This window comes from Paenibacillus sp. FSL H3-0321 (genome assembly GCF_038002865.1).
Lineage (GTDB): Bacteria > Bacillota > Bacilli > Paenibacillales > Paenibacillaceae > Paenibacillus_AQ.
This window is the reverse complement of sequence record NZ_JBBODH010000001.1, coordinates 4,554,671-4,670,013: the sequence shown is the minus strand read 5'-3', so window position 1 is coordinate 4,670,013 and position 115,343 is coordinate 4,554,671. Positions and strand designations below refer to the sequence as shown.

At 51.4% G+C, this 115,343-nt stretch carries 105 protein-coding genes and 3 riboswitches (2 of these 108 running past the window's edge); of the genes, 35 read left to right on the top strand and 70 right to left on the bottom strand.

Annotation, left to right across the window (positions count from 1 at the left end):
- Window positions 1-1,340, bottom strand: partial view of a heavy metal translocating P-type ATPase gene (locus MHI45_RS20810; protein ID WP_445322158.1) — the 5' portion only. The gene continues 988 nt to the left of window position 1, outside the view; the window shows 1,340 of its 2,328 coding nt (coding positions 1-1,340); it begins with the start codon at window positions 1,338-1,340; its stop codon lies off the left edge, out of view.
- A gap of 238 nt (window positions 1,341-1,578) precedes the next feature.
- On the opposite strand from MHI45_RS20810, the gene MHI45_RS20805 reads away from it, so the two are divergent.
- Entirely contained in the window at window positions 1,579-2,568 is a 990-nt protein-coding gene (locus tag MHI45_RS20805) for a cation diffusion facilitator family transporter (RefSeq protein ID WP_076111669.1), read from the top strand.
- 105 nt (window positions 2,569-2,673) lie between these two features.
- On the opposite strand, the gene MHI45_RS20800 is transcribed toward MHI45_RS20805, so the two are convergent.
- The 8 genes from MHI45_RS20800 to MHI45_RS20765 all read right to left on the bottom strand — a co-directional run bounded on the left by MHI45_RS20800 (window position 2,674) and on the right by MHI45_RS20765 (window position 9,225).
- Window positions 2,674-3,039 carry an ArsR/SmtB family transcription factor gene (locus tag MHI45_RS20800; RefSeq protein ID WP_038585175.1) on the bottom strand — a complete coding sequence of 122 codons (366 nt, stop codon included), beginning with the start codon at window positions 3,037-3,039 and terminating at the stop codon, window positions 2,674-2,676.
- A gap of 130 nt (window positions 3,040-3,169) precedes the next feature.
- Window positions 3,170-3,907: an ABC transporter permease gene (locus tag MHI45_RS20795; protein ID WP_076111667.1), complete on the bottom strand. Its 738-nt coding sequence runs from the start codon at window positions 3,905-3,907 to the stop codon at window positions 3,170-3,172.
- Window position 3,908: 1 nt separating this feature from the next.
- Window positions 3,909-4,625: an ABC transporter permease gene (locus tag MHI45_RS20790; protein ID WP_076111666.1), complete on the bottom strand. Its 717-nt coding sequence runs from the start codon at window positions 4,623-4,625 to the stop codon at window positions 3,909-3,911.
- Window positions 4,622-5,533: an ABC transporter ATP-binding protein gene (locus MHI45_RS20785; RefSeq protein ID WP_076111664.1), complete on the bottom strand. Its 912-nt coding sequence runs from the start codon at window positions 5,531-5,533 to the stop codon at window positions 4,622-4,624. The genes MHI45_RS20790 and MHI45_RS20785 overlap by 4 nt, the downstream gene beginning before the upstream one ends.
- A 71-nt stretch (window positions 5,534-5,604) precedes the next feature.
- The gene (locus MHI45_RS20780) at window positions 5,605-7,032 is read right to left on the bottom strand and encodes a sensor histidine kinase (protein ID WP_076111663.1); all 1,428 of its coding nucleotides are present in this window, start codon (window positions 7,030-7,032) and stop codon (window positions 5,605-5,607) included.
- A complete protein-coding gene (locus tag MHI45_RS20775) occupies window positions 7,029-7,703 on the bottom strand; it encodes a response regulator transcription factor (RefSeq protein ID WP_076111661.1) in 675 nt (224 codons plus the stop codon). Before MHI45_RS20775 ends, MHI45_RS20780 begins: the two co-directional genes overlap by 4 nt.
- A 103-nt stretch (window positions 7,704-7,806) precedes the next feature.
- Complete coding sequence (locus MHI45_RS20770; RefSeq protein ID WP_076111660.1) at window positions 7,807-8,652, bottom strand: EAL domain-containing protein; 846 nt, start codon at window positions 8,650-8,652, stop codon at window positions 7,807-7,809.
- A 132-nt stretch (window positions 8,653-8,784) separates the two neighbouring features.
- Complete coding sequence (locus MHI45_RS20765) at window positions 8,785-9,225, bottom strand: pyridoxamine 5'-phosphate oxidase family protein (protein WP_076111659.1); 441 nt, start codon at window positions 9,223-9,225, stop codon at window positions 8,785-8,787.
- 246 nt (window positions 9,226-9,471) lie between these two features.
- On the opposite strand from MHI45_RS20765, the gene MHI45_RS20760 reads away from it, so the two are divergent.
- The 7 genes from MHI45_RS20760 (at window position 9,472) to MHI45_RS20730 (ending at window position 16,364) form a co-directional block, all read left to right on the top strand.
- Complete coding sequence (locus tag MHI45_RS20760) at window positions 9,472-10,935, top strand: hypothetical protein (RefSeq protein WP_076111657.1); 1,464 nt, start codon at window positions 9,472-9,474, stop codon at window positions 10,933-10,935.
- 79 nt (window positions 10,936-11,014) lie between these two features.
- The gene (locus MHI45_RS20755) at window positions 11,015-11,620 is read left to right on the top strand and encodes a sigma-70 family RNA polymerase sigma factor (RefSeq protein ID WP_076111655.1); all 606 of its coding nucleotides are present in this window, start codon (window positions 11,015-11,017) and stop codon (window positions 11,618-11,620) included.
- Entirely contained in the window at window positions 11,598-12,995 is a 1,398-nt protein-coding gene (locus tag MHI45_RS20750) for a hypothetical protein (RefSeq protein ID WP_076111653.1), read from the top strand. Before MHI45_RS20755 ends, MHI45_RS20750 begins: the two co-directional genes overlap by 23 nt.
- Before the next feature lie 73 nt (window positions 12,996-13,068).
- A riboswitch (TPP riboswitch) is annotated at window positions 13,069-13,179 on the top strand.
- A gap of 124 nt (window positions 13,180-13,303) precedes the next feature.
- Complete coding sequence (locus MHI45_RS20745) at window positions 13,304-14,374, top strand: ABC transporter substrate-binding protein (RefSeq protein ID WP_076111652.1); 1,071 nt, start codon at window positions 13,304-13,306, stop codon at window positions 14,372-14,374.
- Between the two features lie 76 nt (window positions 14,375-14,450).
- Window positions 14,451-14,744 carry a thiamine-binding protein gene (locus MHI45_RS20740; RefSeq protein ID WP_076111651.1) on the top strand — a complete coding sequence of 98 codons (294 nt, stop codon included), beginning with the start codon at window positions 14,451-14,453 and terminating at the stop codon, window positions 14,742-14,744.
- Window positions 14,741-15,502 carry an ABC transporter permease gene (locus MHI45_RS20735; RefSeq protein WP_038585149.1) on the top strand — a complete coding sequence of 254 codons (762 nt, stop codon included), beginning with the start codon at window positions 14,741-14,743 and terminating at the stop codon, window positions 15,500-15,502. Before MHI45_RS20740 ends, MHI45_RS20735 begins: the two co-directional genes overlap by 4 nt.
- Window positions 15,503-15,521: 19 nt before the next feature.
- Window positions 15,522-16,364 (top strand): ABC transporter ATP-binding protein, encoded by an 843-nt coding sequence (locus MHI45_RS20730; RefSeq protein WP_083675711.1) that lies wholly within the window; start codon window positions 15,522-15,524, stop codon window positions 16,362-16,364.
- 492 nt (window positions 16,365-16,856) lie between these two features.
- Here the strand turns inward: MHI45_RS20730 and MHI45_RS20725 are convergent, their stop codons facing one another.
- The 6 genes from MHI45_RS20725 to MHI45_RS20700 form a co-directional block, all read right to left on the bottom strand.
- A complete protein-coding gene (locus tag MHI45_RS20725) occupies window positions 16,857-17,459 on the bottom strand; it encodes a response regulator transcription factor (RefSeq protein WP_076111649.1) in 603 nt (200 codons plus the stop codon).
- A complete protein-coding gene (locus tag MHI45_RS20720; protein ID WP_306080831.1) occupies window positions 17,456-18,583 on the bottom strand; it encodes a sensor histidine kinase in 1,128 nt (375 codons plus the stop codon). The genes MHI45_RS20725 and MHI45_RS20720 overlap by 4 nt, the downstream gene beginning before the upstream one ends.
- A gap of 27 nt (window positions 18,584-18,610) precedes the next feature.
- Window positions 18,611-19,348 carry an ABC transporter permease gene (locus MHI45_RS20715; RefSeq protein WP_076111648.1) on the bottom strand — a complete coding sequence of 246 codons (738 nt, stop codon included), beginning with the start codon at window positions 19,346-19,348 and terminating at the stop codon, window positions 18,611-18,613.
- The gene (locus MHI45_RS20710; protein ID WP_144024361.1) at window positions 19,345-20,259 is read right to left on the bottom strand and encodes an ABC transporter ATP-binding protein; all 915 of its coding nucleotides are present in this window, start codon (window positions 20,257-20,259) and stop codon (window positions 19,345-19,347) included. The genes MHI45_RS20715 and MHI45_RS20710 overlap by 4 nt, the downstream gene beginning before the upstream one ends.
- Before the next feature lie 207 nt (window positions 20,260-20,466).
- The gene (gene nfsA / locus MHI45_RS20705) at window positions 20,467-21,216 is read right to left on the bottom strand and encodes an oxygen-insensitive NADPH nitroreductase (protein ID WP_076111644.1); all 750 of its coding nucleotides are present in this window, start codon (window positions 21,214-21,216) and stop codon (window positions 20,467-20,469) included.
- A 108-nt stretch (window positions 21,217-21,324) separates the two neighbouring features.
- Window positions 21,325-22,668, bottom strand: coding sequence for an aminotransferase-like domain-containing protein (locus tag MHI45_RS20700; RefSeq protein ID WP_341119356.1), 1,344 nt, complete (start codon window positions 22,666-22,668; stop codon window positions 21,325-21,327).
- Window positions 22,669-22,873: 205 nt separating this feature from the next.
- Here MHI45_RS20700 and MHI45_RS20695 point away from each other — a divergent pair, with 205 nt between their 5' ends.
- The gene (locus tag MHI45_RS20695) at window positions 22,874-23,794 is read left to right on the top strand and encodes a DMT family transporter (RefSeq protein WP_341119355.1); all 921 of its coding nucleotides are present in this window, start codon (window positions 22,874-22,876) and stop codon (window positions 23,792-23,794) included.
- 70 nt (window positions 23,795-23,864) lie between these two features.
- Here MHI45_RS20695 and MHI45_RS20690 read toward each other — a convergent pair whose 3' ends face one another.
- The 3 genes from MHI45_RS20690 to MHI45_RS20680 all read right to left on the bottom strand — a co-directional run bounded on the left by MHI45_RS20690 (window position 23,865) and on the right by MHI45_RS20680 (window position 27,078).
- Window positions 23,865-26,318, bottom strand: coding sequence for a heavy metal translocating P-type ATPase (locus tag MHI45_RS20690; RefSeq protein WP_341119354.1), 2,454 nt, complete (start codon window positions 26,316-26,318; stop codon window positions 23,865-23,867).
- A gap of 114 nt (window positions 26,319-26,432) precedes the next feature.
- Window positions 26,433-26,633: a copper ion binding protein gene (locus tag MHI45_RS20685; protein ID WP_038585127.1), complete on the bottom strand. Its 201-nt coding sequence runs from the start codon at window positions 26,631-26,633 to the stop codon at window positions 26,433-26,435.
- A 103-nt stretch (window positions 26,634-26,736) separates the two neighbouring features.
- On the bottom strand, window positions 26,737-27,078 hold the full coding sequence (locus tag MHI45_RS20680) for a metal-sensitive transcriptional regulator (RefSeq protein ID WP_341119353.1): 342 nt from the start codon (window positions 27,076-27,078) through the stop codon (window positions 26,737-26,739).
- Window positions 27,079-27,251: 173 nt separating this feature from the next.
- Here MHI45_RS20680 and MHI45_RS20675 point away from each other — a divergent pair, with 173 nt between their 5' ends.
- The 5 genes from MHI45_RS20675 to MHI45_RS20655 all read left to right on the top strand — a co-directional run bounded on the left by MHI45_RS20675 (window position 27,252) and on the right by MHI45_RS20655 (window position 33,377).
- Entirely contained in the window at window positions 27,252-27,839 is a 588-nt protein-coding gene (locus tag MHI45_RS20675) for a DUF5317 domain-containing protein (RefSeq protein WP_038585121.1), read from the top strand.
- 256 nt (window positions 27,840-28,095) lie between these two features.
- Window positions 28,096-29,934, top strand: coding sequence for a bifunctional diguanylate cyclase/phosphohydrolase (locus MHI45_RS20670; RefSeq protein ID WP_341119352.1), 1,839 nt, complete (start codon window positions 28,096-28,098; stop codon window positions 29,932-29,934).
- A 182-nt stretch (window positions 29,935-30,116) separates the two neighbouring features.
- Complete coding sequence (locus MHI45_RS20665) at window positions 30,117-31,637, top strand: MDR family MFS transporter (RefSeq protein WP_076111638.1); 1,521 nt, start codon at window positions 30,117-30,119, stop codon at window positions 31,635-31,637.
- 6 nt (window positions 31,638-31,643) lie between these two features.
- Window positions 31,644-32,207, top strand: a complete 564-nt coding sequence (locus MHI45_RS20660) for a PadR family transcriptional regulator (RefSeq protein ID WP_076111636.1) — start codon at window positions 31,644-31,646, stop codon at window positions 32,205-32,207.
- 192 nt (window positions 32,208-32,399) lie between these two features.
- Window positions 32,400-33,377: an aldo/keto reductase gene (locus MHI45_RS20655; RefSeq protein WP_076111634.1), complete on the top strand. Its 978-nt coding sequence runs from the start codon at window positions 32,400-32,402 to the stop codon at window positions 33,375-33,377.
- A 90-nt stretch (window positions 33,378-33,467) separates the two neighbouring features.
- Here the strand turns inward: MHI45_RS20655 and MHI45_RS20650 are convergent, their stop codons facing one another.
- From MHI45_RS20650 to MHI45_RS20635, 4 genes are all read right to left on the bottom strand, one after another.
- Window positions 33,468-34,289, bottom strand: a complete 822-nt coding sequence (locus MHI45_RS20650; RefSeq protein WP_076111632.1) for a TasA family protein — start codon at window positions 34,287-34,289, stop codon at window positions 33,468-33,470.
- 82 nt (window positions 34,290-34,371) lie between these two features.
- Window positions 34,372-34,875: a TasA family protein gene (locus MHI45_RS20645; protein WP_076111630.1), complete on the bottom strand. Its 504-nt coding sequence runs from the start codon at window positions 34,873-34,875 to the stop codon at window positions 34,372-34,374.
- Between the two features lie 86 nt (window positions 34,876-34,961).
- Window positions 34,962-35,555: a signal peptidase I SipW gene (gene sipW, locus MHI45_RS20640; RefSeq protein ID WP_144024355.1), complete on the bottom strand. Its 594-nt coding sequence runs from the start codon at window positions 35,553-35,555 to the stop codon at window positions 34,962-34,964.
- A gap of 18 nt (window positions 35,556-35,573) precedes the next feature.
- Complete coding sequence (locus MHI45_RS20635) at window positions 35,574-36,578, bottom strand: hypothetical protein (RefSeq protein WP_341119351.1); 1,005 nt, start codon at window positions 36,576-36,578, stop codon at window positions 35,574-35,576.
- Window positions 36,579-36,999: 421 nt separating this feature from the next.
- Between MHI45_RS20635 and MHI45_RS20630 the strand changes: the two genes are divergently transcribed.
- Entirely contained in the window at window positions 37,000-37,332 is a 333-nt protein-coding gene (locus MHI45_RS20630) for a helix-turn-helix domain-containing protein (RefSeq protein WP_038585105.1), read from the top strand.
- A 99-nt stretch (window positions 37,333-37,431) separates the two neighbouring features.
- Here MHI45_RS20630 and MHI45_RS20625 read toward each other — a convergent pair whose 3' ends face one another.
- Window positions 37,432-37,584 carry an anti-repressor SinI family protein gene (locus MHI45_RS20625; RefSeq protein WP_081965649.1) on the bottom strand — a complete coding sequence of 51 codons (153 nt, stop codon included), beginning with the start codon at window positions 37,582-37,584 and terminating at the stop codon, window positions 37,432-37,434.
- A gap of 27 nt (window positions 37,585-37,611) precedes the next feature.
- Window positions 37,612-37,696, bottom strand: a riboswitch (cyclic di-GMP riboswitch).
- Between the two features lie 488 nt (window positions 37,697-38,184).
- Between MHI45_RS20625 and MHI45_RS20620 the strand changes: the two genes are divergently transcribed.
- Both MHI45_RS20620 and odhB read left to right on the top strand, forming a co-directional pair.
- A complete protein-coding gene (locus MHI45_RS20620; RefSeq protein ID WP_341119350.1) occupies window positions 38,185-41,052 on the top strand; it encodes a 2-oxoglutarate dehydrogenase E1 component in 2,868 nt (955 codons plus the stop codon).
- Window positions 41,053-41,106: 54 nt separating this feature from the next.
- Window positions 41,107-42,420, top strand: coding sequence for a 2-oxoglutarate dehydrogenase complex dihydrolipoyllysine-residue succinyltransferase (gene odhB, locus MHI45_RS20615; RefSeq protein WP_340895258.1), 1,314 nt, complete (start codon window positions 41,107-41,109; stop codon window positions 42,418-42,420).
- Window positions 42,421-42,593: 173 nt separating this feature from the next.
- On the opposite strand, the gene MHI45_RS20610 is transcribed toward odhB, so the two are convergent.
- From MHI45_RS20610 to MHI45_RS20590, 5 genes are all read right to left on the bottom strand, one after another.
- Window positions 42,594-43,583, bottom strand: a complete 990-nt coding sequence (locus MHI45_RS20610; RefSeq protein ID WP_076111620.1) for a hypothetical protein — start codon at window positions 43,581-43,583, stop codon at window positions 42,594-42,596.
- On the bottom strand, window positions 43,544-44,122 hold the full coding sequence (locus tag MHI45_RS20605; RefSeq protein ID WP_341119349.1) for an RNA polymerase sigma factor: 579 nt from the start codon (window positions 44,120-44,122) through the stop codon (window positions 43,544-43,546). Before MHI45_RS20605 ends, MHI45_RS20610 begins: the two co-directional genes overlap by 40 nt.
- Window positions 44,123-44,407: 285 nt before the next feature.
- Window positions 44,408-45,676 carry an L-lactate MFS transporter gene (locus tag MHI45_RS20600; RefSeq protein ID WP_341119348.1) on the bottom strand — a complete coding sequence of 423 codons (1,269 nt, stop codon included), beginning with the start codon at window positions 45,674-45,676 and terminating at the stop codon, window positions 44,408-44,410.
- Window positions 45,677-45,800: 124 nt separating this feature from the next.
- Window positions 45,801-46,529 carry a LytR/AlgR family response regulator transcription factor gene (locus tag MHI45_RS20595; RefSeq protein WP_038585089.1) on the bottom strand — a complete coding sequence of 243 codons (729 nt, stop codon included), beginning with the start codon at window positions 46,527-46,529 and terminating at the stop codon, window positions 45,801-45,803.
- Window positions 46,526-48,187: a sensor histidine kinase gene (locus MHI45_RS20590; protein ID WP_306080830.1), complete on the bottom strand. Its 1,662-nt coding sequence runs from the start codon at window positions 48,185-48,187 to the stop codon at window positions 46,526-46,528. The genes MHI45_RS20595 and MHI45_RS20590 overlap by 4 nt, the downstream gene beginning before the upstream one ends.
- A 561-nt stretch (window positions 48,188-48,748) precedes the next feature.
- Here MHI45_RS20590 and MHI45_RS20585 point away from each other — a divergent pair.
- Window positions 48,749-49,351 (top strand): nucleotidyltransferase family protein, encoded by a 603-nt coding sequence (locus MHI45_RS20585; RefSeq protein WP_179091779.1) that lies wholly within the window; start codon window positions 48,749-48,751, stop codon window positions 49,349-49,351.
- 7 nt (window positions 49,352-49,358) lie between these two features.
- On the opposite strand, the gene MHI45_RS20580 is transcribed toward MHI45_RS20585, so the two are convergent.
- Entirely contained in the window at window positions 49,359-50,309 is a 951-nt protein-coding gene (locus tag MHI45_RS20580; RefSeq protein WP_076111612.1) for a VanZ family protein, read from the bottom strand.
- 148 nt (window positions 50,310-50,457) lie between these two features.
- Window positions 50,458-51,894, bottom strand: coding sequence for an NAD(P)/FAD-dependent oxidoreductase (locus MHI45_RS20575; protein ID WP_076111610.1), 1,437 nt, complete (start codon window positions 51,892-51,894; stop codon window positions 50,458-50,460).
- Window positions 51,895-52,016: 122 nt separating this feature from the next.
- Window positions 52,017-52,116: riboswitch (purine riboswitch) on the bottom strand.
- Window positions 52,117-52,708: 592 nt separating this feature from the next.
- Here MHI45_RS20575 and MHI45_RS20570 point away from each other — a divergent pair.
- On the top strand, window positions 52,709-53,425 hold the full coding sequence (locus MHI45_RS20570) for a GGDEF domain-containing protein (protein ID WP_179091778.1): 717 nt from the start codon (window positions 52,709-52,711) through the stop codon (window positions 53,423-53,425).
- A gap of 120 nt (window positions 53,426-53,545) precedes the next feature.
- Here MHI45_RS20570 and MHI45_RS20565 read toward each other — a convergent pair whose 3' ends face one another.
- The gene (locus tag MHI45_RS20565; protein WP_076111606.1) at window positions 53,546-56,656 is read right to left on the bottom strand and encodes an EAL domain-containing protein; all 3,111 of its coding nucleotides are present in this window, start codon (window positions 56,654-56,656) and stop codon (window positions 53,546-53,548) included.
- 314 nt (window positions 56,657-56,970) lie between these two features.
- Here MHI45_RS20565 and MHI45_RS20560 point away from each other — a divergent pair, with 314 nt between their 5' ends.
- From MHI45_RS20560 to MHI45_RS20535, 6 genes are all read left to right on the top strand, one after another.
- A complete protein-coding gene (locus MHI45_RS20560; RefSeq protein ID WP_179091777.1) occupies window positions 56,971-57,114 on the top strand; it encodes a hypothetical protein in 144 nt (47 codons plus the stop codon).
- Between the two features lie 203 nt (window positions 57,115-57,317).
- Window positions 57,318-59,552 (top strand): TPM domain-containing protein, encoded by a 2,235-nt coding sequence (locus tag MHI45_RS20555; protein ID WP_341119347.1) that lies wholly within the window; start codon window positions 57,318-57,320, stop codon window positions 59,550-59,552.
- Between the two features lie 364 nt (window positions 59,553-59,916).
- Window positions 59,917-61,101: an acetyl-CoA C-acetyltransferase gene (locus MHI45_RS20550; protein WP_340895275.1), complete on the top strand. Its 1,185-nt coding sequence runs from the start codon at window positions 59,917-59,919 to the stop codon at window positions 61,099-61,101.
- Window positions 61,102-61,134: 33 nt separating this feature from the next.
- Complete coding sequence (locus MHI45_RS20545) at window positions 61,135-61,875, top strand: acetoacetate decarboxylase (protein ID WP_340895278.1); 741 nt, start codon at window positions 61,135-61,137, stop codon at window positions 61,873-61,875.
- Between the two features lie 137 nt (window positions 61,876-62,012).
- Complete coding sequence (locus MHI45_RS20540; RefSeq protein WP_340895280.1) at window positions 62,013-62,681, top strand: CoA transferase subunit A; 669 nt, start codon at window positions 62,013-62,015, stop codon at window positions 62,679-62,681.
- Window positions 62,674-63,330 carry a 3-oxoacid CoA-transferase subunit B gene (locus MHI45_RS20535; RefSeq protein WP_340895281.1) on the top strand — a complete coding sequence of 219 codons (657 nt, stop codon included), beginning with the start codon at window positions 62,674-62,676 and terminating at the stop codon, window positions 63,328-63,330. Before MHI45_RS20540 ends, MHI45_RS20535 begins: the two co-directional genes overlap by 8 nt.
- A 103-nt stretch (window positions 63,331-63,433) precedes the next feature.
- Here MHI45_RS20535 and MHI45_RS20530 read toward each other — a convergent pair whose 3' ends face one another.
- From MHI45_RS20530 to MHI45_RS20405, 26 genes are all read right to left on the bottom strand, one after another.
- Complete coding sequence (locus MHI45_RS20530; RefSeq protein WP_340895283.1) at window positions 63,434-64,240, bottom strand: formate/nitrite transporter family protein; 807 nt, start codon at window positions 64,238-64,240, stop codon at window positions 63,434-63,436.
- 434 nt (window positions 64,241-64,674) lie between these two features.
- Window positions 64,675-65,775 (bottom strand): toxic anion resistance protein, encoded by a 1,101-nt coding sequence (locus MHI45_RS20525; RefSeq protein WP_038585067.1) that lies wholly within the window; start codon window positions 65,773-65,775, stop codon window positions 64,675-64,677.
- A gap of 11 nt (window positions 65,776-65,786) precedes the next feature.
- Window positions 65,787-66,449, bottom strand: coding sequence for a hypothetical protein (locus MHI45_RS20520; protein WP_341119346.1), 663 nt, complete (start codon window positions 66,447-66,449; stop codon window positions 65,787-65,789).
- An 82-nt stretch (window positions 66,450-66,531) separates the two neighbouring features.
- Window positions 66,532-67,587, bottom strand: coding sequence for an ATP-grasp domain-containing protein (locus MHI45_RS20515; RefSeq protein WP_341119345.1), 1,056 nt, complete (start codon window positions 67,585-67,587; stop codon window positions 66,532-66,534).
- A complete protein-coding gene (locus MHI45_RS20510) occupies window positions 67,584-68,417 on the bottom strand; it encodes an HAD family hydrolase (protein WP_038585059.1) in 834 nt (277 codons plus the stop codon). The genes MHI45_RS20515 and MHI45_RS20510 overlap by 4 nt, the downstream gene beginning before the upstream one ends.
- A complete protein-coding gene (locus MHI45_RS20505; RefSeq protein ID WP_341119344.1) occupies window positions 68,414-69,574 on the bottom strand; it encodes a cysteine protease StiP family protein in 1,161 nt (386 codons plus the stop codon). The genes MHI45_RS20510 and MHI45_RS20505 overlap by 4 nt, the downstream gene beginning before the upstream one ends.
- On the bottom strand, window positions 69,558-70,871 hold the full coding sequence (locus MHI45_RS20500; protein ID WP_340899644.1) for a phosphoribosyltransferase family protein: 1,314 nt from the start codon (window positions 70,869-70,871) through the stop codon (window positions 69,558-69,560). Before MHI45_RS20500 ends, MHI45_RS20505 begins: the two co-directional genes overlap by 17 nt.
- Window positions 70,872-70,947: 76 nt before the next feature.
- Entirely contained in the window at window positions 70,948-72,156 is a 1,209-nt protein-coding gene (locus MHI45_RS20495; RefSeq protein WP_340895291.1) for an HpcH/HpaI aldolase/citrate lyase family protein, read from the bottom strand.
- Window positions 72,157-72,369: 213 nt separating this feature from the next.
- Window positions 72,370-73,122, bottom strand: a complete 753-nt coding sequence (locus MHI45_RS20490) for a TerC family protein (protein ID WP_038585053.1) — start codon at window positions 73,120-73,122, stop codon at window positions 72,370-72,372.
- 27 nt (window positions 73,123-73,149) lie between these two features.
- Window positions 73,150-74,454, bottom strand: coding sequence for a TerD family protein (locus MHI45_RS20485; protein ID WP_340895293.1), 1,305 nt, complete (start codon window positions 74,452-74,454; stop codon window positions 73,150-73,152).
- 81 nt (window positions 74,455-74,535) lie between these two features.
- Window positions 74,536-75,117, bottom strand: coding sequence for a TerD family protein (locus MHI45_RS20480; RefSeq protein WP_038585047.1), 582 nt, complete (start codon window positions 75,115-75,117; stop codon window positions 74,536-74,538).
- Between the two features lie 68 nt (window positions 75,118-75,185).
- A complete protein-coding gene (locus MHI45_RS20475) occupies window positions 75,186-75,761 on the bottom strand; it encodes a TerD family protein (RefSeq protein ID WP_038585044.1) in 576 nt (191 codons plus the stop codon).
- A gap of 30 nt (window positions 75,762-75,791) precedes the next feature.
- Window positions 75,792-76,388 carry a TerD family protein gene (locus MHI45_RS20470; RefSeq protein WP_038585041.1) on the bottom strand — a complete coding sequence of 199 codons (597 nt, stop codon included), beginning with the start codon at window positions 76,386-76,388 and terminating at the stop codon, window positions 75,792-75,794.
- 123 nt (window positions 76,389-76,511) lie between these two features.
- A complete protein-coding gene (locus MHI45_RS20465) occupies window positions 76,512-76,958 on the bottom strand; it encodes a tellurite resistance TerB family protein (RefSeq protein WP_076111584.1) in 447 nt (148 codons plus the stop codon).
- A 155-nt stretch (window positions 76,959-77,113) separates the two neighbouring features.
- Window positions 77,114-77,836 carry an amino acid ABC transporter ATP-binding protein gene (locus tag MHI45_RS20460; RefSeq protein ID WP_341119831.1) on the bottom strand — a complete coding sequence of 241 codons (723 nt, stop codon included), beginning with the start codon at window positions 77,834-77,836 and terminating at the stop codon, window positions 77,114-77,116.
- Window positions 77,837-77,851: 15 nt separating this feature from the next.
- Window positions 77,852-78,499: an amino acid ABC transporter permease gene (locus MHI45_RS20455; protein WP_038585035.1), complete on the bottom strand. Its 648-nt coding sequence runs from the start codon at window positions 78,497-78,499 to the stop codon at window positions 77,852-77,854.
- Window positions 78,500-78,591: 92 nt separating this feature from the next.
- A complete protein-coding gene (locus tag MHI45_RS20450) occupies window positions 78,592-79,407 on the bottom strand; it encodes a transporter substrate-binding domain-containing protein (protein ID WP_340895299.1) in 816 nt (271 codons plus the stop codon).
- A 254-nt stretch (window positions 79,408-79,661) separates the two neighbouring features.
- The gene (aguB, locus tag MHI45_RS20445; RefSeq protein ID WP_038585030.1) at window positions 79,662-80,537 is read right to left on the bottom strand and encodes an N-carbamoylputrescine amidase; all 876 of its coding nucleotides are present in this window, start codon (window positions 80,535-80,537) and stop codon (window positions 79,662-79,664) included.
- Window positions 80,538-80,562: 25 nt separating this feature from the next.
- Complete coding sequence (locus MHI45_RS20440; RefSeq protein ID WP_340895302.1) at window positions 80,563-81,591, bottom strand: agmatine deiminase family protein; 1,029 nt, start codon at window positions 81,589-81,591, stop codon at window positions 80,563-80,565.
- Between the two features lie 111 nt (window positions 81,592-81,702).
- Complete coding sequence (gene yfcE, locus MHI45_RS20435; protein WP_340895304.1) at window positions 81,703-82,245, bottom strand: phosphodiesterase; 543 nt, start codon at window positions 82,243-82,245, stop codon at window positions 81,703-81,705.
- Window positions 82,246-82,372: 127 nt separating this feature from the next.
- A complete protein-coding gene (locus MHI45_RS20430) occupies window positions 82,373-83,857 on the bottom strand; it encodes a glutamate synthase subunit beta (protein ID WP_340895306.1) in 1,485 nt (494 codons plus the stop codon).
- Between the two features lie 494 nt (window positions 83,858-84,351).
- Window positions 84,352-85,122: a permease prefix domain 1-containing protein gene (locus MHI45_RS20425; protein ID WP_341119343.1), complete on the bottom strand. Its 771-nt coding sequence runs from the start codon at window positions 85,120-85,122 to the stop codon at window positions 84,352-84,354.
- Window positions 85,123-85,127: 5 nt separating this feature from the next.
- Window positions 85,128-85,454 carry a PadR family transcriptional regulator gene (locus MHI45_RS20420; RefSeq protein ID WP_038585016.1) on the bottom strand — a complete coding sequence of 109 codons (327 nt, stop codon included), beginning with the start codon at window positions 85,452-85,454 and terminating at the stop codon, window positions 85,128-85,130.
- A 328-nt stretch (window positions 85,455-85,782) separates the two neighbouring features.
- Complete coding sequence (gene pulA, locus MHI45_RS20415) at window positions 85,783-87,741, bottom strand: type I pullulanase (RefSeq protein ID WP_341119342.1); 1,959 nt, start codon at window positions 87,739-87,741, stop codon at window positions 85,783-85,785.
- Window positions 87,742-87,868: 127 nt separating this feature from the next.
- Window positions 87,869-88,489 carry a C39 family peptidase gene (locus tag MHI45_RS20410; RefSeq protein WP_341119341.1) on the bottom strand — a complete coding sequence of 207 codons (621 nt, stop codon included), beginning with the start codon at window positions 88,487-88,489 and terminating at the stop codon, window positions 87,869-87,871.
- Window positions 88,486-92,031: a PAS domain S-box protein gene (locus MHI45_RS20405; RefSeq protein ID WP_341119340.1), complete on the bottom strand. Its 3,546-nt coding sequence runs from the start codon at window positions 92,029-92,031 to the stop codon at window positions 88,486-88,488. The genes MHI45_RS20410 and MHI45_RS20405 overlap by 4 nt, the downstream gene beginning before the upstream one ends.
- Window positions 92,032-92,316: 285 nt before the next feature.
- Here MHI45_RS20405 and MHI45_RS20400 point away from each other — a divergent pair, with 285 nt between their 5' ends.
- The 3 genes from MHI45_RS20400 to MHI45_RS20390 all read left to right on the top strand — a co-directional run bounded on the left by MHI45_RS20400 (window position 92,317) and on the right by MHI45_RS20390 (window position 94,859).
- The gene (locus MHI45_RS20400; protein ID WP_076111568.1) at window positions 92,317-93,135 is read left to right on the top strand and encodes a hypothetical protein; all 819 of its coding nucleotides are present in this window, start codon (window positions 92,317-92,319) and stop codon (window positions 93,133-93,135) included.
- An 88-nt stretch (window positions 93,136-93,223) separates the two neighbouring features.
- Window positions 93,224-94,324, top strand: a complete 1,101-nt coding sequence (locus MHI45_RS20395) for a glycosyltransferase family 4 protein (protein WP_076111566.1) — start codon at window positions 93,224-93,226, stop codon at window positions 94,322-94,324.
- A gap of 208 nt (window positions 94,325-94,532) precedes the next feature.
- Entirely contained in the window at window positions 94,533-94,859 is a 327-nt protein-coding gene (locus tag MHI45_RS20390) for a P-II family nitrogen regulator (protein ID WP_038585008.1), read from the top strand.
- Window positions 94,860-94,976: 117 nt separating this feature from the next.
- Here the strand turns inward: MHI45_RS20390 and MHI45_RS20385 are convergent, their stop codons facing one another.
- Window positions 94,977-96,218: a DUF445 domain-containing protein gene (locus MHI45_RS20385; protein ID WP_076111564.1), complete on the bottom strand. Its 1,242-nt coding sequence runs from the start codon at window positions 96,216-96,218 to the stop codon at window positions 94,977-94,979.
- A gap of 299 nt (window positions 96,219-96,517) precedes the next feature.
- On the opposite strand from MHI45_RS20385, the gene MHI45_RS20380 reads away from it, so the two are divergent.
- Both MHI45_RS20380 and MHI45_RS20375 read left to right on the top strand, forming a co-directional pair.
- Entirely contained in the window at window positions 96,518-97,381 is an 864-nt protein-coding gene (locus MHI45_RS20380; protein ID WP_076111562.1) for a Cof-type HAD-IIB family hydrolase, read from the top strand.
- A gap of 11 nt (window positions 97,382-97,392) precedes the next feature.
- Window positions 97,393-97,857: an Imm30 family immunity protein gene (locus MHI45_RS20375; protein ID WP_076111560.1), complete on the top strand. Its 465-nt coding sequence runs from the start codon at window positions 97,393-97,395 to the stop codon at window positions 97,855-97,857.
- Between the two features lie 268 nt (window positions 97,858-98,125).
- On the opposite strand, the gene MHI45_RS20370 is transcribed toward MHI45_RS20375, so the two are convergent.
- Window positions 98,126-99,007: a helix-turn-helix transcriptional regulator gene (locus MHI45_RS20370; protein WP_076111559.1), complete on the bottom strand. Its 882-nt coding sequence runs from the start codon at window positions 99,005-99,007 to the stop codon at window positions 98,126-98,128.
- A gap of 166 nt (window positions 99,008-99,173) precedes the next feature.
- Between MHI45_RS20370 and MHI45_RS20365 the strand changes: the two genes are divergently transcribed.
- Window positions 99,174-101,498 (top strand): UvrD-helicase domain-containing protein, encoded by a 2,325-nt coding sequence (locus tag MHI45_RS20365; protein ID WP_076111557.1) that lies wholly within the window; start codon window positions 99,174-99,176, stop codon window positions 101,496-101,498.
- 99 nt (window positions 101,499-101,597) lie between these two features.
- Here MHI45_RS20365 and MHI45_RS20360 read toward each other — a convergent pair whose 3' ends face one another.
- The 3 genes from MHI45_RS20360 to MHI45_RS20350 all read right to left on the bottom strand — a co-directional run bounded on the left by MHI45_RS20360 (window position 101,598) and on the right by MHI45_RS20350 (window position 103,476).
- Entirely contained in the window at window positions 101,598-102,185 is a 588-nt protein-coding gene (locus MHI45_RS20360) for a 50S ribosomal protein L25 (protein WP_340895329.1), read from the bottom strand.
- 84 nt (window positions 102,186-102,269) lie between these two features.
- Entirely contained in the window at window positions 102,270-103,214 is a 945-nt protein-coding gene (locus tag MHI45_RS20355; protein WP_076111554.1) for a DUF1861 family protein, read from the bottom strand.
- Entirely contained in the window at window positions 103,180-103,476 is a 297-nt protein-coding gene (locus tag MHI45_RS20350) for a helix-turn-helix domain-containing protein (protein WP_052091753.1), read from the bottom strand. The genes MHI45_RS20355 and MHI45_RS20350 overlap by 35 nt, the downstream gene beginning before the upstream one ends.
- Before the next feature lie 190 nt (window positions 103,477-103,666).
- On the opposite strand from MHI45_RS20350, the gene MHI45_RS20345 reads away from it, so the two are divergent.
- Genes MHI45_RS20345 through MHI45_RS20335 form a run of 3 tightly spaced genes read left to right on the top strand, consistent with a single transcriptional unit; the run spans window position 103,667 to window position 107,032 of the window.
- The gene (locus MHI45_RS20345) at window positions 103,667-104,851 is read left to right on the top strand and encodes a glycosyltransferase family 4 protein (RefSeq protein ID WP_076111552.1); all 1,185 of its coding nucleotides are present in this window, start codon (window positions 103,667-103,669) and stop codon (window positions 104,849-104,851) included.
- Complete coding sequence (locus tag MHI45_RS20340; protein WP_076111550.1) at window positions 104,851-105,957, top strand: glycosyltransferase; 1,107 nt, start codon at window positions 104,851-104,853, stop codon at window positions 105,955-105,957. The genes MHI45_RS20345 and MHI45_RS20340 overlap by 1 nt, the downstream gene beginning before the upstream one ends.
- Window positions 105,950-107,032: a mannose-1-phosphate guanylyltransferase gene (locus MHI45_RS20335; RefSeq protein ID WP_076111548.1), complete on the top strand. Its 1,083-nt coding sequence runs from the start codon at window positions 105,950-105,952 to the stop codon at window positions 107,030-107,032. Before MHI45_RS20340 ends, MHI45_RS20335 begins: the two co-directional genes overlap by 8 nt.
- 125 nt (window positions 107,033-107,157) lie before the next feature.
- On the opposite strand, the gene MHI45_RS20330 is transcribed toward MHI45_RS20335, so the two are convergent.
- Entirely contained in the window at window positions 107,158-107,394 is a 237-nt protein-coding gene (locus MHI45_RS20330) for a DUF6953 family protein (protein WP_038584980.1), read from the bottom strand.
- Between the two features lie 173 nt (window positions 107,395-107,567).
- Here MHI45_RS20330 and MHI45_RS20325 point away from each other — a divergent pair, with 173 nt between their 5' ends.
- Entirely contained in the window at window positions 107,568-107,939 is a 372-nt protein-coding gene (locus tag MHI45_RS20325) for a hypothetical protein (RefSeq protein ID WP_076111546.1), read from the top strand.
- Window positions 107,940-108,032: 93 nt separating this feature from the next.
- Here the strand turns inward: MHI45_RS20325 and MHI45_RS20320 are convergent, their stop codons facing one another.
- The 7 genes from MHI45_RS20320 to MHI45_RS20290 form a co-directional block, all read right to left on the bottom strand.
- Window positions 108,033-108,809, bottom strand: coding sequence for an ABC transporter permease (locus tag MHI45_RS20320; RefSeq protein ID WP_038598357.1), 777 nt, complete (start codon window positions 108,807-108,809; stop codon window positions 108,033-108,035).
- Between the two features lie 18 nt (window positions 108,810-108,827).
- A complete protein-coding gene (locus tag MHI45_RS20315; RefSeq protein ID WP_076111545.1) occupies window positions 108,828-109,604 on the bottom strand; it encodes an ABC transporter ATP-binding protein in 777 nt (258 codons plus the stop codon).
- A gap of 90 nt (window positions 109,605-109,694) precedes the next feature.
- On the bottom strand, window positions 109,695-110,723 hold the full coding sequence (locus MHI45_RS20310; protein WP_144024353.1) for an ABC transporter substrate-binding protein: 1,029 nt from the start codon (window positions 110,721-110,723) through the stop codon (window positions 109,695-109,697).
- A gap of 30 nt (window positions 110,724-110,753) precedes the next feature.
- Entirely contained in the window at window positions 110,754-112,208 is a 1,455-nt protein-coding gene (locus MHI45_RS20305) for an aryl-sulfate sulfotransferase (RefSeq protein WP_076111542.1), read from the bottom strand.
- A gap of 150 nt (window positions 112,209-112,358) precedes the next feature.
- Entirely contained in the window at window positions 112,359-112,904 is a 546-nt protein-coding gene (locus tag MHI45_RS20300; protein WP_038584966.1) for a MarR family winged helix-turn-helix transcriptional regulator, read from the bottom strand.
- 232 nt (window positions 112,905-113,136) lie between these two features.
- The gene (locus tag MHI45_RS20295) at window positions 113,137-114,258 is read right to left on the bottom strand and encodes a TolB family protein (protein ID WP_076111540.1); all 1,122 of its coding nucleotides are present in this window, start codon (window positions 114,256-114,258) and stop codon (window positions 113,137-113,139) included.
- Window positions 114,259-114,343: 85 nt separating this feature from the next.
- Window positions 114,344-115,343, bottom strand: the 3' portion of a protein-coding gene (locus tag MHI45_RS20290) for a sensor histidine kinase (protein WP_076111538.1). 470 nt of this gene lie beyond the right edge of the window; the window shows 1,000 of its 1,470 coding nt (coding positions 471-1,470); its start codon lies beyond the right edge, outside the window; it ends in the stop codon at window positions 114,344-114,346.

Genomic DNA, 115,343 nt, shown 5'->3' with positions numbered 1-115,343 from the left:
GCTCCAATGCCGCCGAAGAAGCCAAGCGGAATGGAGACGACCAGCGCACAGGGGCATGAAATGACGAGGAAGACAAGCGCCCGGTAGATCCAATCCGAGAAGGTGGCCCCACTGATAAACAGTGGCGGCAGTACTGCCAGCAGCAGGGCTGTAATGACTACAACCGGAGTGTAGGCCCGGGCAAATTTCGTAATGAAATTTTCTGTCTTCGCCTTGTTGCTGGAAGCATTCTGCACCAGTTCAAGAATTTTGGATACCGCTGATTCCCCGAAGGTTTGAGTGACCTGAACGGTAATCACACCGTTGCGGTTGATAAAGCCGCTCAGCACCTGAGCGCCCGGCTCAGCCGAGCGTGGCACCGATTCTCCGGTAAGCGCGGACGTATCCATCATTGCACTGCCCTCGAGGATTGTTCCGTCAAGCGGCACCTTCTCACCCGGCTTGATAACAATGATGTCTCCGACGGCCACTTCCTCCGGCGATACTTTTCTCAGCTTCTCCCCTTCCTTGAGAAAGGCAAATTCCGGACGGATATCCATCAGCGCTGTAATGGAACGGCGGGAACGGTTAACTGCCAGACCCTGGAAGAGTTCGCCAACCTGATAAAAGAGCATGACGGCAACGCCTTCCGGGTACTCGCCAATGGCGAAAGCCCCGATCGTCGCCAGTGCCATCAGGAAATTCTCATCGAACACTTGGCCACGGACAATATTCCTTGCGGCTGACCAGATGACCTCGCCGCCAACAATCAAATAAGCGGCCAGGAAAATCAGCAGCTCCGGGAATCCGCTGACCGGCAGGAACATTCCGGCTGCCGCTAGAATTCCGCCGGCGCCCAGCCGCAGCAGAATTTTGCGCGTATCTCCTTCCCCATGCTCATGGCTATGGGAGTGGCCATGAGCTTCATCATGTGCATGATCATGATTATGGGCTTCATCACTACCATGAGTGTGACTGTGTCCGTGGGCCTCCCCCTGGCTATGTCCATGAGTGTGGCCCTGATGTTCATGCTGGGCATGAGCGTGGGCTTGCCCTTGTGCTTCTAAGGATACAGAATTCACAGCAGCAGCCTGCTGCTTCTTCCTTCCAGCAGCAGTTTGAACCTCCTTCAGCTTCACATGCGGCTCAAGGGTAGTTACTGTCCGCTTTGCCTCTTCGGATACCGTGTCCGCATAAGCTGCGGCAGTCTCCAGTGTCATCATCTTCATCGCGAAATTTACGGAGCAGGATGACACTCCTTCAATCTTTTTCACCTTGTTCTCAATTTTCATGGCGCAATTTGCGCAATCCAGACCCTCGAGCACCCACTGACGTCTTACGTTTCCCTCCACCGCATTCAAATCACTCATCTCCCTTGGAAAAAACTATATATGAGTATCTGTTCATATGTTTACTTACACATATTATATTCCCCCTAAACTTGCAGTGTCAATGCAGATTCCGTATACTTCATCACTTTTTTTAAAATGATAAGAAGATCACAATTGTTTCCAAAAGGGACTTGTAATTCAGCTGAGTTGCGAATACTATTAACATATGAGCAATCATTCATATGTTATTTTAGGAAGGGGTACCTGTATGACAAATCATCAACACAAAGATAGCCGCCATAAGCATGAACATCAGGGACATGAGCACGGACACAACCATTCTGAACATAATCATTCCGGCCATTCTCATTCCCATTCCCACTCTCACGCACCCGATAACCTCAAGGGCCTATTAATCGCTCTGATCATTACCGGAAGCATCATGCTGCTGGAGTTCTTCGGCGGCCTGGTTACGGGCAGCTTGGCCCTTCTGTCGGACTCCGGCCATATGCTGGGCGATACTGTTTCGCTGGCCTTAAGTCTTGTCGCCATGATCTTTGCTGTAAAGCCCCCTTCTCTGAAAAATTCTTACGGTTACTACAGATTTGAGATTATGGCAGCCTTATTCAACGGAGTTACGCTGTTCATCATTGCCGGATTTATTATATGGGAAGCGTATCAGCGTTTCTTCTCACCTCCGGAGGTAGCAAGCGGTACAATGATGATCATTGCGGCAGTCGGATTGCTGGCCAACCTGGTCAGTGCATGGTCTTTAATGCGAAAAAGCAATGTGCAAGAGAACATCAATGTCCGCAGCGCCTATCTTCATATCGTTAGCGATGCACTAGGCTCGGTCGGAGCTCTGCTTGCCGGGTTAATCATGAAATTGTTCTCCTGGTATATTGCAGATCCAATCATCAGTGTGCTTGTCGCACTGCTCATCCTGAGAGGAGCCTGGGGCGTAATTAAACAGGCATTCCATATTTTAATGGAAGGAACACCGCTTAACGTGAATACCCGTGATGTACAAGAAGCGCTGCTGCTTATTGACGGAGTCATCGAGGTTCATGACCTGCATATCTGGACCATTACCTCAGGGCTGGATGCGCTTAGCGGCCATCTGCTGATTCAGGACCATAAGGATCACCAGCGTGTTCTCCAGGAGGCCACCAGCCTCGTGGAAGAAACTTTCGGCATTCATCATTCGACGCTGCAAATTGAGAACTCGTCCATGAAGCACAAAAGCTTGAAGGTTTAACGTGCATTAGGACGGTGAAATCTCCTGACGCAAACAAAAGAAACCGTCCTTGCGCTAAGCCAGCGCAGGACGGTTTTGTGTTTACAGCTGAGTTCTCATGAAAATCTATTCATGTCTGATATGCTCATGCGTCTGCAGAAAAATCTGTTCCACATGCGCATCATTTAGTGAATAATAGACCGTCTTGCCTTCCTTGCGGCGCTTTACGATCCGCAGATTGCGCAAATAGCGGAGCTGATGGGATACGGCCGATTGCCCCATGTCGAGGATGACCGATAAATCGTGCACACACAGCTCTCTCTGCGACAAAGCGTAAATGAGCCGTACCCGTGTCGGGTCGCCCAGCGCTTTGAACATTTCCGCCATTTTATCCGTTGTTCCGCGGTCCGGCAGAATCAGCGCTATAGATTCCGGTTCCAGCTCCGAACCATTGCATGTATTGTCGCATTCTTCAAGTGCCGCTGGCTCCATGCTCTCGCCCTCCTCTAATATGCTTATCCGGTGTTACTGGTTGTTAATAGTATCTTCTACGATTAATTATAGAAAAAACTTCACCGGATGTCCATGAGAGGATTCAGCACAGCATGCTACATACGCGATATTATACTGCTTTACGCCAGAAGTGGAGCAGGCCTCCCGCCAAAAAGAGAACCAGGCTTCCTGTAACTACCAGCATCAAGCTCTCCATCGGCAAATTAAAAGCTCCGAACTTATCTTCACCGTAAGGAGACATGGCCAGCATTGGCTGCACCCAGGGATAATATGGGCCGTAGGTGGCTGAATTGGAGATGAGCATATTCGGTAAAGTCAGGCTTACATTCAGTGCCAGCGGTGCGCCGAAGCTGCTCCAGCCCTGGGAAACTGCCAATTGCAGCGCGGCCAGCGGCAGGCAGGCGAACCAGCCGCCGAAGAGGCTGGTGAGAAGCAGCTGCCAAGGCACAGCGCCTTCCGCACCGCGATATATCCCTAGGCCTACCACTACAACGATAAACAGCAGCTGCACGGCGGCCAGCATTCCCATAATCAGTGTGAATTTAGCCAGGTACACAGAACTTCGTGTTACAGGCAGGGACAACAACTGCTTCCAGCCACCGTCGGTATGCTCGGAACGGCAGATTAGAGCCGCAAATATGCCGGCAAGCACGGGAAGGAACAACATTGAATGCATTAGCGACATTACACTCAGCAGCACCTGCCAGGTGATCTGCCCATCATCCTGCATATCGGCTAGCCCTCCGATAGGCAGCGCGACAGCCGGACTGAGCAAAATAAGCAGCCAGACATGAGATTTGGACATTTTCAGCTTCTCAGCCGATAGAACTCTCCAAAAGGTTCTCATCCTAGTCCACATCCTTTCGCGCAAAATGTATGGATCCCGGCAGCAGAATCAGCAGGCCAAGCAGCAAGCCTGCTCCGCTGAACAGCCAGGGCCGGGGAGCGCTCCAGGCTAGGGCCGGCCAGCTCAGGGGAACCCATTCCGACAGAAACAAGGAGAAGATGCTTAGCAGCGACAAGGTAATTCCCACCGACACCGGAAACGTCTGATTGCGGCTGGACAGGGAGAACCACAGCTGCAGTGAGATCACCGGGAGTGCTGCAGCATAAGAAGCAAAGCCAATTTGCAGCACCTTCGCATAAGGGATTGGCTGCGATTGGAACCCGAGGATCACTCCCAAGCCCACCGTACCCGCCGCCAGCAGCAGACAGGAGACAGTAAGCAGCAGCAGGCAGAGCAGCAGCTTGGCCATAAAGACAGAGGTCCGGGAAATCGGCAATGCCAGGAGCTGCTTCCACGAGCTCATTTGGTGCTCCACGTTGGCCATCATCGAACAGATCAGCGTGCCCCCCAGATAAAGGGCCACCGGAACGAAGTCGGCCACATTGCTGAGCAGTCCGCCCCATAAATCGGCACGATATTGCTGGGTCAGATAATCGTAACGCAGCCCAAAGTTCAGCCCCTGCATGGCAAGCAGGCCGATGGGGCCGAGAAAGACCAGAAACCACAGGCCTTTGCCGCGGATTTTGAGCCAGTCAGCCGACAGCGCCCGCCACATCATGATGCGCCTCCCTCAACAACCTGCAGGAAGAATTCCTCCAGTGATTGTCTGCGTTCTTCCACCCGGTAGATTGCATGTCCATCCTCGACCAGTTCTTTAATCAGGAGAGCCACTCTGGCATCGCTCATCCGCGGCAGCACAAGCCGCCCATCCTGCATTTCACCGCCGCAGCCCCTTCGCAAGGCGAGCGCCAGTGCGGCTTCCGGCTCGGATACGGCAAGCCGGAGATCTCCCGCCGCCTGCTGCTGCAGATGGGCAATGGAGTCCTGGTAAACCATTTTACCCTGGCGGATAATGCCGACCGTATCTGCCATCTGTTCAATTTCGCTCAGCAGGTGGCTGGACACAAGCACGGTAATTCCCTGCTCTTCCGGAAGCCGCTTGATCAGCGAGCGGATCTCCTGTATGCCTGACGGATCAAGCCCATTAGTCGGCTCATCAAGAATCAGCAGCTCCGGACTGCCGAGCAGTGCAGCAGCAATGCCCAGCCGCTGCTTCATGCCCAGCGAGAAGCCCTTCACAGGCCGCTTTTCTTCTCCTGTCAGCGAGACAATATCCAGCACCTCGGCGATCCGCTGCTTCGGCACATTAAGGATCCGGCGGATCGCCTCCAGATTGTCCAGTGCGCTCAAATGCCCGTAATATGACGGGGACTCCACAAGCGACCCCACTTTGCGCAGAATCTGCAGCTTATTTTTACGGAGCTCCTGGCCGAATACCTTAATTTGCCCCGATGTCGGCTTGATCAGCCCCAGCAGCATGCGGATGGTCGTTGTTTTGCCTGCGCCGTTGGGTCCAAGAAAGCCGTAAATTTCACCTTTACCAATATTCAGGTTCAAACGCTCCACCGCAGCCCGGCCGCGGTATTCCTTCAGTAAATCCTTTGTTTCAATCACAGTTTCTTTCATTCTCGTTCACCTCGGTAACTAGCATAACGTCCCAAGGTTAAAAGAGCGGCGGCAGCAAGTTTAAATTTCGTTTAAATTTTGCCCCGGCGCTGAGAAATGACAATAGAGGTACCCTGCTCACTGCTGTCGACCGTCCACTCCAGCTCCATCCGCTTAAGCAGCAGCTCTACAATAGACAAACCAAGTCCTGCCCCTTTGGAGTCGGAGTTGCTCATCATTCCCTTGCCATGGTCCGAGACGACAATCACAGGGCGGCTATCCCGGACTTCCAGCGCAATGCCTACATATAGTCCGCAGCGGGCGTGGCGCAGGATATTCTGAAACAGGTTGTCCAGAATCCGGCGGAACCAGCTCTCGTCTATAGTCCAGTATAGAGGTTCACCCTCCAGGTCAATATCAACCTGGAACCCTTCCTTCTCCCAAAGCGGATACCAGGCAGCGGCACTTTCGCGCAGCAGCCGCAGCACATCCCTGCGCTCCAGCTTCAGCGTTATCTTTCCGCTGCTGAGCAGATTATAAGAGAGCAGATTCTCGATCAGCACGCTGAGCCCGGCAATCCGTTCATCCATCAGCTCCAGCGATTCCTGCCCGCGCGGCGATAGGCTTTCCTTGCCCAGCACATGGAGATGAGTACGGATTACGGTGAGGGGAGTCCGCAAATCATGCGACAGATCCGAAACCAGGCGCTTGCGCAGTCCCTCCTCTTCCGCCTCTCTGGACCGGCTGGCAGTAAGCTCAGTCACCATCGTATTAAAGGCCTCCTCCAGACGGCCAATCTCATCCGTTCTGCCGCCGGAAGTAACAGGCTTCGGAATTCCGGCCCCGCCTGTGAAACTCATCGCCGTCTGCAGGCGCAGCAGCCGGGTTCGGATCCCTATGAAGAACAGCAGTGACACCACAATGAAGCCGGCAAAAAACAAAACCAGAACGATTAAATACCACGAGCTTAGCCCATCAATACTTTCTTCATCCCTTAATGCATCCGGAATTTGCATCACCATAAAACCTTCTCCGGCTTCCGCACGGTCTCCTACAAAGGCGACAATGGCGAGCGGATTAAGCTCTGTGCTCTTTTTCATAAAGGCAACCGCTTCTGCAGCACTCCACTGCGCGGGCAAAGCATCACCCTCTACCTGCTTCTGCAGCTCGGGATCTTCCGGCGTAAGGCTTAGCCTGGTTTTCCCGTGGCTGTCTACCCAGAACATCCCGGCCAAAGAATACTCACTGCTGAGTTGCCGCATCCGCTCATTGATCGCCTCCGGCGGTTTGCCCAGCAGATCCAGCGCTTCCTGATGCCACATCTTCTCCAGCTTGGTGATGCTGGAGTAAGGGGCATACTCATCAGGCGGACCTTCCCGGGTCAATGCGCTGAATACGCCGTATCCGACAAAAGTTGCCGTCATCATGACAGGCAGGAACAGCAGCGCAGCAACAATAATCAGCAGATAACGGGAGAGCAGCGAGCCGCGCAGTTTGTGCGTGCGCCCGCTGGCCTTCATGCTCTCACCCGGTAGCCGATTCCCCGGACCGTCTCTATAATCTCCGGTGCTGCCGGGTCAAGCTCCAGCTTCTCGCGCAAATAACGGATATGTACCATCAGCGTCTTGTCCCCCTCTATGTAAGCCTCACCCCAGACGGCTTCATAGATCTGTTCCTTGGTCAGAATCTGCCCAAGATGGCGGAGCAGGTAGGAGAATATCTGAAACTGCTTGCCGGTTAGCAGGATTTCTTTGCCGCTTACCGCCTCTTGAATAAGGTGTTCCCCTTCATGGACGATCAGATGCTTAATTCTTAGCGTTGCAGGTGCCGCAGCACCGCTCCTTCTCAGCAGAACTTCAATCCGTGCAGCCAGCTCATCCGGGTGAAACGGCTTGGTCAAATAATCATCGGCGAATTCCAGCCCCTGGAGCTTATCGTCGATGGAGGTGCGGGCGGAGAGCATCAGGATTGGCAGCCCCGGGTACGTCCGCTTCAGCCGCTGCCCAACGGTGAAGCCGTCAAGACCGGGCAGCATGACATCGAGAATGGCCAACTGACAGCCGGCAGCCGCCTCCACTGCCCCTTCACCGCTCTCCAGCCAGCGGACGGCATACTGGCGTTCCCGAAGATCGGCGGAAACCGCACTGCCAATCTCCCGGTCATCTTCAACATATAACAATGTAACGCTCATTTAGCTTTCAATCCCTTTCTCGGTGGAAATGGCAGGACATCATAAAATCCCCGAAGGCGGCGGATGACCGTCTGCGCTTCGGGGAGGATATAGGTTGTATTGATTATGCACGGTTTCCAAAACTAGCCGGGGGCTTGTCATCCGGCTTCCCGAAGAGATACCCCTGGCCCAGATCAATGCCGATGTCCCGGCAGAAGAGGAACTCTTCCCGCCGTTCAATTCCCTCGGCAAGCACCTTGGCAACAAAAGAACCGGCCCTGTTCACAATATCGAGTACGCTTCTCTGTTTCCGGTCGTCCTGATCACAGAAGCTGATCAGACCACGGTCAATCTTTACATAATCCGGCTGCAATCTGGACATGACTTCCACTGTAGAGTAGCCCGCGCCCACATCGTCCAGCGCCACCCGCATGCCCTGCTGCCTGTATTCAGCAAATATGGTCTGGAGATGTCTGATATCGCTTATATTCTCCGTCTCCACGACTTCAAATACAAAGTCTTCCGGGTCCTCTTCCAAACGATGAATCGCTTCGAAGGTATGAGTGAGACAATATTTAGGATTATAGATAGAAGAGGGCAGAAAATTGATAAACCGCTTGATGCCCTTAGGCAGCAGTCTTTTGCCGGTCTCAATCGCCGAGATCCGTGCAGCCCGGTCGAGAAACGAGTGGAAGCCGGTCCGGCGGGCAATCTCAAACAACTCATAGGGCTGAAAGGGGCTACCCTGCGGCAATGGCCGCAGCAGCAATTCAAAACCCACAATTTCTTCGTTAAAGTTCACGATCGGCTGCAAATGGCTGCAGAAATCATGATTGGAAATGATCGTGATCAGATTATCACTGGCAAACCGGACGCTCAGCTGTTCCAGCGTCAGCCAGCGTTCCACAGGAATACGCCGGGTATGCCCTTTTATACATAGGGACAGCGGCGTAGCCCACTCATTCTGCAATCCATCCAGATATGTCTGATTTCAGTCCAGTAATTATAACATGATTTACCATAAGCCAGCTATCTTCCGGACGGCAAAAAGCCATCTATAAACCGTAGGGTTTAAGATGGCCAGCTGCTTCAAATCTTAGATTTATTTGCCGTTAACTGCGGCTGTAGGCTGCCAAACGCCATGCTCTTCGTTTTTGCCAACATACTCTATCCGTGCCGGTGCAAGCTCCAGAATGACATAGTCAGGATCATCCGGTCCCTTGAACCATTGCTCCAGTGATTTGTTCCATACTTTGGCCCGCAAGCCTTCATCCTTGGTGACCGCGACTGTTGCTTCGATCTCCAGCACATCCTTGCCGCCGCCCTTTTCATATCCAAGCAGCAGAAAAGCATGCGGATTATCCTTCAGCTCTTCTACCTTATGCGTCTTCCGATTGGTAGCGAGGTAAATATTTAATCCGTCATGAAATACCGCCATATAACGCACCTTAGGTTTGTTGCCGGCTTCTATCGTGCCGAAGGAACCGAACTTATTGTCATCCAGCGCTTTGATGATATTTTGCTCCAGCTCATTGTTATCCATTGACGAAACAGCTCCTTCCAATATGTGTGCTTATTATAGTGTACCCGTCCGGTTCAGAATGAATCCGGGACAAAATCATGAACTCGCTTATGCTTTTCTCCCGCCCTGGGGCTGGATGTATGTCATCGCCGTGGCTGCAGGCACTGGCCATTTTTGCAGGAATCCTATTTGTGCTCAGCTTGGCAGCCTAGAAATTAGGGTAATATAGAACATGTCAATATCCTGTGCATAAGGGTGGAACCATTAATGACTGAGCATTTCTCCGAACACACCGAACCTACACTACATACCGCTCTGCTGCAGTTTATTTTCCCCTTCTCCATCAAGGACGGTGAGGACAAGAGCCTGGCCCGGCAGCTTGGGCTTGACGGCTTCACTTGTTTTTTTCTTGACAACAAAGAGCTGGAGGATGCTTATTACGGCGAAGGCTACTGCGTATCCCATGAGAAAATGGAGCGCAGCTATCTGCCGTTCGCAGCCCATGTCCTATTCCCGCGGGACAAGGATAAAGAAGATTCCTTCCGCCGGTTTTCCCGGGTAAACGATCTGGCCTGCAGGCTGGAAATGACACAGCAATCCGTAAACTTCCGGGTACTCTCGACGGATGTATTCATTTGTCCGTTTCAGCTTGGATTTCTGACCGTAAGAGTCCGCATCGAGGAAGAGAACCTGCCCTTCAGCACCGCGCTGGAATTCGCCGACCGTTTCCGCACACTCGAGGATGTCTCCTACCAGGACAAACATACATATATCCATTGCCAGGACAAAACCTTCGATCAGGTGGAGGATTTTGTGTTCAGGAATCTGGCCGATGGCCTGCAGCCGTTTATGGACCAATCAGAAATTGACGGGGCCTACTTCGAGACGCTTCCCTTCTTCGTTGATGAACGAATGCTGGTCCAAGCCTTTTATGGCTTCAACCGGCAGTTGGACGCAGACGAAATCAGTGTGGAGCTGCGTTACCGCGCCTCCCAGCTGGATGGGCTGAATCTGGACGGAAAACCCTATATCAGCGCCAGCGATCCCGAGTACATCGAAGAGTACTGCCAGGCACATTCGTACAACCGCTGGGGGCCGGATACCTACTATATGACCAACGAGCAAACCTTCTGCTGCCTGAGCCGGGCCGAACCGGAGGTAGCCACTCCACTGGTCAATCAGATGTACGGGCAGTATTACTACGGGCTGCTCCTTAGTATTTTCCACAAAATCGTCCTGTTGAAGCTTTCCAATCTCCACTCCCGGCTGCGTATCAACCACGATTATGATGAAATTGAGAATCTGATCTTCCTGATTAACAAGTTTTCGGCCAAGTTTTATTTTCTGGAGCTGATTTCACAGTCGCAGGGCCGGGAGATCTTCATCCAGCTGCGCAAAGTATACGGCAATGACGCCCTCTTTGATGAAGTCAAAATGACCCTAAACGACCTGTTCCAGTACCAGGAGAAATTCCAGGCTAAACGCCGCGATACGCTGCTGATGATTCTGACCGTCTTCACAGTGGTAAGCGGCATCTACGGGATGAACCAGGTTATTGAAGATTTGAAGGGACGCATTGAATGGAGCAAAATGCTGGAATACTCTCCTTTTGAATATTTGGCACTGCTGCTCACCTTCACCGGGATCCTCGTCAGCATCCTCCTGACGCTGAAAGAGCTGTGGAACGGAATCCGCAGCCGCCGCAGAAAAAGATTTTATTCCAAGGATTAACAGGCTGCCGGAAACCCGCATGAGTGATTTGCCCTCCGGGCGACGTAGTAATGAATAGTATATACGCCGGAGGTTGCCTATGACGTTCAATCCTAATGACAGCCTGGCATGGGCCGGGCGGTTCAAAAACAGAGATAAAAAAGCACTCGCAGAAGCGATTGATTTCTTTGGCCCCGATGTGCAAAGACTGGTCCGGCGTATTCTGTCCGGTACCGGAAGCGCGGAGGATGTTGAGGAATGTGTGAGCGATGTGTTTATGGCGGCATGGAGCGGAATCAGCCGTTATGAGCCCGAGCGCGCCTCCTTCCGCACCTGGCTGTTCCTGCTGGCCAAATACAAAGCGCTGGACCTTAGACGCAAGCTGCTGCGCCGGGGCGGAACCGGAGAAGCAGCTGCCTCCAGAGCTACATCGAATGAGATTTCCGCCGAACAGGAAGTTCTTTCCCGCGAGACGGCCAGTGAATTGATCGGCTGCGTGCAGCAGATGGGCGAACCGGACCGCAGCCTGTTTCTGCGCAGATATTTCCTTTATGAGAGCCTTGATCAGCTAGCGCAAACCTTCAGTCTCAGTAAAAGGGCAGTCGAAAGCCGCTTATACCGTTGCCGGACGCTGATCAAGCAGGCGCTAGGCCTGTCTGAGAGTCAGGGAAAGGAGACGCAACATGGCCAAAGACATGAAAATTGAGGAACAGCGCCTGTTCGGGATGATTGATTCTATGAGCTTCAGCGATGCAGAGCTTGCCTTAGGTGTTCTGCCGGAGGTTGACCAAGGTCCGCGCCCCGCAGACGAAGAGGAAGCCGCTTCGCTCGCCCGCGTCAAAGCACGTACACTTGCCCGTCTGGAGCCCGAAGCCGCTGTCCACGCCTTCCGTTCCTTCGCCCGGAGATCCCGGAGGCGGAATATCTTCGCGGCCGCAGCGGCAGTAATACTCATCGCTGCCGGTATGCTCGCTTTCTCTCCTGAGGTACAGGCCGGGTTAAGAAAGGCGCTGAGTTTCCTTCCTGGCTTCGGCACCGTTGTGGAGAACAGCCCCGGTGACCGGATCTATGTACTGGGCAAACCCTATGACATTGCTGTGGGGGACGGAAGTCTGACCGTGGATGCCGTTCTCCTGCAAGAGCTTGGCGTGAGCATTACGCTTCGCGGCCGGAAAGTCCCTGAAGTCAGCGAATTTGAGGCAGATATCGGCGGCAACCGCTATACTTTCACCTCTTACATGCGTTCGTCCTCGGAGAGTGAGTGGTACGGCAGCTACAGTTCAACTCAAGCGGTGCAACTGAAGCAGGATAATCTTCTAACCCTGCATCTGGGCGGCACAACCGTTGGTCCGTTACAGCTCACCGCTCCGAAGACAGCTGAGGAGCTCGGGGAACTCGGCGCAAGCGATATACAGCAGGATGTGCGGATTACTGCTTTTCCGGTGGACCTTGGCGGCAGGCTTGTCCGTGTCCAGTTATTGCCCACACTGACGGGGGAATCCGGGCTGACTGTCCATTCTTACGGACTGGAGCCGCTGGTGCCTGGATCAGGTCTCTATATAGAGAACGCGGCAGGAGAAAAGGCTGCACTGGAGCAGCCTGAATCCATGTCCTATCCTTCCGACTTCCGGTTTCATGAGACTGCCGGGGCGGGCGCTTGGCCTTATACGGTCTTCATTCCTTATATTGAAGTTTCAGATCGTGACGCCGTATCTGCAGAAGTAGAGATTCCGCTGCCTGATATCGGCCAGGAGAAAATGCTCCACACGCGCGCGGAAATCGCGGGCTTTCCGGTAGAGTTCACCCGCATTGAACGTACCGGCGAGACGGCTGCCAGCGTCGATGTGAATGTGAATTTCAATGCCGCAAAGCTGCGGACGCTGAAGTATTTCCTTATTCGCTATCCGGGGCAGGCGGACAACAGCTCGTTCTCTTGGGTGAATACGGACCAGACCTACGGCGTGATGAAAACCCTCCATTTAGAAGCAAAACCCGGGGAGGATAAGCTGCGTTTTAAGCTTTCTGAGCCGCATTTTCTGCTCAAAGGGCCGTGGCGCCTGCCGCTGAAGCTTGATAGCTAAGCAGAGTTGCTACTGGACAACTATGGAGCGGGCGTCTATAATACACCGTAAGAACACAGCAATACCTATAACTTCATAGTACCAGGGGTGCTGGAATTGGCCGGCTGAGATTGTGTCCCACAAGATACTGACCCTTATACCTGATCTGGATAATGCCAGCGTAGGAATCGTCAATCGCTTACGGCCGTTTATGGCCCAAGCACAACCTTGCGCAAGTAACTGGTGTCCCGATTCTCGGGGCGCCTTTTTTGTATGGGACTATTCAGAATTTGGAAGACTAGGGTTGCTGGAAGGAGAGAAGAAGAGAAATGGGAGTCACAAAAGTATTAAAGCTCAGCCTCACCTGCATGCTGGTCTTTGCCATTGCCGGATGCGGCAATAGCAACGGGAACTCCGGCGGGAATGCGGCAGAGACTGCCGGGAACAGCACCACTGCTCCTGAAACCACTGCCGGGGCAGCAACGGACGCTCCGAAGGAGCTGACCAAGGTAAAGATCGCGCTGGACTGGACGCCGAATACAAATCATACCGGGCTTTATGCGGCAAAAGAGCTGGGCTATTACGAAGAGGAAGGGCTGGATGTTGAAATCGTGCAGCCGGGCGCTGCCGGGTCCGACACGATGGTTACCTCGGGCGAAGCCGCTTTTGGCATCAGTGCCCAAGAGGCGCTGACGCTGGCCCGCCTGCAGAAGGTGCCGCTCGTGTCCATCGCCGCTATCATTCAGCATAATACCTCCGGGTTCGCTGCACCGAAAGACCGCAATATTAAGACACCGAAGGATTTCGAAGGCAAAACCTACGGCGGCTGGGGTTCCCCTGCCGAAGAAGCGGCCATGAAAGCCATTATGGACCCCGTAGGCGGAGATGTGAAAAAGGTGAAGCTGGTGAACATCGGTGAAGCGGACTTCTTCACCGCCGTGAAACGCGACATTGATTTTGCCTGGATCTTCTATGCCTGGACCGGGATTGAAGCGGAGCTGCGCGGAGAACCGCTCGACATGCTCTACCTCAAGGATTATGCACCCCAGCTTGATTACTACACACCGGTACTGACTACGAGCGAGAAGGAAATTGCCGAACATCCGGAGCTGGTGAAGGCTTTCCTTAAGGCTACCTCGAAAGGTTATCAATACGCCATTGATCAGCCGGAGGAAGCCGCAGCCATTCTAACCAAAGCTGTTCCCGAGCTGGATCCCAAGCTGGTCCTGGCCAGCCAGAAATGGCTCAGCCCGAAATACAAGGATGATGCCGTCCGCTGGGGCGAGCAGAAGAGCGAGGTCTGGCAGGATTACGCCGACTGGATGTATGGCCTGAAGCTGCTCGATCAGCCGCTGGATGTTCCAAGCACATTTACGAATGAGTTTTTGCCAGCTAACTGATTAAGGATGAAGTGATTGAATGTTCGTTTCGCGCTGTACGCAGATTACCCATTTAAACTGAGAGGATTGATATATTGTGGCCAATACATTGCTAAGCATTCAGGTAATTCCCAAAACTCCGAACAACGAGGATTCGATTCCTTACGTGGACAAAGCCATCGAAGTGATTCAGAAATCAGGTGTAAAACATCAGGTGAACCCGCTGGAGACCACGATGGAGGGCGACATCACCGAGCTGCTTGAGGTTGTGCGCCAGATGCATGAAGCCCTGATTGCAGCAGGCAGTCCGAGCATCATCTCCCAGATCAAAATCGCCCATAACCCGAATGGAATCAGCATGGACAAGCTGACGGAGAAATACCGGCCGTGAGATCGTATTGGAAACAGATTTGGCCGCCCCTTGTGGCGGTCGTCTTTTTTCTGGGGTTATGGCAAGTTTCGGTATCCCTGTTCCATATCGAGTCATGGATCCTTCCCAGTCCAAGCGATATCGCCCGGGAAACCTCGGGCAATGCTTCCGGCATTTGGGCACATACAGCGGCTACGCTGCGCCTTACCCTGATCGGCTTCCCCATCGGCACAGGCGTGGGTCTTATTGTCGCCCTGCTGCTGCATCTGCTGCCTTGGCTCAAGAGAGCGCTCTACCCGCTGCTCATTCTCAGTCAAAATGTGCCCTCCATTGCGCTCGCGCCGCTGCTGATTATCTGGTTCGGCTTCGGGCTGCTGCCGAAGATTGTGCTGATTACACTTGTCTGCTTCTTCCCGGTTTCAGTCGCCGCCATGGGCGGCCTGATGCAAAGCGACCGGACCATGCTGAACTATATGAAGATGGCCGGCGCGAACAAATGGCAGATCTTCACCAAGCTGGAGCTTCCGGGCTCCCTGCCCGCCCTGTTCTCGGGGCTTAAAATTTCGGCCACCTATGCCGTAATGGGCGCTGTTGTTGCGGAATGGATCGGCGCTGACAAGGGCATCGGCTACTACATGCTGCTGCAAAAATCCGCTTACCGCACAGACCGCGTATTCGTCGCCATTGCCATCATCGTGCTGCTCAGTCTTGTGCTGTTCGCACTTATCGCGCTGCTGGAGAAATGGCTGGTGCGCTGGAAACCGCGCAAAAGTTCCTAGAAAAGGAGGATGGCCGACAATGCCGCATATTACAGACAACCCGCCATCCGGCACTGAAGCAGCCGGTATTCCTGAATCCAGGACCTTACCACCTGCACTTGAGGTAAAAGGAATCTCCAAAACCTTCACCCACCGCCGCCGCGAAACCCGCGTGCTGGACAACGTATCCTTAACAGTGCAGCCGCAGGAATTCGTCTCAATTGTCGGACCCTCAGGCTGCGGAAAAAGCACTTTATTCCATATTATCGGGGGCCTGGAGCTACCGGATGCCGGAACGGTAAGCATGAACGGCAACCTTGTTACAGGGCAGCGCGGAGAGATCAGCTATATGCCGCAGCAGCCCGCGCTGTTCCCTTGGCGGAGCATCGAGGACAACGTCCTGCTCGCCGGTGAGCTTAAGGGCGCGCCGCAGACTGCGGCGCGGGAAACCGCCCGCCACTGGCTGGCCAAGGTCGGCCTTGGCGGCTTCGAGCGGGCCTACCCGCATATGCTGTCGGGCGGCATGCAGCAGCGGGCTGCCTTCCTACGGGCGCTGCTCGCGCCGCAGGAGCTGATGCTGCTGGACGAGCCGTTCAGCGCGCTGGATGCGCTGACGCGCAGCGAAATGCAGCGCTGGCTGCTGGAGCTGTGGGAGGAGAACCGCCGCTCCGTGCTGTTCATCACCCACAATATCGAAGAAGCGCTGCTGCTCTCCAGCCGCATCTATGTGTTCTCCGGACGTCCCGGCTCCGTCCTGCATACGGTTGATGTCCCGTTTCCCCGGCCGCGCCGCGAGGAAATCGCCGATTCGCCGGAATTCCTCCAGCTCAAGCGCCAGCTGTCACAGTGGATGCGGGAAGAGCAGGCGAAGAGCGCCAAGTAATCTTAAGCGATATCCGCTTAACAGCCTGTACATTAAGACCAGCCGCCCGATGAACCGGACGGCTGGTCTTAATAATATGTAGTTATTTCAAGATAACCGCACCCGAATGCGACACTGATTCAGGCAGCACAGGGCTCCGCAACACAAACAAAAGGAAACACGCCCGCTATTTTCATATAAAACCTATATTTATTGATTTAGAGGGAATTACTCCCTATATTATTCAATTACTAAGCCCTTTTTCCATTTTCAAAGGAATTACCGGTAGTAAATCCCTCTGCTTGCCGCACCATTCTGTCGGTGGCATAATTAGCGGGACCATTCCCCTTTAAGCTATAGGCATACATCAGCTCCATAAAGAGACTACTGGCCCCCTTCCCGCCGCTCCATTAAGCATTCAACCTTAATAGAATTTATCCGGACGTAACCAGTAACAATCCACCTGTAGCACGCCCACCGCAGCATTCAGAAATATCAAGAGATAATAAACGCCTAGATCCAGCCCTTCTCCTCAGCCAGCCGTACGGCTTCGATCCTTCTTTTCACTTCCAGCTTGCCCAGAATTTCCGAGATGTAATTGCGGACTGTCCCATAGGATAGGTGCAGACTCCCGGCAATTTCACCAGCCGTCTGCCCTGCTCCGGCCAGCCGCAGAATCTCCCGTTCACGGGAGGACAGCGGATTCTCTTCCCGCAGGCTGCCGAAGACCAGTTCCGGCGAGACCTCACGGTGTCCTTCCATGACGCGCCGGATCGCATCCGCCAGCTTGTCGACCGGCTCGTCCTTCAGCAGATAGCCCTGAATCCCAGCCTTCACGCCCCGTTCGAAATAGCCCGGCCGGGCAAAGGTCGTCAGGATAATGATCTTCGTCCGGCAGCCTTTGGCTTTCAGCAGCTCCGCCACCTCCAGCCCGCTCTTCAGCGGCATTTCAATGTCCATAAGACATACGTCCGGTTCCAGCCGCTCGATCAGCGCAAGCGCCTCCGCCCCGTCGCCGGCCTCTCCGAGAACCTCAATGTCCTCCTCCAGGTCAAGCAGCGAGGCCATCGCCCCGCGCAGCAAACGCTGATCCTCGGCGATTACAATGCCTATCATGCCAATTCCCCCTCCTTATGTTCCTTGATAATCCTTGGAATCACTACAGATAATGCTGTCCCCCCGCCCGGATTGGAGCTTAATGTCATTGAGCCGTCAACGAGCGACAACCGCTCGGCCATCCCTTTCATTCCGTTGCCGTCGCGGCGTTCCCGTCCTGCTTCATCAGGAGTGAGTCCAATTCCGTTATCCTCAACGGTGATCCGCACTGCCCCCTCCGTCAGCGCAATTCCGATTCGGCAACGGGTGGCTTGGCTATGCTTCACTATATTCGTCACCGCCTCCTTGATGCAGAGGCTGAGGATATTCTGTGTCAGGTCAGGCACGTCCTCCAGCGACACCTCCCCCTGCACTTCAAGGACGATCTCCGCAGCCCGCAGCATTTTCCCGGCCTCTGCCAGTTCCTCGGCTACGGTAACTGCCCGCATCTCCGAGACCAGCTCGCGAACCTGGCGCAGTGCCGCACGCGAGGTGCGCTGAATCTCCCTGGCTTCGGCCTGCGCGCGCTCCGGGTCCTTGGCGACAAGCCTCTCGACAAGCTGGCTTTTCAGTGTAATCAGCGACAGGGTATGGCCCATCGTATCATGCAGGTCCCGGGCGATCCGCATCCGCTCTTCGCGTTTGACCAGCTCCTCGATGACTTCATTCGCCTGATCCAGCTGTTTCTCCAGTATTTTTCTACGGCCTAGAGATTTTATCCCGAACGGAGAGACCAGCATGATAATTAAAAAAGGAAAAAAGAACAGCAGGTCATACAGATTCATCCCCCATGCCGCTATAACCAGCGGTACCAGAATCACACCGCAAAAGACAGCATAAGCTATCTTGAACTCTCTCTTGCCGGCATACCAGCCGACAAAGTTGGAAGAGAAGAAGCCCATGAAAAAATTAAGCGGGTTGTAGCATAGGCTCAGCACCACAATCAGCAGCATTTGCAGCCCCAGCCAGTAGTTAAAGGCTTTGTCACCGGCCCAGTATAACTGGCGGTATGTCACGGCGAAGAGCAGCAGCAGAGCTGCTCCAATGATCAGCTTCAGGCCCCGCTCCTCCTGTAGATTAAAAGCCGGAAGCAACAAATAGAATATCCATACAAAAGGGAAAAAACCGTATTTTTGCGGGAACAACCGAAACTTCCTGCCTGACAACATGCATTACACCGCTTCCTGTTTTTTTCGAATATACAGCGATAGTAACATAAATATTGCCAGATAGCCGAGCAAAATCAGCACACCGCTCCACTGTGGATGGCCGCCCCGCACAATCTCCCAAGCCCCGTTTCCATAATTATAAGAAGGCAGCCAGCGGCCGATCCGCTGCATCAGCTCCGGAAGAATATCCAGCGGCATCCACATGCCGCCAGCCAGCGCCAGCCCCATATAGAGCACATTGCTGACACCGCTTGCCGTATCTACCCGTTTCATAAAGCCGACAAGTGTGCCAAGCGCCAGAAAAGGCAGGGAGGCGACAACAATCCATAATCCGCTGAAGAGCCACTGCCCTGCAGTCAGGGACACCCCGTTCATCAAATAACCGGCGGCAAATATGCATACCACGGAGAAAAGCTGCATGACCATCTGAGCAAACATTTTGCCGATGAAATAGACATAGGACGGCAGCGGAGTAATGCGGATAAAGGTATTCCAGCCCTGGGTCCGCTCCTGCACAAGCCGGATGCCAAGCGTCATGATCGCTGACCCCATTACACTGAACGCCGCCATCGACATCAGATAATGAGCCTGCCAGAGGGCCGCGTCGTCCATGCCTGTATTCACCACTTTAGTGAAGATGAAATAGAACATGATCGGCATGACCAGCGACCAGAACACATAATAAGGATTGCGGAAGATCCGCAGCAGCTCGGACTTGCATTGGTTGATAATTATTTTCATGGCTTTACGCCCTCCTCCGGTTGAATCGTCAATTGCTCAAAGGCTTCATCCAGCCTGCCCTGATCAATACGCACATCCTTCACTTCAAGCCCGCCGGTAAAAATAGCACGGAGCGCCTCGTCCGTATTCTCTGTCGTGACCACAATCCGGCCGTCCTTATCGTACATTTCCTCGACCGCTGCCAATTGCCGCAGCCGTCCGCGCAGCTCTTCAGGATCGCCTGCAGCCAGAAAGGACAGCGATTGCCGCACAATTCTCCCCTTAATCTCATCCGGGCTGCCGTCCGCCACCAGAGCGCCGCGGCTGAACAGCAGAATCCGGTCGGCAATATCCTCGGCCTCCTGCAGATAGTGGGTCGTGAAGAGGATCGTCTTTCCTTCAGCGGCCAGTCCGCGCACCCTGTCCCAGAAATGCCGCCGCGCTGTAATATCCATCCCGACTGTCGGCTCGTCAAAGAACAGCAGCTCCGGGTTGCCCGCCAGGGCCAGCGCGAAATTCAGGCTGCGCCGCTGGCCGCCGGAGAGCTTCTCGGCATACCGCTGCAGATCGGCCTTGGCAAGGCCCGTCGCCTGCAGCAGAACCTCCATAGCCATGGGCTGCGGGTAATAGCTGCGGATCAGAGCGATGATCTCCCGGACCTTCAGCCGGTCCATTACGCTTACTTCCTGCAGCATGGCCCCCGTTTTTTCCCGGACCAACCGGCTCCCGGGCGGAAGCCCGAACACCTTTATGCTGCCTTCCGTCTGCTCCTTCAGTCCAAGCAGCATGGATAACACGGTCGTTTTCCCCGCCCCGTTAGGCCCCAGAATCGCAGTAACCGAACCCCTGCCGATCTTGAAGCTAATGCCGTCCACCGCTTTTTTGCCGTGAAATATCTTGCTTACCCCATCCATTTCGATCACATTCTCTATACCGTCCATGTCCGTTCCCCCCGTATCTTAAGCCCTGATCTATATTTCTATGGTATAAAAAACGGGGAAATAAGATCAGTATGGACTGTCATTCCTTTGAGATGACAACTGTCACCTTGCCATAAACGCATGGCAAAAAGCCCCGCACCAAACGGCAAGCATTTGGCATGAGGCTCTTTGCATCGCTTCAAGAAGCTTATAACCATGCTATTTTTGCATAAATCCCTTTTCCTGCAGAAATTCCTTCATATGCATGCGGGCCGGCTCCGCAAAACGTTTAGCCATCATAGCCGACCAGGGTGCATCACTCTGTCCGCCCGTCCGCTCGCGCATATAGGCACTCGACACTTCGTCATAAGCTGCAACCTGCCCGGCAGTTTTGGCCTTGTCATAGCCGTTCCGGTGCAGTACAGCTTCCAGCGGAAGACGCGGACGCAGTCCGGAGGCCCCGGCAGGATAGCCGAGACACATGCCGAATACCGGATAGACCCGTTCAGGCAGATTCAGCAGCTCCGACAATTCGGCGATATTGTTGCGGACTCCGCCGATGTAGACGATGCCCATACCTAGCGATTCTGCGGCAATGGCAGCGTTCTGCGCCGCAAGCGCTGCGTCAACGGTGGCAACAATGAAATTTTCAGTGGAATCGAAGGATTCGGCGGATTGCAAATAGTGTGCCGTTGTTTCATGCAGCCGGTACAGATCAGCACACCAGACCAGGAAGACCGGACACTGCTCGATATAAGCCTGATTGCCCGAGAGGGCGGCAAGCTGTGCTTTAAGCCCGGGCTCAGTGACTGCAATGACACTATAGGCCTGGACATTGCTGGAGGTCGAAGCCATCTGGCCTGCGCCGATGATGGCAGCAAGCTGTTCTTCACTTACCGGCTTGTCCAGGTACTGGCGGACGGAGACATGCTGGTTTAATAATTCAAGGGTTTCGTTATTCGGTTTCATGATCTGTTCGCCTCTCTTTTCTCCTTATTAGCACTTCGTTCTTTTCTGGACTTCAAGTATATTATGAACACAAATCAGTGCATAAACAAATGAATACAGGCTTCACTTTTACCATCCGCCCCCGCGCTTCACTTCCTGGACAATAGCCTTGACGCCTTCGTCGATCTGGTCCAGCCGGGCACGTGAAATGCTGATCCGCATAAACTTCTCCCGGTTCCCGTAACCGGTCATATAGAATCCCTTGCCTGACACGACGCTGATCTTTCGCTGTGCGAGCCGCTTGACCACACGATCCAAATTCACTGTCTCCGGCAGCTTATACTGCATGTAGATCCCGGAGCTGTCCGAAGACACTTCAATCAGTCCTTCCGTATTGTGCCGCTGGAGTGCCTCGTACATTGCGCTGATTCTTTCGGCATACAGAGCTTTTATTTTGTGCTTGTGATGCTCATACATGCCATTCCTGATATACACCTCAAGGGCTGCTTGGGACAATAACGAATTGTCCGTGTATCCTTTATACGCGCAGAATGTCTTAAACAGGGTTTCCGGTACAACAGCCGCGCCCAGCCGGAGACCCGGAAAAATGATTTTGGAATAGCTTTTCAAATAAATAACATGTGAAGTCTGGTCATACGCATAAATAGGATCAAAGCGCCGCTCTGCACCCAGGTCTGCCATATAATCATCCTCAACGATGTACACATCGTATTTGCCGGCCAACCGGGCAATGGCTTTCCGTTCCTCCGTACTGAAAGAGGTTCCGAGCGGATTATGATATCTGGGCATGGTATAAAAGAATTTGATTCCCCCGCCGCTGAACCTCTCCTCCAGCTCCCGCAGATCAATGCCGGCTGCCGAACGGGCAATCCCGCTCACCGGCATCCCCTCCGCCTCCAAATAACGCAGGTACAGATCATATCCGGGCTGTTCAACAAGGATTTCTGTCCCGCCATTCGGAAATGGCATCTTGGCCAGCACCTCCAACGCCTGCTGGGTTCCCGAAGTGATGATGATCTGCCCCACCTTGGCAAAGACCTGATATTCGGCCAGATGAGGTACAAGAGTCTGGCGCAGCGTACCCAGTCCCAGCGCATCTCCATAGGTGAACAAGTGGTATTTGTGCCTGTCAATCGCTTTATTGAGACAATGCTGAAAATCCAAATACGGAAACACATTCAGATCGGGCGAGGCTGAGGCAAAATCAATCGTCTCCCCGCCCCTGGCAGGTCCCGCATCTTCAGACCTTTCAACCATGTAGTATCCGCTCTGCGGAATAGAATAAATCGCGTGTTGTCTTTCCAGTTCCCCGTATGCCCGCAGAATGGTGCTGATGCTGCAGCCGTAGAATTCTGCGCTGCTACGCACGGAAGGCAGTTTTTGCCCCGGGCTGTATTGCCCCTCTCTGATCCGGTTTTCCATGTCAGACAAGACCGAAAGATACTTTTTCATGATGCGCCTCCTGAATGGCCTTCTACACTAACTGTAAATTCATGTTACCACTATTCGTCTTTATTCATTATATAGGAATCTATTAACTGTATCGGTACAGTCATGAAAAAACAGTATTGTTCGGGCAGACATTTCCCTTTAATTTTAAAGTAACAGATAAGACGTTTATACGATCCTGTCCTGTTAACGAAAAGGAGATGCTACTATGCCGCAAAAAGGACTCAAGCTGGCTTATATATTTGCCGTGCTTAACGCAGTTATTATCGGATTCTCATTCTTGTTCACCAAAGTAGCGCTCGGTCATGCCGGACCGCTCGATACGTTAACCTACCGCTTCGCGGCTTCGTTTATAGTGATGTCGATCCCGGTCGCCTTCGGCTGGGTCAAAATATCCTACAGCGGCAAACCAATTGGTAAAGCGCTGCTGCTGGCAGCCATGTACCCGCTCGGATTTTTCACCCTTCAGGTATTCGGGCTCCAGCATGCCACCTCTGCCGAGGGAGGAATTCTCTATTCCTTCACCCCGGTTGTGACGATGATCATCGCCTCTATATTCTTGAAAGAGCGCACGACACTTCTACAGAAGCTGTGTATTTTCCTGTCCGTATTCGGCGTTCTGTTCATCTTTGTCATGAAAGGGAGCAGTATTAATCTGTCCAACATGACCGGGATTGTGTTGTTATTCCTGACCTGTGTGGCCTTTGCCGGATACAGCGTACTGGCACGGTCACTCTCCAAGCATTTCAGCCCCGCTGAACTCAGCTATTTGATGATGGGGATTGGCTTCGCCACATTCCTGATCATTTCGCTTACCGGACATGTGTCCAGCGGCACGCTTGGCGATTTCTTTAAACCGCTCGGCAGTAGCACCTTTATCTTGTCTACCCTATACTTGGGTATTATAGCGTCGCTCGTCACCACCCTAACATCAACCTATATTTTGTCCAAAATCGAAGCTTCCCTTATGAGTGTGTTCACCAATCTCTCGACCATCGTCTCCATTGCGGCCGGGGCGGTCTTTCTCGGGGAAAACATCACTGTGTATCACTGGATCGGATCGTTCCTGATTATTGCAGGGGTTATTGGCACCAACCGTCTGGGACGCAAGAAAGCCGCCGGGGCTTAATGCCCGGCGGCTTTTTTTTCCGTTCTGCTCCAAGAATGGAGCATTCCCCTTGTGGAGAAAATTATGAGATTTACAGCTTGACCCGCTGCAGCCTCAGCGCATTCAGCACGACCGATACAGAGCTGAAGGCCATTGCCGCACCGGCAAGCCATGGTGCCAGAAAGCCCAGCGCAGCAATCGGTATCCCAATGGTATTGTAAGCAAGCGCCCAGAACAAATTCTGCTTAATATTGGTCATGGTTTTACGGCTCATCAGGATCGCATCCGGAATGCTCATCAGATCGCCCCGCATGAGGGTAATATCCGCTGCTTCCATCGCTACGTCGGTGCCGGTACCAATAGCCATACCGGTATCGGCAGTGGCCAGGGCAGGGGCATCATTGATGCCGTCCCCGACCATCGCCACCTTGGTTCCCCCGCTCTGCAGCCTGCGGATCTCGGCAGCCTTCCCTTCCGGCAGCACCTCGGCCAGCACCGTACGGATGCCGGCCTGCCCGGCAATGGCTTCGGCTGTCAGCTTGTTGTCTCCCGTAATCATGACCACTTCAATGCCCATATCATGCAGCTTGGCTACGGCAGCCCGCGAAGTATCCTTGATGGTATCGGCAACCGCGACAATCCCGGCAACAGCCCCGTCCACGGATACCAGCATCGCCGTCTTGCCTTCCTGTTCCAGCTTCTGCATCAGCCCGGTCCACGGACCGGTGTCTGCACCGCTTTCTTCCATCATCCGCCGTGTTCCCACGCGGATGCTCTGGCCGTCAACCACCGCAGAAATGCCGCGTCCCGGCACCGCCTCAAACTGCTCGGCACCCGGCAGGTCCAAGCTTCTTTCCGCGGCACCAGCCACGATGGCATCCGCCAGCGGATGCTCCGACAGCTTCTCGGCAGCCGCCGTAACGGACAGCAGCCGGTTCTCGGCCAGTACTCTGCCATGTGCGGCGATTCCCGTTGTCGTTATAATATCCGTCAGCACCGGCTTGCCGCTGGTTACAGTTCCCGTCTTATCCAGCACAACGGTCTTGATCCCCTGCGCGGCTTCAAGATGTTCGCCGCCCTTGAATAGAATCCCGAATTCAGCCGCGCGTCCCGATCCGGCCATAATGGAGGTTGGTGTAGCCAGACCCAGTGCACAAGGACAGGCGATGACCAGTACAGCGATAGCTTTCTCCAGTGCATCGGCGAACTGGCCCGGCGCTCCCCAGATATACCAGACTCCAAAGGTTACAGCGGCAATTACGACCACGATCGGCACAAAGATGCCGGAAATCACATCAGCAATCCGCTGAATCGGAGCCTTGGAGCCTTGCGCTTCCTCCACTACTCTGATGATTTGCGCTAAGGCGGTGTCACGGCCAACTTTGAGTGCCTTAATCTTCAGCATTCCGTTCTTGTTCAGTGTTGCCCCAATGACAGTATCTCCCGGCTTCTTCTCCACCGGAATGCTCTCGCCTGTCAGCATGGATTCATCCACAGATGACAGCCCTTCAACGACCTCGCCGTCTACCGGCACCTTGGTTCCCGGCTTAACCAGCACAATATCTCCCGGAATGACCTCTTCCACAGAAATACTGAGCTCAACACCGTCACGGATGACCAGCGCCGTCTTAGCCTGAAGGCCCATCAGGCTTTTAATGGCGTCGGAGGAACGGCCCTTGGCCAGTGCTTCGAACCATTTGCCGACCAGAATCAGCGTAATCAGAATCGCGCTGGTCTCGTAATACAATTCCACCGAATGGCTCATGCCTGCCATCGACAAGGAATCTATCGTCAGGTACAGACTATAGAAATAAGCAGCCGAGGTGCCCAGAACAACCAGCACATCCATATTGGCACTGCCGTTCTTCAGCGCCTTATAGGCGCTGACATAGAACTGCCAGCCGATAATGAACTGCACAGGGGTCGCCAGCACAAGCTGGAACCAGGGGTTCATCAGTATATCCGGTGCCGGAATCCATGAAGTGAAGGAGAAATGCGCCGCCATCGCCCAGAGCAGGGGAAAGGACAGAACTGCGGAAATGATCCATTTATTCCGCTTGCGCACAATTTCCTGGCTGCGCTGATCGGCCGTGTCCTTGCGGTCCTGTTTCAGCGCAGCCTTATATCCGATGCTGCTTACTTTCTCCATGATCTCAGCCGTGCTGATGTTTCCCGGTGTATATTCGACATGCGCCGTCTCCAGGGCCAGATTCACATTGACCGCCGCGATTCCAGGCATGCGCCCAAGCACCTTCTCAATCCTTGCCGAGCAAGCGGCACAGGTCATTCCTGTAATATCAAAATCTGCCGACTCCTTCAGCGTATCGTATCCCAGCGAGCGGATCTTCTCTTCAATTTGCGGCAATCCCGCTACCGCTGGATCAAAGCCCACTGTTGCTTGCTCCAGCGCCAGGTTGACGTTGGCCCGCGATACCCCCTCCATCCGGGACAGCCCCTTCTCGATCCGGGCCGCGCAAGCCGAGCAAGTCATGCCGGTAATCTGCAGCGTTGTCTGCTGCAGGCCGGATTCTGTCGTCTTCTCCACGATCTCCGCGCCTCCTTATACCCCTTAGGGGTATATTAATGTGTAAAAGAAAAGGCTGAAGCCTACGGAACCTGCATAGTTCCCCGCCCCAAGCCTCATATTCATTCATCCGACTTAAACCACGTCGTATCCCTGGTCCTCAATCGCTGTCTTAATCGCACTAAGGCTTACCTTGTTCTCATCGTATTCAACAGCGACAGTCTTCGCAGGCAGGTCGACTTTGGCGGCAGCGCCAAGACCGCTTACGGCTTTCTCCACAGCACTGACACAGTGACCGCAGGACATTCCTTCTACAGTTAACGTTACGTTTGACATATTAAAAACCTCCTAAATAGTTTTGTTGGCTTTACTTCGTTGATTCTACTTCGTACAAAACTGGCTTCGAAAGCATACGCTTAGCTTTGTTGGTGTACAATCCTTATTTCATAAGCTTGTTAACCGTGATCAGCAGCTCATCAATAACCTCATGCTCTCCGGCTTCAATGCGCTCAATAATACAGCTCTTCATATGTCCTTCAAGCAACAGCTTTCCGACACCATTCAACGCAGCCTGTACTGCTGCGAGCTGATTAAGCACATCGTCACAGTAGGTATCCCGTTCGATCATGCCCTTGATGCCGCGGATCTGCCCTTCAATCCGGTTGAGGCGGGTCGTGAGCCCATTCTTGAATTCCGGTGAATGGTGGCTCTTGCGTTCTCCGGGGGTATGACAACTGCTATCACATGATTCAGGAGACAGCTTTTCTTCTTTGGGCACCATATACGCACCTCCTTGTATCCTGGCTGCAATTTAAGTTTAATATACCCCCCATGGGTATGTCAAGGAAAAATAACCTTCCTAAAAAAAGGTATTTTGGCGAAGCATAACGAATGAAAGACTCAGGAATCCAATTATTTCACATTTTCCATTCTTGAACAGAGGCAGGTAGGGTAATGGTTTACGATGGCATCATTCTTGGTCTAATTGTAGGGTTCTTCCGGGGCGGTTTAAGACACGGCCTCGTCCAGTTCAGCAACATTCGGCTCAAGGCAGGATGGATCTTCCCGCTGCTACTGGTATTCCAATTTTTTATGTATTATATTCAGGAGCGGTCGTCCACTGTAGCCGCAGCCAGCGGTTATATCTTTACCGCTGTGTATGTGGTTGGGCTGATTTTTTTATGGTTGAACCGGCACAACAAAGGATTCTGGCTCATTATGACGGGTGTATTCCTTAACTTCCTGGTTATGCTCGTCAACGGAGGGAGAATGCCGGTATCCTTTGAAGCGGCTTCTGTACTCGATCCGGTTTATCTGGAGATGCTGCAGAGCGGCGATGTGGTGACCAAGCACTATCTGCTTGACGCCTCAACACGCCTGCCGTTTCTTGGCGATATCATCCCCCTGTCCAGTCCTTATCCGCGTACCCAGGCGATCAGCATCGGAGATGTAGTGATGAATCTCGGGATTTTCCTCTACATTCTTTCGATAATGACACCGGCTGCTGCAGACCTGAAAACATTGCCCAAAGTACAGGGATAAGCCGTTAACCAAGTGAAAGGAGGAGTTCCCATGAAAAAGAAACTGGAAGGCATCAAATATTCCCGTCTTGCGATCAATGCTATTATTGTAGCTTCCGTAGTTATCGCTCTTACTTCGGGTTTCAGAATCGGCGGACACTAATTCCTCCACAAGAAGCAGGCTGAAAACAGCCTGCTTCTTTGCAAATTACTATTCATTTATCCCTAAAACCATTATTATGTACACAGGCACATTTTGTTAATAAAGAGGGGTAATTATGACCAAGCTTAAAACGTTTGCAGGCAATATTAATTCAGGCCATATCTATGCACTGCTCATATCTCTTCTGGGAGTAGCGCTTTTCACGTATAGCAATCATTTGGAATTTCTGCAATATCCAACCCCAAGGTGGGTATGGATTTATGCGCTTACCGGAGCCAGTTTAATACTCACCTTTTCCCTGGTGCAGCTTCCTCCGGAGGGCAACGAACTGACCATGGAATCAGCGGTGTATTTAGCCTGCATTTTTGTCTTTGGCGGCTCTACCACTTTGACTGTTCTTCTTCTCAACTGCCTGATCTTTTTCTTTTTTGACACAAGCACCAGCTGGTGGAAACACCTGACGAATTTCTCGATTTACTCCATTATGATCTGTCTTTCTTCCTACACCTTTGATTTGTTTGGGGGACATCCTGGACCGCTGATCAATGACGAACTGCCGGCTTATCTGATGACACTTGCGGTCTATTTTATAGGTAACACCCTCTTGATCGGACTATATTACTACATTATATATAAAGGCACCCTTTATGAGACAATTAAGGATATTATAAAAGATTCTTTCGTCGTTTATCTGTGCACATTGGTTCTTTCTCTGGTTCTCGTTGTACTGATCGTTCATAACAGCTTTTTCGGGCTTGTCCTATTCTTGTGCCTGAGCACGCTGCTCTGCTACTCCTTCAAGAGATTGTTCTCCATGTACCGCAGCATTGAGGAACGGGCCAATACCGATCAGCGGACCGGGCTATTCAATCACAGCTACTTTGAGGAAGCTTTGGAACAGGAAATCCAGAAATCAAGGGCATCGGGCGTGCCGCTTTCGCTCGCCATGATCGACCTTGACGACTTCAAGAAATATAATGACCATTTCGGCCATCTGCAGGGGGACAAGCTGATCGCATTTGTCGGTGAGACGCTTAAGAGCGAAGCCCAGCAGCATGGGATTATTGCCTCCCGCTATGGCGGAGAGGAATTTACACTGCTCATGCCGGCCTACGATATTCTGCAAGCCCGTGTCTACATCGACCAGCTGCGCAAAAAGCTGAACAACAGCCGGTTTGACGGCGTTGAAATTTTCCCGCTTGGCTGCCTCGCTTTTTCCGCCGGCATTGCCTCCTGCACCAGCGATATCCACGATAAATCACAGCTCGTCGACCAGGCCGACCAGGCTCTCTACTATTCCAAGCGCCAGGGCAAGAATACAGTACACACGTATGGAGCTTACTCCTCGCTGGAGCAGGAGCTTGACTTCAGCCAGGATGTACGCGACATCGAGCAGCAGCTGAACCTGTTTATGTATAAGGATATGGAGACCTTCCGCCACTCCAAACGCGTATTCCGCTATGCGATGGATATCAGTGAGCTGCTCGACATCGACGCCCTTTCCAAAAGACACTTCACACTCGGTGCGCTGATCCATGATATCGGCAAGCTGGAAATTCCGTGGGGTATCCTCAACAAGAAAGACAAGCTGGAGCCTGAGGAGTGGGAAATGGTCAAATGGCATGTCACCTGGGGCAAAAAAATGGCGCTCACCAATGACAAATTCAAGGATCTCGCCCCTTACATTGAGCTGCATCATGAACGGTATGACGGCAAGGGGTATCCCTACGGGTTTAAGGGCGAAGAAATCCCCCGCTTGTGCCGGATGCTGACCATTATCGATTCCTTTGACGCCATGACTACGGAAAGGCCCTACCAGCCAACCAAGTCCGTGGAAGAGGCAATCATTGAGCTGAGAGCTTGTGCGGGAAGCCAATTCGACCCTGAACTGACTGAATTTTTCATTACCTATATTGAATCCAGAGAGCTTCGCGCCGGAGATGCAGCTATATAGTTGCAGAGTTCCCCGGCCGAAGCTCTTTTTTTTGTTCCCTCGTCTAGAAGCCCCCAATCCTGACCACAATAAAAAAATAATTCTTGCCCACCTATTCAAATTTGAATATAATGAGTTCTGTTTCCACTTGCCGTTTTTTTCTCAAGGAAATCATTAACTTTACAAAAAGGAGCCTGCGAAGCATGCACACTAAAGAAAGCAATCTCAAACTCGTAGTTGTCGGTCTGCTGCTTGGTATTCTAATGTCCGCTATGGACAATACCATTGTTGCCTCAGCTATGGGTACTATTGTTTCCGATCTTGGCGGACTCGATAAAATCGTCTGGGTCACCTCGGCTTATATGGTCATGGTCATGGCCGGAACGCCGATCTTCGGCAAGCTGTCCGATATGTACGGGCGCAAGCGTTTCTTCATTTTTGGCCTCGTCGTGTTTCTGGCCGGTTCGGCACTCTGCGGGATCGCAACCAGCATCACGCAGCTTAGCATCTACCGCGCTATTCAAGGCGTGGGCGGCGGCGCACTTATGCCAATCGCCTTTACTATCGTATTTGATATTTATCCGCCGCAAAAAAGAGGCAAGCTGACCGGACTTTTCGGCGCCGTCTTCGGCATCTCCAGCGTAATCGGCCCTTTGCTCGGGGCCTACATTACTGAGTATGTAGGCTGGCAGTGGATCTTCTATATCAACCTGCCGATCGGCATTGTCGCTTTTATTCTGATCTCTATGTTCTATAAGGAATCCGTCTCCCATGCCAAGCAGCGGATCGACTGGGGTGGAGCTTTTACCCTTGTAGGCTCCGTCATCTGCCTGATGTTCGCCCTTGAGCTGGGCGGCAATCAATATGCCTGGGACTCCCCGGTCATCCTTGGCTTATTCGCCGGCTTCGCAGTACTGCTGATTGCGTTCCTCTTTATAGAACGGACAGCAGCCGAACCGATTATATCCTTCGCCATGTTCCGCAAGAAGCTGTTTGCAACGAGCAGCATCATCGGTTTATTCTACGGCTCGGCCTTTATCGTAGCTACCGTGTATATCCCGATTTATGTACAGGGTGTATATGGTGGTTCCGCCACCAACTCGGGACTGATTCTAATGCCGATGATGATCGGCACGGTAATCGGCAGCCAGACCGGGGGGCTGCTCACCACCAAAACCAGCTTCCGCAATATTATGATGCTGTCAGCCGTTTTCTTTGTGGCAGGCGTCTTCTCCCTAAGCACCTTGTCGCCGGATACTTCCCGCCTGCTGCTTAATGTATTTATGGCCCTGACCGGCTTCGGTGTAGGCTTCTCCTTCTCTGTGCTCAGCATGTCCTCGATTCATCATTTCGAGATGCGCCAGCGCGGTTCCGCTACTTCTACCAGTACCTTCATGCGTTCTCTGGGCATGACGCTGGGCATTACCATCTTCGGAATTATCCAGCGCAACGGATTCACAAGCAGCCTTACTGATGCCTTTGGCGGTGGTGCCGAAGCTTCCTCGTTCGGCGATCCACGCGCCGCCCTGACACCGGAAGCCAGAGCACAAATTCCGGCTCCGGTACTGGAGAAGATTACGGGCGCTTTGTCCAGCTCAATTGCCCATACCTTTATGTGGGCGCTGATTCCGGCGGTGCTGGGTCTGGCCTTTGTACTGCTGATGCCCAAAGACCGGCTCACCGATCACAGTAAGGAAACTCAGCCTTCGGGCGGAAGAGGGTAAGCGGAAATGTCCATGAAGATGGTCATTCTCGGGCTGCTGCTGGAGAAGGACAGGCATCCCTATGAGATTACACTCGTAATGAAAGAGCGCATGTATGACCGGATGATAAAGCTGCAGATGGGGTCGCTCTACTACGCCGTTGATAAACTGGCACAGGAGGGACATATCGAAGCTGTAGAGACCATCTCCAGCAACGACCGCCCGGATAAGACCATCTACCGGATTTCCGATAAGGGCAAAGCCCTGTTCGAACAGCTTGTCATTCAGCAGATCAAGAAGACCGATGAGGTCTTTCACCCGCTGTACATGGCTCTTGCGCTCTCGCGGCACATCGATCAGGGCAAGGTGGAGAAGCTGCTGCAGGAGCGGATACGCGAAGTTGAGCATCAGGTCAATTATGCTTATCAGGTGTACGAGGAGCATATCTCCAGCGTCCCCCGGTCCGCGCTGCACTTGATGTACGGCAGATACGAGCATAGCCTCACTGAGCTGAAGTGGCTTAAGCGGCTCTATGACGACGTAGCCGCCCGCAAGCTCAGCGACATCGGAACACCGCTCGATTTGCAATAAACGTTATACAATGGAGGCCCTCAGGGGCCTCTTTGCTGTTTAACACCGGTCAAAACCGTTTATTAACGAGCAACTGCAACTGAACACCAGGCGGATATATAGGGCTGCTCCAGCGACAAAAAATACCATACCGGTTTCTAAAGGTGTACAATATTCGATATAACTTTAATCCTATTTCACGGAGGGATATTATTGCTGAAAACGCTGCCACTGCATACACGTGGGATTCCAGCCAGCCGCATTGCTCTGGGCTGCATGGGACTGGGCGGAGGCTGGGACCATGAGCCGATCACTGCCGAGAATGTCAGACAGGGACATGAGGCTGTTGAGGCTGCACTGTCCATTGGAATCAACTTTTTCGATCATGCAGATATCTACACCCGCGGAAAAGCGGAGAAGGTATTCGGACAGCTCTTCAAAGACCGCCCCGGACTGCGGGAAGAGATTATTATCCAGTCCAAATGCGGCATCAAGCTGATTGAGCCAGGCGATACCTCTAACAGCTTCGACCTCTCCGGGGAGCATATTCTGAAGAGTGTCGAAGGAACCCTCTCCCGGCTGGGCACGGAATATATTGATATTCTGCTGCTGCACCGTCCCGATCCGCTTATGGACCCCGAAGAAGTAGCTGAAGCGCTGCATAAACTCAAAGCGGCGGGAAAGGTGCGTCACTTCGGCGTATCCAACATGAGTGCCGCCCAGATCCGGCTGCTGGAGCATTATTGTGACGAACCATTCGTCGTGAACCAGCTGCACATGAGTCTGGCCAAAATAAGCTGGCTGGATGCCATGGTCAGCGTAAACCGCGAACCCTGGAAAGACATCACCTTTCCCGAAGGTACCCTCGAATACTGCCGGACACAGAACATCCAGCTGCAGGCCTGGGGTCCGCTGGCCCAAGGCTTATTCAGCGGGCGTTCACTTACAGGCCAGCCTGATAGTGTCGTGAACACGGCGGCTATGGTCCAAACGCTCGCCGAACAGAAGAACACTACCCCTGAGGTGATTGTCCTGTCTTGGCTGATGACTCATCCTGCGGCCATCCAGCCGGTAATCGGGACGGTGAATCCGCAGCGGATCGCCGCCTGCGCGGGTGCGGACAAGCTGGAGCTTACGCGCAAGGAATGGTACGACCTGTATGTCAGCTCGCGCGGCGAGAAGCTGCCATAAGCCCCATATCCTCATTCGCAGACCAAAAGGAGCGTCATCTCCGGTTCATGAAGCCGGAGATGACGCTCCTTTTATGTTCTATTCCTGATTCTAATTATTCTTCACCTGCTCAAAGTTGTTTTTGAAGGTGAAGTTAACCGATTTGCCTTGCAGACTGTCATTATCAAAGCCGAGGCCCGTATCGTCAACAAAAGTCACGTTATAGGCCAGATGCATCGTCTTCTTGGCAGGAAGAATCAGGTTCGGGAGGTTGGCATCCCGGCCTGCCCCGCTGTTGTACAAATCCTTAAGTGAACCTACATAAGCATCGGAAACGCTGACCAGTACAGTCTGGCCGTTATTGTCAACGCGGTATGTCCAGTCGAGCACGGCTTCTCTGGCAATCGCGAAGGCTTCCTGTCCGTTGCGTGCCAGTGCCTTCAGGAAGGAAGGACCGTTAATCAACGATTTGAACAGCCGGTCCGCAGCTTCGTTCACCTCATTGAGTGCATCGGCATTAAGAGTGACGCCGCCTGGTGCAGCCAAAGCGGCTACAGTGACTACCGCTTGCTCACCGAATGCGAGCGCATCGGCCTGCTGTGCAGGTGTTCCTTCCGGGATGGCAATCAGATCGGTCAGTTTGGCATCCAGCGTTCCGGTATTTTTGATCAGCATGGCGCGGGTGTGGGTATCTTTCGGTGCCCACAATCCTGTTCCCATACGTCCGGCATCGGAGTCGCCCGTATAGAACATCGGGCCTTCAACCGGCACGTCATTGCGGTGAGTACTTAAGGACAACGTACCGGAAGCAAAGGTGTTGCCGGTGTTTTGGGCGGAGCTGGTGAACAAGGCATACGTGCCTCCACCAATGGCGGCGCAGAGCAGCACCACGGAGGAAAATGCGGCAATCAGCATTTTTTTCTTTTTCATCATTGAAGTAAGCTCTCCTTATTAAAAAAGGGGGGCAGCCCCCTTTTTATTTGATTTTTAGTTATAGATCCGTTCGTTATGGTGCTTAGTTATTTTTAGTCTGCTCTGCATCTACTTTAATGGAGGCTGTACCCGACTTGCCTTGGTAGCTGTTGTCAGCTGCTTTCGGGAACTCTGCTTTGACATAAATCGTCTCCGATCCGCCCACAGCAAGCACACGGTCGGCGACGGTAAGCGGTACCGTTCCAGCCGCATCAGAGTACGCGGTAATGACCAGCGGGGTTGCTCCGCCGCCGAGGTCGCCGCCTGCAGCCAGCGAGAGATCATAACGCAGCTCAAGCGTTCCTTTGTTACTAACTACTACAGGCTGGATTTCAGAATCTCCCGGAGCCCAATTTGTGATGTTGAAATATTTCTGCTGAGCTTCATCCTTCTTATCCAGTTCAATCTTGAGCGTGCCAGCAGCAAACGTATTGCCTGTATTCTGTGCGGAACTCGTAAAGATAGCGAAGGATCCCCCGGCAATTAATGTTGCCCCCAGTGCTGTAGTCGCCATTGCCATTGCCATCGTTTTTTTTAGATTTGCCATTGTTATTTGTCTCCTCCTGGATCTCCATGAATGGAGTATGTTATGAATTATTTATTGAATCTTCCCTAACCACGTTAGGAGAAGCATCAACCGTTCGTAACAGGCGGGGATTCTCCGGGCGCAAGCTGCACCTCTACAGGATCCTCCATGCGCATGATCGATTTGAAGATTGTAATAAGGGAAGAGATGACGAGGAAAATTCCCGGAATAACCATTACGACAATAATCCCGGCGGTCGATTTTACCCAGTTCATGAAATACCCCAGAAACGGAACAGTAAAGTCCGCGTACTGTGCAACAACATTACTTGAAGGAATAGGATCTGCATCCTGCGCATCGTTATTGTCGCCTTTGGTGATATACCAGGTGTTTTCTCCCGAGCCAAGCACGCTGACAATGCGGTGGGTAATCAGGCTGTTTGATCCATCCAGAGCTTTGTAAGTGATTACATCTCCAGGTTTAAAAGATCCCTGACTCTGTTCACTCACCGGTTTGACGGCAATGACAGCCCCCGTCTGGATTCCGGGCTCCATGGAGCCGGAGAGCACCGTTAGAATTTCCTTGCCTAGAATCTTGGGCGTTCCGCCATTCATCCGGCTAGTGATTGCAGATACCAGCGTTAGTAGAAAAATGAGAATTAACGCATACATCAATAGGTTACGAGTCCATTTAAGTATCACTGGAGAGCACCGCCTTGTTTAGATTACGCCTTGCTTTTCGCCTATTTTTACCGTTATGCTGTCAGGATTCGCGTCAGGGGCAGGGGCTTCAGGCTTTGCTTGCTCCTCAGCTTCGAGCTTCGCCTTCTCCTCAGCCTCTAGCTTCGCCTTCTCCTCGGCTTCGAGTTTCGCCTTCTCTTCGGCTTCGAGTTTCGCTTTCTCTTCGGCTTCGAGCTTCGTCTTCTTCTCAGCCTCGAGTTTCGCTTTCTCCTCGGCTTCGAGCTTCGCTTTTTCTTCCGCTTCGAGCTTCGCCTTCTTCTCAGCCTCTTTCAGTCCTTGGATTACGTCAGCGGCCTCTGTATGCATCAACGAGGTTTCGTCCGCATAACTCCTAGCCTGTTCGGCCGCGTTCGATGCCTGATGATAGGCTGCCTGCACATAAGCGTCCACTCTTCTGATGGAGCTTAGCTTTCTAACCATCTCCTGAAATTCGCCCAGCGTTAGATTGGCTTGGCTGAGCAATTGTTCGAATACCGGGATATCGTTATTTTGTGCGGCTGTTAATTGATTAAAATCGACCTCATATGGAAAAAGTCTCTGGTTCACTTCATTGACTTGCTGCTCCAGCTCTAATTGCGAGCGTGTTAGATAGCCTTGAAGCTCAGCTAAAAAAGCAGCCGCGCCGGCCGCAGCCTCACGCGTTTGTGCAGCAGCCTCTTGAATACCTCCAATACGTCCCTCTGCGGTCTCCGAGCCCGTATTCTTATCCGTTATCTCCGCCAGCACCTCTCTCGCCGCTTCACGCTGCCAGGCAGCAAGCTTCATCGCTTCGCTGGCTTGGTTGGCAATATGATCGACCGTGCTTGGAAACACAAATGCTGTGGTGATATTGGAGGATTCGGTTGCTGCGACGTTAGTCAGCAATGCATACGTGGGCGTTGTAATTTGGCTGATGCCATAAGCCGAAATCACTACGATCCCTGCAATTTGGGGAAGCGTATACCGACGGATATTTCTATTCCGGGAAGAACGTGAAAGCCTCACAGGAGCCTCTCCTTTAGCTGCTTGCAATTTCCTGCAAACAAAGTAATCTATTAACACCCAGCCTTTATGACGAACGTTATTCGTTCGTTATTAAGAACTATGACGTAAGTATATGCCATTACTCCTACAAATCAAAAATCTCATTTTGTTGCAATATTCTTAATAAAGAACGATTTATAGTTAATTTTCTGCTTTTAGCTTCATTTTCCTCAGCTTATCGTACTTTTTAACGAACGTTTTCGCATGAAAAATCTAAATGATACCGCAGAGGGAATAAAAATAATGGGGATGTGGAGTGGAAACGACATAAAAGGGGGATCATTCATACCGGAACTGATTCTATAGTGCTTTGTCCGTCTTCCGGTTATTTGTTATACTGTAACAAAAAGTACGGAGGGGCGTTTTTATCGTGCCAGATAATATGGGAAGTCGCATCCACCATCTCCGTCTGGAAAAAGGCTTGTCTCTTTCGGAGCTTGCGGATAAGGCTGATGTGGCGAAATCATACTTAAGCAATGTGGAAAGAAATATACAATCTAACCCCTCTATTCAATTTATTGAAAAAATCGCTGACGCACTTCAGGTGTCCATTCATGCGCTGCTTTACGGCGAGCCTTCCGATGTGCAGGAGTCACCTCTGGATGGAGAATGGTCCCGGCTCGTACTGGAAGCTATGGCTTCGGGTATAAGCAAGCGGGAATTCAAAGAGTTCTTGGACTATCAAAAATGGCGGCTGGAGCAGAAGGATTCCTGATTCATGCAGGTTCCTTCTACTGCCGGTCATACAGAAAGGGCATAGCGGAGAGATCCGCTATGCCCTTTCTGTATGTACAAAACTTTTAACAACCAACCGCTACATCGCCTGTAAAGTCTTCTCATTAAAAAATTGGCGGATTTCATCCGCTTTGATGCCCGCCTGCTTAGCCGACATCAGCAAATATACCCATTCTAAATCCAGATCAACTGTCTGCAGTTCTCCGTTGTTCCCCTGGTTGGACTTATCCAAGAAATCTCCTCCTAAGATTACGCGTCCCCAGGCAGTCCGGCCGTCGTAGTATTTCTACATTAGACCCGAGACTTTGTGCCCCTGTCTTTCGGCAGGTTTACCCTTTACTGGATCCTTTACATGAAAGGATCTGGCTAGAAATTCATGAAACCGTTATCCGCAATAACATTATACAATATCTTACACGAAAAGTGTGTCGATTTATGGGAATATTGTATAAATAGAAACGGAAAATAATTGATTATTTTGCCAACAGCTTGTATGAATTACTCGATAACCCAAAAAAATTGTAGAACAAGCCTCTTTATCTATGTATGTATGTATATATGAAAACTGAAAACAACATTTTTATTTCGTTCATTTCAATCACACCGTCGCATCATTTTCATATAGTTAAGAAACCAAACTTATAATAGTTCTGTATGAATTAGGCACTGAATCATACCGTTTTGCGAACGGATTCAACCAAAGTATGAATTGATTACCCGCCTTGAAAGTTGCACAATAAGATGAGGAATGAAACCGCAAACATCGAAGCTCCACAAGGGCGCCGGCGAAATTTTGGCGCGCGTGGAGTTCATCCGTTAGGAGGATGTATTCATGGCAGCCAAAGATCCCTATAACGAAACTGTGTGGAGCAAGTATTACGGACCCAATCTGGGTTACATCCAAGAGAAATATGAGCAATTTGTAAAAGATCCAACTTTAGTAGAGCATAATTACCGCGATCTCTTCACCCTTTCCGGCCCCCCTCCATTGGCTCCTGATGCCGAACAGGCACCGCTGCCTGTGGTTTCAGGAGATACTGAGTGGCTTAGAAAGGCCGTAAGGGCATCCAAGCTGATCGCCAATATCCGCATACATGGCCATATGGCCGCCAATATCGACCCGCTGGACCGGGGAAACAATCCGATGGCGAAATATTTGGAGTACGAAACCTATGATCTGACCCGCGAGGATTTAATGGCTATGCCCGCCTCGCTGATCTGGGAGAATGCCCCGAATGACGTTCATACTGCTTGGGATGCCGTTCACCGGATGCGCCAGGCCTACACGCAGACCATTGCCTATGAATTCGGGCATGTACGTGACGAGCAGGAGCTGCGCTGGCTGAACAGCCAGGCGGAATCTACCAGCTCTCCCGCGCCTCTAAACAACGCAGAGCGCAAAGAATTGCTGAAAAGGCTGATTCAGGTAGAGCAGTTCGAAACTTTCCTTCATAAAACCTTTGTCGGCCAGAAACGCTTCAGCCTGGAAGGTAATGACGCCTTGGTGCCGATGCTGGATGAAATCGTGCGTGCTGCCGCTCATGACGGTGCCGAACATATCCTGATGGGTATGGCGCATCGCGGACGGCTCAACGTCCTGGCTCATATTCTGGGCAAACCTTATGATATTATTTTCTCGGAATTCCATCATTCGCCGAACAAGGAGCTGTTCCCTTCCGAAGGCTCCATGGGCATCAACTACGGCTGGACCGGCGATGTGAAATATCATCTCGGCGCTGACCGCGCCGTTCGTGAAGGAGAAACCGTCCGTACACGGATCACTCTGGCCAACAATCCGAGCCACTTGGAATTCGTCAATCCGGTGGTTGAGGGCTTCACGCGTGCGGCCCAGGAAGACCGCAGCACTCCGGGTCTGCCTAAGCTAAATACGAATAAAGCCATGGCTGTGCTGATGCATGGCGATGCTGCCTTCCCGGGTGAAGGCATCGTGGCCGAAACCCTTAATATCGGCAAGCTTAAAGGTTATCAGAACGGCGGTACGGTGCATATTATCGTCAATAACCGGATCGGATTCACGACGGAAAGTGAAGATTCCCGTTCTACCCACTATGCCAGTGACCTGGCTAAGGGTTATGAAATTCCGATTGTGCATGTCAATGCCGATGATCCGGAGGCTTGCATTGCCGCCGTCCGTCTGGCCAGCGCCTACCGCAATCTGTTCAAGAAGGATTTCGTGATCGACTTGATCGGCTATCGCCGCCACGGACATAATGAAATGGATGATCCGGAAACGACACAGCCGATTGTTTATGGTAAAGTGCGCAATCATCCTACTGTATACAAAGTGTACGCGGAACGGCTGCAGGAGGAGAGAGTTGTCACGGCTGAAGACGTTACAGCAATGAACGCCGAAGCTGAAGGCGTACTGCAGCAAGCCTTTGATAAGATGAAGGAAGGCAAGCATAAGAACGCAGAGGCCAAAACCTCAGTTGCACTGGACAGCGCACGTACACCGCAGCGTCCTACAGCGGTTCCGCTTGACAACCTGCAGGAAATTAACCGGGAGCTGCTGTCGGTGCCGGACGGCTTCCAGGTCTATCCGAAGCTGGAGCGGATTCTGCAGCGCCGCAAAGACGCTTTGAATGATGGAGAACGTGTTGACTGGGCACTCGCAGAAGCCCTCGCCTTCGCTACGATTCTGAAGGATGGCACACCGATTCGTCTCAGCGGCCAGGACTCCCAGCGCGGCACCTTCGCGCACCGCCATCTGGTGCTGCATGACAGTGACACAGGGGCACTTTTCTCTCCGCTGCATCAGCTTAAGGACTCCAGCGCCTCCTTCGGGGTGTACAACAGTCCGTTGTCGGAAGCGTCGGTGCTCGGGTATGAATACGGCTATAACGTGTTTGCCCCGGAAACCTTTGTCATCTGGGAAGCGCAGTATGGTGATTTCGCCAACGCCGGACAGGTCATTATCGACCAGTTCATTGCTGCCGGACGCGCCAAATGGACCCAACGCAGCAACCTGGCGATTCTGCTGCCGCATGGCTACGAAGGCCAGGGGCCAGAGCATTCCAGCGGAAGGCTGGAACGGTTCTTGCAGCTGTCGGCTGAAGAGAACTGGACTGTAGCCAATCTGACCTGTGCGTCGCAGTATTTCCACCTGCTCCGCCGCCAGGCTGCCCTTTGCGGCAGATCGGATGCCCGCCCGCTGGTGGTCATGGCTCCGAAAAGCCTGATCCGCAACACACGCAGCACTTCCCCGGGAGCCGAGCTGGCTTCGGGAAGCTTCCTGCCGGTCCTGCCGGAGCCGCTTCTGGGCAGCAAGCCCGGCGAGGTTAAACGGCTGGTTGTCTGTAGTGGAAAGGTCGCTATCGACCTGCAGGCTGAGCTGGATTCAGCCAAGGGGCAGGATTGGTCCTGGCTGCACATTCTGCGGCTGGAGCAGCTCTACCCGTTCCCGGAACGGGAACTGGCCGCTCATCTGAGCACCTTCCGCTCCCTGCAGGAAATCATCTGGGTACAAGAAGAACCTAAGAATATGGGCGGCTGGAGTTATGCCGAACCACGGCTGCGCGCCATCGCCCCGCAGAATGTCAAAGTGCAGTATATCGGCCGTCCGGAACGTTCCAGCCCGGCCAGCGGTTACGCCGATGTGCATAGCTTTGAACAGCGGCGTATAGTTACGGAAGCCCTGAAACTAAATTCGCAAGTACAAGCGGCTGTACCGTCCTCCTGAAAGGGGACGGTGTCACGATAACGTTAACTATTATATTTGGGGAGGTAAGGGCCTGTGTCCGAAATTAAAGTACCCGATCTGGGCGAATCCATTTCCGAAGGAACGATCTACAAATGGCTGGTTAAAGAGGGCGATACTGTCGGCCAGGGGGATGTGCTTGCTGAGCTTGAAACCGACAAGGTCAATCTTGAAATCAGCGCGGAGGAGGACGGCGTCATCTCCTCCATCCTGCGCCAGGCCGGCGAGAATGTAGCCGTTGGTGAGGCTATCGGCGTGATCGGCAGCGCAGACGCTGCTGCCGGAAATGCGCCGCAGGCCGCTGCGGGCGGCAAGCCCGAGGCGGCACCTGCCCCAGGCAGCGTTGCACCTGCCGCTGCCGCACCTGTGGCAGCGCCTTCGGACGCTGCCGTTCCTGCCGCCGCACCCGAAGGTGCGGCAGGCAATGCGGCCCTGGCTTCGCCGGGGGCGCGCAAGCTGGCGCGGGAGCGGGGCATCGACCTCGGCGAGGTCAGTGCCCGCGACCCTATCGGCCGGATTGGCCAGGCCGATGTGAAGGACCATGGCGCAGCCGGCCCAGGGGCCGCTGTGCCCGTGTCTCCGGCGCCGCAGGGCAAGCCGGAGCCTGCCAAAGCTGCGGCGGGCAAAGCGCCGCAGCAAGAGGACGGCAAGGCCGTGGAGCGCAAGCGCATGTCGCGCAGACGGCTGACGATTGCCAGCCGCCTGGTCGAAGCGCAGCAGACCGCGGCCATGCTGACCACCTTCAACGAGGTGGACATGACCGCCATCCTCGACATCCGCAAGCGCCGCAAGGATGCCTTCAAAGAGAAGCATGAAGTCGGACTGGGCTTCATGTCCTTCTTCACCAAGGCAGTGATCGGCGCGCTCAAAGCCTATCCGCTGCTGAATGCCGAGATCGACGGCGAAGATCTGCTGCTCAAGAAATATTATGACATCGGCATCGCCGTCGCTGCCAAGGAAGGGCTGGTTGTACCGGTCGTCCGCGATGCGGACCGGCTCAGCTTCCCTGAGATCGAACGGCGGATCGGCGAGCTCGCCTCCAAAGCACGCGCCAATACGCTCAGCCTGCAGGAGCTGCAGGGCGGCACGTTCACCATTACCAATGGCGGCGTGTTCGGCTCACTCTTGTCCACGCCGATTCTCAATACACCGCAGGTCGGTATCCTCGGCATGCACAAGATCCAGCTCCGTCCGATCGCCCTGGACGAAGAAAGAAGCGCCAACCGCCCGATGATGTACATCGCGCTTTCCTACGATCACCGCATCGTGGACGGCTCCGAAGCGGTAAGCTTCCTCGTCAAGGTCAAGGAACTGCTGGAGGATCCGGAAGCGTTGCTGCTGGAAGGGTAACCCTCCAGTAGCAGCCTTCACTCCTTCAGCCCATAGACAAACAGGCATCCGGAGAGCGAGCACGCCCAACCGGATGCCTGTTTTATTGTTATAACTGATGAATCGAAGAAGCAATTATTTCCAGATTTATCACTTAGTCCGACTTATTTCTCTAACCCGTCAGAACTGCCTGCCTATAACCCTCCCTGGATTAACTCTGCTGCCAGCTCCAGCAGCTGCTCCTTAGTCAACGTCCGGTTGCCGTAGGTACTAACTGTGTAATACGCATCCTGTTTCTCGTTGTACCAACTTAGGTAATGATAGCTTACATACGGCTTGACAACTCGGTTGTAGACAATCTCCCTGCCTGCTACCTCCAGCTTCTCCGCGGCAGCATCATCATCTTGCATAAATTGAACATAGCCGCCATACAGCGGGGTTGCACTAATACTAATGTTTGCTCCCTGCTTCGTATACACGCCTTCGAACCAGCCCGCTTTAGTCCACGGCAAGATCTTCATAAACAGATTCCGGTCGGTATTCTGCCTCGCCTCGGCAATCAGCTCGTTAAGAGTCTGACGGTAAAGCGGATTACTACTGATCTCTGCATCGGATGGACCTAGTGGAGAGATCTTTCCCTTTGTAAAAGTATAACCCTTAGCTTCCTTGGGGAGTATCGGCAAGTTCAGCTTGTTCATCTCTGCAAGGAGTGCCGGATAATCATTCAACTCCAGATCCTTAGACTTAAACTGCAGAGCGGATACTGCTCCTTCTGGAAGGGCTTCTCCTCTGAAGAAATAAGCAATCAGCTCTCCCGGCTCCGCGAAATCCATCAGCTTATGCATATATTGATAGTACGGTGCAGGAGCAGCCTTTCCCCAATTCGGATCCGTTGCCTGATGCTGCACCTTAACCTCGCCTGCCTTATTACGGATCTGAATGTACTCCGTAGCGGCATAAGCCGTTACGGTAATCAGCAGCAGCATAACCAGCATTCCTGAAGTAGCCGCTGTTTTGCCGGCAAATCGGATCCCACGCGGACCTTGCTTCTGATCTGACTTCTGATCCAGTGTCCGAATGCGGGCCATCACCTTGTCTGTCACCTCAATGGTGTGAAGCTGCTGCTCAGGAGCTGCCGCCGCTGTTATATCTTGGTACTCACTATGGATTCCGGTTCGTTCCAAGAGATCCCCTCCTCTATCTGCATAAATTCCCTGACTTTCCGTTTAATCCGTTCCATCCGCTTATGCAGCGCATTAGGACTGCTGTTCAGAATGTGGCCCATCTCCTGAAAAGTCAGCTCCTCAAACACCCGCAGCACAAGAATATTCCGCTCCTCCAGTGACAGCTGCAGCAGCGCTAACTCCAGAGCAGGGCTAAACAGCCGCGCTTCCATCTGTTGCTCCGCGCTCGCAGCTACCGTCTCCGGCCGGAAGATCCGCAGAATATGCCCCTGCAGCCGGCGTCGGCGCAGCAAATTAAGACAATGATTGCCGGCAATCCGGTAGAGCCAGGCGGAGAAGCTTACTTCAGGCTTGTACCCTCTGATTGATTGATAGGCTTTTACCAAAATGTCCTGAACAGCATCCTCCGCATCCTGCGTGTTCCCGAGCAGACGACAGCAATAACGGTATACCGGCTGCTGAAAAATCTCGACAATGCAGGCGTATTGCTCCCGGTCCCCCTTTTGAACTTGTTCGATTACAGCCTCCACCTGTTTCATATCTCTTAAATGCTCCTGTGACGTTGCCAGCACCTCCTTACTTGTATATCTCTATAACACTTGCGCCCTGCAAAAAGTGCCTATGCCTGAATTATTTTCTGTACCCCCGAACTATTTTCCATCCTATACATTTCGAGCAGCAGCAACACAGTCCTCTTACTGAACCCGTGAGTATACAAAAAAGAGATATCCGCCAGCCGTTTGCACGAAAGGCCGGGATATCTCTTTTTCGAATAACTATTCTCTTTGTCTGTATACTTCTTAAGCCAACATGTTTGTATATGGTTAAGCCGTATGCCGTGAAGGCTTCAGGCTCATTCCCTTTTCTCTTGCCTGTCTCTGCACCGGAGGCTTTAAGGAAACCGCCAGAAGACAGGCTACAATACACAGTGCGCCGATGACGATGAAGGTAGGCTTGAACCCGCCGAGAGAAGCGGCGATGAACGAGCCGGACAACGCCCCGATTCCGAAGCCCTGATAGACAATGCCATAGTTCTTGCTATGGTTCTTAAGGCCGAAGAAGTCACTGACAATCGCCGGGAACACCGTAATGTTGCCCCCGAAGCAGAAAGCAATGGTGGCCACACAAGCGAAGAACAGGCCGTAACTCAAGGTCGCATAGCTTAAGGTTAGCATCGCTAGGGCTGTGACCAGAAGTGTGGCACTGACCAGCTTCAATCGGCTCATACGGTCGGACAACGCTCCAAGAATCAGGCGCCCTGCAGTATTGAAGATCGCGATCATCGCAACGGCATTGGCCGCTGTAGCGATATCGAGACCTGCCAGCTGCACCCCGATATCCTTAACAATGCCAATCAGGTAGAGGCCGCTCATGCAGGCGGTGAAGAAAATTACGAACAACAGGTACGCTTCCTTGGTGCGCAGCATTTCTTTGACGGTATAGTCTTTCACTACAGCCGGAATTGTTGCGGCAGAGGAATCCGTCCCTCTGCTGTTTGCTTGTGCCAGTGCCGGAGCAGCCACAGGAGCTTCCCTGACCAGTAGCGAGCCGGCGACAACCATGATCATGACGGCCAGGCCCCAATACAGGAAGGTATTCGATACGCCTGCCGACTCGATCAGGCTGCCGTTGATATATTTGAAGATCAGACTGCCGGTTCCGTAGGCGCCGACCGATACGCCGGAGATCAAGCCTTTATGCTTAGGGAACCACTTAATCAGATTGGATAACGAAGTAATATAAGCCGTGCCATCGGCATAACCCACGACTACGCCGGCCAGCAGGTAGAACATCAGGAGGGAGTTGGCCTGCGAGCTAAGCATCAGACCAAGTCCCAGCATAATCCCAGCGGAAGCGGTCAGCTTGCGGAGGCCAAACCGGTCCTGCAGTTTACCAGCAAACAAAGTTGCGAAGGCAAGGGCAAAGCTCGTAATGGAAAAAGTTATCGAAACAGCGCTGAGCTCAAAGCCGAATTTGCTGACAAGCTGTGCATTAAACAGGCTCCACGTGTAGATTGTGCCCAGTCCCATTTGCATAATCACTGTACCCAGCACGATCATCCAGCGCTTGCTGCCAGATTTAGCCGTAGTCATGAGTCATTCCTTCTTTCTCTCTATTGTCGCTGCAAGGGCCTTCTTTGCTCCTTTATTGTAGCGAAACAACGCTTTCTTGAGAGAAATCGGGAATGAGATGACCGAATGCGGGAATGAAATGCCGCTACAGGCGCATGATCTGCCTGAATTCCTTGACCTTGCTGCGGCTTACCGGCACTTCAAAGTCCAGATCACGAAGCCGGAGCAGATACGTATTATTGAACCAAGGGATAATTTCCTTGATCTTGGACAGATTCACAAGATAGGACCGGTGGCAGCGGAAGAAGCTGTCCTGCGGCAGCCGGCTGTGGAACTCGCTGATGCTCAGAGCCATGCTGTATTCCTCTCCCTTAGTCATTACGCTCGTTGTCTTCTCCTGCGCTGAAGCATAATAAATCTCGTCGGCATCGACAACGATGATCTTCTCGTTTTTCCACAGATTGACCTTGTTGCTGACCGCAAGATGCCCTTCTTCTCTGGGGCGGCTACGCGCCGCGAATGCCGCTTCCAGCTTGTTCAGCATGGCTTTCATCCGCGATTCACTATAGGGCTTCAGAATATAGTCGAATGCTTCAATCTCGAAAGCGTCGGCGGCATGCTCCTTGTAGGCAGTGATAAATACTATATAGGGTTTGACCGAGAACCTGCTGATATTCTGGGCCAGCAGCACGCCGTCGATGGACGGAATATTGATATCCAGAAAAATCACATCGACTTCCTCAGCCTGCAGAAATTTCAGCGCATCCAGTCCGTCCTCAAACTCGGCGGTGATCACTATATCGCTGTGTGCTCCGATCAGAAAGGCAAGCTCACTCCTTGCCAGCACTTCATCCTCTACAATTATCGCTTTCATCGCTTCTCCTTTGTGACGTCGAAATAAATTTCCGTCCCTTTATCCAGCCGGTGAATGATCAGACCCTTGCCATAAATCAGCTTTACCCGCTGATGTACGTTATATAGCCCGATTTTGTTATCCGGCATGCTTCCGCTGTAGACCTTCTCCATCGTCTCCAGCGCGATGCCTGCTCCGGTATCGGCGATGCCGATCCGCACGGTCTCTCCCCGGTCTTTCACCGAAATCGTTACCGTGCCCGGTCCCTTCACTTTCAAAATGCCGTGAACAATCGCATTCTCCACCAGCGGCTGAATAATCAGGCTGGGAATACGCACCTCCACTTCGTCGATATCATACTCAACGGCCAGGCGGCTGCCGAAGCGGGCTTTTTCAATCTCCACATATTGCTGGACCTGCTGCAGCTCGCGCCGGATATCAATAAATTCATCGGTCAGCTCCAGATTGTATCTCATATAGCCTGACAGGTTGATGATCAGCTCCCGTGCCTTATCCGGGTTAATCCGGATCAGGGAACTAATCGCGTTCAGCGCATTGAACAGAAAATGGGGATTAATGCTCGTCTGCAGCGCCTTCAGCTCGGCTTTGTTAGCCATCTCCTTAATGCCTTCGACCCGCGATACCTCCATCAGCGTCGAAATCATCTGCGACAGCCCTACCGCCATTGCCTGCAGCGAGTAAGTGATTTTATGGGCTTTGGTATAGTAAATTTTAAGTGCTCCGGTCACTTCGCCTTTCTCTTTCAGGGGAATGATAATCAGCGACCGGATTGCCCGGTTCATATATTCAGTATCGTCATCACGGATCGTAATTTCGCCGTCCCTCAGCGTCTTTTTCGTCTCTTCACTGATAATCTCGTTCGTCTCGGTGTAGTATTCCTCTCCCACTCCGACATAGGCCCGGATGAATCGGGTATCAGTGATCGCTACCGCATCGGCACCGATGTCCTCCTTGATGATTCCGCAAATGGTGCGCAGCGACTGGGGATTGATGTTGCGGAAATACGGCAGCGTCTTATTGGCAATATCCAGCGCCAGCTTAGACTGCTTCGCAGCGATCCGTTCCTTCTCCCCCTCCACACTCTGGACAAGCATAACAATGAGGCCGACACTGATCTGACCCACAATCATCGGAAAAGCGATCTTCGAAACGATATCCACACCTAGCGATGAAGGATCTGCCATAACCAGAATAAGCAGCATGGTCAGTGCTTCGCAGCCCATCCCGGCCAGGATACCGGCAATCCAGCGGCGGTCAGCCGTGGTTCGGCGGTAAATGACGCTGGAGACAATTCCCGCCGTAACACTTGTAATCAGGCAGGGCACGGAAGTCACGCCGCCAATATCAATCAGAAAGCGGTGAACCCCGGATATAATGCCAGTAATCAGTCCGACCCAAGGACCAAACAGAATCCCGCCGGCCATGATGGCGATAATCCGCACATTTACCAGCGAGCCGTCGACTTTAATGCCGCTGTAGGTTCCGAAGATCGCGAACAGGCTGAAGATCACCGTCACAATCACAAGATCCTGCGGAGCATAAGCCCCTTTGACAAAAATCTCTTTAAACCGCGGCAGCCGGGTCAACACAAACAGGCACATCAGCAACAGTGCCGCCCTTTCGAACAGTTGCAGCAATATCGTCAAGTTATGTTCCACAGCCACGCCTCCAATGGTCAATCTATCGGTCCATTATAAGATGTGCCAAATCATAATAGCAATCCGCCCTATTGTCTTGTTAGAGTACCCAAGCCTGTAAACTCGGCCTTATAATAGAGGCATCAGATAAAAAAACCGTTGCTTTTATTTAGTGCATGTCTTCAAACTGGAAGAGCTCTGGGGAAGCAGGGATTTAGTATTGAAAGTAGGGTCCCTAAAAGCCCGCAGCGGGTTCGTTTACTCGTAACGGACTCAGGAGGCGCTATGGAGAGTAAAACACCTGTTTATTCTCTTTTGCGGACCCAGGCGACCTTATCTGCTCTGCATTCTATCTAAAAACGGCCAGCAGGGAGAAATAACTGCGCTGGAGTCCGTTGTCCTCCTGTAACAGGCTAAAAGCCCCAATTAAGTGCAACTCGGTCCGTTCGTCAACGCCTTTCTCCGCGTGTGATCAGAAAATGGTACTGTACCCATGATTCCTTAGGGCATACAGCAGCAGATTTTGGCGGGGAAGCGGTTTGAAGACACGCTCTAGTGCAACTATTTAAAGGAGGACCTATGTTGCTGATCCATACCGAGGAAGATCTCCTGCGGGCCGTGAGAGAAGACCCGTGGATGATGAATATTCTATCTGCCGCCCGAGCGCTGAAGCTGCCCGATTCCTGGGTCTGCGCCGGATTTGTCCGCTCTAAAGTCTGGGATGTCCAGCATGGATTTACGGAAAGAACACCGCTGGCAGATATTGATGTTATTTATTATGATAGCAGCGACATCCGCGAAGAGACCGAAAAAGCCTGGGAAGCGAAGCTGCGGGCCGCCGATCCGTCCATCCCCTGGTCAGTCAAAAACCAGGCAAGAATGCATGTGGTTAACGATATTCCGCCCTATACCTCTTCTGTCGACGGCATGTCCAAATTTCCAGAGACGGCAACCGCTCTTGGGCTTTCGCTGGATGAACACGGTAATTTAAGGCTGGCCGCCCCTCATGGCATCCGGGATGTAATCCAAATGGAGCTCAGACCCACTCCGAGTTTTATAACCAACCGCCAGCTGCACTCTATCTATGAGAAACGGATCGCCAGCAAGAATTGGAGGTTGTTATGGCCTCGGGTGCAAATTACAGCTGTCGGCCAGCTTGCCCAAGAAGATAGGAACACTTGGTAATATCACTTCACTTCAGAACATTTACGAGCAGCATCCTTGCCGCTTGTTTGCTGTCTCCGTCCAACCAGACTCTGACTGTAGGGGCGGCTGGAGATGACTCCACTATGGAGACCAGGCTGGAAATCGTACCTTCTTCGTAGGTGCTGATAATCTTATTTTGATCAGACGCCAAATGCCTGATAATGATTTTGGTTGAGGCACCTACTGGAATGGTACTATTCTCTTGCCCGGGTTCTGTTGTTTCCGCTGTTTTCTTCAGCATACTATACTTAGGATTGTTATATAGGGTTATTGCGTCAGTCTGGGCAGCGGTCAAATCGCCGAACAGATCCGCCGTACTCTCATCTACGCCTGTCATGATCTGCTTGTTCTCATCTATGTATTCCATCTCCTGATCAGCAAAAGGCAGCAAGCTGCGATCCACCACCCCCGTCACAACACCTCCGCCAATGCCTGCCAGTAAAAAGAATCCAATGATCGCCGCAAGGAGCTGGTTTCCGGAAGGAGTGATCTTCAAGAGAGCTTTATACAAGGCTATGCCAATCACACCTCCGGCACAGTTCAACAGAATATCATCTATATCACTGCTTCCAAGCGCAAAGATATATTGAATGATTTCAAAAGCCATACTAACCGAGAAAACAAAAGCAACCTTGAATCCCCAGGTCCTGCTCTTTCCTATATAAGCTGCGGCAAGGCCTAAGGGGATAAAGATCCCGATGTTGCCCAACACATTGGTCACCATTCTATCGCTGCCGATGGATTCATCTGTGAAAAATCCGTAAATCGTGTGGAATGGGATCAAGTTCACACTTCTTAAGGCCGTGTCCGCCTCAAATATGCTTGTTATAGGAATAGTTTTGAACAAAATTACCTGAACAGTAAATAATGCATACACAATAAAGAACAAATACACTATCACCTGAAGTCCCCTGCTTTTGTCCTGCTTTGAATCCATTGCTGCATCACCCTCTCGAATTTACAATTATGATAATTATTGTATACCATATGAGCGGGAGTTCAAATGAGATCTAAATAGAAGAAGGGCAGGCTCAACGCAGAAATTCCTGCAGTGAGTCCGCCCTTCTTCACCTATTTTATTGTCTTTATGCGCCGGTTTGTTCCAGCATCCCCCGGGCAATCCATACCCCGGCGGCTCCGGCTTGAGCCAGACCGCGGGTGATGCCCGCACCATCTCCGCCGCAATACAGTCCGGAAATTTCCGTCTCCAGATTCTCCGTAAGCTTCGGACGGGCCGAATAAAATTTCGCCTCTACTCCATAGAACAGCGTATGTTCGGAGGCGATACCCGGGGTTACTTTTTCCAGGGCTTCCACCATTTCAATCAGGCTCTTCATGGTGTTGTACGGCAGTACCAGTCCCAGATCACCAGGTACTGCTTCCTTCAGCGTCGGCTCCAGGAATCCTTCCTTGATCCGCGTTTCCGTTGAACGCCGGCCACGGAGAATATCACCGTATTTCTGTACAATCACGCCGCCGCTGGACAAATCGTTCGCCCGCTTGCAGATTTCCCGGGCATATTCATTGGGCTTGTCGAAGGGCTCCGTGAACGTATGCGAGACCAGCAGGGCAAAGTTGGTGTTCTTCGAACCCAGTGCAGGGTCCTTATAGGAATGTCCGTTAGCCGCCATCACACCGCTGTGATTTTCCACAACAACATGTCCTGAAGGATTGCTGCAGAAGGTGCGGACACGGGTGCCTACAGATGTATTGAAAATGAATTTACCCTCATAAAGATGTTCATTGATCTCCCGCATTACCACATCCGAAGTTTCGACTCTTACACCTACATCGACCTGATTATTGTACATTTTCAGCCGGCGTTTTTTCAGCACCTCGGTCAGCCAGGCCGATCCATCACGGCCCGGGGCAATCATAACCTTATCCGCCTCATGGCTTTCCCCGTTTTTCAGCGTAATGCCTGTAATGCGGTGCGTTCCATTGTCTTTTACAGTAACTATATCCTGAACCTCTGTCTTGAACAGCATTTCAATACGTGTTTTCAAATATTCATATATGGATTTAAGAATTTCCAGGTTTTGTTCCGTCCCCAGATGGCGCACCTGCGCCCGCAGCAGCTTCAGTCCGGCAGCATATCCCCGTTGCTCAATATTGCGGATGCTCTCGGTTGTCGGATCGGTAATGACCGGTGTTGCGCCATGCTCCAGGTTAATGCTGTCTACATATTCGATCAGCTCCAGCACTTTAGAGGGTGCCAAATAATCGGTCATCCAGCCGCCGAACTCCGTCGTGATGTTAAATTTACCGTCACTGTAGGCCCCTGCTCCCCCGAAACCGGCAGTAATTGAACAGGCAGGCAGACAGCCGGCGAATTCCTTGCGCCCCGAAGCGGGCGGACAGAGCTTGATCTTCTCCTCAAGGATCGGGCAATTGCGGCGGTAAATATCATGACCCTTGTCCACAAGCAGCACCTTCAAATCAGGCGCCTTTCGTGTCAATTCATAGCAGGCGAATATTCCGGCCGGACCCGCACCAACGACAATCACATCATATTTACTCATCTGTTTCTCTGTTCCTCCTAGGGAGAAACGGCATCGCCGTACTCATGCAGGCCATTGTCCGTTTCTGCGAAAATAGATAGTTTATTAACCACAACACAAAAATCCCGGATACTTCATAGGTATGCAAAATGCACCCTATTCGTAGCCAGGAATTTACGGTCCCCTGTAGAAACCCCCAAACCTTATCTTTGAGGATATACGAACAGCTTAACTTTATTATATGAGCCAATAGAAATTCTACAGATTATTCACGAATGTGTCAAGGGCAAAACCAGACAATAATTCGTCTTTAGATCTTAATGAGAGGATTTTTAGCTATAACCCCTTATGCTAATTCACTTAAATACGAACATTATTAGATGAATATCAGTGGAAGGAAACCTGAGGTGTTTGTCGAATATATAGTTATATTGTCACTGGAAAAGAGGAACCGCTCATGCACATCCCACCGCTAACTCCTCGCCAAATCTATTGGAATCGGGTACTCCTCAATACTTTTTGGATGGTGCTGATTGTACATTTGGCAAGTCAGCTATTTGCCTCCCTGTCTATGTGGGGCCATCTTCCACAATTTACGAGCGGGCAATATTTTATTCCCCATATGCTGATCCCGGATTCCCTTATATTTGCTCTAATTTTCGTTCTGGAAGCTGTCCACAAGTGGAGGCCCTTATTTTCGGAGTTTTCAATAATTTTCGCCAGCCATATTTACGCAATTTTGATGATTTCAAATCTTAGCCCGGAATATCATGTTAAACCCCTGATCATGCTCCTCCCTTTGCTTGTCTCTATGATTTATCTGAAACAAAACTATATGAAGGTTTCCTCAGCCGTCTGTCTGCTGTACGCCGTTATGCTGTTTCTTAATACATCGCCCTATGACTATACGCTGCGGATCGAGCATATTATTATCGCTCTCATCTTCGCCGGAACATCCCTGGCCGGATTCGGGGTGATCGTCAGAGGCCGCGAGCTCATACAATCACTGGAGAACTCTGTGAAATCCGAGCAGGATCTGCGCATTCAGAATATCATTATGGACCGGCTGTCCAAGATCGACCCCCTGACGGATTTGTACAATCACAAAACCTTCCATGAGTATTTAGGCTGGCTGATTGAGCATCAGCAGAGCAACCCCTTCCCGATGCAGCTAGCGGTGATGGATATTGATAATTTCAAAAAGGTAAATGACCAATATGGGCATTGGGTTGGAGATATCGTCCTTAAGCAGGTTGCAGGAATGGTACTGAAGCATATTGGCTCAGATGACTTTGCCGCACGTTACGGCGGAGAGGAATTCGTCATTATTCTGACCGCCAAGAAGCTGGAGGAATCAAGCGAGATTATAGGGCGGATCTTAAAGGGGATTGCAGGCATGCCGGTCAGCGAAATGGACGGTAAATCCATAACGGTGAGTATCGGGATGCATGACTATCGAGGGGAGGATTCCAAGAGCTCCACCTTTCAGCAGGCGGATGATGCCCTGTACGAAGCGAAGAAGACTGTCAAGAACAAAATTATCATTTTCTAAGCCGGCCAGTAAACATTTGAAGAGACTCTCCCCAGACTATTCCTGCATGAAAATATAAGCGAGCCCGCGGACTATATTGTCCCGGGCTCGCTTTGCTGTGCAGTCATCTCTAGTTCTATTTCAATAATGAGGCTCAAGCAATTCCCATACTCCGCGCTCCGGAACCGGCCTGCTGATTAAATAACCCTGTATCTTATCGCAGTCGAATTGCTTAAGAAATTCCAGCTGTCTGGCATCCTCTACTCCCTCAGCCACCACATCAAGACCCATTTTGTGGCCGAGAATGATGATTGTCTGAACAAAGGATTGGCTGTAGGCCTTATCCTCCAGAGAATCTATAAAGATTTTATCCATCTTCAGTGTGGAAATCGGCAGCTGCTGCAAATAACTCAAAGAAGAGTACCCTGTTCCGAAATCATCCAGGGCGATGCGGATCCCGCGCGACTTAAGGAATCCCAGCTTGCTGACAGTGCTTTCGAAGGATTCCATAAAAATGGATTCCGTGATTTCGAGTTCCAGGCAGTTGGGCTCAAGTCCGCTTTCCGCCAGGCTGTCCAGCACCATTTCCACGAAATCATCCTGCAGCAGCTGAATGATCGAAATGTTGACGGATATTTTATATGGAATTCCGGTGCGGTCATGTACGCTTTTCATGAACCTGCTGGCTTCCCTAAGAACCCATTCACCGATATATATAATCAGCCTCGAATCCTCGGCAATCTTGATAAATGACAGCGGTGATACAAAACCAAGCACAGGACTGTTCCAACGAATTAAGGCCTCAAAGCCGGAAATCATCCCGGTCCCGATCTCCACCTGCGGCTGATAATGCAGCTCAAATTCATTGTTGTTCATCGCACTTCGCAGATGCTTCTCAATGTTCATCCGTTCATTAAACGGGGTATGCATGGACTTATCATAGACTACATACGTGCTTTTGCCCTCTTCTTTGGCCCGGTACATCGCCACATCGGCATTCTTCAGAATCTCCTCTGTGGTCTCCCCGTCTTCCGGATAGAAGGAGATCCCGATGCTGGCAGAGACATACAGATTGCTTTCCCCGATAAGGAAAGACCTGCGGAATGACCGCATGATGTCCTCCGCCAAATTCAGCACGGCTTCACGGTCATCCGTATCCTTTAGGAAAATTACAAATTCATCTCCGCCGAGTCTGGAGAGCATGGCTCTTTCATCCACAAGCGACTGCAGCCGTTCACTGGCTTTGCGGATAAGAATATCACCCGATTTATGACCCAGCGTGTCATTGATGTATTTGAAATTGTCGGTATCCACAAACAAGAGTGCCGCTTTGCCGCCAGGCCGTTGGAAGTAATTCTCCATCGTCTCCAGCAGGCTGAGGCGGTTGGGCAGATTACTGAGTGAGTCCACATGAGCCAAACGGTGCATATTCTTCTGATTTTCGACCAGCATATCATATTGTCCTACCAGTTCCTGCTGTGTTGCCGTAAGCTGCTCATACGTCGCCTCCAGCTCCTGATAGCTGTTATTCAGCTTGAACTCAGCTTGCTTGCGTTTGCTGATGTCAATCAGGGAACCCAGGAACAGCACAATCCTGTCCTTTGGATCGACAATCGACTTGCCGCGCACCTCAAACCATATATAGTTGTCATCTTTGGTTCGCATGCGGTATTCAGTCTCATATATCGGGGTCAACCCGGACAGATGCTCTTCTCTCGCCTTCCGCGCAGTCTCCTGATCATCGGGATGAATGATACTGAGCACCCCGCCGTCGAACGAGTTGATTTCTTCTTCATTGTAGCCCATCACTTCATACCAGCGGTCAGAAAGCTTATAGACCCCTGTCTCCCAATCCAGCTCCCACATATAAGCACCGGAGCTTTCTGAGGCCAGGCGGAACCGGCGTTCACTGACCCCCAGCTTGTTGAGCTGTTCCTGCAGCTCCACCTCTGCCGCCGCCAGCTCCTCATAGGTGGACTCCAGCTCCTCGTAGCTGAGCTGAAGCTTAAGCTCACTCTCCTTACGCTCATCAATATCCAGTCCAACCAGTACGAAGATGTCTTCAGCCTGCTCATCCATCCCCTTAATCAGAGTAGTCCGGATGGAGAAATAGCGGGCATCCGGCACATGGTCGGGAAGCCGCAGTTCAACGTTGCCTGCGTAGTCCTTGTACACCGCTTTGATAAGGAGATCCCTGAGCAAGGCTGCACTGCCTTCCAGATCAGAAATATCATCGAGGCTTTTTCCGAGCATGTCCTGCTCCTTCAGCCCCGTCATCTTTTCCGCATACTGATTGAAACGCACGATCCTCTTATCACCCTGCACCGCCCAGACAATCATCCCGGTATGCTCAATAACATCCTCAAAAAATTCCTGCTCGGAGTGGATAGTCCGTCGTAAACGCCTGATGTAAACCCTTATTAGAACAATACCAAAAAGCAGCACACAGAAGCCGATGATCATTCCTGAAATGATCCTCCCCTTAGTTAGGGATTGGTAATCATCCGAATGAGCGAAAAAATACTGCTGGTACAGCTCCTCAAAAGCACCGGACCGCTGCAGCCGTTCCAGCCGTGCATTAACGTAGGAGACCAGCTCCGGTGCTGATTTGCTGATACCATAAGCGATATCCTCAGGGTATAAATTACTCATTTTGCGAATAATGTCACCGGTTAATCCACGCTCAACAATCAAATAATCGACAACACCCTGGTTCTCGAACAAGAGATCAATCTCGCCTTTCTGCAGAGCCTCCAGCGCTTCAGGTACTGTTGCATATTCTATGTAATGTGAGACTCCTGCTTTGCCGTGCAGCACCATCTCAGAGTACTGACCCTTGCCCACTCCTACCTTATAGTTCTCCAAGGTGCTTAGTTTCACTTCTTCTTTCAGCGCCTGACGCGAATAGACGGAGATATAGCTTTTGAACACAGGCTTAGAGAACAATGCCTGCTTCTTTCTCTCCTCCGTAACGGCCATAAGTCCGGTGGTATCAATCTCTCCGTCAATTAGCCGTTTATACGTTTCCTCCCATTCGCCGGTGCTGTACTGAATCAGATAATCCTGCTTCTCAAAAATCATGCTTGTCAGGTCAATATCAAAGCCGGTCAGATATCCGTTTTGTATGTATTTATAAGGCGGGTAACCCAGCTCTGTCTGATATCTTATCTCTTGTCTTTCAGCGTGAGCGGCAGCAGGGGGTGCAATCATGAGCACAATGCTAATTAGAAGGATGAGTTTACACCGCTTCATCGCAATTCTCCTTTTTCCAATAAAAATCGGGCTAAGAGCATTTATAAGAAGCTGTATTCGACAAAAAATGGTATGGTTCCTGCAAGTTACCCGACCTATTGTGATAAATTGTGCAAATATACCAGTTTACTGCCCCGCTTGAGCAAAGTGCTGAACTGTCCATTACAAAAAACAGTTCATCTTTTTAATTTATTTATATTGCTTTTTTAGCTTAAAATGTGGATAATAGCAATAACGGTTGATAATGATTATCATTATTAAATAAACGAATACATTCAATTCACTATATGGAGTTAAAAGGAGACTGAACACCCATGAACTCAGCCAATACCCGGACCGCTCTGCAGGTTGACGACTATTTGGATCTGCTCAATCTTGCTGTTAAAGTTGGAGATTTGAAATGGCAAAAAGAAATTAAATCCAGATTACAATATATTCTCTGCCTGCAAATCAGATAATGATCGTGCAGAATGCCGCATTCCCGGATTACGGGGGTGCGGCTTTTTTTGTTGCCATTTTTGAAAAAAACATTTGATACAAGCTGCAAAAGGGCCATTAATTGCTTAAAAGTGCATCTGCAAAGCTTAGGATGTTTAATGATATAGTATAATAATCAGCATAATATACTGAACAATAGTCCTATAGATCGGAGCGTGCCAGTTTGAAAAAATATATTTCCTTGTTCCTGATCATCAGCCTGCTATGGATGCCAAGTATCTATGCGGCAGCGATTCCCGCTCAGCAGGGACTGGTTACCGATGAAGCCGGCCTGCTCTCGACGCAGGAGGCGGCAACTGTTGCCGCAATTGCTGAGGGAGACCGCTATACCATCCGGGTGCTGACTGTCGATTCTTTGGATGGCGCCGAGCCTGGCGCCTATGCCACTGACGTCTATGATTCCTGGGGCCTGACGCCGCAGGATGTTCTCCTTCTGATCTCTGCCGGAGACCAGAGAGTTGAACTGAACTTCAAGAATCCGGGCCTACAGGGCTATATCAACTCCTGGTCTCAAGCTCAAGGCGGAGCCTTGGATACCGCAGCCATCACGGGGCTGCTGGACACGTATTTTAATCCTTATGCCCGGGAAGGGGATTTTGCCGGGGGAATCCGTTCCATGATTCAGAAGCTGCACTCCTTCGGCGGCACTGGCAGCAGCAGCGGCACTGGCGGCAGCAGCAGCGGCAGCAGCCCAGGCCTTGGGCTGCTGAAGATGGCCGGCATTGTCATTGGGATAGCGCTGCTGGCATTAGTGCTGTATGTGCTGTTCACCGGCCTGCGCAGACGGGGGCAGCTCTGCAGCCAGCAGGAGCAGCTGGCCGACTTGCTGGTCCGGGCGAACCGGGCGCTGGAATCCCTGCAGCCGTTCCAGGGAATTGTTCAAGGCAAGACGGGAGAAATGGTCGATGGAATCTCCAAGCGGCTGTCTGCACAGCTGGTGGAGATCTCTGCATTGCAGAGCAGCCAAAGCTCGCAGCCTCCCTTCTACCGTCTGAAGGCGCTCAAGACTGCCAGCTCACAGTTGCAGCAGACTGAAACAGCTTTCCGCTCCTCGCTGGAGGAAGAAGAGCAGCACATTGCCGTAATCAGTGATGCTGACCGCAACGTTAAACAGCAGATTACCGAACTGAAGAAGGAAGCGCCTGAATTGAACCTCCAGCTTCAGAGTGCGGTCAAGGAGACCGGCTATGGGCTGCAGGAAATTGCTGATGATCTGAAAGAGCTTGCTGAAGAGACCGCGAAAGCGGATGAGCTGGAGCTGTTCGACCCAATTGCCGCACAGGATATGACCGGGGAGGCGCAGGAGAAGCAGGCGCAGATCGAGCAGGATCTGCAGGATGTCGATACGTATGACGACAAATTTAATGACTTTCCTGGAGTTCTGGCGGCTGCCCGCAGCACAATTGCCGCATTGCTCGAACAGAACTCCCTCCACAATATGAAGGTCAAACCTTATGAGAATCTGGATCAGGCCTCCGCAGCCGCGGCAACACTTGAAGCTCCGCTGCGCAGCGGAGACATGGATGAGGTGCGCAAAATCGCTGCCCGTATGGATACCCTGCTGGGCGATGCCATTGCCATGACAGAGCGCCAGGCCCTGATCCGCCAGAATAACCTGAGGGATCTGGATACGATCCGCAGCCGTTGGAGCGATTTGTCTCAGCGGCGCAATGAGCTGAACAGCCGGATCTCCGAAGCCCGCAGCCGGTTTGCGGAGATCCATCTGACCCATCTTGAGGAGGCAATGGAGACTGCGGGAACACAGCTCCGTCAGGGTGCGGGAGAGGTTCCGCAGATCGAAACCTGGACGAGTGACCAGCGGGGGGAATATGACAATGCCCGCAATAGCCTGGACCAGCTGCTCAAACTTCAGGAAGAAACCGCCCAGAAGTTCGACAATGTCGGCGAGAGTCTCAATATGCTGGGCCAACGCTTAGCTAACGTCACCCGGCTCCTGCCGGAAGGACAGGAGCGTGTGGATACGGTCCAGCGGCGGCTTCAGAGCAAGGGAATCGCCTCCAGAAGCCAATTCCAGCTCTCCCTGATCCCTGAGTATGGTGAACTGGAGCAGCGGCTGTCCATCCGGCCTTATAACCTGGATGAGCTGGAAGCCGTTGCACATGCTTACGAGTCCCAGATTTCTTCCTTCGTGGAGGAAGCGAACCGTCTCGTACGCCAAAAAGAAGAAGAGGAGCGCCTGGCACAGCTGGCCATCCTGCGGGAACAGCAGCGCCGGGAGCAGGCACGCAAGCGTGGCTCCTCTTCGGGCGGCTTCGACGGCGGCAGATCATCCGGCGGTTCCTCTTGGGGAGGCGGCGGCCGCTCGACTGGCGGGTCATCCTGGGGCGGTGGCGGCGGCAAATCCGGCAGAAATTCCTCTGGCGGCTCCAAATGGTAGACAGCGAACATATCTATGCAAAACGCCACCGGCCCGGAATAACTGGCCGGTGGCGTTTTTGACTTGAACTCTTTTTCACTTTTCATTCGTTTTTTCTGAAATAACCAGAAATATCCAGAAAAACAATGAAAATGATAGAACGACTTCATTATATGAGTATACAAGGCCCCATACATATCAATATGTAAATTTATGTATTTATTTGAACATTGAGTAAAATGAACATTAGACTTACGATTGATTTGTTAATTAATTCCAAATAAGGACGAAGGAAGGCGATCAAACTATAACGCTCACTCTCATGCACCGTGGTATATACCCGCATGTAAGTTTCTTAAACACAGTGAAAGGAATGTGAGGACTTGTGAAAAAAGTTGCATTGGTAAGCCCATTAAGAACAGCCGTTGGTTCTTTTAACAACGGACTTTCGTCAGTAAGCGCCTCGGAATTGGGGGCAAACGTGATGACAGCCTGCCTTCAGCAAAGTCAACTAGAGCCTGCATTGATTGATCAAATTTACTTAGGAAATGTCCTTCAAGCAGGCACTGGCCAAAACCCTGCCAGACAGGCGGCATTAAAAGCCGGCATCCCCATTGAAGTACCTGCATCAACAATAAACACGGTTTGCGGTTCAGGGCTTCATGCCGTCGCTTTAGCTTACAACTCTATTTTGGCAGAACAAGGCGGCGTCCTCTTAGCTGGAGGTATGGAGAGCATGTCGAACGCCCCTTATGTACTAAGGAATGCACGAAATGGCTACAAGCTGGGCAACAGTGAATTGATAGACACCGTGGTAGCCGACGGCCTTACGTGTCCCATCAATAAATATCATATGGGAATTACCGCAGAAAACATTGCCGCGAAATATAACATTTCAAGACTTGAGCAGGATGAATTTGCCTATGGAAGCCAGATCAAGGCTATAGAAGCAAAAAACAAGCAGGTTTTTGCAGAGCAGATTGTTCCCGTTCTGACCAAAACTAAAAAAGAGAATATTTGGTTCTCGGAGGATGAACATGTAAGAGGAGATGCAAGCAAAGAAAAACTTTCTAATTTAAAACCTGCATTTAAGACAAACGGATCGGTTACTGCCGGAAATGCCTCGGGGATCAATGATGGAGCGGCGGCTGTACTTGTTATGTCGGAAGACAAATGCGAGGAACACGCGGTACAACCGTTGGCCTATATCAAGGGTTATTCACTTGTCGGCGTTGACCCTGCATATATGGGGATGGGCCCGGTGAAAGCCGTTTCGTCACTTCTTAAGGATCAGGGAATCTCCCTTGATGCCATCGATCTGTTTGAGATTAATGAAGCCTTCGCTGCACAAGCATTAGCGGTAATAAAAGAGCTTGGGGTCAACCCGGAGAAGGTGAATGTCAATGGCGGCGCAATCGCGATTGGACACCCTGTCGGTGCAAGCGGAGCTAGGATATTGGTTACGCTTGCGCATGAAATGGTACGAAGCTCTGCGCGTTACGGCATAGCCTCGTTATGTATCGGAACGGGTATGGGAATCGCGATGCTGATTGAGAATGCACTCATCTAACACTCTTCTACAAGAAAGGGAGATCCGATTGTTATGAATCCACAAGAGATTTTTTCACTGCAGTCCATGCCTGCGGCCAGCGCTAGTTATGGTCGTCCCCCCTACCGCTTCATCGACAGGGAATTTTTTATAATTACCTATGAATCCGATCCCGCTGCGATTAGACAGGCGGTCCCGGAGCCTCTTCAGCCGGATGGAAGCAACACCGTTTCCTATGAATGGATCAAGATGCCTGATTCATCCGGTCTAGGAAGCTACGAGGAGAGCGGTATTGTCATCCCGTGTACCTTTCAGGGGGAACCCTGCAATTTTGTTGCTCAAATGTATTTGGATAACGCACCCGCTATTCTTGGAGGACGTGAAATTTGGGGTTTCCCCAAAAAATGGGCGAATCCCCGCCTGAGTGTTGAAGGTACTGAAACGCTGACTGGTACATTACATTATAACCATGTCCTGGTGGCCATGGGAACCATGCCTTTCAAACATAACATTCTCGACGAAAAGGACACGGCTACAGCCATCGCAAAAACCCAAGTGAATCTAAAATTAATTCCCGATGTTGATGGTACCCCTAAAATTGCGCAGTTAGTGGCGTACAATCTCGAGAATATTACAGTAAAGGGCGCCTGGTCAGGGCCGGCCCGGCTAAGTCTGATCCCCCACGTCCATGCTCCTGTGGCAGATTTTCCTGTTAAGGCGTATATCGGCGGCAAACATTTTATTGCCGATTTAACGCTGCCATACGCAAGAGTCATTCATGATTATCTCCAGTAAACTTTGCTTTCCAAGTGGAAACGGCTACGCCGTCCTTTTAAAGGACGGGGTGTTTCAGCAAGAAATAGAAGGATAATATATAGCGTGAAACATATAAATTCTATATTTTCAAAAAAATATACAAGGAGTCTGAAACCATGAACAACAAATTAATCTCCGCAGAAGACGCCGTTAAGAAGGTCAAAGACGGAGACACGGTGATGGTCGGCGGTTTTCTGGCCGGAGGCCATCCGGAACAGTTGGTGCGTGCGCTTGTCGAGACCCATTCCGCCGGTAATCTCTCCATTATTTCCAATGATACTGGCACCACGGAATTATCTATATATAAGCTTGTAAAAAGCGGCAGAGTCAAGCGGATTTGTGCATCCTATATCGGCTCCAATCCGGAAACGGGAAGACTCCTTATGACCAAAGAAGCTGAGGTAAGCCTCTTCCCGCAAGGCACGTTAGCTGAAAAAATACGTGCAGGAGGAGCAGGCTTGGGCGGTGTTTTAACACCTGTAGGTGTAGGTACCATTGTAGAGGAAGGCAAAAGGAAAATAGATATTGACGGAAAGGAATATCTACTCGAACTGCCGCTCAAAGCGGACGTGGCGCTAATCAGAGCCCATAAGGCAGATGAAGCGGGCAATCTTGTGATCAACGGCTCCTCACGCAACTTCAATTTCGTTATGGCTATGGCGGCAGATTATGTAGTTGCCCAGACAGACGAATATGTAAAGCTCGGGGAGATTGATCCCAATCATGTCAACGTACCCGGAATATTTATCGACGCCATTGTAAAGGTAGGGGATACGCATGAATAACCGAGAATTCATTGTGAGAAGAATCGCCCAGGAATTCAAAGACGGCGATGTGGTCAACCTGGGTGTTGGCATGCCTACCATGGCAGTAAACTATATTCCCGATAATGTTCATATTATGCTGCAGGCTGAGAACGGAATCCTTGGTGTTGGCCCCAAAGCCACAAAAGAACAAGAAAATATCGATTGTATTGATTCTGGCGGAAGTTATGTTACAACAATCGCAGGAGCTTGCTATTTTGACAGTGCGCTTTCATTCTCCATCATCCGTGGAGGGCATGTGGACATCACCGTCTTGGGTGCCTTGGAGGTAGATGAGAACGGCAACCTTGCAAGTTGGATGATTCCAGGAAAAAAAGTGCCGGGCATGGGGGGAGCTATGGATTTGGTAGTCGGGGCCAAGCGTGTCATTGTAGCCATGGACCATGTGAACAAAGATGGGGAACCGAAAATATTAGAACATTGCAAGCTGCCCCTGACTGCTGTAAATGTTGTGCAAACCATTGTAACCGAAATGGCTGTCATCGATGTGATTCCGGGCACAGGGCTGATGCTGAAGGAAATTGCGCCGGGTCTGTCGGTGGAAGACGTTCAAAAGGCAACCAGGGCAAAGTTGTTGATCTCGCCAAACTTGAAGGCCATTGCCGTTTAAGCAAAACGGTAACCTACGGTATTTGGCTAATTCCAAACTCCGCCGTCCCAAAAAAACCAGCCCGCCCTCCCTAATCTGGGGAAGCGGGTTGGTTGGTCTTCGGTTAATGCGTATCCTTAGGCTTGTCCTGCTCCTCGTCCAGAAACGGCTTGTTTACATAGTAATACATTACACCCATCAATACACCGCCGCCAATCAGATTCCCGATGGTGACAGGCACCAGATTGTGCACCACACCACCCCAAGAAATCGTACCGGGATGATCCAGCACCAGTGCAATCGCAAAGGTACACATATTGGCTATGCTGTGTTCATATCCGGAAATAAAGAAGCAGAATACGAACAGAACCATGGCGAACATTTTAGCCCCGTCGCTTTTCATGGACATCGGAACAAAAAACGCCAGACAGACCAGCCAGTTACACAGGATGGCTCTGAAGAACAGCTCAGACGCCGGAGCCTCCATCTTATGGGCGACCACATTCAGCAGAAAACCGTTGACGCTGGAATCGTAGAACAGTCCGGTCAAAAAAATCAGCAGCGCAAAGGCCGCAGCTCCAAGAATATTGCCAAGATAGCTGACGGTCCACATCCGCACAACTTCGGTCCACTGCATCTTGCGTCTTAAGGCAGCATACGTGTAATAAAATGTATCCCCAGTGAACAAATCGCCTCCGCCGTAGGAGATCAGGATGATGGCCGCGCCAAACGTAATCGCAGCCATCGGATAGGTCATCGGTGATTGCTCCATGTAGAAGAAGTTGCCCGTCTTGAACGCTACAATTACGCCGAATCCGATAAACATACTAGCCAGCATTGCTCTGGCGATATAACGCAATATGCTTTGCCGATAAATCTTCTGTTTCTTCAGCGCCAATTTCTCAACCTGCAGCAGTGCCTCGTTCTCCATATGACCTCCGCTTAAAGCTTGTATTTTCCGCGATGATGGCAGGCTGATACAGCCTCCTGGGGTATTATACCCAATAAACCGCTGGAAATTGCTTGAATCACAGAGCGTCAATATATTACAAATTTTCTTTAGTGAGAATCCGTTGCCGCTGTGCTAGCTGCCGTCATCCGGATCATTCAGCTTGGCAATGGCTTCCGCCTTTTCGCTGCTGGCTACGACAATAAGCACAAATATCAGGCATCCCAGAATCATCCGCAGTTCCTCACTTCCTCCATATGTTGCCTTAGTGACAACTTATGTAGGGGAGTGCTCTATTATGAATGCTCCTTAAGCTGCTAATATCCGAGGATGAACCGCTATGCGCACAAAAAAGCCCGCTGAACCATCCAGCAGGCTAGAACAAAATAGCTGTTTATCTATACTCGGATAAGGCGTCAGTTCAAGAAGCTACTCAGCTCGCTGTCGCTGCCTGCTTGCTTCAGCGCTTGCGGCTGCGAGGCTTCGTTCAGCCCGAGACGGTTGTTCAGCTGCGTGTTGATTGTCGTCATTTTGGACGTATAATCCTGGCAGCTTTCGATAATCCGGCGGTTGGATTGCTCGGAGGTATCCAAGGCACTGAGCAGATCGCCGATGGCCTGATTCACTGCCTCCAGCGACATGGAAGGCTTGGACAGCAGCTCTGTCGTCTTCTCGGTCGTGGTGCGCAGCAGACGCGCATTCTCCTTGAACTGGTCCTCAATCGTCTTGTTCGTCGCTTCCACGGCGGAAATGACATTTTCCTGATCGGCCAGGGACATTGCAATCATCGCGGATACGGTGATCAGATTTGACGTCTTGTCAATCGCATTGTTAACCGAATCAATCAGCTTATCATTGTTGTCATTGATGATGTCCGTAGCGGCAATGGCCTGATTATAGAGCAGAATCATCTCGGTCATGGACTGGATCCGCACCATGACCTTGCGCAGACCCCGCTCCAGATAAGCCTTGCGGAATTCATTCTCCGGTTTGGCGATTTCCACCTCGAACAGCTCCTTCAGCTTGTTGCCAAAGGCAATCTTGGTCTGCAGGTTGTAGATTTCGTCCATGGAGGTGCGTTTCAGCTGCCGCATGTTGACAATACTTTCTTCAAGCGTATCACGTCCGTCCCGCAGGCCGGTCACGATGGCATCGATATTGGTACGTACGGACTGATATTTGTAGACATAATTCTTGAGCGGACTCTTGCGCAGCATTTTGCCAAAAAAGCTGACATTTTTGCTCTGCTGCAGATTCTCGCATTCATTGCGCAGCTTCATAATCATATTCGGCACTTCGACGCGTTTGCCGGACATCAGATCATTGACCGGCCGATCCAGCAGTTTCAGGGTTTGTCCCGCTTTTTCCTGCGTCTTCACCCCAAGCTTGCCGATGTCATCCATTAAGGAATCCAGTGCAACGGTATCGGTCTTGGCTACCTTCTCAATTAATTGGGAAGCTTCTGCAACTACCTTCTGCTCATCTTCTTTTTTGAGCTCTATCAACTGCGTGGACATGGGTTTCCCTCCTATAATTCGGAACTGCTGTACCGCTGATGAATCAGTTCCGCCTTGGTCTGAAGTTCCATCAGGTCTTTATGCTCGATCGTAGAGGCGATCTCCGTAATTTTGGAATCGACATCCCGCAGACCGTTCAGCAGCATTCTCCGATTTTTCGTTTTGGCCTCACCGCCCAGCCGCAGGAAAGGATTGATGACCCCGTTCAAGTCCTTCAGCACCAATCTGCGAACCGTGTGGTTGATCTCACCGTTGCCCAGCTCCTGAAGCAGCGGAATGATCCGCAGGAGCCTGGCGATCAGTGCCAATGATTTCTCGACAATTTCATTGTCGAGCGTATCCTTCTGACCCTCCGAAATAATCATATCCTCCAAAATGCTGAGATACTCCACCACCGGAGCGAATTCCGCTCCGATCCTGACCTCAGCCTGTCCTCTGCCGGACAAAGGGGGGTGTCCTCCCGTTTCCGGTCCTGCAGATGTTGCCCGGATCACTTCAGGATTGCCCGCAGCAGAAGCCGGGGCGATCGCTGCCGGCTCCTGCCCGGCCGGAAGTACCTCCGCCGGCAGGTTAGTTCGTGAGCGCTTGCCTCCAAGCAGCCCGATAGCAGCTCCGGCAACCGGGAACAGCAGAGAGAGCAGCTCTGGCAGGAAAGCGCTCGTCAGCAGAGCCACAACATAGCCGGCTCCTGCATACAACAATACTTTTGATTTCGAATAAATTGTCCTCACCTCTTGTGAGCGTGTGAAATCACACTCAATTCACGGGATCCGTAATAGCGGATTCATCGTGTATTCTCATGATCATAGGCTGCTCTATATGGCTGGCCAATATATCACCGGCGAACTCGGCAGGCTGAACCTCGCCGCCAAGCGCGCTTTTAACCGCCAGATAAGGGAAGTTGATACCAGTCAGACAAGAAACATGCAGCCCGCCGGACATCCGGGGGTTAATCTCCAACAGCTTGGGAACTCCGCCGCCGTATTTCATTTGTATATTGTAATTATAAGGGATCTGATAGGTTTCGGCGACACGCTTCGCAATATTCTCCAGTTCGGGAATATGCTCCATGACCCGCAGCCGCCCGTTGTCCTTACGGCGCGGCACGGCGGCAAGCAGCCTGCCGTTCTCGTCCGCCAGACAGTCGATACTGTACTCATACCCTTCCAGAAGCTCCATAACCATCAGGGCAGGAAACGAATCTACTCCGGAAAGGACGCGGTAAGCCTCATCAAACGAAATATGCTGCGTCACATAACCGAAGAGCTCCTCTATAGGGCTGCGACTGTTATTAATGATCCGAAAGCCAAGTCCGCCTTCTGTTTCGGTAGGCTTGAAGCAGACCTCATGCCCTTTGGCCACAAGATCCTCGTAAGCCGCCTTGAATTGTTCCGCTGTATCAACGACATGATAATCGGGAATTTCCATTATTCCGCTATCCTTAACTTTGCTATAGAACTTGCCTTTATCCAGAATCATCTCCAGCAGGTCCAAATCGCGGCAGACCAGCACTTTCGTGCCGATGGCATCGAACATTGCAGCATGCCGGGCGATATCCATCATATGCAGACGCGGGATGAAAATATCAATCTCATTGCGGCGGCAGAAATCAACACAGAACTGCACGTATTCGATCCCTTCCAGAGCAGGTTCAGTTCCTGCAACGTCAGCGCCTTGCAGCGACATATGCCGGATATCGGGGTGGGTAGCAAAGATTTGAACAGGAATGCCGTCCTCATTATTCCGTATGAGATTCATATAATGAAAAGCCACGGAGAACCAGCGGTTGAAATAAATATTTACCTTTTTCATTGCGGCCCAACTCCCAATGTCGTTAGATTGTTATAAATCTTCTGAACATACTGCATAATTTCTTCCCCGGCATGGACGCCCGACAGCTCTGTAAAGGGATAGTTCAATTCTACTAGAGTGGCCTGCTGCTCGGCAAATATTTCCCCATGCCTCGGGGCAATGGCATAATCCGCGCTCTCCAGCAGACATTTATCCAGCAGGGAATCCCCCGAAGCAACCATCGGCTCCGAATGAACCGTGCGGCGCACATGAACAATCGCATCGCTTTTGTTCACAGCCTCCGGCACTACATACAGCTTACGGCCCTGCAGGGAAACCTTCCAGCCCAGCCCAAGCAGACGTTCTGCCAGATGGTTAATCTCATCCAGGGGCAGGAGATCGCGGTACACCATAAATGTATAGAACAGCTCATCGCAATAACGTTCGTTGATAATCCATTCCGGACGAACCACTGATCGTACAAGCTTTCCCACTTCTTCGGCGGCAGCTGAATTGCGTTCCACCAGCCTGCCGATCAATGCCCGCCACTGCTGATCTACCACTCCGCGAACCAGAATGTTGCCACCGTTGCTGGTGACGGCATAATCCGGAATAATCGTCTCCTGGAACAGGTTAATCCGCTTATACTCCGCAATAGTCCGCGTAGTCACTGGCATAAAAATGATACTTGCGGTGAGCTCCTTCAAGCGTTGCAGTGCTGCGTGTGAAATATAGGAGACCGTTTTGCCGTCAATAATTTCAGCCGGTACCAGTCCCGGTGAATCCTCCGGAACAAGCAGCGCGCCCAGGGAATAGATCAGGGTACGGTCTAAATCGCTGGCGTAAATCAATCGCTTTCCCCTCCTTTCAGCGGCTGGATAATTCCGCAGCAGGAATAGGTAAGCCCGGGATACACTTCTACCGGAACCCCCCGCTCCTCCGCCAACAGCAGAATGTGGCGCAGATTCGGGTTATCCATAGTATCGACAAGAATTTTCCAGGGTACTCTGCGCAGCAGCACACGCGTCGTCTCTCCCACGCCCGGCTTGACCAGATTGATGTTATCAATGCCGAACGTTTCCTGAATACTCTGGACATCACGCATTCCCTGCCAGGTAATCTCCGGCGGCGCTTTCAGCATGCCTGCAGCGATTGCCGCAGCATCTGCGGTTACGAAAGCGAAATGGGGGGTGATCGCTTCGATAAACACATTGGAGAGGTCACTGTCCAGCCATTCCCTATAGAATTTCGCACCATGGAACTCCTCCGGGCCGATCAGATCCTCCCGCAGCACCGTACGGCTTATGAGTCCCGACACCGTCGAATTCAAGCAGGCGCTTGGGATCAGATAATCCTCCCTGGTCCCGAAGGTCTGCGAACAGCTTCCCGGATCCGCAAGTACAGCAAGATCGTCATTCAGCGCAATCCCGTATTTCTTATAGAAATCGGCACAGGATCCAATAAGCACCTGGGTGATTGCGCCTTTGCCCGTCCAGCCGTCAATAAACTGCAGATTGGCATCCGCACCATGCTGCTGCAGCATGTAGAGAATTGCGTTCTCATCCATGCCTTTGCCGCGGATAATCGAGATGCTGTAGTGCGGCAGATCCACGCCGTACCGTTCGGCAATATAGCGTTTAATCAGTACGCCAATCGGCGTTCCCGCTCTGGCCAAGGAGACCAGCACCGTATGGTCTGTACCCCGCCGGGATACGATCAGCTCGGAGACAACCGCAACCGCCTGCGCGACCTTTACCGCAGAGTGCCGGAGTGTCTCCTGAAACAATGCAATATACGGCTCCGTCGGCTGGTATTCCACAGGAAGCATCTCCGAATAGCTCACCCCGGACTGGATGGCTTTCTCCCGCTCCGCCGTACCCAGCTCCAGGGAAACATTACTGAGATCCTTAAGCAGAAAACGAACATCTGATGGAGGATAGCTGCCAAGCGGAACCGGAGGGGCTATTCTTTTGCTCATGATCGTTTCTCCGCTATCCGTTCCCTTCATCAGCGGGCACCTCCACTTCCAGTTCAGGGCCCAGTACAATCAGATGCACCTTGTTGCCGGCCAGTCCCTTCAAAATATCCATCATCGGCTCAATCCGTCTATGGGGTACATCCCGCTCCAGCAGCACGAAAATATCACCATATTGGCCGGGGTCCACATTGTAGATATAATTCGTAATCCCCGTGTCTGTGGCCGATGGATAAGCAGCCGCGCTATGCACGCCATAATCCGGCCGGCGATCCGGATGAATCGGGCTGCGGGTAGACGACTGATAGGCAACCCCTTCCCCCAGTTCGGCCGCAATCCGCATAGGCAGATACATAAATTCACCGACACCCATCACCAGGGCAGAGGGGCTCTCGCGCAGTTTGCGAAGCTGCGCCGCCACCTGTGCTGCGCCCTTGTCGATCCAGACATTATCCTCCGAGCTAAGGCCGAAGCGGCCGCTAAGCTTCAGATACGGCGAAGTGTTGATTTCCCCGCGTGAGTCGGTAGAGCTTACTGCCAGCCGCTCCAATCCGTCCCGGATATACGTAGTCACAACAGGCGCCTCACGGGCTGGCTTCTCCTGTCCTTTACCGGCTTCAGCATCCAGCATAGGCGTCCCCTTCACATCAATACAACCCTGCAGCAGAGACAACGCCTTAATCTGAATCCCGAGCTCCTGCTCCAGATCACGGTAAGCCTGAATATGCCCTTCGCTTCTCCAATCCAGCAGGGAAGCTACTACGTATTCCTTGCGAGGGAACTTAGACTGGATATCCCGGATCGTGTTGATCGCCGTATTACCGGTCGTAATTTCGTCATCTACGAGCACAATCGGCTCTTCTCCAGACAACAGGGCGGTGTCCAGGGCATAACAGAGATGATCAACCGCATGGGAATGCTCTTCTTCAAAGCTGATAATTGACGCCATCTCCGGAATGTCTTCACGGGTGGTATGAATATATGACGCGCCTCCGGCAAAAATGTTGTACATGCTATGACCCAGCGCCGTAGCAGTCTCGGCAAAACCTACAAAAACGACCGGCTGCGGAAGCACCAGCTGAGCGGCCAGCAGCTCATGATAGGCCTCCTCTGCCTGGAGGGGGTGAATGAGGCCGTGAACCGCCGCATTCAGCAGCTTGTCCATCGGCTCGTTGGCGGCAGCCTTAGCCCCGCCGTTCATTTCCCGGTACAAAAGCAGCCCTAGCGCAGCTCCGCTAAGCAGTGGCGTATAGGGCATTACCGGAATATGCTTGCCGAGCACCTTGCTGACAAAGAGAAAGGAACGCTTTTTATTGATCCGTGCAGCCATGGAGAATAAAGCTTCAACCGGCATATCAAAGGGGTTGGATGTTTCGGTTACCGTAACCTGCAGGTTCTGGACGATATTAAACGTGTGTATATTCGTTCTCGGGTAGAAGTAAGGTAAAATGCTGTTGTTCATGTAACACCCCGTATATTTGAGATCGTAGTAAAATACGTCTTGCCCAGTTCAGATGTGGCTTAATTTCATTCATTTTGTTGTAGTATTCGCTCTTGAATACTCCACGGCTGCCATCGTTGCTCTCTACAATGCTTAGTGCATCCACATATTCCTCATGCATCACTGTATACATGGCCTGCACGGGTCTTAGATGGGAAGGATGAATAATCGTCTTACCGACAATCCCGTTTTCTTTATCCAGAATCACTTCACGGATCAAGCCGTCCATGGCGCTGGAATTATAATTGCGCTGCATCTCCCGGCCCTGCCTGCCGAAGGCATCCTCAAAGGCAGTCTGACGCAGCTGCGGGCGGAGCCCCTGCTGTCTTTTGCCGGCAAAATACTCCCAGACCGGTCCTGAAATGACATACCCCTCATCCACCCGGCCAAAGACATTAATAATGTCCGATATACAGTCGCGGATCGGCATCAAATCATAAATGCTGATATCTGGACTGCGGCGCAATCCGAACAGACTGGAGAAATCAGTCGCTCCGATTCGGACATTCAGCACATAATCACGGTAGTCGCCAAGCAAATTACGGATGGCCAGCAAGCTGTCCGTCCGGGTCTCCCGGTAAATAATCGGGGCGCTTTCCAGAATCGGCATGCCATACAGCACAGGGGCAAGATAGCTGCGTGAGCTGTTATAATCGGCAATCGCCTCAAAGTACTCCACACCATTGTCCACTGAGAACTTGGGGAAGACAAAACCAGTGAGCATTGTAATAAACGATCCCAGCCGGAAAATCAGCTTCTGCAGCTGCTCTGGATTGCGGACGCGGATAAATAGCAGGGGAAGACTATTTCGGGGATCAGGCTCATTCTCGGCATAAGCCGACAGAAAGGAAAGATGCCTTACCACTGACTCTTCAGCGTAATCAACCTCTCCATCGCCTATCGCATCCTCCAGATCAATTATGACCGTCACCAGCCCCGCAGCTCTGAGCTTCAGAATATCCTCAGCCACAGTGGACCGGGTAGCCGGCATATAGAGGGCGGCCCCAACAGCGTAAGCCAGCAGTTCCTTGCTTGTAGTATGGTTAAATGAAACAGGCGGAGAGTAGAATAATGACGTTTCTTGCTCTTGCGTCAGGTAATCGAAGTATCTCAAAGGCCTTCCCCCTTATAGTTTTGCAAAGCGGAGCAAAACAAATAGCCTCTCCTTATAGAGAGCTGCAGAACCGGCTATGCCGTCCTCTCGGGGACGGCTTCCGGCTCTCTCAAATACAAGCAAAGGCCATGCTATTCCATATACGATTACCCGGGATAAAAGGGAGTCTCACCTTCCCTGTGAGGGTCCTCTTTATCCTATGAAACCTTGAAATTACGCGTTTCTGTTCATTTCTTTCTTTTTCTTTCCGGAACTGTACAGAATGGTCCCCACAAAGACCGCAATCAGAATGGTGAAGAAAATGAAATGCGGCATTTCAAATCCGAACGCTCCAGCAAGCATTTTGCCTGCAATCAGGGCAATTAACAGGAACGCCGTCTGCTCCAGTTCAGGGAACTTGGCAATGAGCTTCAGGAACACCTGCGCCACACCCCGCATCATCAGCACGCCGAGGATACCGCCCAAGAAAAGTACCCAGACTTTGTCGCTCAACCCGAAGGCAGCTACCACGCTGTCAATACTGAACGCAATATCCATCAATTCAACCAGCAGTACAGTTTTCCAGAAAGAGGTGCCTTTGTGTTCTTTCCCTTCTTCACCTTCGCCGGATTCATTTCGCTTGAATAATCCTTTATAAGCGATATAAAAGAGATATAATGCCCCAAGGACTTTGACGAGCGTAAACTTAATCAGGAATGTCCCTAATCCGATCGCCAGGAATCTAAAGAGGTAAGCTCCCAATATCCCGTAAAACAACGCCTTCTTCTGCTGTTCTTTCGGCAAATGCTTAACCATTACCGCAAGCACAAGCGCATTATCTGCCGATAGCAGCCCTTCGAGCAAAATCAAGCTCCCGATAATCCCCCAGCTGACCGGGTCAGAGAGCGTTCCTACAATGTCGCTCCAAGAGAAAAAGTGCCCATAATTCTCGCTGATACTTCTAAAAAAATCACTGAACCAATCCATTTTGCTTGCGCCTCCGGAAAAATTAAATTATTTACTACCCGCTACCCAGCGCAGTCCCCAGCCATAGGCCTGATCCATCTCCTGATGGCCGCTGAAATATTGCACAAGCCGTTCAATGCTGAATGTATCGCCTACGTTCCGGATCAATGCAATAGCGCACATGCCCTTCCGGTTGTTATGCTCGTCCAGATTCACAATAATCTCCGGACCCCCAGCCTGAGTGATGGTGACAACTCCATCGGCTTCAGACCAGTGCGTAACCCCCTTGTAAATAAATGAAAAGATTAAAATTCGTTCTATTTCCGCAAGCTTACTTCCGTTTATACGCAAGTTCTCGCCGGATGTTACGGTGCCTGTCCGGTCATCGCCATCGAGCACCACATAAGGCGGCTGCTGAAGATTTCCAAAAGCATTTCCCAGCGCTTGAACGACTCCTTTGCGGCCATTCTTCAACTCGTACAGGCAAGCGAGATCCAAATCCACGCCCCCTTTACGGCTGAACAACCCACCGCCTTGCTTCTGATTCCAATTCAGATTGATGAGCACTTCTCCAAGACCGGCAGCTGATTTCTTCAAATTTATGGAATCGCCCTTTTTCTTCAGCTCAATCTTCTTGAGATTGAGATTCAGAGGCGGCGCAGAAGCCTCTTCAATCTTCGATGGTGCAGGCGGTACAACTGGCGGAATACTCCGGGATTCTTGCACAGGCGGTACGGATGGCCGTACCATTTCCGGTGCAGGACCTTTCTGCGGTTCATGGAGTTCAGGAACCGGATCATCTTCGACCTCAATTCCATAGTTAGCGCACAAGGCTTTAAGTCCGCCGTTAAATCCAGCCACAATAGCACTGAATTTCCACTCACCGCCATATCTATATAATTCTCCTACTACAACAGCTGTTTCCACAGAGAAATGATTTTCAAGATTACAGCGCAAAATCTCCATACCCGTCGCCCGATCCAGAATCCGGCAATGGGCCTCGCTCATCTGCCCGAACATTTGATTGCGGTTTTCGCCATCGTACAGTGTAATTGCAAATGCAATCCTCATCGTCTGAGCAGGAATGGTATCCAGCTCGATTTCAAAGTGTTTAAGACCGCTTGATTTGGTACCGGCTACATCCTTATATCTGATGTACGCCGTAGATGGATTGTTGTAAAAGATCAGATCTTCATCGCTACGCACTTTGGCTTGTTCTCCAAGCAAAAATGCAGAGGCATCAATTTCCATAGAGGATGGAGCCTGCCAGCCAATCTCCACGATAATAGAGCGAAGCCCGGGATTTGCTTTGGTCAGGTCTGCCTTCTGGCCCTTAACCACTTCAATATTCATTCTTAAGCCACCTTTGTAAATGGATAAGAGTATAAAAAGGGCAGGATCGAAGAGATCCCGCCTTTCAAGCCTTTGAAGCTGTTATTGCGCGTCCAGTCCATAGTTTCTGCATAGAGCACTTAGGCCGCCGGCAAATCCGCTTCCAATTGCCTGGAATTTCCAATCGGCACCATGCCGGTAGAATTCACAGAATACAACAGCTGTCTCCGTTGAGAAATCTTCACCCAAATCATATCGCAGCACTTCGCGATCGCTGGAAGCGTCCACGACACGAACAAATGCATTGGACACCTGTCCAAAGTTCTGTGCCCGTGCATCACAATCATAGATCGTTACCGTGATCCCGATACGCTGAATATGTGCAGGAACTTTGCTGAAATCAACAATGATCTGCTCGTCATCCCCGTCGCCTTCTCCTGTACGGTTATCCCCCGTATAGGTTAAGGAGCCTGCGCCGCCGGTCGGATTATTGTAGAATACAAAGTCGTCCGCCCCTTTGGCCTTGCCGTCTTCATGCAGCAGGAACGCTGAAGCATCCAGGTCAAAATCCTTGCCGCCACTGTATTTGTTCGTATCCCAGCCGAGTCCCACCACTACCTTCGTCAGACCCGGATTAGTCTTGGTAAGATCGATCCGTTGTCCTTTAGAAAGACTGATCGTCACTGGCATCAACCCTCTTTCGTGAATGGTTTCATCTAAGGTCTAGATGTCTAGGTTGGCTGCAGTAAATTTTATTGCAGTCCGTAATCGCGTGTCAGACCGGCAAGACCGTCTTTGTAGCCTGCGCCGATAGCATTAAATTTCCACTCTGCGCCGTGACGGTACAGTTCACCAACTACCACGCCCGTTTCAACGGAGAAATCTTCACCAAGGTCGAAGCGGATCAGCTCCTCATTGTTCTCCTCGTTGACGATACGCACATAAGAACGGGATACTTGTCCAAAGTTCTGGCTTCTGGACTCCGCTTCATAAATGGTAATGGTAAAAGCAACCTTCTCCACATCAGCAGGGATGTTCTTCAGATCCACTTCAATCACTTCATCATCGCCATCACCTTCACCGGTACGGTTATCGCCGGCATGAACAACAGAAGCATTCTCATTCTGCTTATTGTTGAAGAAGATGAAGTTGCTTTCTTTCCCAACTTTACCTGCAGCATTTGTCAGAAAGACGGAAACGTCGAGGTCAAAATCCTTGCCGCCATCGTATTTGTTGGTATCCCAGCCGAGGCCGACTTTGATTTTGGACAATCCCGGATTGCTTTTAGTCAAATCGATCTTTTGCCCTTTGGATAAATTAATTGCCATAGTTATTAAACCTTCTTTCCGAAATTAGATTTAAATGTATCGTTCAGCCAATTGATTGATATGTGCGGCATGGGCACCTTCACCGATTGCGGCAAATTTCCATTCTTCGCCGTGCCGGTAAAGCTCCCCGCAGATCAGCGCCGTAAAGCCTGTGTAATTGTCGGTCAGATTAAACCGGATCAGCTCGGCATTTCCGGCAGCATTGATAATGCGGATATACGCCGATTTGATCATGCCGAAATCCTGCTTGCGGTTCACGGCATCATAAATGTTAACTACTACAAGTACCTTGTGCACATCGGAAGGGATCGCCTTCAGATTGACATTGATTTGTTCATCGTCCCCGTCACCATCACCCGTCAGGTTATCCCCGGAATGAACAACGGAATTGTTCGGATTCTGCTTGTTGTGAAAGCATACCAAATTCATCTTGCTGGTCAGCTTACCATTCTCGCTCAGCAGCAGCGCCGAAGCGTCGCAGTCCACATTCGCCTGTTTCTTCGCACCGAAGAACCCGCGGGCAGGTTCGGCAGGGTCCCAGCCCAAACCTACAATAACGTTAGCCAGCCCGGCATTTCCTTTAGTTAAATCAATCTTCTGTCCTTTTACCAAATTAATTCCAGCCAACTTTACGTACCTCCGTTTCCGAAAAGAATCACAGCCTGTAAGTCTAGCATTTTGGATGTTATACCACTCATACGGGAAAAAAACCAATCCGTTTCATCCGGTTAATGGATATTTGTTCCTGTCTTAGAGACTGAATTCGCTTGGACTTAGTCCCAGTACACTGCAGATATTCCGCACAACCGCTTTCTCATGCTCATCAAAATCACCGTCTGCTGCACCGATAGCCGAACACACACCAACAATTACGCGTCCAATTTCCGGCTTGCTGCTGAATTTAGCAATAGCTTTGAGTGCTTCCTGTTTGCCGATTTCCGGGGAAAACTCAAAATTGCTTACGTAGAAATTGAACTGGGCAATGACATCTCTCATGTCAAACACTTTGAGTTCATTGCTGAGATTCATATACCCCGCCATTTTGTTCTTTTCGGTTTCTTCAATCTTGCCATCAGCCGCCGCAACCAGCGCGCAGCCTGCAACTACCGCGTTCATGAAATCTTTATTTTTAAATTTCTTAACTTGTTCGGTTAACCCGCTCTTTGTTGTATTCAACCAATTTTTAAATGTGCTCATCGTATTCTCCTTCTATCATTATAGAGTATGATAAATAAAGATATCCCAGAGCCTCCTCTCCTTCTATTCGACAGATATTCTTAGTATTTGTCGATCCGTAAGTTTACTATTCTAATATAACCGATAGAAAAACAATATTCTAGTTTGCCACAATTTCACAGTACTTTCGACAAAAATTCCTTAGTTCTTTCATGTGAAGGATTGCCAAACAACTGTTCCGGGATACCCTCCTCAACCACCACGCCCTGTTCCATAAAAAGTACACGATCGCCTACTTCGCGCGCAAAACCCATCTCATGCGTGACTACAACCATCGTCATACCTTCACGGGCCAAATCCTTCATTACCGCCAGCACCTCACCGACCATTTCCGGGTCCAGCGCCGATGTCGGCTCATCGAAGAGCATAATCTTCGGCTCCATCGCCAGCGCCCGGGCAATTGCGACCCGCTGGGCCTGCCCGCCCGACAGGGATGCCGGATACATTTCCACCTTCTCGCTTAAGCCGACCTTTTGCAGCAGTTCCAGCGCCTTCTGCCGCGCTTTGTCCGCAGGCCATTTACGAACCTGCATCGGGGCCAGCATAATGTTCTCAATGACCTTCTTGTGCGGAAACAGATTAAATTGCTGAAACACCATGCCAACCTCTGTACGGATATCGTTAATTCTTGTACTTTTGGCCATCAAGGAAGTTCCTTCAATGATGACATCACCCTCTTGCGGCTCCTCCAGCAGATTAAGGCAGCGTAAAAAGGTCGATTTTCCCGAACCCGATGGCCCGATTACCACCACAACCTCCCGGCCGTGGATATCCACGTTAATATCGCTCAGCACCTGATGGGCACCGAATGATTTATGTAAATGCCGTACCGAAATAATAGGCTTCATATAAGGTTACACCTTCCGTTCAATATAATTGAGCAGCTTGCTGAGTGAATAGGTAAGAATGAAATAGATAAAGGCAGCGGTCAAATAAGGCTCCCATATCCGCAAGTATTGGCCTTTCATCGTATTGCTCCAGTACATAATCTCTGGGGCGGCAATAAGCGCAAGCAAGGAGGAATCCTTGACCAGGACAATAAATTCATTCCCGAACGCCGGAACCATCCGTTTGATCGCCTGCGGCAGAATGATAAAACGCATCGCCTGCCATTTGCTCATTCCAAGCGACAACGCGGCTTCCCGCTGCCCAGGATCGATCGACTGGATACCGGCACGAAAAATCTCGGCGGAATAGGCGGCAGAATTCAGCGAAAGCGCGACAAATGAGGTCATCAGGACGTTGGTCGTGCCGTAAAAAAGTGGAATTACCCCAAAATGCACGATCAGGATCTGTACATACAGCGGTGTGCCACGAAAGAAGTTAATATAGGAATGGAACGGCCAGCGGAAATACCATTTCGGAGCCATTTTGCCGAAGCCCATCCCCAAGCCCAGGATCGAGCCGCAAAGAATAGATACAATAGATACTCCAATTGTGAATAACGTTCCCTTCAGTAAGACCGGCAAATAATGAACGATGATGTCGAATCTGAAGTCCATAGAATTCTTCCCTTCTCTTCTGCTCTAAATTTCAAAAAAAGAAGCATGCGCAATAGCAATCATTACGCACGCTTTGTCGTCTCCCTGCTTGCTTACTCCGCGCTAAGAAGAGTGGCTGTATCCGGTTCTTCCCCGAACCAGGTTTTGTAGATCTCGGCATACTTCCCGTTCTCTATAACAGTTTTGATTGCCGGATCCAGTTTGGCTTTCCACTCACTGCCCTTAGGGTACAGAATGCCGTAATATTCGGAACCAAAGTTCTCCTTATCGAGGATGCCCGTTACTTTTTCTTTCGGATTGTTCTTAATGTATTCATTCACGATGGCGATATCAGCCACCACCGCGTCGGCTCCGCCGCCTTTCAGTTCCATCAGCGCTACCGCATTGCTTTCAAAACGTCTCAGCTTGGTGTTGTCGACCCCCATAATCCCGCTCATCAGATCATCGGCCGTTGTAGCCCCTTGTACCGCTACGGTTTTATCTTTCAGGTCCAGCGCATTCTTAATGTCACTGCCCTCTTTAACCATAATCATATTAGTGGATTCAAAGTAGGGGATAGAGTAGTCATAGGTTTCCTTGCGTTCGTCCGTAATGGATACCGAGGATAGACCTGCCTGATATTCCGTGCCCTGCTTCACACTGGAAAGCATCGTGTCCCATCCCGTATTCGTCACTGTATAATCGATACCCGCTTCTTCCATAACCGCCTTGATGAAATCAATGTCAAAACCCTTGATCGTATCCGTGTCCATATACTCCATTGGCGCGTAGCTGGCGTCACTTGCGAATTTGATCGACTCTCCTGCCGCATCTCCGCTTTTGGCATTATTGTTGGAACCACAGCCCACCATAGACAAGACCAAAAATGCTACCAAAGCTGACATTGCCCACTTTTTTCTGATCCCCATTTTCCAATCCCCCACTCATTTTGTAAAATACTTAAGGAGATTTTAACAGATCACTGTGGTGATGACAATTAACTTTTCTCAAATGTGTAATGTTATATAACACTAAATTCATAGATTGTAACATTTATCGCTAGACACGACCCTCTTATCTCCCATGAACATGCCATCAAAGCAAAAAAGACACGGCCAAGAGATCATGATTCTCCCTGGCAGTGCCTTTTATTCCATGTTATATACTTCTGTTCAATTATACCTTAAAAGGTTAAGTCCCCATCATACGAAGATATCATTCTGTACAGCTCCGGACGGCGGTCCCGGAAAATGCCCCACTCAATCCGGCCCACTTCCAACGCATCCAGATCGAATTCGCTGACCAGTACCGTCTGCTCATCCCGCCCGGCTTCGACGATTTTGTTGCCCTGCGGGCCGGCAATGAACGAGGAGCCGTAGAAGTTAATGCTGGAATCCTCATCAATTTCCTCGCCGATCCGGTTGGAGGCCACGACAGGAATCAGATTCGCCGCCGCATGGCCCAGCATGCAGGTCTGCCAGTGATCTTTGGAATCAATGGATCCGTCCTGCGGTTCTGAACCGATGGCTGTCGGATAGAACAGAATCTCCGCGCCCATTAGACTCATGACTCTGGCGGCTTCCGGGTACCACTGGTCCCAGCAGACGCCGACACCGATCTTGGCATAGCGGGTATTCCATACCTTAAACCCGGTATCCCCCGGATTGAAATAGAATTTCTCTTCATAGCCGGGACCGTCAGGAATATGGCTCTTGCGGTATTTGCCCAGCACCGTGCCGTCGGCATCAATTACCGCCAGCGAGTTGTAACGGGCATAGTTCTTTTTCTCGTAGAAACTGATCGGCAGCACGACTTGCAGCTCTTTGGCCACAGCCTTGAAATGATTCACTGCTTTATTCTGCTCCAGCTCAGTAGCGTAGACGTAATAATCAGATTTCTCCTTCTGGCAGAAATACGGGGTTTCGAACAGCTCCTGCAGCAAAATAATCTGCGCGCCTTGAGCCGCTGCTTCTCTGACCAGACTGTCAGCCTTGCGAATATTCTCATCAATGTCGCCGGAACAGCTCATTTGTGTAGCGGCTACTTTTACTTTTCTCATGATTCTGTCCTCCCTAGCGAGTAAATTACTTTGCAGCAGGCATCTGTTGGGTCGTGCAGTGCACGTTTCCGCCTTCGCCGATGACCGCCATACCGTTTACCGTACGGATTCTGCGGTCCGGGAATAAGGCAGCCAGACTCTGCTCCGCCAGCTTATCTGTCTCGGAAGCCGTCCCGCCGAATATCGGCAGTATAATGCCGCCGTTGACGAAATAGAAATTCAAATAGCTAAGCGTCAGGCGGCTGTCCTCATAGTCCACACGGGGCGGCTGCTGAATCTGGATAATCTCCAGCTTCCGGCCTTTGGCATCCACCGCATTCTCCAGAATACGGAGATTCTCCTGAGTGATGCCGAAGTTCTCATCCTGCGGGTCGCCGCAGACCTGAATGATGACTTTGCCCGGAGCGGCGAAGCAGGCAATATTATCTACATGGCCGTCAGTCTCGTCACCGCTGAGGCCGCGCTTCAGCCAGATGATCGACTCGGTGCCGGTATATTTCCGTACATATTCTTCAATGTCTGCCCGGCCCAGCTCCGGATTGCGGTTCGTGTTCAGCAGACATTCCTCCGTGGTGATCAGTGTGCCTTCACCATCGGTATGGATAGAGCCGCCTTCCATTACCAGCGGTGCGTCAAAACGTTTCATCTTCAGCTGCTCCAGAATTTGCGGAGCCACCTCATCATCCAGATCCCACGGCGAATATTTGCCGCCCCAGGCGTTAAATTTCCAGTTCACACCGGCGAGCACGCCGTCTTCACCTAGAACAAACGTCGGCCCGTTATCACGCAGCCAGGCGTCATTATGCCGGATCGGCAGCAGCGTTACATTCGCCCCGAGTTCCAGTTCCTCTACCATCCCCAGATCGTCCGGATTGACAACTACGGTAACCGGCTCGAACTCAGCAATGGCACGGATGATTTCGGCATAGCCGTCACAAACGGATTTATGGTTGTCCGGAAAAACCATGGACGCCTGAACCGGCCAGGAGATGAAGGTCCGCTCATGCTTGCCCCATTCCGCCGGCATTGTATAGTTCATATCTTTAGGATACATTTGTTGTTTACCTCTGCTGTTTATATTTGAAGCGGGAAGATCCCTGAAAGCTCCTTACCCATCATACAATAAACCGTCATTACGCTCAATGCCGCGCAGAATAAGGTCACCCTACAGTTTGAGATGCTTAACGACGTTGCCCGTAAAATCTTTAACCGTGAACTCCCCGTTCTCAAGAATTCCGTAGGAATTCGGGTTATTCTTTTTTGGCAGCGAGATTGAGCCTGGATTCAGCACATAGATGCCTTCTTTTATATCGGCTACCGGCAGATGGGTATGTCCTTGGATAAATACATCTCCTTCAGCAAGTGCAGGCAAATGGTCAATGCTGAAGCCATGCCCGTGAGTGGCATAGATTTTCCGGCCTTCGTGGAGAATCAATACATAATCCCCCATCATCGGGAACTCCAGCAGCATCTGATCCACCTCGGCATCGCAGTTACCTCTAACAGCCACCAGAGATTTCCCGTACGCGTTAAGCTTCGCTGCGACTCCCTGGGGATTATAACCGTCCGGCAGTGGATTTCTCGGACCGTGATATAAGAAGTCCCCCAGAATCACTAGCGTATGCGGCTGCTCCTCCTCTACTTTTGCCAAAGCCTGCTCCAGCCAAAATAACGACCCATGAATATCGGAAATAAACATCAGCTTCATCGTATAATCTCCCTTTCTGTTTAACCCGTTTAAATAGCTTATCTTTTATCTTAACTTTCCTTGGCCCCGGAACGCAAAGCGGACGCCCCGCCGGGACGTCCACATGAAGCACCTATCCAAGATATACTTAAGGCAAATTGGAGGCTCCCATCAGGAAGCGGTCGACTTCGCGTGCAGCCTGGCGTCCCTCATTAATTGCCCAGACCACAAGACTCTGGCCGCGGCGGATGTCTCCTGCGGCAAATACACCCTCGACGTTAGTCGCCTGCGCACCGAATTCCGCTTTGGCGTTGGAGCGTTCATCACGTTCTATCCCAAGCTCATTCAGCACCGTTTCTTCCGGACCGGTGAAACCCAGCGCCAGCAGCACCAGCTGTGCCTTAATTACCTCTTCGCTGCCCGGAACTTCTACCGGAACCATCCGGCCCTGCTCATTGCGCGTCCATTCGATGCGCACCGTGTGCAGCTCCTGCACATGTCCGCCGTCATCACCAACAAAACGTTTCGTGGAAACGAGGTAACGGCGCGGATCTTCCTTATACAAAGCAGCGGCTTCCTGCTGGCCGTAGTCCACTTTGAGTACTTTTGGCCATTCCGGCCAAGGATTGTTGGATTGGCGGGTCAATGGAGACTGTGGCATAATTTCCAGTTGGATGACACTGCGGCAGCCGTGCCGGATCGAGGTAGCTACACAGTCGGTGCCGGTGTCTCCGCCCCCAATCACAACTACATCCTTGCCGGCCGCAGACAAATATTCACCGTCAGCCAAATCAGAGTCAAGCAGACTTTTCGTATTCAGCGTCAGAAATTCCATCGCCTGATGGATTCCCCGAAGCTCGCGGCCTTCCAGCGGAAGATCGCGGGCTTGTGTCGAGCCGCTGCAGAGCACGACAGCATCATTATCTTCCTTGAGCTGCGAAGCAGTAATGTCTCTGCCGATTTCGGTCCGGGTTACAAAGGTAATGCCTTCCGCCGCCAGCAAATCCACCCGCCGCTGCACGGTTTTTTTATCCAGCTTCATGTTCGGAATGCCGTAGGTTAGCAGACCTCCGATCCGGTCAGCCCGTTCATATACGGTTACACTATGGCCTGCTTTGTTAAGCTGTGCGGCACAGGCAAGGCCGGCCGGTCCGGAGCCGACTACGGCTACTTTTTTGCCCGTACGGGTCAAAGGCGGCTCGGGAACAATCCAGCCCTCGGTGAATCCTCTATCTACAATCGACTTTTCAATGGATTTAATCGTTACGGGATTACCATGAAGGCCCACGGTACAGGCACCTTCACAAGGAGCCGGACACACGCGTCCTGTAAATTCAGGAAAGTTATTGGTCTTGTGCAGCCGTTTCAGCGCAACTTCCCAATTGCCGCGGTAGACCATGTCATTCCATTCCGGAATGAGATTATGAAGCGGACAGCCGGAGGCCATCCCGGACAGCAGCCGTCCTACATGGCAGAACGGTGTTCCGCAATCCATGCAGCGCGCTCCCTGCTCCCGCAGCTTCTCCTCTTCCAGGGGCACCGAAAATTCATTCCAGTTCTTAATCCGTTCTAAAGGCTCACACTCCACAGGAGTCTGCCGCTGATATTCCAAAAATCCGGTTGCTTTACCCATTCCTGTCATCCTCCGAGTCTCTCTGATTGACCGCCGAAAACTTCAAGGGCGGCATGTTGCCCATTCGGCTCCAAAAAGGCAGTTACTCTCTGTCACCGACTGATCATTTGTCACTGTAAAGCAGCAAAGCAAAAAACTGCGAGGAGGCCAAGTTCCCCCTCCTTCACAGGTCCTGCCAGGTACTGTCGTGGATTGAAATGCCTTAATATTATCATTGTTCCACTATACCCTAAATGAGCAATGTCACTTTTTTAGATAAAATTCCGGAGAATGGGCAGAGCTGGCTGAAAGCGATATTTCACCTTAATCATTTTATACACAGCATTTAATTCTTCCAGCAAAATCGCTGTAACCGGGAAGATCACCCAGTTGATATCCCAGCGCTCAAAAATAAATCCGCTGATCAGAAAACAGCCGGTAACCAGCGGCCAAAAGATGGATGCGATAGAGCTCTTGAAGTGTTTTTCCTCTTTCTCTTCAGGAGCCTCAGTGTACTACTTCTCCTTGAGCAGAAAGCCAAAGCTTTCCTTGATACTCCCATAGTAGATGAACAGGAAGACAGGCAGCGCAATGAGCGCAAGTAGAATAGTGACCCCGTATCCGCTGGCATCCTCATTGATTGCAGACCAGGCAAGGACAGGAACCGGAGAGAGTACACACAGGGATACACCCAGAGTCAGAGACAGGGTATAGGTAGGGGCAAATGCACGGCTGCGCTGCTCGATCTCGGTCCGCAAAAAATAGGGCAGATTAAAACCCTTTTGCAGATATTTGTATCGCTCCAGCTTTGTGTCGCTGAATATGAATAGCCCAACCGCCAGCGCCACCAGCAGCAGCAGCACGATCACGCCAATAATTCCGGCAGTATCTTCCGAAATCACCCCGCGGAGAAAACCAAATTCTGCCAAGGTAACAAGCAGAATCAGCAGTGCCGGGCCGATGATGCATAGCATTACACCAATCCCCACCATAAAACCGCTAGTCTTCTTGGCAACCAGATACCCCCATGTATCCTCCGGAGCAAGTACAGGAAGCAGCGTATCCTCTCCCCCCACTGTAATCCCAAGCTCGTCAATCAGCTCATCGATGTTGCCGAACTCGGATATGACAATGCCTACCGCCTCATTCTCTGATTTGCCTTCCTTCTTCAGTTCGTAATATTTCTCCTCCATACTAGCCAGCAGATCCTGCTTCAGCTTAAATGTTTGCTCTGTCCTGGGCAGGGAATTAAACATGTTGTTCAAATAGCCCCTAATGGTATCCATCCTGATCACAGCTCCTTTATGAATTTGTTGACGACCTCTTGCGTAACTTTCCATTCCTCGCATTTTTCCAGATAATAAGCCAGACCTTGCGGAGTTATACGGTAATAGGTGCGTCGTTTCCCAAAGGTTTCATCCATAAAAAAGGAATCGATGTACCCATTCTTCTCAAGCCGGGTGAATGCGGAGTAAAGCGTAGTCTCCTTCATGATGTACTTCTCCTCCGACAGCTTCCGGATGTTCTTGGAAATCTCATAGCCATAGGACTCTCCGTCCAGAAGCATATAGAGGATGAGCGTATCGTTATATCCCCGTATGACATCACTGCTGATCACAATTCATCCTCCTAACTTATCCCTCATTACTTCATCTGTCGTAGTAATTGCATTGTAGCATAATTACTACGACAGATAAAGTAGTTTTTGGAAAATAGGCCGTCGGACTCCAGTGTCCTTATTGGGTGGCTACGGTCCGTTTATTACGGTTTGCGGACTCTAACGGCGTTATCTCTCCAGATTGCCACCTGCGTTCTTCCCTAACGGGCAGATGACGCCCATGGAGTCCGCCAAATTGGGACGATAGGGACCGACGCAAAAATGGATGCCACTCTCAACCGAGTGGCATCCATTTTTATCAAACTATTATATACAGTGCAGCTGGCACTTATTGCCGGACGGCCAATACAACCATTCCAATGCCCTTGGCGGTCAGCTTGCCCCCGGCAAGCTTCGAGACCAGATCCTCGCCGAACAGGGTGCTCCACTCGCCAAGCGGTGGCAAATCCACTGACACTCCGGCTGTATTTGAATTATAAAGCACGTATAAGTGCAGCGCCGGATTACCTCCGGCGTGATCCCGGAGTGTATAGGCTATTGCCCCGGCAGGCGCCTTCTCAAACATCAGCTGTGCGCGAATTTCCTCCGCGCTGCGCAGGCGAAATGCCGGGTGGGCTTGCCTTAGCGCAATCAACTGCTTCATATAAGCAATATCCTCCACATGCGCCGCTGCGCGTTCCCAGTCCAAGCGGTTGATCTCAACGGGAGACTTAAAGCTGTTCTCCACCCCGTCCTTCGTACGCATAAATTCCTGTCCTGCATGAAGAAACGGAATCCCCTGGCTCGTCATTACCATTGCCGAAGCCAGACGATGCATCCCTCTGCGCCGCTCATCGCTTTCCCCTTTGGTGGAAATTACAATTTTATCCCAGAGGGTATGGTTGTCGTGGCATTCAACGAAGTTAACACACTGCTGCGGCTCATCAGCGAACGCCCCCATGGATTGACCGTACACAACGCCTCCGGTAATCCCCGTCTTCACCGCCTGCTCGAGACCCGTCTTGCCGCCGATAAATCCAGGCTCTTCATAGCGGAAAATATTCCCCTTTACGGCATCGCGGAACCCGTCATTGAACTGTCCGATGCCCGGAAGGGCATCCGCATTGCTCTGGCTGGCGAGGCGCTCCGCCGGAAGCTCCGTATCCAGGATCCAGCCTTCCCCGATAGTCATCAGTGAAGGATCAATTTCGTCCAGACGGCGGCGGATCTCCTGCATGGTTTCTATGTCGAGCAGTCCCATCAGATCAAAGCGGAAACCGTCGATATGATATTCCTGGGCCCAGTACAGCACCGACTCCACAATAAACCGGGTCATCATGATCCGTTCAGAGGCGACATCATTGCCGCAGCCCGAGCCGTTCGACAGACTGCCGTTCTGCTTATAACGCAGATAGTAGCCGGGAACAAGCTTGGTGAAATTTACAAGATAGCCGTCATAAACATGATTGTAGACCACATCCATGATTACGCGCAGTCCGCGGTCATGCAGTGTCTGGATCATTGTCTTCAGCTCGCGGATTCGCAGAGCCGGATCATACGGATCCGTAGCGTAGGAGCCTTCCGGAGCATTGAAATTTTTGGGGTCATAACCCCAGTTATAATGAGGCTGGTCCAGCTTGGTCTCATCAACACTTTCTGTGGCATAGTCATAAATAGGGAGCAGCTGCACATGGGTCACTCCGAGATCGGATATATGATCCAGTCCGGTAAGAATCCCGCCCGGTCCGCGCGTCCCTTCTTCGGCCAGACCCAGATATTGTCCCTTATGGGCAATGCCGCCAGCCGGATGAACAGACAGATCCCGCAGATGAAGCTCGTAAATCACCGCGTCCACAGGGTCAGCCAGAGGTGGCTTATCTTCTGTCCAGCGCTGGGGATCCGTCTTGCGCAAATCGAGAATCGCCGCTCGATCTCCATTCACGCCGACAGCCCGGGCGTAAGGATCGGCCGCTTCATTCCACTGCTCCCCGATGCGCACACGATAGGTGTAGAACTTGCCCTCCAAGTTCCCGGCCACGCTCAAACGCCATGTCCCTCTGACATCACGGATCATCGGCAAGACATCTCCTGCGGCTTCGTGCCATGAGCCATAGAGCACAACCGCTGCTTCCTGCGCGGTAGGTGCCCACAAGCAAAAGGCCGAGGAAGCAGGCGTATACGTTACGCCAAGGTCATCCCCGTCATAACTGAAAAGCTCGTCAAACTCCTGGGCGAACACGGATATTCCTCCGGTAGCTGCCGGATCACCATAATAAATCGGTTCTTTCAATTCCTTTTGTACGGACAAGGCCATCTGTCTCCTTTACCCTTTAATAATTGGAATTATATCCTTATTGCCGATTTTGTGCAAACGTTTGTACTTGATAGTTTCATCAAGCTGCCCTTCCTTCCGCCTGAAGGTTACAGCTGATGCCCTATGGAAGCTTCATGATATCTAAAGCCACCATGGTTATAACATCTTTATTGACGTTATAAGGGATAAGGCGTGCTTGCCCGGGAGTGAACCCGCCGTGCTTATGCCGCATCCCGTTGTCATGAACAATAAGTACAGGGCTTCCTCCGCCCTCAGGCTCCTGATAACCGATTCCCAGCACCCAATGGTAATCATAGGTGTATTTTCCCCGCCAGCGAAACGTAAGCCATTTATCGAATTTGAGCGCCACCGGCCGCTCCGCATCAATCTCTGCTTTGTACCGGTCTATATCATTAAACACACTTACGGAGAAGAGTCCGCGTTCCTTCGCCTCCAGAGGAGCAGAAGACCGGATATAAGCTTTGACGCCTTTGGTAAAGCTGCGCACGCTCATTCCCCAAGGTGTTCCGCCATGATGGCTGTATACGTGATTAATATGTGCCGCTTTGGAAGCAAAATGACTTGCTCCGGGAATAAAAGCCCGGCCCTTCCGCGTGCACCAATATTCCATCAATGCGGCGATGGTCGCCGGACCGCAGGCCGAGCCGGGCGAAGCAACACCCGGGTCCCACTGCGTATAAGATTCAGCGAGCAACTTGTGCTCCCGCAGTGCTTTTCTCATAAGGATATCTTCTCCTGACGCTGCTGCAGTATCCGTTCAATGTCGGAGGTGAGAAACGGCTTGCTGATGAAATCTTCCATACCTACAGCCAGACATCTTTCACGATCCTCCCGTGTGGCATAAGCAGTCACAGCCACCATAAAGGGCCGCTTGGCCTGGGGGAGCTGGTCCCTGATTCTGGCCGCTGCGGTAAGCCCGCTCATCTCCGGCATCTGCACATCCATAAATACCAGATCATAGGGCTGCTGCAGAACGGCTTGCAGCGCCTGCTGGCCGTTCTCCACCAGGTCCGCAGTATATCCGCGTTTCTCCAGCATGATCAATAGAAGCTTTTGATTAACGGGATGATCTTCTGCGACCAGAATCCGCAGCGGACCGTATTTCGGCTCCAACTGAGGAAGACCTCCAGTAGGCAGAAGGCCACTTCCTTCCTCCTCAATCCGGGCATTATCATCGGGCTCGGCATCATCAAGGCTAATCACCGGTACTGATGGAGTCTGCACCCGTACCGGCTCCTCCTCCAAATCACTAGGATCATGTTCAATATCCAAGGGCAAGGTAAAGTAGAAGTTTGAGCCTTCGCCTTCCACACTGTCCACTGCAATCGCTCCGCCCATAAGCTCAACCAGCCGCTTGCAGATGGAAAGTCCCAGTCCGGTTCCGCCATACTTGCGGTTAATGGACGGGTGCAGCTGGGAGAACGATTGGAACAGCAGAGACTGTTTCTCCGGCGGAATTCCGATTCCCGTATCCCTAACATTAAACTTCAGAGTCAGCTTATTCTGGTTAGGACAGAATTCCGTCCCCACCTCAATAGAGATATGACCTTCTTCAGTGAATTTCACTGCGTTGCTGACCAGATTCACCAATATCTGGCGCAGCCGGGCCGCATCGCCCATGATTAACTCCGGAACATTGGAAGCAGCTTGGCAGCTCAATTCCAGGTTCTTCTCTTTCGCTTTCGGCGAGAACAGCTCGGTTACGCTTTCCAAGACCCATTCAAGACTTACCGGCTCATGCACGAGGATCATTTTTCCGGCTTCTATTTTGCTGAGATCCAGAATTTCATTGAGGATATACAGCAGAGAAGTACTGCTCTGGCTAATAATCTCCGCATATCCGCGCTGCTCTTCATCCAGCTCGGTTTCTGACAGGAGATCCGTCATCCCCATAATTCCGTTCATCGGCGTCCGCAGCTCATGGCTCATAATCGCCAGAAACTCCGATTTCGCCTGATCCGCTTTCTCTGCCGATTCCTTGGCGCGGATAATCTCTTTCTCATCCGTAATATCACGGAACACAACAACCGCACCCTTACGGTCTCCTTTATCAAACAGCGGAGTAACCTGATACTCGGCCAGAAAGCTTGAACCGTCTTTGCGCCACAATACCGCATCTTTGCTCTGATGGGATTCCCCGGCACGGACGGCCTGCATCAGCGGAGAATCCTCCGGCCGGTAGTGGAGGCCATCCAGCGCTGTGTGCTGTATGTGATCCAGATAAGGATGGCCCATAATTTCACCGTAGGCGAAGCCCAGCATCTGTGCCCCCGCCGGATTGATGAAGGTTACCCTCCCCTCCGTATCAAGACCAAATATGCCTTCGGAGACTGCATTTAAGATCAGTGTGTAATCATTGCTCAGCTTCTCAATCTGCTCGGTATACCGGATACGGTCCGTAATGTCACGGGAAATTCCATATACGCCTACGACCTTGTCCCCGACAATAATCGGAATGTTGGTCGTACTGATTTCTACCAGATGGCCATCTTTATGAATAAGGGTCAGATCATAGCTTTGAGGCATTCCCTGGCAAGCCAGATTAAAATGATATTGCGTCTTTGCCCTATCCTTCTCATGCACCAGGGGGCCGAAATAGCTGCCCACCAGCTCCTCCATTGAATATCCGCTCAGAATCTCCAGATTGGAGTTGCAGGTTAAGTAATCCCCCTGCAGATTCATGGAGTATACAGCTGACGGATTATATTCAAACAGTGACTTATAGCGCTGTTCGTTCTCTTGAAGCTTGGACTCAAACTGCTTGCGCTCCGTTATGTCACGGCCAACGGCAATAATCTCCACAATCCCGCCCTGCTCATCTAAAATATACCTGCTTTTCGTCTCCAACCAGACATAGCCGCCGTCCTTGCGCCGGTAACGGTAGACCGCCGCCGGGATGAAGCGGGTCTGCTCACTTTGTGCCATCATTTCTTTCATTACTATCAAATCATCGGGATGCAAGTAATCAAAAGCACTGGTACCGACCATCTCCTCCGGTTCATAGCCGAGCAGAGAGCGGCTGGCCGGGGAGCAGTATAAGAATATGCTGTCTTCTATCGCGTGGCGAGAGATCAGATCCAGTGAATTTTCCGACATTAGCCGGTAATTTCGCTCATTTTCTCTAAGCTTCTGCTCCATCTGCTGGCGTTCAGTGATATCCTGCATCATTCCGATAAGCTGAACAGGCTGGCCGGCCGGTCCCAGTACGGTATCCCACTGAATATGTACCGCAAGCAGAGTTCCATCCGCAAGGACCAGCCGGTAGGTACTCTCACCGGAATTCCCGTTTTCCAGCGTCTCCCGCACCCTTGTAAACATGTCGTTGATGTCATCCGGATGAACCAGCTCCAGGAATGTCCGGTAATCGACTTCGGCTGCTCCAACACCAAGCTTCAGCATACGCTGCAGCTCTTCCGAGAGGGACAGCTTGCCTTTCGTCAAATCCCATACCCAGGAACCGATTCTGGCGACTCTTTGCGCCGTGGCCAAAGCCTCCTCATTATGTTTGCGGCCCGTCACGTTGCGGCCAATACCCATGATCCGGATGATTTCATTATTTTCCCCCCGGATCACATGAAAAGAGCTTTCGAACCACAGATAATGCCCATCTTTATGGCGTAAACGGCGGACATAGATGTCATTCTTCAGAAGAGCGTCAGACTTGTCCATGCCCTCGATATCATCAGGATGATAAAATTCCAGCCGGTTTTTACCGATCATTTCCTCAGGGGTAAATCCGATTAACGAAAGAGATGAGGGGGAGATGAAGCTTAGTGTACCGTCAGGCAATGTGAATGAAATCATGCTCTGATCGTCTTTTAGAAATAAATCGTACAAATCACGGCTGTCTACTGTCAGCTGATCAGCGATTTTCCGGTCAGTAATATCCTGCGCGTATACAATAATATGTGAAGAGTCTTGTCCTGCATCAGCCCGCACGAATGTAAGGGAAACCCAAACAGAATGTCCTGCACGATTAAGAAACCTCTGTTCACTCTTTAAGGTATCACCGGGGGTGTATGAAAGCCCCTCCAATACACTCATTAGTGTGAACCCTTCCCGATCTTCCTGTTCTGGCTGTGACGCACTCTTGCTTCTCAATAAAGCTCCAGCTAGAAATTCCGGTTCACTGCAGCCGAGGATATTGCAAAAAGCGGAATTAACCTTTATCCATTTGTCCTTTTCTGAGGCCAGGACGGCCATTCCTACCGGAGACATCATGAAGGCTTGATCCAAAATATCGCTATTATATGCCAATTCCATCAAACAAGGCCCCCTTCGTCACGAGCCGGCTCGTATGCAGCTCTCTGTTGTCTTATTACCCAGTATACGTTAAGAAAAGTCCGGAATAAACGCGCAGCCTGGTTTCCATCAAAAAAAAGTTTAAATTACAAATATTGACGGGGTTTTGTCCTTCCCTTATAGTTTAGATAATATTTCATTCGTGACCTATTACGACGGAAGCACCCGTAATAAAGGCTTAATAGCCTTTACTGCGGGTGCTTTTTTTGTTGTTGCGGAATAAGGGATGAGATTAAGGAGGAAAAGATGAACAAGCTTAAGAAGATTCCCCTGGCAATGCTGGCACTTCTGCTTGCAGTATTATCTTCAGCAGGCGCGGTAAACGCATCCGGAACAGCGCTGACCCCTTCGATTCAAGCCTCGTTTGAACTGACTGCCGCCACTGCGGACGATACGACAAGGACTAGGCTTAAAGGGTATTACAGTGATTTCTCCGTCCTGGTCGCCCAGTATGACAGCCGTGAGGCGCAAATCCGCCGGCTGCATGACAGCAATACGCAAGCGCTGATCATTGTCCGAAACCAAATCAAGGAAATAGATCAGTCCACCGTGGCCCGGCTGTCCACGGCCTTAAGCAGCACCAAAGAACGTTACCAGCCTCTCTTTGACCAATACAGCGCGCTCAACCGCCGGATTAACCTACTCAGAGGGTTGAAGGACAAGGTCTTGAAGGATGTGCTCCGCACACAGGCTGATGCTATGAAAATTCTCGTTCAATTCGCGCGTGAGGATATCCGCAATAAAGAAGCCCTGCTGAAAGCGGCCAAAGAAACCCGCACCAAAAAGATGGCCGCCGCACGTAAAACCTTGGCGGGGATCGAAAGCCCGCAGGCCTCGATCAAGTCCCAGAAAAGCGTGGCAGCCTCCTTGAACAAACGGATATCGGCAGATTTCAGTGACTTCAAATCAGCTATCCGCAAGCAGAATCAGGCTTTGACTGCTCAATCCCTGTCATCCCTTGTCTCAGGTTACCGTCAAATGGCAGCCAGCAAGCTGAAGATCCTTGAGCTTGAGCAAAAGATTGCCGGTGTGATTGCGGACGCGGCCAAGCAAATCGCAGCATGATTGCTTAAGGAATGTGTCTTCCGACTCTTGGTCCGCATATGGTAGGTAGAGACAATATCCATCAGCGGGCCTTGAGGAGGCTTATATTATGCATATCTGTATTATTGCACCGGAGCAGTTCCCGGTACCGGGGAACGGTTCAGTGGAGATCTGCATCTGGGCGATTGCCAGAAGGCTGGCCCGGCGGCATATGGTAACGGTACTAAGCCGCAAGTCACCAGGACTGCCCGACTCCGCAGAGCTCGAGCAGGTCCGGATCATTCGTCTGACTTCAGGCAGTCCTTCCCGTTATCTTGCCTCGGTACTCAAATTTCTTGAGAAGACGTCCTTCGATGTGATTCAGATCGATAACCGGCCGCTGCTGATGGCCGCCGTGAAACACCAGCATCCCCTGACTCCGGTACTGCTGTATCTGCACTCTCTGACGTTCGTACCGGCAGAACGCCGAATTGCCCGCAGCCTGGCCAAGGCTGACGGCATCGCTGCCAATAGCCGCTCCCTACAGCTAAGAATTTCCCGGCGTTTTCCCGGCCTGGACAAGAAACTCAGTGTTATTCCGCTGGGAGCGGACCTGTCCCGGTTCATACCGGCCGAAGAACCGGAACGGCAGCGCCTCCGGCGATTATACAGGCTCCCGCAAGTGTTCACGGTGCTGTTCGTCGGGCGGGTGATCCCCCGTAAGGGAGTACCCGTACTGCTTCAGGCTATGCACATTCTCAATAAACGCCTGCCCTCCCATCTGATCATAGCCGGCCGGGGCAAACCTCCATATATCCAGCGGCTCAAAACCCTGGCGCGGAGACTGGGTGTATCTGTATCTTTCGTTGGAAACATCGCCCATGAGGATATTCACAGCCTGTATCAGATGGCCGATTGCTTCGTCTGCCCTTCCCAAGGGCATGAATCCTTTGGACTGGTCAATGTGGAGGCCATGGCCTCCGGGCTGCCGGTTATTGCTTCGAATAACGGCGGCATCCGTGAGATCATCACGTCAGGCCACAACGGCTACCTGGTGGACCGTTACCGTCAGGCCGCCCCGTTTGCCAAACGCCTGCTGATGATCGGACGCAATCCGGCCAAGGCGGCAAAGATCGGGATGCAAGGGCGGAGTGATGCCCTGCGGGCTTTTGAGTGGAGGCATACCACAGCACAATTGGAGGAGCTGTACCGCTCGCTTTTGCCGCAATAGCAGAGGAGTCTGCCGCAGGGGCGCTCCTCTGTTATGCGACAATGTGTAACAAGAAATTAGTGATCTTATTCGCAGGATATAGCCTGCAGTAAATATTATACTCATATTGTAAGCGTTGCCATTAACGAAATGTATTGCTTATAGCGCTATCATGAAATTGGCAACCCCCTACAACACACACTATTGGCTGTAGAAAGGGTGCATCGTTATGTTAATGATCAAAGCTATAGTTAGGCCCGAGAAAGCGGATGAAGTCATGGCTGAATTAATGCTTGCCGGCTTCCCCTCCATCAGCAAGATGGATTTGCTCGGCCGCGGGAAACAAAAGGGAATTCAGGTTGGAACCAACTATTACAATCAAATTTCCAAGAAGCTGCTGATGATTGTCATCCAGGATGATGAGAAGGACGATGTAATCAGCATTATTATGAGAACGGCAAGAACCGGTGAACACGGCTCCTTCGGTGATGGTAAAATCTTCGTGCTTCCTGTACTGGAAACCTTCACCATCAGCAACGGTAAAAACCAACTGTAACCTTTGTCCCTTTGGTCAATAGGTCAATAGAAAAGAGGCAGCAAAACATCCCCCGGTTCCGGCTGTTCCGGTTCAAGGGTACGCTTTGCTGCCTCTTGATGTTGTAGTCTTCTGACTTTAGATCATCTGGATGACTGTAAGCACAAGTCCCACGACAAAGCCGCATACCGCGCCGTTGACACGAATCCACTGCAGATCCTTGCCCACCTTGTCCTCCAGCATGTTCACCAGGCTGGCATCATCCATTTGATCAAGATTCTCCTTGACCAATACGCCAAGCCGGTAATGGTTAGCCTCTACGAAGGCGATTAATGAAGCGCGAATCCGCTCCTCCCAGCTCTCCGTCCACTCTTTTTCCGTACTGATGCGCCGGGCCAATAGAGCATACAGCGCAAACAGCTTTCGTCCTCCGGAGCTGCGGTCCTCTTCCAGCATGGCAACCGCCTTGCCGCGCAGAGCTTCCAATTGCTTATGCAGAAACGCTGAAGCCGCTTCGCCTTGCAGCTCCTCCAGTGCCCATTCCTTCAGTGAAAGGATCCGCGCTTCGTCGTTCACAAGCTGAAACAGGGCGACGCGGATTTCCTGGATGATCTGCTCACGGTAAGGATTATCCGCTTCACGGAAATCCCTGATACCGGACTGCAGCATGCCCTGGAGCATTTCTCCCAGCATATCTGCATCCACAAATCCGACAAATGCCTGAAAGGCCATACCTTTCAGCCCTCCCAGCTTCACCTCAGCCAGTTTCTCACTGGCGATCTTGCCCAGCATCGCCCGCGTCTCAGGGCGGCTGCTCCAGCCGGAGATGCCTTCAAGCGCATAATCGAGCGCGGCAATATCCTTGCCGTCGTTCATTAGTTTGGTGACGATGCTGTCGGCGGCGGTACCAAGCTCCGCTTCACGGATGTAATCTGCAACCGCCGTCTGAAGATAAGGAACCGCCTTATCTACCGGAAGCCGCTGAACAAAGGTGCTGAGCTGCTCCAGCATGTCGGCTCTTGCTTTTTTCCTTGCTACAAACTTAGTCAGCAGTCCGCTGCCGAGCGACACGAAGCGGATCTTGCGCAGCTTGTTCTCAATACTCTCTTTGTTCAGTAGCTCATTCTCCATAGCGGAGATAAGAGACTGGATGATCTTATCCCGGTTCTTCAGCAGAAGCGAGGTATGCGGAATCGGCAAGCCCAGCGGATGGCGGAACAGTGCGGTAACCGCAAACCAGTCGGCAATCCCCCCTACCAGCCCGGCTTCGAAGCCGCCTCTCAGCAGAACAACAGCCAGATTATCCGGCAAAAACAGTGTAAGCAGAAAACCGCAGGCCATGACAGCCAGCGATATCGTAGCTAAATTTCTGGATTTCATCTTTATCCCCCTTACCTAAAGCGTCGGACAGCTGTTTCCCTGGACAGGGAAATACCACCAATCACATTGTGACCCTATGAGCTGACGATTACGGCGGCCGTTCACTTGTTAGTCTGCCTTTCATTGTACCACGAGTAAACTCCTTTCTGAAAATGCAGTACACTGCACAATTTTCTACGGTTAGTTTCTTTTCATGAAAATGGATTTTTTATTTTCAGAACATTAATGATAAGATACTAGGAACGATCTCATTGCCCTTGAAGGGGACAACCTGCGGTACAGGAAGGAATGCAAACGATATGCTGATAGCACTCGATATGGATGGAACACTGCTTAACGAAGAAGGAATCATTAGCCCAGAGAACCGGGAAGCGATAGTACACGCCCAAAACCAGGGACATATTGTAATCATCGCCACAGGACGCTCTTACATGGATGCCGAGCGGCAGCTGCGGCTGGCTGAGCTGGAATGTCCGGTAGTCAGTCTGAATGGAGCCGTAGTGACGCTGGCTGACGGGACGCTTGTGGCAAGCAAGCCGCTGAACAAAGAGAATATTATTCCCGCGCTGCGCTGGATGAACGAAATTCCTGAATTGTATTATGAGGTATACACAGAGGATAACGTGTATGTAGAGCTCGATAAACGGGTGCATCTGGAGAAAATATCGGAGCTTAAAGATGACGAGGTGCCGGAAGAACTCCGCTGGCTGCTTAAGGCCATGATCGACCAGCAGTTTCAGCAGGCTGCCGTGACCTATGTGGAGGACATGGAGGAGATCTGGGGCAAAGAGGACAAAGTCATCTACAAGACGCTGGCGTTCTCGCTGAACCTTGAGCTTCTGAAAGAAGCCTCTACACGTTTCGCCGCCATTCCCGGGCTCATTATCACCGCTTCTCATCCCAACAATATTGAGATTAACCATCAGGACGCTAATAAAGGGGCCGGTGTAAGCATGCTGGCTAAGCATTTCGGCATGGCTCTGGAGCAGGTAGCTGTAATGGGCGACAGTTACAACGATCTGCCGATGTTTGAGGTGGCCGGCTACCGGATCGCCATGGAGAATGCTGCTTCAATCCTCAAGGAAACGGCCGATTTCATCACGCTCAGCAATGCAGAACATGGTGTGGCAGCGGGAATCCGCCATCTTTTGGACAAGGCGTAGGGGGAATCTAAATGAACATGTATCCAGGCATTGCCCTGCTGTATGACAATCGGCTGCTGCGCACGGAGCTGGAATGCGAGCAGTTTGAGCAGGCCCTGGAAGGCCTGGCTGGGGATACGGAGGACGCTGTGATCCAGCAGATTTTCAAGGTGTTTGATGATGATACCGAACAGGAGGAGGTTATGTTCGGTCTTGTTCATTTTCTGGAGAGCTACCAAATGGAGATGTACCTGACCCAACTGCTGGAATCGCTGCCGGAGCTGCTGGAGACAGGCCGTAATTGGGCGATTATTCTGATCCAGAGAATACTGGCCGATGATATCTACCGCAAGGAATTTGCCGACATCGCCGCCGGCATGCCCCTGCGGATCAAGAGATGCCTGGCGTTCCTGCTGGAAGAAATCAAGGAAGACAAGCCGCGGCTGTTCGAGCGCAGAGCCAATTATATTCTATATAGATTGAACTTGGAAAATTAAAAAGGGGTGAAGTGACGGAGGGGAAGTTTGGAACTGGAGGAGCGACAGCGTCCGCCTTTGTCTGTGGATTTCAACCGCGAAGAGCGAAATAAAATCAAGAAATCTGCAGACAACAGCGGCCGGAAGTCCAAACATTCACCGCAGTTACGATAATAACCCAAAATAGAAAGATCTTAAGTTCAAACTATATAGGGAAATTATAATAAGCGCAGCAAAACCCCTTTCCCAGGATACTTCACTTCGCATGGGCAGGGGCTGCAGAAACCTATTATTGTTCAAAATCGAGATTGACCGGCGCAAGCGGCAGGGTATCTTCCCCGCCTTCATCTGTCGTGGGCGTCTTGGCATCTACGACTTCGAAGCGGAACTGATCGACCCAGGCCTTGCCGGAGCCGTTCAGCAGGACCCCGAAAGCTATCGCATGGCTGTCCTGCGGAATATCCAGAATGACGTTGTATTGATTCCATTCTCTGGAACCTTTAATTGGCCTATGGGCCATATTATCAAATTTCAGCATTTCCCCGTTCGCGGCATCAACTCTCATCCATAAGCCGGCCCATCCGAAGATATCCCCTGCTTTGACAAAAGCAGACAGCTTCAACCTCTGCCCGCGGTAGGCTTCCGAGCTGAATATTTGCATGAGTGTAACAAATCCGTTTTCGCTTGCATTACCGGATTGCAGCAACGCCGATGCCTTGCCCATATGCACTTCCGACTTGTCCACCTTAACATCATAGCCGCCGCCGTTCATGCCGGTTATGGTCCAGCCCTGCAATGCCTTTTCTGTACTCATCCTGATCTCTCCTTTATTAAGTTCTCTCGAATAGGTCCGGTATTGTCCGGGGGTGAGCCGGTATGCTTTTTTGAAAGCGCGTGAGAAGGCCTCCTGAGACTGAAAATGGTACTCCAAGGCGATATCGAGAATACGCTTATTGCTGTAGATCAGTTCACCTGCCGCTTTCGCAAGTCTTCTCCGCCTTACGTAATCTGCTAAGGTTTGCCCTACTACTGCATAGAAAATCCGGTAGAAATGGTGGGTAGAAAATTTGCTGTGCACCGATACTTCCCTTAGGGTAATCCGCTCTGTGAGGTTCCTCTCTATATAGTCCAGTGAGCTTCTCACCGTTTTGAAGTGCATTTTATCGCTCATTGGTGTTCCCTCCTCTGTTCCAAAAATAACATAGCGGCCAAACGGATATTTGATCTTTTATCTCATAAATCGGCTGTTCTATACAGAAAGGGAAATACAGTGGTATAGTGTAAACTGGCTAAAAATTAAACCAAACCCGCATTGTAAACAAACGAAGGTGAATCTAATGAACAAGCTTTTATTTCATAATATACCGCTGGGCGCTACCGGCGAACGGATTCCCCAGGCGGCAATCGCCTCAGCCCGGACCAGCCGCGAGATGGTGAAGCCGGAGGACGGCGATGCGGCTTATTTCCGTTTGCTGGAGGAAGGCGGAATTCTGCTGAATCAGCCGCAGATCGCCGCAGTGCGGCATTACCAGGGTCCGCTGCTGACACTGGCGGGGGCAGGCTCCGGCAAAACCTCGGTTCTGATCTGCAGAACCGGTTATTTGCTGTCGGTGCGCGGCATATCCCCCAGCCGCCTGCTGCTGTTGACCTTCTCCAGCAAGGCGGCAGCGGAAATGCGCGAACGCATTGCAGTGCTGCCGGGCGTGAGCGAAAACGACGCAGCGCGCCTGCAGGCCCGCACGTTCCACTCCTTTTTCCTCTATTTCCTGAGGCGTCAGGGCCTGCGGCAGGACATCTTCCATGAGACACGCCGCCAGCACATTTTGCTGAAGCAGATCATGCGCGAGCTGGGGCTGCCAAAGGATGCTTATCCGCCGGAAACCCTGCTTGCCCTGCTCTCTTCCTGCAAGATGAATATGGGTGAGCCGGAGAATCTGCCGGAAACTACAACCGCCGAGCAGGAAATGAAGGCCGTCCTGGCCCTGTATGAACAGTGGAAACGGGATAATCACAAAATTGATTTCGACGATGTGCTGCTGATTGCCTACAGGATGCTGAGGGAGCAGCCGGCGCTACTGCAGGAATTGCAGAATAAATTTCAATATGTAATGGTTGATGAGTTTCAGGATACGAATGCGCTGCAATATGAACTCGTCAAAATGATCGCCCATCCGCAGCATAATCTGATGGTCGTCGGGGATGATGACCAGACGATATACTCCTTTAACGGAGCGCGCAGCGAGTTCATTCTTGAATTCGAGAAGCTTTATCCGGGCGCAAAGGTTATTACGCTGGATATCAATTACCGTTCCGGTCCGGCGATTGTCGGGCTGGGCAACGGAATCATCCGGCATAATACGCGGCGGCGCTCCAAAACGCTGCAAGCGGCCAAAAATGGCGGCAGCCCGCCACGGTACCTGCGCCCGCAGACGGCGGACGAGGAAGCCGAGCAAATTGTAGAGCATATTGTAAGCCAGGTTGACGGCCATTCCCGGGAATACCGCGATTTTGCACTGCTGTACCGGGCGTCGAGCAGCAACCGGGCGATTCTGGAGCTGCTGCTGCTGCGCGATATTCCCTACATTGATTACGGCGAAGGCCGGCTGCTCTACGAGCATTGGCTGATTTCCCCCGTGCTGGACCACCTGCGGCTGTCCGTGAACCGCCGGAACTTTGCTGCGATGGAGAATATTCTGCCGACCCTCTACATGAACCGCGAAAAGGGCATGGACCATATCCGCCGGATGGAGGCCATCCAGCCCAAGCAGGGGCCGCTGATCCATCTGCTGTCGATGCCCGGTATGGAGGATTTCAAAGGGACTAAGCTGCGGGAACGGCTGGAGCTGATCCGGGGGCTGGGCAGCGTAACTCCAGTACAGGCTATCCGCCAGATCCGCATCAACTTCTATGATTACTTCATTGAAGCCAATGAGCGTCATCAGGCTACACTGCACCGGGAAACGCTAAAGGAAATGCTGGACGAGCTGGAAACCTCGGCGGAACGGTTCGATAACATCACCGTCTTCCTTGATTTTATCGATAATATTACCGAACGGAATGAGCTGAGCCGCCAGACCGGCCTGAAAGAGCAAGGTAACCGGATTGCACTCATGACCATCCACAAATCCAAAGGGCTGGAATTCCCGGTAGTCTTCCTGATCGGAGCCTCTGAGGGGATTCTTCCCCACAGTTCCGCGCTGGAAGGTGACCGGCTGAAGGACCGGAAGACAGCAAAATCGACAGTAGGCAGTCCCCTGAAGACCGGCCCGGAGTCCGGCATTGCGGCGCTGGAAGAAGAACGCAGACTGGCCTATGTTGCTGTCACGAGAGCCCGGGAAGAGTTGTTCATCAGCTCGCCGGCAAGACATCGGGGCAAAAAAGCCGAGGTCTCCCGCTTCATGCTGTCCGCCTTCCGCTCTGCCGTAGCTTCTCCTGCGCCTGCTGTATCGGGACTAAGAAGCGGGTATACCAGAACAGAGCACAACTCCACCAGAACGTCAGCGGCAAGAACCCATACCGTTGCCGTCTGGAAATGCACCGGTGCAAATTGCCCGGGCTGGACCCGGATGAAAGCCGGCGGAGCCGAGGATCACTTATCCTCCAAGCCTTGCCCGCTCTGCAGCTCCCCTATGGAACAAAGCACACGGGTAGTTCCCGTATAACAGATATTTCGCAAAAAAAGCCCCTTCAGACAGCTTTGGCTGGAATCATGAAATCATGAGTTCCCTGCACTGCTGCCGGAAGGGGCTATTAATGTCTTCTTATACTTGAGCCGGAGTCTCCGCCGGTTCTTCAACTTCTTCATGTACTGTTTTGATCTGAATCATTACTGTGCTCGGATCCGTCAGCACCTCAATGCCCTTCTGGAAGATCAGATCGGAGACAGCCAACTGGTCGCCAATTTCCAGACCGCTGATATCTACTTCCATGGTAGAAGGCAGATCGCCCGGCATGCAGCGAACTTCTACTTCATAGATTTCTACCTGAAGTACACCGCCAGCTTTGACACCAGCAGCTTCACCTGCAAAATGGATCGTTACCTTGCTGTCCATGCTGATCGACATATTCACATGCTGAAAATCGATGTGCTGCACTTTTCCTGAGATGGAATCCTTCTGGATATGTTGAACAACTACCGGAACCACCGTATCGTCGGACAATTTCCCTTGCAGGATTGCCCGCGGATTGGTTCTAATCACGTTCAACAGCTCTTTCTCTCCCACTTCAAGGCTTAGAGTATCTTTACCAATACCATACAGCACAGCCGGGATCCGTCCTTGCTTTCTTGCGACGTTCAAGTTGGACTGTGTTTCTTCCGTACGATTGTTCAATAGAATAAATTTACTCATTTTTGTTTTCCCGCTCTCTTCGACCATAAATTCTTGTCATTAGAAGCATAACACGACCATAGAATCTAGTCAATTCTCACCCGTTTATTGCTCATACTCCAAAAAAGGGTCGGGAAGTTCAATTCTGTATGCTTCGGCATCGCTGACGCCCACTGACAATACCGCCCGGCCCTGCTCACCCCGTACCAGTCCGCCGCTAAAGATGACGTCCTGAAGATCCGGGCGTTTGCCGGGACCGATTGGAAAATCACTCCTGGCAGCAATAATTTTGACTGGTGTAGTTTCAAACGTGCCGGGATTAAGCGAGAAAACCATGGAGTAGTAATGCTTTTTTCCTAAGCGGTCAAAACAGGCCATATGTCCCAGAACGCCTACATGACCGTTCTTCAATAAATGCGCTTCATTCGCCCCGCCCCACTCCTCGCGAACAAACTGATCTTGGAATATTTCAGCTTCCAGAAAGGTCTGCTCATTCAATTCCTCCAGCGAATCGATAATCGTGAAGCCGATCATCCCTCTTCCGCCCTTCTCTCCTTGCGGCCGAGTGAATACACCGATCCGGCCATCCTGAAGCTCTATCAGCCGGATATCCTTCATCATTGCCGGCCCGGACGAGAAGTGGCGCATGGAATCAATACGGTACCCTCGGTAGAACTGCGTAACCCACGAGACGATTTTCTGCGGGTCATCCCCTGCAGTAATCACTTCAACCCCGCCCACAATCAGCTCTCCCTTGATGCGGGTTACACAGGGGTCCTGCAGATTATAGGTATGTGTATGCGCACGGGGTATCCAGACGCTATCGCGGAGTGTAAAAAAGAAGACTTGAGAGAACTCACTGTCCCGTTCCTCAACTCTTCCCAGAATCACTTCCTCCCCGTCATGTACAAACGGGGCTGTTATATTGTATACATCTCGTTTCCCAACACCGGAAAAAACCAGTTTCTCCACGCTCACATGACGGAGCCTTGCATAAAAGGTGTCCAGCAGTTCGTTACAGGTTGCCGTCTTGAACGGTCTCCTTGTCATTGCCTTCCTCCTCATATTCATTTGCTTTATCTATCGCCCAATCGTTCTCATCCGCTTCCATCCGGATCAATTCACCGGGCTGGATATTGAAATAGGTACAGAGCTTCAGCAGCAGATCCCGGGGATACTGCACCATCTCGTCTTTGTACATCCGCCGGACGGAATCGAAATGGTAGTTAATCTCTTTAGCAAGCTTGCGGATGGATAATTTGGGGTCATGTTTCTCCATAACCTCACTTAGTTTACTGCGTATAACCGGCATTCCTTCACCTCCTACATCACTATATCTGCAGAACAGAGGAGAGTCAATAAATTGACAAGAAAAAATGGTCATGTTATAGTGTGGGCAGGAAATAAATTGAAGAAGACAAATTTTATACCAATTCCCATTTTAGAAAATAAAGAACTCTTTATTTTCTTTTTTTTATTCATAAAATTTTAGGAGGCTCTTTATGTTGAATCATGACAGCAACAACCGAAACATTGTTTTCCTATCTACAAGCCTGCCTAGAGAATGCGGAATTGCTACGTTTACCCAGGATTTATTAGATCAATTTACCGGGCTACAGGGCTTCAATACGCCTCGGGTCATCGCCATGAACAACAATGAAACATACCAGTACAGCGACCAGGTTATGAGGGAAATTAACCAAGATAAGTTGTCTGACTATATAGAGGCCGCCGATGAGCTTAACAAATCAGACGCCCATTTGCTCGTTATCCAGCATGAATTCGGCATCTACGGCGGGGAAAGCGGAGAATATCTGCTGTCATTGATCGAAAGGCTCGAATTGCCGTATGTAGCTATTTTTCATACCGTATTAAGAGAACCTACAGCCAAGCAGCACCTTATTATCAGCCGGATTGCAAAGGGAAGTGTCAAGGTAGTAACGATGGCCCAATCCACCCTACACGATCTGACCTCCATCTATAATATCGAGGATTCGAAGATCGCCTGTATCCATCACGGTGTGCCTTATGTAAAAACAGCTCCTAGAGCGGAGCTAAAAGTGCAGTATGGTTTCGGAGAACGTAAAATCCTCTCCACCTTCGGCTTTTTAAGTCCCGGTAAGGGGATTGAATATGCTATTCAGGCCATGCGCGGAGTGGTGAAGCGGCATCCGGATGCGCTATATATCATCTGGGGGAAAACCCATCCGGTGGTCAAGCTGGAAACAGGTGAAGTGTACCGGCAAAAACTGACGGACCTCGTAAGCGAATTCGGTCTGTCCGATAATGTACTCTTTGTCGATAAGCTGTTGACCCAGGAAGAAGTTATTGAGTCGCTGGTGATGTCCGATATCTACTTGACCCCCTATCTCGGCAAGGATCAAGCCGTAAGCGGCACACTTGCCTATGGCGTCGGCTATGGAAGAGTAATTGTTTCCACCCCTTACCGCTATGCCGAAGAGATGCTTGCTGAAGGCAGAGGCCTGCTGGCAAAATTCCGTGATTCAGCTTCGCTGGAAGACTGCATCCTGGAACTGCTGGATGATCCGGCCAAAGTGGAGGCCATGGAAAAACGGACCCGTGAGCTGGGCCAAACGATGATGTGGAATGAAGTTGCTAAATCCTACGCTGCGATTTTCCAGGAAAAAATCTCACAATCGAAACTGGCAGACCGGAGTGTGATTTGATGCAAACCTCCGTTGCTGTAACGTTCAAGGCGGACTACATGCACAGAATAACCGATGATACGGGGATTTTCCAGCATACCAAGTTTGGCGTCCCCGACCGTTCGAAGGGCTACACGACCGATGACAACGCCCGGGCTTTAATTGCAGCGGTTCTGTTGTATAAGAAGGACCAGGATTCCGTCTCGCTCGACCTGATCCACACGTATCTCTCCTTCATACATCACGCACAAAATGAGCAGGGCAACTTCCGGAACTTCATGGATTATAGCCGTTCATTTCTCGAGGACAACGGCTCCGAGGATTGCCAGGGGCGTACGCTTTGGGCACTTGGCTTCGCACTCTCCTACTCGTCGATCCTGCCAGACAACCTGCTGAATACCTGCCGTTATCTGATCAATCAGGCGCTGCCGCATATAGAAAAGCTTGGTTCGCCCCGTGCCGTAGCTTATGCCGTCGTAGGCCTCAGTTATCTGATCAAAACGCCCGGCGCGTTAACCTACTCCTTTCCCTATCCCCATACGCCAAGTACGGCAGAGGAAAAGGCATTTCTGTCCAAAGACTTCATCACCGGCCTGATTGAGCGCATCGCTGTCCGGCTGCATAATCAGTATAACCACACCAAGGGAGACGGCTGGAACTGGTACGAAGACAGCCTAACGTACGGAAATTCCATGCTTCCCTGGGCGCTGCTGAGGGCTTTCAAGCTTTCCGGAAATGCTGCGCTTAAGCATACAGCCAAAGAAAGCCTTGATTTCCTTGCTTCGCGGACTTTTGCCCGGGAGGGCTATTACAAGCCCATCGGCAGCCACGGCTGGCTGCTGCGCGGCGGGGAGCCGGCTCTCTACGACGAGCAGCCAATTGAAGCCTGCGAAATGCTGCTGACCTGCCGGGAAGCTGCCTCCGTGCTTCAGGACCCGTCTTATCTGCAGCAGGCCGACTTATGCTATTCATGGTACACAGGGCATAATTCCTTAAATCTGCCGCTGATTGATCCTCAATCCGGGGCTTGCTATGACGGTATTCATAGCAGCGGGCTGAATCTGAATCAAGGCTCGGAAAGCATCATTTCCTTCTCGATCGCCCACCTGGTGACCCATCATGGATAAATACGCAACCATCCTTGCCGGCGGAGGGGGCACCCGTTTCTGGCCGCTGTCCAGACAGGAAATTCCCAAGCAGCTGCTCAATATCAGCGGCAATGACATCATGCTCAACGATACGATTGAACGCTTCAAGGGCATTATTCCCCAGGAGAACACCGTCATCGTGACAAACCGCACCCAGGCCGTGCTGCTGGAGAGCATTATGCACAGCAGCGTGCAGAAGAGCAATATTCTGATTGAACCCGTGGCCCGCAATACCTCCGCCAGTATCCTGTTCGCTGCGTTCTCTATACAGCATATGGCCCAAGAGGATTCCTTGATGGTCGTCCTGCCCTCCGATCACTATATCACTGATGAACCGCAGTTCCGGCTTACGCTGGATGAAGCCTGTACGGTAGCCATGGAAAGTGAACGGATTGTCACGATCGGTATCAAGCCCACCTTTCCTTCTACTGGCTATGGTTACATCGCCTATGACAAAGAACCTATCTCAGCAAGTCCGGTAGCGGTCTATGATGTGGCTGAATTTGTGGAGAAGCCTAACTTCCAGAAAGCCCAGGGTTATCTCGCGTCAGGCAATTATTTATGGAACAGCGGGATTTTCATCTGGAAGACATCCGTAATCCTTGATAATTTCAAACGTTACCTGCCCCGGCTGTACAACACTATGCTGCCGATCAGCGAGGCGCTTGGCACAGATCAGGAAGCGGAGACGATTAACCGCATTTATCCTCTGCTTCAAAATATTTCGATTGATTACGGAATCCTGGAGCGTTCTGACGAGGTCGTTGTCCTATCCGGCCAATTCGGATGGAATGATATCGGCAGTTGGGATGCGCTCGGCGCCATCTTCCCTCCGGATGAGTCCGGCAACATTATTAAAGCCAACCATATAGGCATTGATACCCGCAATTCGATCATTTACGGAAACGGGCGGCTGATTACCACGATAGGTGTAGACGGATTTATCATTGCCGATACCGGGGATGCAGTCCTCATCTGCCCCAAGGACAAAGCACAATCCGTTAAGGACATCGTCGATCTGCTCAAGGAAAAGGGCATGACTGCATATATCTAAATTCCGCAAAAATGTAAGATTGGCTGTGGTTTCCGGCTTGTTTATTTCAAAAAAAGTGACCGTTGCTATTAGAGCAACGGTCACTTTTTCACGAATTCATTTATATATGTTCGGGGTTCCCGCAATTAGGTCCACGCCCACAGGAAGCCGTCACGGTCCCAGGCAATCCTTCCGGCATGCAGCTTGCGGAAAGCCTTCTTCACATCCTTGGACAGCGAAGCATTTCCGTTCTCGTTCACAAATACAAATTGCTCGCCAAAATTCGCCTTCACATATTCTATCGCAGCAGTCTGGTACAAGGTTCCGGTAAATTGGATCTCCTTGACCATCCACTCCGCAACCTCTTGCGCAGTAACTTCCATCAGGTGTTGCCCCTTTCGATCATCCTCAATTTCAATGTTCCCCCATTATAGCATAAACAGCGCCGAATCCTGGAAATGTCCGGATCGGGTGTAAGTGTTCAGATGAAACTTATATCACTTCACTGCGTCAGTATTTACAGAAAGTAAGATTCCGATCATCCGGAGGAACAAAGATGAACAGAGCATACAAAGAGCTATTTCTGAACACGGTATATTTTTCACTTGGGATTAGTGCGGTTTTTGCAGGTATAGTATCGACAGTTAACGATGAGTCCCCGCTGGGGTTCTCCTGGGGGTTTAATTTTCTCGGTATTTTTCTGTTTATATATTTTTATAATCTGATCGTGAGTGTAATAAACTTCGCATTGTCCCTTTTCTGCAAATCCTTAGTCATGCGGCTTGTTCTGTTTAATATTGTGGGGCTGCTGTTGACTGCATTGCCTGCCTATCATTTTCATGAGTGGTTCCTGCTCAGCCTGTATGCTTCATTTATTGTCCTGTCGGCCCATTCCATATGGAGCCAAAGAACGGCTGACCGCCCGTAACCCCGCCTATTCGTCATTACTATAGAAGATCAAACAACCGCCCGGAGAACCGGGCGGTTGTTTGACGATTCAATATGAAGGAAATAGCTACCGCTACCGCTTCCGCACTGCCACGCTGACCACACCGTAGCGATACAGCACCTTACGCCCGAACCAGTTGAACAACCGGTCGGTGAAAAATCCCATAAACCCAAGGCAGAACAGCCCAACAAAAATCCAGTCCGTGCGGAAAAACAGCCGCGAATTCCAGATCAGATAGCCTACGCCTTCGTTCGAAGCGATCATTTCAGCACCGATAATCGCCATGTAGGAGGTTCCCATCGCCAGACGCACGCCGGTAAAAATATACGGGGTCGTAGCCGGAACGATAACATGTAGCAGGATTTGCCATTCACTTGCGCCCATGCTGCGTGCCGAACGGATTTTATCCTCTTCCACAGACACCACCCCGGTCAGCGTATTCAACACCACAATAAAAAATGTCGCGTACATGATCAGCGCAATCTTCGATTGCTCTCCGATGCCGAACCAGACCAGAAACAGCGTAATGAAGGCGATCGGCGGAATAAAACGGATAAAATTCAGAAACGGCTCCGCAAAAATACGGATTACATGGACTTTGCCGATTACAAGTCCTACAGGGATGGCAATCAGACTGCCCAGCACCCAGCCGACCAGCACCCGGTAGAAGCTGATGCCGATATATTTCATCAAGGTACCGTCACTAATCAGCTCCCGCCCGCCTTTAAGTGTAGCCCACGGTCCGGGGATCACATCAGGTCCATAGAGCACTGCACCCAATTGCCAGATCGCCAGTGCGGCCAACCACAGCAAAGTGACGGAGACCCATTTTTTCTCTATCCATTTCATCATGCTTCACACCCTATCCTATTCTTCGAAATGGCCTTGAATTTGGTTGTACAGCGAGTAGAACTCCGGTGATGCCACATCTCGCGGATAGGAGAGCGTGTTGTCGTAAATATCCGTAATATTGGAGGATGGACCTACGGACATAATGCCGATCCGTTCACCGAGCAGCAGCGCCTCCTGAATATCATGGGTGACGAAAATAATGGTCTTGTGCGTCTCACGCCAAATATTGACCAGTTCCTTCTGCATCGTCCGCCGGGTCATCGCATCCAGCGCACCGAACGGCTCATCCATCAGCAGGATGGCAGGATCGTTCGCAAGCACACGTGCCAGTTGCACCCGCTGCTTCATGCCGCCCGAGAGCTCTTTGGGATACTTCTCCTCATGACCCATCAATCCGACAAGCCCGATATAGCGGTCCGAAATTGTGCGCCGCTCCGGCTTCGGTGTCTTTTTCATCCGCAGCCCAAATTCCACATTCTCACGCACCGTCAGCCACGGGAACAAGGAGGAGTCTGCCTGCTGGAATACAACTGCGCGGTCCCGGCCGGGTCTATCCACTTCAACATTATCCACTCTGAGGTTCCCTCCGGATTTGGAGACAAACCCGGCAATTATATTCAGCAGCGTCGATTTCCCGCAGCCGCTCGGTCCGAGCAGAACAAAAAACTCCCCGCCTTTAATGACCAGATTCACATCTTTGATAATGTAATGGACGTCTCCGGCTGCAGGCTCGCTGTAGCTTTTGCGAAGCTGCTCGATATGAATGGTATTCTGCTTGGCAGTTAAGGCCATATGGACACCTCCTAAAAGTTTTGTATAGCATAGGGCTCCTCGGTCAGCCTTGGTCAGAACTGGCTTCGGAACCCGCTTCATAAGAGCATGTTATTTGCCGTAGGTTACTGTATCTGGCAAAGCCTTCTTCAGCGGCTCCAGATTCAGCTTGCTGTCCAGGTCAAAGTCCTGTGCGATGATACCCGTCTCGACCATGTATTTCTTCTGGCCTGCCAAGCTGTCATAGGCAGCCTGTGTAAAGCCAACCTCCCATGGGTTAACAGGCAGATCCTTCAGCGTATTTTCTCTCGGCTGCTTCACTTCCTCGTACATGAGATCCGCCACTTCATCTGGATGCTCCTGGGCATAGGCTGACGCTTCAGCAACAGCCGCCAGGAATCCTCCGATCACATCCGGCTTTGCCTTCAGAAGCTCATTGCCGGCCACAATTCCTGTACCCAGCCGCACTGGAGTTTTGGACATGTCAGTTAACTGATGCACACCTTCTAAGGCATTCAGCTTATCTTCCAATGCTGAACCGATGACCCAGGTGGCATCAATATCTCCTTGCTTCAGGGCAATAAAGGCTTCGTCAAAAGCCCCCTGCCCGGTAAGCTTCACATCACTTAACGCGATGCCCTGCTCCTTCAGGTATTCATCCCACAGATACGGTAGGAAGGTTCCGCGCAGGAAGCTAAGATTCTTGCCTTTCAGATCGGCGGCACTCTGGATCTCATCCCTCACGTACAGCTTCCACGCCGCCGCAGCCTGATCGGTAGCCAGACCGGCAGAAGCAATGATCGAATATTCGCCTTTGGAAACAGCGTTCAGCAGCGGGAAATCAGCGCCGTAGGATACATCCACCTGCTTGATGAAAAGAGCATTCACACCCTCTGCGGGGGTGCCAAAGTTGACAATTTCCGCGTCGATTCCATGATTCTTGAAGAAACCTTTATTTAGAGCTACACGGAAGGTCGGATTGGAATTCGTGTCGGCAATCTTGATTTTCACGGTCTTCTCCTTTCTGACGGATGATCCCTCAGACGCGGCGGCATCCCCCTTGGAACTGCAGCCTGACATAAAAATTACGAAAGATAAGGATAAGAGCAGAAAAGCAGAACCATACCAGGATTTTTTCAAGTAAACACACCTCTTCATTTTGGAATTAATCTATCTCGCTCTCTGAACAGCGCTCTCATCAGCGGTAGCTACACAAGCAGCTCCTTCTACAAACGGCAGGGTTGTCGCTACACTTACTACAGAATCCAAGCCCTTCGGCGCTGCACCAGGCACTCTGAAGGTGGTCACATCTATTGGTTCAATCGCAATTTCCTTCGGCTTCTCCAATTGCGGCACCCATGCATACGGCACCCGGTAGGAGCGGTAGACCATATTCGTGTTTCGGCGGTCGGTAAATGGCGAGACATACTCCCAGACCAGCTCATACTCCGGAGTAACCTCAAACAATCTGCCGTTCGATCCTTCTGTAATCAACGTGTTCCCATTGGCTAGCCGCTGGGCCGAGCTGATATAAGGACTGTAAAATTTATAGGAGTCCGTCGGAACTGAGAATCCGGCCTCTGCCGAAGTGTATTGCCATACGACCTCTAACGTTACAGGATCAATCTCCAGGATACGGGAGTGGTCGCGCACCGCATTCTTCTGCCCGAAAGGTGATGCCGGATTCGGCAGACCATAACCGCCCCAGCCGCCGTTGTCGAATACGAGAAGATTGCCTTCACCCGGCAGCCCTTTTGGAATAATGTGAGCGTGATGCTGGCCGATAATCCATCCGATATGCTTCACTTCAGGGAGAGAATAGTCCGGTCCGAGCCGCCAGACAATAGCACCTGTTTTCCTGTCCGTAATCGCGATGATGTTCGCTTCCCGGGCATCCCAGATGACGTTATCCGGGTGAAACCGTTCGTCTCCATTATCATAGAACTTGTTCAGCCCCACGTACGATGCAGAGTTGATATGCAGCCAGTCGCCTACGCCGCCGCCGAGATTACCGAAGGAACGCGTGTTAGGGTCGCGGAACAGGACATTACGGGCCGCTTCGTCAAAGCCCAGTTCAGCAAAGTGATCGCTGGCCTTCCACTCCCAGATAATTTTGCCTTCCCAGTCCACTTCAAGAATGGTGTCATCCAGGAGCTCTTTGTTGGAGATGATGTCGTTGTGCAGGTTCTTATGGGCGAGAATTAATGTCTTGCCGCTGCTTACCTTAGGCTCAAGCCCCGGAGCGTAATAGCCGACCGGATTACCTTCCCGCTGGTAATCGTGGTGCTGGCGGGCATACCACAGCGGCTCATAGCCGGGATCTTCAATATGCTCATAGCTGTTGTACTTCCAGACGATATTGCCATCCCAATCGACCTGCACCAGATCCACATTATCCTGAATGCCAAACTTCGGATCTCTCCGGCCCGTGCTGCCTAGTACATAACCGCCGGGGAGGATTTTGGCCGGAAAGCCGAGCAGCCCCTGCCACAGATGAACCTCTTTGCCGTTCATGTCGATCAGCACTACACCTTCTTCACCCGCCTGAAATACCGTATAGCCGCTCCACGCCTTGGCCGGATTGTACACTGTTGCTCCTGTTGGATAAACTGTTGAATGTCCCATAATCATCTCTCCTTAAAGTTTTGTGTGTATTGGCTTCCTGAATCGGCTTCGAACAAAACTCGCTTCGGAAGCATTTGTTTAAGTTTTGTGTGTATACACTTCCTGAGTCACTTCGAACAAACTCGCTTCGGAAGCATAGACATTATTTTCTCAGTAACTAAGATATTTGCTCTCTGTCGCGGTTCTCGGCGGCTTCTGTTCAGGGCTGGCAGGAACGGGGGGCTCGGCATTCTGCTGCGCCAGCTCCAGCAGCGTATCCGAGAATCCCTCCAGATTGCTGATGATCCGTTCATAAAAGCGGCTCTGCAGCTCAAGCTCCTCCTCCGTGAAGCCCTCGAACAGAAGCGTGATACATCGGGCCCCAATGTTGCTGTTGCGCTCGGCCACTTCCCTGCCCTTGGCTGTAATATCGAGTAATACGGTTCTGCGGTCATCTTCCTTGCGCCTGCGCACTGTATACCCGCCGGCCTCCAGCTTATCGCTTAGTGCAGTAATCGCACCGGAGGTGAAATCGAGCTGCCCGGCCAGATCGCCAAGCCGCTGCTCACCCTCGCGGATGATTTTGTGCAGAATCAGCATACCCGGCAAGGTAATCCCCGCAACACTTACACGGTCACGCTCCTTCACAAACCTGCGCACCATTTTGCGGAACAGATAATCCGCCTCTTCCAGCTGCTCCCATTGTTCTTCCGTCATGCTCTCCCTACTTCCCTTCCATCAGCCAACAAAAAAAGACTCCCGGCACACTCCCCCCATAGGGAGATCATGCGGGAGCCTTTGGCGGTCCAATCGGCTCATGTAATTATTTCACTGTTCATTTAATGACTGGTGAATTATTGCAGTAATCATAAACCCCTTTAAACCAACCTGTCAAGTGTGGATTTAGAGAAAATAAAAAGCATCCCGCAGGATGCCCCGTACCTTCATTTTAAGTTAACCGAATCACGTAAGTTATGAACTGGTAAGCATTATCCTTCAGAATGCCGGAAGAAGCGAGCAGCTTCTTGCCGGAAGGGCTCCAGCGCAGCTGGTCGGCCACTTCAATGTCAGCCAGAACCGGTGTTTGTTCGCCCGTTTCCACTTCGGTAATAAATAAACCGTCCTGACCCGAAGCAGCGTTTCCGGCAGTCAGTGCATAAGCCAGCTTGCTGCCATCCGGGGACCAGCTGGTTCCGAATATTTGCTGCGCCGAAGCCAGTGTTGACTGCTCATTGCCCTCCGTGTCGCAGAGAACCAGGACCATCTCTCCCGGCTTGGTCCGTTTTACAATAGCCAGCCTGCTCCCGTCTGGTGAAGGAATGACCCACATGACACTTTTCTTCAGCGTCTTGGATTGCTTCGTTTCGGTATTGTAAGCGTTCAACTCCGCCTCTTCACCTGTGACATAATAGATCAGGTTTCCAGACTGCACCACCTCATGAACATACGCTGCACCGGGTTTAACCACAATTTCTTGATCACCATTCAGATCGACTCTAAGGATATTGCCCTCCATATCGGGAAAAAGAATCTGCCCGTTATCAATCCATTTCCCTTCTTCGCTCCTGAACTGCGTATCGTCCACCTGTACGGATACTCCGGTCTCCAGATTCATAATGTAGCCAAAGCCGGTGAAATCCTCCAACTCTTTGTAGAGAAGATGCTTCTTGTCGGGAGACAGCAGGGCCGAACCGTAATTCTTCTCCCCTTCGAGGAGCGGAGTCTCATCCTCTGTCGAAAGGTTATGCAGATAGAGATTATGCGGATAACGTTTCTGGCCCTCAACCGTCTGCGCAGGAAGCTGGCGATTCTCCTTATCCACAACAAGGCTGTCTTCACTGACAAAATCCATTCCACGGACATTCTCCACCTTGTCAATGCCCTCCAGCTCCAGCTTCGTGTAGACCGATTCGCTGGTATTGTCCAGAACGGTGATCTTCTGGCCGGATTTCTCTATGACCTGCCGGGACTCCGTTTCTCCCGTATTGCAAGCCGCCGTGCACAACAGTACTGCCGTGCACAACAGAAACAGCGCCGCCTTACCCGGCTTTCCGCCTATCTTTGCAGCCATGATCGTTCCCCCTACACGCTTAAGTTGCTCCAAGCATACCGGAAGAGTATTTCCAAAGCGCCTCCGGATGTTTCCAAATTGTAAATTAAGAGACCCTCGGAAAAGACAGTTCAAATGCCGTCCCTTCCCCTTCAGTCTCCAGCAGGGTAATGGTTCCGTTCTGCTTCTCCACCAGATTGCGCACCAAGGATAGGCCCAGGCCAGTCCCGCCTGAGGCTCTGGAACGGTCACGGTTGACCGTGAAGAAGGGTTCAAAAATCTTGTCGCGGGCCTCGGGAGGAATACCGATACCGGAATCCTTGATGGTGATCCATACCCGCTGGTCCCGGACCTCACTGTGAAGATGAACGCTCCCTTGCGGAACATTATATTTGATGGCATTGTCGAGCAGATTGATAAAGATATGCATAAAGCTCTCCTTATCAATCCAGATATGGGCGGGCTCGGCATCCAGCGTAATCGTAAGCCCGTAGCGCTCCGCCTTGCCGTTCATCCGCCCGCAAATATCCTCCAGGCCCTCAGCCACCTCCAGCAGTTCGGCCTGTGACTCGAAATCGTATTTCTCCAGCGCCGTCAGCTGCAGCACCTTCTCAACCATCTCATACAGCCGCTCAGTCTCTTTGGCAATGTTGAGCTTGGCATCAAACAACAGCTTGGGATCATCGTCATACATATTCAGCAGGTCTACATAAGCTTTTATAGAGGTCAGCGGCGTCTTGAATTCATGGCTGATATTGCCGATATACTGCTTCTGCTGCTGCTCCAGCGCCTGCAGCTTGGTGACGGCCAGCTGCAGCTTGCGCTGTTCCTCATCCTTTGCGGCGATGCTGCTCTCAATCTCGCGGCTCATGAAGTAAATGCCTTCAGCCAGCTCGCCCAGCTCATCCTTCCGCTTTACCGGTGGAGCAGAAATATATTCGGCGCGGCGGATCGACTCCGCTGCCTTCTTAAGCCGCCCGATCGCCGCAGCGGCGCGGTTGAAATATAGATAGCCGACGATGAAGCTGAGCACCAGCACGGCCGCACCGGTCGTCAGGAACAGGTTCTGTAAGGTTTGCTGGAAGCTTTGGGCGCTCTTCAGCGAA

Excerpts from the sequence above, each read along its gene's own strand:
- MHI45_RS20805 (WP_076111669.1), top strand. The coding sequence starts at position 1,579 with ATGACAAATCATCAACACAAAGATAGCCGCCATAAGCATGAACATCAG.
- MHI45_RS20800 (WP_038585175.1), bottom strand. The coding sequence starts at position 3,039 with ATGGAGCCAGCGGCACTTGAAGAATGCGACAATACATGCAATGGTTCG.
- MHI45_RS20795 (WP_076111667.1), bottom strand. The coding sequence starts at position 3,907 with ATGAGAACCTTTTGGAGAGTTCTATCGGCTGAGAAGCTGAAAATGTCC.
- MHI45_RS20790 (WP_076111666.1), bottom strand. The coding sequence starts at position 4,625 with ATGATGTGGCGGGCGCTGTCGGCTGACTGGCTCAAAATCCGCGGCAAA.
- MHI45_RS20785 (WP_076111664.1), bottom strand. The coding sequence starts at position 5,533 with ATGAAAGAAACTGTGATTGAAACAAAGGATTTACTGAAGGAATACCGC.
- MHI45_RS20780 (WP_076111663.1), bottom strand. The coding sequence starts at position 7,032 with ATGAAGGCCAGCGGGCGCACGCACAAACTGCGCGGCTCGCTGCTCTCC.
- MHI45_RS20775 (WP_076111661.1), bottom strand. The coding sequence starts at position 7,703 with ATGAGCGTTACATTGTTATATGTTGAAGATGACCGGGAGATTGGCAGT.
- MHI45_RS20765 (WP_076111659.1), bottom strand. The coding sequence starts at position 9,225 with ATGGATAACAATGAGCTGGAGCAAAATATCATCAAAGCGCTGGATGAC.
- MHI45_RS20760 (WP_076111657.1), top strand. The coding sequence starts at position 9,472 with ATGACTGAGCATTTCTCCGAACACACCGAACCTACACTACATACCGCT.
- MHI45_RS20755 (WP_076111655.1), top strand. The coding sequence starts at position 11,015 with ATGACGTTCAATCCTAATGACAGCCTGGCATGGGCCGGGCGGTTCAAA.
- MHI45_RS20750 (WP_076111653.1), top strand. The coding sequence starts at position 11,598 with ATGGCCAAAGACATGAAAATTGAGGAACAGCGCCTGTTCGGGATGATT.
- MHI45_RS20745 (WP_076111652.1), top strand. The coding sequence starts at position 13,304 with ATGGGAGTCACAAAAGTATTAAAGCTCAGCCTCACCTGCATGCTGGTC.
- MHI45_RS20730 (WP_083675711.1), top strand. The coding sequence starts at position 15,522 with ATGCCGCATATTACAGACAACCCGCCATCCGGCACTGAAGCAGCCGGT.
- MHI45_RS20725 (WP_076111649.1), bottom strand. The coding sequence starts at position 17,459 with ATGATAGGCATTGTAATCGCCGAGGATCAGCGTTTGCTGCGCGGGGCG.
- MHI45_RS20715 (WP_076111648.1), bottom strand. The coding sequence starts at position 19,348 with ATGAAAATAATTATCAACCAATGCAAGTCCGAGCTGCTGCGGATCTTC.
- nfsA (WP_076111644.1), bottom strand. The coding sequence starts at position 21,216 with ATGAAACCGAATAACGAAACCCTTGAATTATTAAACCAGCATGTCTCC.
- MHI45_RS20700 (WP_341119356.1), bottom strand. The coding sequence starts at position 22,668 with ATGAAAAAGTATCTTTCGGTCTTGTCTGACATGGAAAACCGGATCAGA.
- MHI45_RS20695 (WP_341119355.1), top strand. The coding sequence starts at position 22,874 with ATGCCGCAAAAAGGACTCAAGCTGGCTTATATATTTGCCGTGCTTAAC.
- MHI45_RS20685 (WP_038585127.1), bottom strand. The coding sequence starts at position 26,633 with ATGTCAAACGTAACGTTAACTGTAGAAGGAATGTCCTGCGGTCACTGT.
- MHI45_RS20680 (WP_341119353.1), bottom strand. The coding sequence starts at position 27,078 with ATGGTGCCCAAAGAAGAAAAGCTGTCTCCTGAATCATGTGATAGCAGT.
- MHI45_RS20675 (WP_038585121.1), top strand. The coding sequence starts at position 27,252 with ATGGTTTACGATGGCATCATTCTTGGTCTAATTGTAGGGTTCTTCCGG.
- MHI45_RS20670 (WP_341119352.1), top strand. The coding sequence starts at position 28,096 with ATGACCAAGCTTAAAACGTTTGCAGGCAATATTAATTCAGGCCATATC.
- MHI45_RS20665 (WP_076111638.1), top strand. The coding sequence starts at position 30,117 with ATGCACACTAAAGAAAGCAATCTCAAACTCGTAGTTGTCGGTCTGCTG.
- MHI45_RS20660 (WP_076111636.1), top strand. The coding sequence starts at position 31,644 with ATGTCCATGAAGATGGTCATTCTCGGGCTGCTGCTGGAGAAGGACAGG.
- MHI45_RS20650 (WP_076111632.1), bottom strand. The coding sequence starts at position 34,289 with ATGATGAAAAAGAAAAAAATGCTGATTGCCGCATTTTCCTCCGTGGTG.
- MHI45_RS20645 (WP_076111630.1), bottom strand. The coding sequence starts at position 34,875 with ATGGCAAATCTAAAAAAAACGATGGCAATGGCAATGGCGACTACAGCA.
- MHI45_RS20630 (WP_038585105.1), top strand. The coding sequence starts at position 37,000 with ATGGGAAGTCGCATCCACCATCTCCGTCTGGAAAAAGGCTTGTCTCTT.
- MHI45_RS20620 (WP_341119350.1), top strand. The coding sequence starts at position 38,185 with ATGGCAGCCAAAGATCCCTATAACGAAACTGTGTGGAGCAAGTATTAC.
- MHI45_RS20605 (WP_341119349.1), bottom strand. The coding sequence starts at position 44,122 with ATGAAACAGGTGGAGGCTGTAATCGAACAAGTTCAAAAGGGGGACCGG.
- MHI45_RS20600 (WP_341119348.1), bottom strand. The coding sequence starts at position 45,676 with ATGACTACGGCTAAATCTGGCAGCAAGCGCTGGATGATCGTGCTGGGT.
- MHI45_RS20595 (WP_038585089.1), bottom strand. The coding sequence starts at position 46,529 with ATGAAAGCGATAATTGTAGAGGATGAAGTGCTGGCAAGGAGTGAGCTT.
- MHI45_RS20580 (WP_076111612.1), bottom strand. The coding sequence starts at position 50,309 with ATGGATTCAAAGCAGGACAAAAGCAGGGGACTTCAGGTGATAGTGTAT.
- MHI45_RS20575 (WP_076111610.1), bottom strand. The coding sequence starts at position 51,894 with ATGAGTAAATATGATGTGATTGTCGTTGGTGCGGGTCCGGCCGGAATA.
- MHI45_RS20570 (WP_179091778.1), top strand. The coding sequence starts at position 52,709 with ATGAAGGTTTCCTCAGCCGTCTGTCTGCTGTACGCCGTTATGCTGTTT.
- MHI45_RS20565 (WP_076111606.1), bottom strand. The coding sequence starts at position 56,656 with ATGAAGCGGTGTAAACTCATCCTTCTAATTAGCATTGTGCTCATGATT.
- MHI45_RS20560 (WP_179091777.1), top strand. The coding sequence starts at position 56,971 with ATGAACTCAGCCAATACCCGGACCGCTCTGCAGGTTGACGACTATTTG.
- MHI45_RS20545 (WP_340895278.1), top strand. The coding sequence starts at position 61,135 with ATGAATCCACAAGAGATTTTTTCACTGCAGTCCATGCCTGCGGCCAGC.
- MHI45_RS20540 (WP_340895280.1), top strand. The coding sequence starts at position 62,013 with ATGAACAACAAATTAATCTCCGCAGAAGACGCCGTTAAGAAGGTCAAA.
- MHI45_RS20535 (WP_340895281.1), top strand. The coding sequence starts at position 62,674 with ATGAATAACCGAGAATTCATTGTGAGAAGAATCGCCCAGGAATTCAAA.
- MHI45_RS20530 (WP_340895283.1), bottom strand. The coding sequence starts at position 64,240 with ATGGAGAACGAGGCACTGCTGCAGGTTGAGAAATTGGCGCTGAAGAAA.
- MHI45_RS20525 (WP_038585067.1), bottom strand. The coding sequence starts at position 65,775 with ATGTCCACGCAGTTGATAGAGCTCAAAAAAGAAGATGAGCAGAAGGTA.
- MHI45_RS20515 (WP_341119345.1), bottom strand. The coding sequence starts at position 67,587 with ATGAAAAAGGTAAATATTTATTTCAACCGCTGGTTCTCCGTGGCTTTT.
- MHI45_RS20505 (WP_341119344.1), bottom strand. The coding sequence starts at position 69,574 with ATGAAGGGAACGGATAGCGGAGAAACGATCATGAGCAAAAGAATAGCC.
- MHI45_RS20500 (WP_340899644.1), bottom strand. The coding sequence starts at position 70,871 with ATGGCTGCACGGATCAATAAAAAGCGTTCCTTTCTCTTTGTCAGCAAG.
- MHI45_RS20490 (WP_038585053.1), bottom strand. The coding sequence starts at position 73,122 with ATGGATTGGTTCAGTGATTTTTTTAGAAGTATCAGCGAGAATTATGGG.
- MHI45_RS20485 (WP_340895293.1), bottom strand. The coding sequence starts at position 74,454 with ATGAATATTGAAGTGGTTAAGGGCCAGAAGGCAGACCTGACCAAAGCA.
- MHI45_RS20475 (WP_038585044.1), bottom strand. The coding sequence starts at position 75,761 with ATGGCAATTAATTTATCCAAAGGGCAAAAGATCGATTTGACTAAAAGC.
- MHI45_RS20465 (WP_076111584.1), bottom strand. The coding sequence starts at position 76,958 with ATGAGCACATTTAAAAATTGGTTGAATACAACAAAGAGCGGGTTAACC.
- MHI45_RS20455 (WP_038585035.1), bottom strand. The coding sequence starts at position 78,499 with ATGGACTTCAGATTCGACATCATCGTTCATTATTTGCCGGTCTTACTG.
- MHI45_RS20450 (WP_340895299.1), bottom strand. The coding sequence starts at position 79,407 with ATGGGGATCAGAAAAAAGTGGGCAATGTCAGCTTTGGTAGCATTTTTG.
- aguB (WP_038585030.1), bottom strand. The coding sequence starts at position 80,537 with ATGAGAAAAGTAAAAGTAGCCGCTACACAAATGAGCTGTTCCGGCGAC.
- MHI45_RS20440 (WP_340895302.1), bottom strand. The coding sequence starts at position 81,591 with ATGTATCCTAAAGATATGAACTATACAATGCCGGCGGAATGGGGCAAG.
- yfcE (WP_340895304.1), bottom strand. The coding sequence starts at position 82,245 with ATGAAGCTGATGTTTATTTCCGATATTCATGGGTCGTTATTTTGGCTG.
- MHI45_RS20430 (WP_340895306.1), bottom strand. The coding sequence starts at position 83,857 with ATGGGTAAAGCAACCGGATTTTTGGAATATCAGCGGCAGACTCCTGTG.
- MHI45_RS20425 (WP_341119343.1), bottom strand. The coding sequence starts at position 85,122 with ATGGATACCATTAGGGGCTATTTGAACAACATGTTTAATTCCCTGCCC.
- MHI45_RS20410 (WP_341119341.1), bottom strand. The coding sequence starts at position 88,489 with ATGAGAAAAGCACTGCGGGAGCACAAGTTGCTCGCTGAATCTTATACG.
- MHI45_RS20405 (WP_341119340.1), bottom strand. The coding sequence starts at position 92,031 with ATGGAATTGGCATATAATAGCGATATTTTGGATCAAGCCTTCATGATG.
- MHI45_RS20400 (WP_076111568.1), top strand. The coding sequence starts at position 92,317 with ATGAACAAGCTTAAGAAGATTCCCCTGGCAATGCTGGCACTTCTGCTT.
- MHI45_RS20395 (WP_076111566.1), top strand. The coding sequence starts at position 93,224 with ATGCATATCTGTATTATTGCACCGGAGCAGTTCCCGGTACCGGGGAAC.
- MHI45_RS20390 (WP_038585008.1), top strand. The coding sequence starts at position 94,533 with ATGTTAATGATCAAAGCTATAGTTAGGCCCGAGAAAGCGGATGAAGTC.
- MHI45_RS20385 (WP_076111564.1), bottom strand. The coding sequence starts at position 96,218 with ATGAAATCCAGAAATTTAGCTACGATATCGCTGGCTGTCATGGCCTGC.
- MHI45_RS20380 (WP_076111562.1), top strand. The coding sequence starts at position 96,518 with ATGCTGATAGCACTCGATATGGATGGAACACTGCTTAACGAAGAAGGA.
- MHI45_RS20375 (WP_076111560.1), top strand. The coding sequence starts at position 97,393 with ATGAACATGTATCCAGGCATTGCCCTGCTGTATGACAATCGGCTGCTG.
- MHI45_RS20370 (WP_076111559.1), bottom strand. The coding sequence starts at position 99,007 with ATGAGCGATAAAATGCACTTCAAAACGGTGAGAAGCTCACTGGACTAT.
- MHI45_RS20365 (WP_076111557.1), top strand. The coding sequence starts at position 99,174 with ATGAACAAGCTTTTATTTCATAATATACCGCTGGGCGCTACCGGCGAA.
- MHI45_RS20360 (WP_340895329.1), bottom strand. The coding sequence starts at position 102,185 with ATGAGTAAATTTATTCTATTGAACAATCGTACGGAAGAAACACAGTCC.
- MHI45_RS20355 (WP_076111554.1), bottom strand. The coding sequence starts at position 103,214 with ATGACAAGGAGACCGTTCAAGACGGCAACCTGTAACGAACTGCTGGAC.
- MHI45_RS20350 (WP_052091753.1), bottom strand. The coding sequence starts at position 103,476 with ATGCCGGTTATACGCAGTAAACTAAGTGAGGTTATGGAGAAACATGAC.
- MHI45_RS20345 (WP_076111552.1), top strand. The coding sequence starts at position 103,667 with ATGTTGAATCATGACAGCAACAACCGAAACATTGTTTTCCTATCTACA.
- MHI45_RS20340 (WP_076111550.1), top strand. The coding sequence starts at position 104,851 with ATGCAAACCTCCGTTGCTGTAACGTTCAAGGCGGACTACATGCACAGA.
- MHI45_RS20335 (WP_076111548.1), top strand. The coding sequence starts at position 105,950 with ATGGATAAATACGCAACCATCCTTGCCGGCGGAGGGGGCACCCGTTTC.
- MHI45_RS20330 (WP_038584980.1), bottom strand. The coding sequence starts at position 107,394 with ATGGAAGTTACTGCGCAAGAGGTTGCGGAGTGGATGGTCAAGGAGATC.
- MHI45_RS20325 (WP_076111546.1), top strand. The coding sequence starts at position 107,568 with ATGAACAGAGCATACAAAGAGCTATTTCTGAACACGGTATATTTTTCA.
- MHI45_RS20320 (WP_038598357.1), bottom strand. The coding sequence starts at position 108,809 with ATGAAATGGATAGAGAAAAAATGGGTCTCCGTCACTTTGCTGTGGTTG.
- MHI45_RS20315 (WP_076111545.1), bottom strand. The coding sequence starts at position 109,604 with ATGGCCTTAACTGCCAAGCAGAATACCATTCATATCGAGCAGCTTCGC.
- MHI45_RS20305 (WP_076111542.1), bottom strand. The coding sequence starts at position 112,208 with ATGGGACATTCAACAGTTTATCCAACAGGAGCAACAGTGTACAATCCG.
- MHI45_RS20300 (WP_038584966.1), bottom strand. The coding sequence starts at position 112,904 with ATGACGGAAGAACAATGGGAGCAGCTGGAAGAGGCGGATTATCTGTTC.
- MHI45_RS20295 (WP_076111540.1), bottom strand. The coding sequence starts at position 114,258 with ATGGCTGCAAAGATAGGCGGAAAGCCGGGTAAGGCGGCGCTGTTTCTG.